This is a genomic window from Streptomyces sp. CNH189 (genome assembly GCF_000527195.1).
Window position 1 is genome coordinate 1 of the sequence record NZ_AZUS01000016.1, and the last position, 115343, is coordinate 115343.

At 72.6% G+C, this 115343-nt stretch carries 92 protein-coding genes, 1 tRNA gene, 1 pseudogene and 1 riboswitch; of the genes and pseudogenes, 34 read left to right on the forward strand and 60 right to left on the reverse strand.

The genetic code is table 11. The features are described from left to right. Positions 1 to 226, forward strand: a 226-nt coding sequence (locus tag B100_RS37675) for a hypothetical protein (protein WP_486585673.1), incomplete at its 5' end; no start/stop codon positions are given. A 200-nt stretch (positions 227 to 426) separates the two neighbouring features. On the opposite strand, the gene B100_RS0121345 is transcribed toward B100_RS37675, so the two are convergent. Then, positions 427 to 1434 carry a stage II sporulation protein M gene (locus B100_RS0121345; RefSeq protein WP_024886444.1) on the reverse strand — a complete coding sequence of 336 codons (1008 nt, stop codon included), beginning with the start codon at positions 1432 to 1434 and terminating at the stop codon, positions 427 to 429. 145 nt (positions 1435 to 1579) lie between these two features. Here B100_RS0121345 and B100_RS0121350 point away from each other — a divergent pair, with 145 nt between their 5' ends. Then, positions 1580 to 2512 carry an RDD family protein gene (locus B100_RS0121350; RefSeq protein WP_024886445.1) on the forward strand — a complete coding sequence of 311 codons (933 nt, stop codon included), beginning with the start codon at positions 1580 to 1582 and terminating at the stop codon, positions 2510 to 2512. Positions 2513 to 2534: 22 nt separating this feature from the next. Here the strand turns inward: B100_RS0121350 and B100_RS0121355 are convergent, their stop codons facing one another. The 9 genes from B100_RS0121355 to B100_RS0121395 all read right to left on the reverse strand — a co-directional run bounded on the left by B100_RS0121355 (position 2535) and on the right by B100_RS0121395 (position 12566). After that, complete coding sequence (locus B100_RS0121355) at positions 2535 to 3149, reverse strand: hypothetical protein (RefSeq protein ID WP_024886446.1); 615 nt, start codon at positions 3147 to 3149, stop codon at positions 2535 to 2537. 109 nt (positions 3150 to 3258) lie between these two features. Next, a complete protein-coding gene (gene ahcY / locus B100_RS0121360; protein ID WP_024886447.1) occupies positions 3259 to 4716 on the reverse strand; it encodes an adenosylhomocysteinase in 1458 nt (485 codons plus the stop codon). Between the two features lie 298 nt (positions 4717 to 5014). Beyond that, complete coding sequence (locus B100_RS0121365) at positions 5015 to 5995, reverse strand: cation diffusion facilitator family transporter (protein WP_024886448.1); 981 nt, start codon at positions 5993 to 5995, stop codon at positions 5015 to 5017. Between the two features lie 143 nt (positions 5996 to 6138). Further along, positions 6139 to 7290, reverse strand: a complete 1152-nt coding sequence (gene manA, locus B100_RS0121370; RefSeq protein WP_024886449.1) for a mannose-6-phosphate isomerase, class I — start codon at positions 7288 to 7290, stop codon at positions 6139 to 6141. Between the two features lie 85 nt (positions 7291 to 7375). Beyond that, the gene (locus B100_RS0121375; protein WP_024886450.1) at positions 7376 to 8506 is read right to left on the reverse strand and encodes an SIS domain-containing protein; all 1131 of its coding nucleotides are present in this window, start codon (positions 8504 to 8506) and stop codon (positions 7376 to 7378) included. 66 nt (positions 8507 to 8572) lie between these two features. Continuing rightward, positions 8573 to 8743, reverse strand: coding sequence for a Trm112 family protein (locus B100_RS35760; RefSeq protein WP_078541071.1), 171 nt, complete (start codon positions 8741 to 8743; stop codon positions 8573 to 8575). A 137-nt stretch (positions 8744 to 8880) separates the two neighbouring features. Next, positions 8881 to 10245, reverse strand: a complete 1365-nt coding sequence (locus B100_RS0121385; RefSeq protein WP_024886451.1) for a phosphomannomutase/phosphoglucomutase — start codon at positions 10243 to 10245, stop codon at positions 8881 to 8883. 131 nt (positions 10246 to 10376) lie between these two features. After that, a complete protein-coding gene (locus B100_RS0121390; RefSeq protein WP_024886452.1) occupies positions 10377 to 11993 on the reverse strand; it encodes an L-lactate permease in 1617 nt (538 codons plus the stop codon). A gap of 153 nt (positions 11994 to 12146) precedes the next feature. Next, on the reverse strand, positions 12147 to 12566 hold the full coding sequence (locus tag B100_RS0121395; protein ID WP_024886453.1) for a DUF3499 domain-containing protein: 420 nt from the start codon (positions 12564 to 12566) through the stop codon (positions 12147 to 12149). A 352-nt stretch (positions 12567 to 12918) separates the two neighbouring features. Here B100_RS0121395 and B100_RS0121400 point away from each other — a divergent pair, with 352 nt between their 5' ends. Then, on the forward strand, positions 12919 to 13302 hold the full coding sequence (locus tag B100_RS0121400; protein WP_024886454.1) for a metallopeptidase family protein: 384 nt from the start codon (positions 12919 to 12921) through the stop codon (positions 13300 to 13302). Between the two features lie 40 nt (positions 13303 to 13342). Here the strand turns inward: B100_RS0121400 and B100_RS0121405 are convergent, their stop codons facing one another. The 3 genes from B100_RS0121405 to B100_RS0121415 form a co-directional block, all read right to left on the reverse strand. Next, positions 13343 to 14956, reverse strand: coding sequence for a DUF5719 family protein (locus B100_RS0121405; RefSeq protein ID WP_024886455.1), 1614 nt, complete (start codon positions 14954 to 14956; stop codon positions 13343 to 13345). Further along, positions 14953 to 18702 (reverse strand): glycosyltransferase family 2 protein, encoded by a 3750-nt coding sequence (locus tag B100_RS0121410; protein ID WP_106967053.1) that lies wholly within the window; start codon positions 18700 to 18702, stop codon positions 14953 to 14955. Before B100_RS0121410 ends, B100_RS0121405 begins: the two co-directional genes overlap by 4 nt. Before the next feature lie 213 nt (positions 18703 to 18915). After that, a complete protein-coding gene (locus B100_RS0121415; RefSeq protein WP_003975777.1) occupies positions 18916 to 19179 on the reverse strand; it encodes a WhiB family transcriptional regulator in 264 nt (87 codons plus the stop codon). Between the two features lie 716 nt (positions 19180 to 19895). Between B100_RS0121415 and B100_RS0121420 the strand changes: the two genes are divergently transcribed. Genes B100_RS0121420 through B100_RS0121435 form a run of 4 tightly spaced genes read left to right on the forward strand, consistent with a single transcriptional unit; the run spans position 19896 to position 23805 of the window. Further along, a complete protein-coding gene (locus tag B100_RS0121420; protein WP_024886457.1) occupies positions 19896 to 20429 on the forward strand; it encodes a cysteine dioxygenase in 534 nt (177 codons plus the stop codon). A gap of 41 nt (positions 20430 to 20470) precedes the next feature. Next, positions 20471 to 21430 (forward strand): 2-phospho-L-lactate transferase, encoded by a 960-nt coding sequence (cofD, locus tag B100_RS0121425; protein ID WP_024886458.1) that lies wholly within the window; start codon positions 20471 to 20473, stop codon positions 21428 to 21430. Further along, the gene (locus B100_RS0121430; RefSeq protein ID WP_024886459.1) at positions 21427 to 22743 is read left to right on the forward strand and encodes a coenzyme F420-0:L-glutamate ligase; all 1317 of its coding nucleotides are present in this window, start codon (positions 21427 to 21429) and stop codon (positions 22741 to 22743) included. Before cofD ends, B100_RS0121430 begins: the two co-directional genes overlap by 4 nt. Before the next feature lie 60 nt (positions 22744 to 22803). Continuing rightward, positions 22804 to 23805, forward strand: coding sequence for a 3-methyladenine DNA glycosylase (locus B100_RS0121435; protein ID WP_024886460.1), 1002 nt, complete (start codon positions 22804 to 22806; stop codon positions 23803 to 23805). A 491-nt stretch (positions 23806 to 24296) separates the two neighbouring features. On the opposite strand, the gene manB is transcribed toward B100_RS0121435, so the two are convergent. Beyond that, positions 24297 to 25379, reverse strand: coding sequence for a mannose-1-phosphate guanylyltransferase (gene manB, locus B100_RS0121440; protein WP_024886461.1), 1083 nt, complete (start codon positions 25377 to 25379; stop codon positions 24297 to 24299). 97 nt (positions 25380 to 25476) lie between these two features. Then, positions 25477 to 27003 carry a peptidoglycan recognition protein family protein gene (locus tag B100_RS0121445; RefSeq protein WP_024886462.1) on the reverse strand — a complete coding sequence of 509 codons (1527 nt, stop codon included), beginning with the start codon at positions 27001 to 27003 and terminating at the stop codon, positions 25477 to 25479. Positions 27004 to 27142: 139 nt separating this feature from the next. Here B100_RS0121445 and B100_RS0121450 point away from each other — a divergent pair, with 139 nt between their 5' ends. From B100_RS0121450 to B100_RS0121470, 5 genes are all read left to right on the forward strand, one after another. Continuing rightward, positions 27143 to 27904: a TIGR03089 family protein gene (locus B100_RS0121450; RefSeq protein ID WP_024886463.1), complete on the forward strand. Its 762-nt coding sequence runs from the start codon at positions 27143 to 27145 to the stop codon at positions 27902 to 27904. A 183-nt stretch (positions 27905 to 28087) separates the two neighbouring features. Further along, positions 28088 to 29308, forward strand: coding sequence for an LCP family protein (locus B100_RS0121455; RefSeq protein WP_024886464.1), 1221 nt, complete (start codon positions 28088 to 28090; stop codon positions 29306 to 29308). Positions 29309 to 29550: 242 nt separating this feature from the next. Beyond that, positions 29551 to 31320, forward strand: a complete 1770-nt coding sequence (locus tag B100_RS0121460) for an LCP family protein (RefSeq protein WP_078541073.1) — start codon at positions 29551 to 29553, stop codon at positions 31318 to 31320. A 77-nt stretch (positions 31321 to 31397) separates the two neighbouring features. Next, positions 31398 to 33056, forward strand: coding sequence for an LCP family protein (locus B100_RS0121465; RefSeq protein ID WP_024886466.1), 1659 nt, complete (start codon positions 31398 to 31400; stop codon positions 33054 to 33056). 158 nt (positions 33057 to 33214) lie between these two features. Next, a complete protein-coding gene (locus B100_RS0121470) occupies positions 33215 to 34789 on the forward strand; it encodes an LCP family protein (RefSeq protein ID WP_024886467.1) in 1575 nt (524 codons plus the stop codon). Between the two features lie 69 nt (positions 34790 to 34858). On the opposite strand, the gene B100_RS0121475 is transcribed toward B100_RS0121470, so the two are convergent. After that, positions 34859 to 35896: a glycosyltransferase family 2 protein gene (locus tag B100_RS0121475; RefSeq protein ID WP_024886468.1), complete on the reverse strand. Its 1038-nt coding sequence runs from the start codon at positions 35894 to 35896 to the stop codon at positions 34859 to 34861. 128 nt (positions 35897 to 36024) lie between these two features. Between B100_RS0121475 and B100_RS0121480 the strand changes: the two genes are divergently transcribed. Further along, on the forward strand, positions 36025 to 37500 hold the full coding sequence (locus B100_RS0121480; RefSeq protein WP_486585674.1) for an LCP family protein: 1476 nt from the start codon (positions 36025 to 36027) through the stop codon (positions 37498 to 37500). Positions 37501 to 38223: 723 nt separating this feature from the next. Here the strand turns inward: B100_RS0121480 and B100_RS0121485 are convergent. Beyond that, a complete protein-coding gene (locus B100_RS0121485; RefSeq protein ID WP_024886470.1) occupies positions 38224 to 38781 on the reverse strand; it encodes an acyl-CoA thioesterase in 558 nt (185 codons plus the stop codon). A gap of 141 nt (positions 38782 to 38922) precedes the next feature. Here B100_RS0121485 and B100_RS0121490 point away from each other — a divergent pair, with 141 nt between their 5' ends. Beyond that, positions 38923 to 40185, forward strand: coding sequence for an LCP family protein (locus B100_RS0121490; RefSeq protein ID WP_037723226.1), 1263 nt, complete (start codon positions 38923 to 38925; stop codon positions 40183 to 40185). A gap of 67 nt (positions 40186 to 40252) precedes the next feature. On the opposite strand, the gene B100_RS0121495 is transcribed toward B100_RS0121490, so the two are convergent. Next, entirely contained in the window at positions 40253 to 40618 is a 366-nt protein-coding gene (locus B100_RS0121495; RefSeq protein WP_024886472.1) for a four-helix bundle copper-binding protein, read from the reverse strand. A gap of 180 nt (positions 40619 to 40798) precedes the next feature. Here B100_RS0121495 and B100_RS0121500 point away from each other — a divergent pair, with 180 nt between their 5' ends. Both B100_RS0121500 and B100_RS0121505 read left to right on the forward strand, forming a co-directional pair. Further along, a complete protein-coding gene (locus B100_RS0121500) occupies positions 40799 to 41962 on the forward strand; it encodes a phospholipase D-like domain-containing protein (protein ID WP_024886473.1) in 1164 nt (387 codons plus the stop codon). A gap of 64 nt (positions 41963 to 42026) precedes the next feature. Next, entirely contained in the window at positions 42027 to 42671 is a 645-nt protein-coding gene (locus B100_RS0121505) for a dihydrofolate reductase family protein (RefSeq protein WP_024886474.1), read from the forward strand. 87 nt (positions 42672 to 42758) lie between these two features. On the opposite strand, the gene B100_RS0121510 is transcribed toward B100_RS0121505, so the two are convergent. After that, the gene (locus B100_RS0121510) at positions 42759 to 43916 is read right to left on the reverse strand and encodes an acyl-CoA dehydrogenase (protein WP_024886475.1); all 1158 of its coding nucleotides are present in this window, start codon (positions 43914 to 43916) and stop codon (positions 42759 to 42761) included. 191 nt (positions 43917 to 44107) lie between these two features. On the opposite strand from B100_RS0121510, the gene B100_RS0121515 reads away from it, so the two are divergent. Continuing rightward, complete coding sequence (locus B100_RS0121515; protein WP_024886476.1) at positions 44108 to 45451, forward strand: UDP-glucose dehydrogenase family protein; 1344 nt, start codon at positions 44108 to 44110, stop codon at positions 45449 to 45451. 115 nt (positions 45452 to 45566) lie between these two features. Here B100_RS0121515 and B100_RS0121520 read toward each other — a convergent pair whose 3' ends face one another. After that, positions 45567 to 46073 carry a CGNR zinc finger domain-containing protein gene (locus B100_RS0121520; RefSeq protein ID WP_024886477.1) on the reverse strand — a complete coding sequence of 169 codons (507 nt, stop codon included), beginning with the start codon at positions 46071 to 46073 and terminating at the stop codon, positions 45567 to 45569. Between the two features lie 108 nt (positions 46074 to 46181). On the opposite strand from B100_RS0121520, the gene B100_RS0121525 reads away from it, so the two are divergent. Together B100_RS0121525 and B100_RS0121530 are read left to right on the forward strand one after the other, a co-directional pair. Continuing rightward, complete coding sequence (locus B100_RS0121525; RefSeq protein ID WP_024886478.1) at positions 46182 to 46541, forward strand: VOC family protein; 360 nt, start codon at positions 46182 to 46184, stop codon at positions 46539 to 46541. 16 nt (positions 46542 to 46557) lie between these two features. Then, the gene (locus B100_RS0121530; protein WP_024886479.1) at positions 46558 to 46950 is read left to right on the forward strand and encodes a VOC family protein; all 393 of its coding nucleotides are present in this window, start codon (positions 46558 to 46560) and stop codon (positions 46948 to 46950) included. A 358-nt stretch (positions 46951 to 47308) separates the two neighbouring features. Here B100_RS0121530 and B100_RS0121535 read toward each other — a convergent pair whose 3' ends face one another. The 4 genes from B100_RS0121535 to B100_RS0121550 all read right to left on the reverse strand — a co-directional run bounded on the left by B100_RS0121535 (position 47309) and on the right by B100_RS0121550 (position 51403). Then, positions 47309 to 48436 carry a dipeptidase gene (locus B100_RS0121535; RefSeq protein ID WP_024886480.1) on the reverse strand — a complete coding sequence of 376 codons (1128 nt, stop codon included), beginning with the start codon at positions 48434 to 48436 and terminating at the stop codon, positions 47309 to 47311. Positions 48437 to 48549: 113 nt separating this feature from the next. Next, positions 48550 to 49728 carry a dipeptidase gene (locus B100_RS0121540; protein ID WP_024886481.1) on the reverse strand — a complete coding sequence of 393 codons (1179 nt, stop codon included), beginning with the start codon at positions 49726 to 49728 and terminating at the stop codon, positions 48550 to 48552. A gap of 14 nt (positions 49729 to 49742) precedes the next feature. Continuing rightward, positions 49743 to 50267: a 5-(carboxyamino)imidazole ribonucleotide mutase gene (purE, locus tag B100_RS0121545; RefSeq protein ID WP_078541075.1), complete on the reverse strand. Its 525-nt coding sequence runs from the start codon at positions 50265 to 50267 to the stop codon at positions 49743 to 49745. Next, positions 50264 to 51403, reverse strand: a complete 1140-nt coding sequence (locus tag B100_RS0121550) for a 5-(carboxyamino)imidazole ribonucleotide synthase (RefSeq protein WP_024886483.1) — start codon at positions 51401 to 51403, stop codon at positions 50264 to 50266. Before B100_RS0121550 ends, purE begins: the two co-directional genes overlap by 4 nt. Positions 51404 to 51569: 166 nt before the next feature. On the opposite strand from B100_RS0121550, the gene B100_RS0121555 reads away from it, so the two are divergent. Then, entirely contained in the window at positions 51570 to 52061 is a 492-nt protein-coding gene (locus B100_RS0121555) for a GtrA family protein (RefSeq protein WP_024886484.1), read from the forward strand. Positions 52062 to 52113: 52 nt separating this feature from the next. Here the strand turns inward: B100_RS0121555 and B100_RS0121560 are convergent, their stop codons facing one another. Then, entirely contained in the window at positions 52114 to 53388 is a 1275-nt protein-coding gene (locus B100_RS0121560; RefSeq protein ID WP_024886485.1) for an ATP-binding protein, read from the reverse strand. Between the two features lie 35 nt (positions 53389 to 53423). Beyond that, positions 53424 to 54101: a response regulator transcription factor gene (locus tag B100_RS0121565; RefSeq protein WP_024886486.1), complete on the reverse strand. Its 678-nt coding sequence runs from the start codon at positions 54099 to 54101 to the stop codon at positions 53424 to 53426. A gap of 518 nt (positions 54102 to 54619) precedes the next feature. On the opposite strand from B100_RS0121565, the gene B100_RS0121575 reads away from it, so the two are divergent. Further along, a complete protein-coding gene (locus B100_RS0121575) occupies positions 54620 to 56116 on the forward strand; it encodes an oligopeptide:H+ symporter (RefSeq protein ID WP_024886487.1) in 1497 nt (498 codons plus the stop codon). Between the two features lie 514 nt (positions 56117 to 56630). On the opposite strand, the gene B100_RS0121580 is transcribed toward B100_RS0121575, so the two are convergent. Together B100_RS0121580 and B100_RS0121585 are read right to left on the reverse strand one after the other, a co-directional pair. Beyond that, positions 56631 to 57194 (reverse strand): ATP-binding protein, encoded by a 564-nt coding sequence (locus B100_RS0121580; protein ID WP_024886488.1) that lies wholly within the window; start codon positions 57192 to 57194, stop codon positions 56631 to 56633. A 242-nt stretch (positions 57195 to 57436) separates the two neighbouring features. Next, on the reverse strand, positions 57437 to 57814 hold the full coding sequence (locus B100_RS0121585) for an STAS domain-containing protein (RefSeq protein ID WP_024886489.1): 378 nt from the start codon (positions 57812 to 57814) through the stop codon (positions 57437 to 57439). A 251-nt stretch (positions 57815 to 58065) separates the two neighbouring features. On the opposite strand from B100_RS0121585, the gene B100_RS0121590 reads away from it, so the two are divergent. Next, complete coding sequence (locus B100_RS0121590; protein WP_024886490.1) at positions 58066 to 58980, forward strand: RNA polymerase sigma factor SigF; 915 nt, start codon at positions 58066 to 58068, stop codon at positions 58978 to 58980. A 109-nt stretch (positions 58981 to 59089) separates the two neighbouring features. Here the strand turns inward: B100_RS0121590 and hutI are convergent, their stop codons facing one another. The 4 genes from hutI to hutU are packed head-to-tail and all read right to left on the reverse strand — an operon-like array spanning position 59090 to position 64609. Further along, positions 59090 to 60247 (reverse strand): imidazolonepropionase, encoded by a 1158-nt coding sequence (gene hutI, locus B100_RS0121595; RefSeq protein WP_486585678.1) that lies wholly within the window; start codon positions 60245 to 60247, stop codon positions 59090 to 59092. 32 nt (positions 60248 to 60279) lie between these two features. Next, positions 60280 to 61623, reverse strand: a complete 1344-nt coding sequence (locus B100_RS0121600; RefSeq protein ID WP_024886492.1) for a formimidoylglutamate deiminase — start codon at positions 61621 to 61623, stop codon at positions 60280 to 60282. Then, entirely contained in the window at positions 61620 to 62894 is a 1275-nt protein-coding gene (locus B100_RS0121605) for an allantoate amidohydrolase (RefSeq protein WP_024886493.1), read from the reverse strand. The genes B100_RS0121600 and B100_RS0121605 overlap by 4 nt, the downstream gene beginning before the upstream one ends. Continuing rightward, positions 62891 to 64609 (reverse strand): urocanate hydratase, encoded by a 1719-nt coding sequence (hutU, locus tag B100_RS0121610; protein ID WP_078541077.1) that lies wholly within the window; start codon positions 64607 to 64609, stop codon positions 62891 to 62893. Before hutU ends, B100_RS0121605 begins: the two co-directional genes overlap by 4 nt. A 121-nt stretch (positions 64610 to 64730) precedes the next feature. Between hutU and B100_RS0121615 the strand changes: the two genes are divergently transcribed. Beyond that, positions 64731 to 66125, forward strand: coding sequence for a diaminopimelate decarboxylase (locus tag B100_RS0121615; RefSeq protein WP_024886495.1), 1395 nt, complete (start codon positions 64731 to 64733; stop codon positions 66123 to 66125). A 365-nt stretch (positions 66126 to 66490) separates the two neighbouring features. On the opposite strand, the gene B100_RS0121620 is transcribed toward B100_RS0121615, so the two are convergent. Beyond that, a complete protein-coding gene (locus B100_RS0121620; protein WP_037723232.1) occupies positions 66491 to 67075 on the reverse strand; it encodes a hypothetical protein in 585 nt (194 codons plus the stop codon). Between the two features lie 153 nt (positions 67076 to 67228). Then, positions 67229 to 68071 carry a MurR/RpiR family transcriptional regulator gene (locus B100_RS0121625; RefSeq protein ID WP_024886497.1) on the reverse strand — a complete coding sequence of 281 codons (843 nt, stop codon included), beginning with the start codon at positions 68069 to 68071 and terminating at the stop codon, positions 67229 to 67231. A gap of 269 nt (positions 68072 to 68340) precedes the next feature. Here B100_RS0121625 and B100_RS0121630 point away from each other — a divergent pair, with 269 nt between their 5' ends. Both B100_RS0121630 and B100_RS0121635 read left to right on the forward strand, forming a co-directional pair. After that, positions 68341 to 70071, forward strand: coding sequence for an LCP family glycopolymer transferase (locus B100_RS0121630; protein WP_024886498.1), 1731 nt, complete (start codon positions 68341 to 68343; stop codon positions 70069 to 70071). Positions 70072 to 70157: 86 nt separating this feature from the next. Beyond that, the gene (locus tag B100_RS0121635) at positions 70158 to 70583 is read left to right on the forward strand and encodes a hypothetical protein (RefSeq protein ID WP_024886499.1); all 426 of its coding nucleotides are present in this window, start codon (positions 70158 to 70160) and stop codon (positions 70581 to 70583) included. Between the two features lie 545 nt (positions 70584 to 71128). Here B100_RS0121635 and B100_RS0121640 read toward each other — a convergent pair. After that, a complete protein-coding gene (locus tag B100_RS0121640) occupies positions 71129 to 72517 on the reverse strand; it encodes a cystathionine beta-synthase (protein WP_024886500.1) in 1389 nt (462 codons plus the stop codon). Positions 72518 to 72680: 163 nt separating this feature from the next. Between B100_RS0121640 and B100_RS0121645 the strand changes: the two genes are divergently transcribed. From B100_RS0121645 to B100_RS0121655, 3 genes are all read left to right on the forward strand, one after another. Next, positions 72681 to 73709, forward strand: coding sequence for an SGNH/GDSL hydrolase family protein (locus tag B100_RS0121645; protein ID WP_024886501.1), 1029 nt, complete (start codon positions 72681 to 72683; stop codon positions 73707 to 73709). 475 nt (positions 73710 to 74184) lie between these two features. Beyond that, positions 74185 to 75405, forward strand: a complete 1221-nt coding sequence (locus B100_RS0121650) for an acetyl-CoA C-acetyltransferase (protein WP_024886502.1) — start codon at positions 74185 to 74187, stop codon at positions 75403 to 75405. A gap of 277 nt (positions 75406 to 75682) precedes the next feature. Next, positions 75683 to 76459 carry a hypothetical protein gene (locus tag B100_RS0121655; RefSeq protein WP_024886503.1) on the forward strand — a complete coding sequence of 259 codons (777 nt, stop codon included), beginning with the start codon at positions 75683 to 75685 and terminating at the stop codon, positions 76457 to 76459. A 16-nt stretch (positions 76460 to 76475) separates the two neighbouring features. Here B100_RS0121655 and B100_RS0121660 read toward each other — a convergent pair whose 3' ends face one another. Then, positions 76476 to 76757, reverse strand: coding sequence for a hypothetical protein (locus tag B100_RS0121660; RefSeq protein WP_024886504.1), 282 nt, complete (start codon positions 76755 to 76757; stop codon positions 76476 to 76478). A gap of 131 nt (positions 76758 to 76888) precedes the next feature. Between B100_RS0121660 and B100_RS0121665 the strand changes: the two genes are divergently transcribed. After that, positions 76889 to 77119: a DUF4287 domain-containing protein gene (locus tag B100_RS0121665; RefSeq protein WP_024886505.1), complete on the forward strand. Its 231-nt coding sequence runs from the start codon at positions 76889 to 76891 to the stop codon at positions 77117 to 77119. An 84-nt stretch (positions 77120 to 77203) separates the two neighbouring features. Here B100_RS0121665 and B100_RS0121670 read toward each other — a convergent pair whose 3' ends face one another. From B100_RS0121670 to B100_RS0121680, 3 genes are all read right to left on the reverse strand, one after another. Further along, entirely contained in the window at positions 77204 to 78088 is an 885-nt protein-coding gene (locus B100_RS0121670) for a Bax inhibitor-1/YccA family protein (protein WP_024886506.1), read from the reverse strand. 195 nt (positions 78089 to 78283) lie between these two features. Then, complete coding sequence (locus tag B100_RS0121675) at positions 78284 to 79459, reverse strand: 4-hydroxybenzoate 3-monooxygenase (protein ID WP_024886507.1); 1176 nt, start codon at positions 79457 to 79459, stop codon at positions 78284 to 78286. 117 nt (positions 79460 to 79576) lie between these two features. Next, positions 79577 to 79663, reverse strand: a tRNA-Leu gene (locus B100_RS0121680). A gap of 379 nt (positions 79664 to 80042) precedes the next feature. Here B100_RS0121680 and B100_RS0121685 point away from each other — a divergent pair. Further along, positions 80043 to 80813, forward strand: a complete 771-nt coding sequence (locus tag B100_RS0121685; RefSeq protein ID WP_024886508.1) for an ABC transporter ATP-binding protein — start codon at positions 80043 to 80045, stop codon at positions 80811 to 80813. Positions 80814 to 80869: 56 nt separating this feature from the next. Continuing rightward, on the forward strand, positions 80870 to 83401 hold the full coding sequence (locus tag B100_RS0121690; RefSeq protein WP_024886509.1) for an ABC transporter permease: 2532 nt from the start codon (positions 80870 to 80872) through the stop codon (positions 83399 to 83401). A 74-nt stretch (positions 83402 to 83475) separates the two neighbouring features. On the opposite strand, the gene B100_RS0121695 is transcribed toward B100_RS0121690, so the two are convergent. The 15 genes and pseudogenes from B100_RS0121695 to B100_RS0121765 all read right to left on the reverse strand — a co-directional run bounded on the left by B100_RS0121695 (position 83476) and on the right by B100_RS0121765 (position 100002). Continuing rightward, entirely contained in the window at positions 83476 to 84789 is a 1314-nt protein-coding gene (locus B100_RS0121695) for an SAM-dependent methyltransferase (RefSeq protein ID WP_024886510.1), read from the reverse strand. Between the two features lie 192 nt (positions 84790 to 84981). Next, positions 84982 to 86373: an NAD(P)/FAD-dependent oxidoreductase gene (locus tag B100_RS0121700; RefSeq protein ID WP_078541081.1), complete on the reverse strand. Its 1392-nt coding sequence runs from the start codon at positions 86371 to 86373 to the stop codon at positions 84982 to 84984. Between the two features lie 468 nt (positions 86374 to 86841). After that, positions 86842 to 87786 carry a Ppx/GppA phosphatase family protein gene (locus B100_RS0121705; RefSeq protein WP_024886512.1) on the reverse strand — a complete coding sequence of 315 codons (945 nt, stop codon included), beginning with the start codon at positions 87784 to 87786 and terminating at the stop codon, positions 86842 to 86844. Continuing rightward, entirely contained in the window at positions 87783 to 88316 is a 534-nt protein-coding gene (locus B100_RS0121710) for a DUF501 domain-containing protein (protein WP_024886513.1), read from the reverse strand. Before B100_RS0121710 ends, B100_RS0121705 begins: the two co-directional genes overlap by 4 nt. Positions 88317 to 88344: 28 nt before the next feature. Continuing rightward, on the reverse strand, positions 88345 to 88821 hold the full coding sequence (locus tag B100_RS0121715) for a septum formation initiator family protein (protein WP_024886514.1): 477 nt from the start codon (positions 88819 to 88821) through the stop codon (positions 88345 to 88347). Positions 88822 to 88938: 117 nt separating this feature from the next. After that, positions 88939 to 90228, reverse strand: a complete 1290-nt coding sequence (eno, locus tag B100_RS0121720; protein ID WP_024886515.1) for a phosphopyruvate hydratase — start codon at positions 90226 to 90228, stop codon at positions 88939 to 88941. A gap of 267 nt (positions 90229 to 90495) precedes the next feature. Next, positions 90496 to 91200: a LysM peptidoglycan-binding domain-containing protein gene (locus B100_RS0121725; RefSeq protein WP_024886516.1), complete on the reverse strand. Its 705-nt coding sequence runs from the start codon at positions 91198 to 91200 to the stop codon at positions 90496 to 90498. A 4-nt stretch (positions 91201 to 91204) separates the two neighbouring features. Continuing rightward, positions 91205 to 91372: riboswitch (cyclic di-AMP (ydaO/yuaA leader) on the reverse strand. Positions 91373 to 91585: 213 nt separating this feature from the next. Further along, positions 91586 to 92545 (reverse strand): transglycosylase family protein, encoded by a 960-nt coding sequence (locus tag B100_RS0121730; RefSeq protein WP_024886517.1) that lies wholly within the window; start codon positions 92543 to 92545, stop codon positions 91586 to 91588. A 194-nt stretch (positions 92546 to 92739) separates the two neighbouring features. Then, positions 92740 to 94026 carry a cytochrome P450 gene (locus B100_RS0121735; protein ID WP_024886518.1) on the reverse strand — a complete coding sequence of 429 codons (1287 nt, stop codon included), beginning with the start codon at positions 94024 to 94026 and terminating at the stop codon, positions 92740 to 92742. Positions 94027 to 94303: 277 nt separating this feature from the next. Further along, positions 94304 to 95296: a nucleoside triphosphate pyrophosphohydrolase gene (locus B100_RS0121740; protein WP_024886519.1), complete on the reverse strand. Its 993-nt coding sequence runs from the start codon at positions 95294 to 95296 to the stop codon at positions 94304 to 94306. A gap of 19 nt (positions 95297 to 95315) precedes the next feature. Continuing rightward, positions 95316 to 95966 (reverse strand): SurA N-terminal domain-containing protein, encoded by a 651-nt coding sequence (locus tag B100_RS0121745; protein WP_024886520.1) that lies wholly within the window; start codon positions 95964 to 95966, stop codon positions 95316 to 95318. A 183-nt stretch (positions 95967 to 96149) separates the two neighbouring features. Then, on the reverse strand, positions 96150 to 97646 hold the full coding sequence (locus B100_RS0121750; protein WP_486585679.1) for a protein kinase domain-containing protein: 1497 nt from the start codon (positions 97644 to 97646) through the stop codon (positions 96150 to 96152). Positions 97647 to 97684: 38 nt separating this feature from the next. Further along, the gene (locus B100_RS0121755; RefSeq protein ID WP_024886522.1) at positions 97685 to 98332 is read right to left on the reverse strand and encodes a hypothetical protein; all 648 of its coding nucleotides are present in this window, start codon (positions 98330 to 98332) and stop codon (positions 97685 to 97687) included. A gap of 221 nt (positions 98333 to 98553) precedes the next feature. Further along, positions 98554 to 99102, reverse strand: a pseudogene (locus tag B100_RS35775) (SAM-dependent methyltransferase); the annotation flags it as partial. 132 nt (positions 99103 to 99234) lie between these two features. Further along, positions 99235 to 100002 (reverse strand): HNH endonuclease family protein, encoded by a 768-nt coding sequence (locus tag B100_RS0121765; protein ID WP_037723237.1) that lies wholly within the window; start codon positions 100000 to 100002, stop codon positions 99235 to 99237. 175 nt (positions 100003 to 100177) lie between these two features. Between B100_RS0121765 and B100_RS0121770 the strand changes: the two genes are divergently transcribed. Further along, positions 100178 to 100363 (forward strand): antitoxin, encoded by a 186-nt coding sequence (locus B100_RS0121770; protein ID WP_024886525.1) that lies wholly within the window; start codon positions 100178 to 100180, stop codon positions 100361 to 100363. A gap of 113 nt (positions 100364 to 100476) precedes the next feature. On the opposite strand, the gene mfd is transcribed toward B100_RS0121770, so the two are convergent. The 3 genes from mfd to B100_RS0121785 all read right to left on the reverse strand — a co-directional run bounded on the left by mfd (position 100477) and on the right by B100_RS0121785 (position 107745). Beyond that, positions 100477 to 104010, reverse strand: a complete 3534-nt coding sequence (gene mfd / locus B100_RS0121775) for a transcription-repair coupling factor (RefSeq protein ID WP_024886526.1) — start codon at positions 104008 to 104010, stop codon at positions 100477 to 100479. A 370-nt stretch (positions 104011 to 104380) separates the two neighbouring features. Then, the gene (locus tag B100_RS0121780) at positions 104381 to 106960 is read right to left on the reverse strand and encodes an FtsX-like permease family protein (RefSeq protein ID WP_024886527.1); all 2580 of its coding nucleotides are present in this window, start codon (positions 106958 to 106960) and stop codon (positions 104381 to 104383) included. After that, positions 106957 to 107745, reverse strand: coding sequence for an ABC transporter ATP-binding protein (locus tag B100_RS0121785; RefSeq protein WP_024886528.1), 789 nt, complete (start codon positions 107743 to 107745; stop codon positions 106957 to 106959). The genes B100_RS0121780 and B100_RS0121785 overlap by 4 nt, the downstream gene beginning before the upstream one ends. A gap of 668 nt (positions 107746 to 108413) precedes the next feature. Between B100_RS0121785 and B100_RS0121790 the strand changes: the two genes are divergently transcribed. Continuing rightward, positions 108414 to 108896: a DUF485 domain-containing protein gene (locus B100_RS0121790; RefSeq protein WP_024886529.1), complete on the forward strand. Its 483-nt coding sequence runs from the start codon at positions 108414 to 108416 to the stop codon at positions 108894 to 108896. Next, complete coding sequence (locus tag B100_RS0121795) at positions 108893 to 110509, forward strand: sodium/solute symporter (RefSeq protein ID WP_024886530.1); 1617 nt, start codon at positions 108893 to 108895, stop codon at positions 110507 to 110509. The genes B100_RS0121790 and B100_RS0121795 overlap by 4 nt, the downstream gene beginning before the upstream one ends. Before the next feature lie 20 nt (positions 110510 to 110529). Here the strand turns inward: B100_RS0121795 and B100_RS0121800 are convergent, their stop codons facing one another. The 3 genes from B100_RS0121800 to B100_RS0121810 all read right to left on the reverse strand — a co-directional run bounded on the left by B100_RS0121800 (position 110530) and on the right by B100_RS0121810 (position 115334). After that, positions 110530 to 111414, reverse strand: a complete 885-nt coding sequence (locus B100_RS0121800) for a hypothetical protein (RefSeq protein WP_024886531.1) — start codon at positions 111412 to 111414, stop codon at positions 110530 to 110532. Positions 111415 to 111662: 248 nt separating this feature from the next. Continuing rightward, positions 111663 to 114335, reverse strand: a complete 2673-nt coding sequence (locus B100_RS0121805; protein WP_024886532.1) for an SUKH-4 family immunity protein — start codon at positions 114333 to 114335, stop codon at positions 111663 to 111665. 9 nt (positions 114336 to 114344) lie between these two features. Next, positions 114345 to 115334, reverse strand: coding sequence for an SMI1/KNR4 family protein (locus B100_RS0121810; protein ID WP_024886533.1), 990 nt, complete (start codon positions 115332 to 115334; stop codon positions 114345 to 114347). Between the last annotated feature and the right edge of the window lie 9 nt (positions 115335 to 115343).

Sequence of the window (115343 nt, forward strand, 5' to 3'; positions counted from 1 at the left end):
AACATATCTGGCGTTGACTTTTGGCACGCTGTTGAGTTCTCAAGGAACGGACGCTTCCTTTGTACTCACCCTCTCGGGCTTTCCTCCGGGCGCTTCCCTTCGGTCTTGCGTTTCCGACTCTATCAGATCTTTTCGATCCGATTTCCTCGGTGCTTTCCAGGCCGGCGCTTTCGCGCTTTCCCTTTCCGGCGGTTCCGACTTTATCAGAAGTTTCGGGGCGGATTGACCGGCCTTCGTTTTCCGACTTATCGGGGGTGCTTCCGCGGAATCTGAGTCCCAGCGAGAAGCCAGTAGATGTTCACCGTAGCCTTCCGGGGCAGAACCCATCTGCAGGCAACTGTTCTAATCTACCTCCCCACCGGCTCCGCGTCAACGGCTCCTGTGGGGCGAAGAGGACACTAGCAGCTCCGCGGGGCCCTTCGCACATCAGGCGGCGGTGGGCACGCCGGCACTGCGCTCGGATGCGTCAAGGTCGCCCGTCTCACCGGATCGGACGGCGCGGGAGCCCAGGACGTAGACGTACGCGAGGAAGGCCAACTCGGCGACGACACCGATGGTGATGCGGGCCCAGGTGGGCAGGCCCGACGGGGTGACGAAGCCTTCGATGGCCCCGGACACGAAGAGCACCAGGGCCAGCCCGATCGCCATGGCGAGGGCGGCGCGCCCCTCTTCCGCGAGCGCGGTGCGCCGCGTGCGGGGGCCGGGGTCGATCACGGTCCAGCCCAGACGCAGGCCCGTGCCGGCGGCGACAAAGACCGCGGTCAGTTCCAGCAGGCCGTGCGGGAGGACCAGGCCGAGGAACGTGTCGAGGCGCCCGGCGGAGGACATCAGGCCGAAGCCCACACCCAGGTTGAGCATGTTCTGGAAGAGGATCCACAGGACCGGCAGCCCCAGGAACACGCCGAGAATCAGGCACAGTGCCGCGGCCCACGCGTTGTTCGTCCACACCTGGGCGGCGAAGGAGGTCGCCGGGTTGCTCGAGTAGTACGTCTCGTACTGGCCGCCGGGGCGGGTCATCTCGCGGAGTTCCGCGGGCGCCGCTATCGAGGCCTGGACCTCCGGGTGGGTGCCTATCCACCAGCCGAGCAGTGCCGCCACGGCCGTGGAGAGGAGTGCCGTCGGCACCCACCAGTGACGCGCGCGGTAGACGGCCGCGGGGAATCCGTGGGTCAGGAAGCGCGTGACGTCGCGCCAGGACGCCTGGCGGGTGCCGGTCACGGCGCTGCGGGCCCGGGCCACCAGTTGGCTGAGCCGGCCGGTCAGCTGGGGGTCGGGCGCGGCCGAGCGGATGAGGGAGAGATGGGTGGCGGCGCGCTGGTAGAGGACGACGAGTTCGTCCGCCTCCGCGCCGGTCAGGCGGCGCCGGCGCCTGAGCAGGGCTTCGAGGCGGTCCCACTCCGCACGGTGGGCGGAGACGAAGACGTCGAGGTCCATCGGTGTGCCTGCTCCTCGGCTGATCGTCGGCGGTCGGGCGGAGGGGGAAGGACAAGCTGACTATTCGCTGCTCGTACTGCGGTGCGAGGTGCCATCAGCTTGGCAGACTGGCGGTGTCCAGGGCAGACCAGGGAAGGCGGCGGGCGTGAGTGAGCTGGTGACGGGCGAGGCGGTGGCGTTGGAGCTGCGCCCCGCGAAGCTGCCCAGCAGGGGGCTGGCCGTGCTGCTCGATCTGGCGGCGGCCGTGGCCGCGTACGTCGGGGTGACCCTTGTTCTGGTGGCGGCGACGGCCTCGCTGGACCGGGCGGCGCAGACGGCGGTGACGATCGCGACGTTCGTCCTGGTGCTGGTGGGCGGGCCGATCCTGGTCGAGACGCTGAGCCACGGGCGGTCGCTCGGGAAGATGGCGTGCGGGCTGCGGGTGGTGCGGGACGACGGGGGGCCGATCCGGTTCCGGCACGCGCTTGTGCGCGGGCTGCTCGGGGTGATCGAGATCCTGATGACGTTCGGGGTGGTGGCCTGCGTCGCCTCGCTGGTGTCGGCACGCGGCCGCCGTCTGGGTGACGTGTTCGCCGGAACCCTGGTGGTGCGGGAGCGGGTGCCGGCCGGGCCGGGCGGCTACGTGCCGCCGCCTCCGCCGTGGCTCGCGGGCCGCTTCGCCGAGCTCGACCTGTCGGCGGTACCGGACGGTCTGTGGCTCGCCGTCCGTCAGTACCTCACGCGGATCCGGCAGCTCGACCCGCAGGTCGGCTGGTCGATGGCGGAGCGGCTGGCGGCCGACGTGGCGGGACGCACCGGGGCGCCGGTGCCGCCCGGGCTGCCACCCGCGATGTATCTGGCGGCGATGCTGCACGAACGGCAGACGCGGGAGGCGCAGCGAGCCTTCGGCGGCGGTGCCGTCGCTCCCGTGTCTGCCCCGGGCGCGGGGCCGCCGGTGCCGTCCTCCCCCGCGGGTCCCGCCGTCGCCGCGGCCCCGGTGGTCCGGCCGGTCGTGCCGCCGGAGGGGCCGGAGGCGGCCTCGTCGGGCGGGCCGGCGCGGGCCGACGGGCCGTCGACGGGGTTCGTGCCGCCGGCGTAGGCATCGCCTCCGGCCGGTGCCGTCAGCCGAGGTCCGACGGGGGTGATTCGAGGTCCTCGAGTTCGATGCCGGGGGCTGCCAGCACCACGTCGCCGGCGAGGTGCACGGTGTGCTGCTCGCCGGTGTCCAGGGCGGTGACCTGGTACGTGTCCACCGTCAGGGGGCCGTTGTCAGTGGCGTGTGTTTCTCTGTCGGCCAACGCCCAGGACTGGTCCACGGTGCGGGGAGCGAGGACCGGATCGGTGAAGGCGACGAGGCGTACGCGGGTGGCCGCGGCGGAGGGGGTGAGGCGCAGGAGACGGGCGGTGGCGACGAGGAAGGCGGGGGACGAGCCGGTGAAGGCGTGGGCGCGCACATTGCCTTCGGTGGCGTGGGTTCCGGTGGGGTCGGTACGGACCCAGGTGACGCCGTCGAGGGCGGCGCCGCGGACCTGCCAGCTCGACGCGTGGAGCTCCAGGCGGAGCGGCCGGCCGAGGGTGTCGAGGGTCAGGTCGACCGAGCCCAGGTGGTCGCCGTCGGGGGCGGTGAGCTGGGAGACGTAGCGCCAGCCGGAGGTGCTGGGGGCGCACTGGAAGTGCTCTTCGGCGAGGGGGGTGTGATCGTGCGGATCGTGGAGCGAATAGCGGCCGCGGGGCATGGGGGTCCTGGGTCGTGAGGGGCTGGGCCGGTCGCCGGTCCGCCAACGGGGCAGGCCCCCGGCACGGGGGTGCGGGGGCCTGCCTCGGGGCTCGGTCGGGAGCGCCGGCTCAGTAGCGGTAGTGGTCGGGCTTGAACGGGCCGTCGACCTTCACACCGATGTAGTCGGCCTGCTCGGGGCGCAGCGTCGTCAGCTTGACGCCGAGGGCGTCCAGGTGGAGACGGGCGACCTTCTCGTCGAGGTGCTTGGGCAGCACGTAGACGCCGGTCGGGTACTCGTCGGGCTTGGTGAACAGCTCGATCTGGGCCAGGGTCTGGTCCGCGAAGGAGTTGGACATCACGAACGACGGGTGGCCGGTGGCGTTGCCCAGGTTCAGCAGACGGCCCTCGGACAGGACGATGATCTTCTTGCCGTCGGGGAAGGTCCAGGTGTGGACCTGCGGCTTGATCTCGTCCTTGACGATGCCGGGGACCTTGGCGAGGCCGGCCATGTCGATCTCGTTGTCGAAGTGACCGATGTTGCCGACGATCGCCTGGTGCTTCATCTTGGCCATGTCCGAGGCCATGATGATGTCCTTGTTGCCGGTCGTGGTGATGAAGATGTCGGCCCTGTCGACGACCTCGTCCAGCGTCGTGACCTGGTAGCCGTCCATCGCCGCCTGCAGCGCGCAGATCGGGTCGATCTCGGTCACGATCACGCGGGCGCCCTGGCCGCGCAGCGACTCCGCGCAGCCCTTGCCGACGTCGCCGTAGCCGCACACGACCGCGGTCTTGCCGCCGATCAGCACGTCCGTGGCCCGGTTGATGCCGTCCACCAGCGAGTGCCGGCAGCCGTACTTGTTGTCGAACTTCGACTTCGTCACGGCGTCGTTGACGTTGATCGCCGGGAACAACAGGGTGCCCTCGCGCTGCATCTCGTACAGGCGGTGCACACCCGTCGTGGTCTCCTCCGTCACGCCGCGGATCTCGGAGGAGAGCTGGGTCCACTTCTGCGGGTTCTCGCTCAGGGTGCGGTTGAGCAGTTCGAGGATGACCCGGTGCTCGTCCGACTCGGCGGTGTCGGGGGACGGGGCCTTGCCGTCCTTCTCGTACTCGACGCCCTTGTGGACGAGGAGGGTGGCGTCACCGCCGTCGTCGAGGATCATGTTCGGGCCGCCGGTGGGGCTGTCCGGCCAGGTCAGCGCCTGCTCGGTGCACCACCAGTACTCCTCCAGGGTCTCGCCCTTCCAGGCGAAGACCGGGATGCCCTGCGGGTTGTCGGGCGTGCCGTCCGGGCCGACGGCGATGGCGGCCGCGGCGTGGTCCTGGGTGGAGAAGATGTTGCAGGACGCCCAGCGGACCTCGGCGCCGAGGGCGACCAGGGTCTCGATGAGGACGGCGGTCTGCACGGTCATGTGCAGGGAGCCGGTGACGCGGGCCCCGGCGAGGGGCTGGGCGTCGGCGTACTCCTTGCGGATCGCCATCAGGCCGGGCATCTCGTGCTCGGCGAGGGTGATCTCCTTGCGGCCGAACTCGGCCAGGGAGAGGTCGGCGACCTTGAAGTCCTGTCGGTTGTCGACAGTCGTCATTGCGAGCTGCTCCTCGGGGTTGGGTCGAGGTGGGTACGGCTGGTCTGCGCGGCGGCGGACACAGGGGTGCCCGAGGAGGGCACAGGCATGCCCGCGTACGCGCAGCGCAGTCCGTCGGAGGCCCTCTCTCCCTCGGCCGGTCCGCGGGGGACCGCCCGACCGCCATCAGCAGCGACGTCTGGCTCCGTCCCAAGCTACACCGACCCACCCGGCGGCCCCCAGTCCGGCCGCGCACACATCAGGCCGTTCTGGGAAGCGCGGGGCTGTCCCGGAACGGCCTGACGGTGGTGTGCGGTCGCTAGTGGTCAGGGTCCACCTGGGTGGGGCCGCCGGGGGTGGCCTCGGGGTCGGGGCCCTTGGCGGCCTCGGCCTCGCTGTAGATGTCCGGCTCGAGGTAGATCACTCGGGCGATCGGCACGGCCTCGCGGATGCGCGACTCGGCGGCGTTGATGGCGGCGGCCACCTCGGTGGCGGTCTCGTCGTGCCGCACCGCGATCTTGGCGGCGACCAGCAGCTCCTCGGGGCCGAGGTGCAGGGTGCGCATGTGGATGATGCGGGTGACGGTGTCGCCGTCGACGACGGCGGCCTCGATCTTCCGGGTCTCCTCGGCGCCCGCGGACTCACCGAGCAGCAGGGACTTGGTCTCGGCGGCGAGCACCAGGGCGATCAGGATGAGCAGGACGCCGATGCAGAGGGTGCCGATGCCGTCCCAGACGCCGTCGCCGGTGGCGAGGGTCAGGCCGACACCGCCGAGGGCGAGGATCAGACCGACGAGCGCACCGAGGTCCTCCAGCAGGACGACCGGCAGCTCGGGCGCCTTGGCGTGGCGGACGAACTCCTTCCAGGAGCGGCCCCCGCGCAGGGAGTTGGACTCCTTGATGGCGGTGCGGAAGGAGAAGCCCTCGGCGATGATCGCGAAGACCAGCACGCCGACCGGCCAGTACCAGTGCTCCAGCTCGTGCGGGTGCTTGATCTTCTCGTAGCCCTCGTAGACGGCGAACATGCCACCGACCGAGAAGAGCACGATGGAGACGAGGAAGGCGTAGATGTAGCGCTCGCGGCCGTAGCCGAAGGGGTGTTCCGGGGTGGCCTTGCGCTGGGCCTTCTTGCCGCCGACGAGCAGCAGGGCCTGGTTCCCGGAGTCGGCGACCGAGTGGACGGACTCGGCGAGCATCGACGAGGAGCCGCTGAAGAGGAACGCCACGAACTTCGCTACCGCGATCGCGAGGTTGGCGGCGAGTGCCGCCACGATCGCCTTGGTACCGCCTGACGCGCTCATGTGTCCGCGTTGTCCCTTCGTGTGCCGTGGGCGTCCTGACGGGCGTGCGCGCACGCCCGTCGGAACGTTGTCCGTGCTGTGACGGTGGGCCATTGTTGCAGCCCCGTCCGGCGACGGCGCGTCAGGTCGTGGTCACCCGCCGGTCAGACGACGACCGTGGCCCGGAAGACCGTTCCGGTACCCGACACCTCGGCCTTCTCACTCGCGGGGACGAAGACGGAGTGGCCCGGCGTCAGGTCGTGCTCTCCGGCCCGTACGGAGCCGGCGGTGCAGAGCAGGATCTGCGGGGTGGCGAGGGTGAGGTCGTGGGTGGTGCCGCTCTCGGGCAGGACGTAGCGGGAGAGCCGGAACTCGTCGGTGGGGGTCTCGTAGACCTCCTCGTCGTCCGGGCCGGCCTCCGGGCGCAGCACCGCGGGGTCGGTGGCCTCGAAGCGGACGATGCGCAGCAGTTCGGGGACGTCGACGTGCTTGGGGGTGAGGCCGCAGCGCAGGACGTTGTCGGAGTTGGCCATGATCTCGACGCCGAGGCCGTCGAGGTAGGCGTGCGGGACGCCGGCGCCCAGGAACATCGCCTCACCGGGCTGCAGCCGGACGTGGTTGAGGAGCATCGCGGCGATGACGCCGGGGTCGCCGGGGTAGTGGTGGGCGATGCCGGCGTAGGGCGCGTAGGCGCCGCCGAGGCGGTCGCAGGCGGCGGCCGCCTCCGTGACGGTGCGGGCCATCTCCTCGCGGTCGGCGGTGAGGACGGCGGTGAGCACCTCGCGCAGCGCCGCCTCCTCGGGGCGGGCGTGCAGCAGGTCGACGTACGGCTTGAGGGAGTCCACGCCGAGCCCGTCGAGAAGTTCGGCGGCGTGCAGCGGGTCGCGGAAGCCGCACAGGCCGTCGAACTCGGTGAGGGCGCAGACCAGTTCGGGCTTGTGGTTGGCATCCTTGTAGTTGCGGTGCGGGGCACTGACGGGGACGCCTCGGCGCTCCTCGTCCTCATAACCGGCGCGCGCCTGGGCCAGGTCGGGGTGGACCTGGAGGGACAGCGGGGAGCCCGCGGCGAGGAGTTTGAGCAGGAACGGCAGGCGGGGTCCGAACTTGGCGACCGCGGCCGGGCCGAGCTCCCGCTCCGGGGCGGCGTCGATGACCTCGACGAGGGTGCCCCGGCCGGTGCGCGAGGGTGCGCCGGGGTGGGCGCCCATCCACATCTCCGCCTGCGGTTCGCCGGTCGGTTCGGTGCCGAGCAGCCGCGGGATGGCGGTGGGGGAACCCCAGGCGTAGGGGCGGACGGTGTTGTCGAGGCGGTCCATGGGGCTCTCTGCGTTCCTTCTGCCGGTTCTCGTGCGGGCGCGCGGGGCCGGGCGCCCGCGCGGGGAGGTCAGCCAGCCTCGGGCATCAGCGGGGTGCCGAGGCGAGCGCGAGGTAGACGGCGGCGAAATCCGTGACGGCGATCAGTTCCGCGAGGGTCTCCAGTTCGCCGCCCTCCTCCGGTTCCAGCTCGCTGATCGGCGTGTCGTGGGTGAGGGCCAGCTCGCGGGCGGCGGGGGCGGCGGTGAGGCCGCCGAGGGGCCGGTCGCGGAGCAGCACGACGCGCGCGTGCAGGGCGGGTGCCTCCTCCACGCGGTCGCGGAAGAAGTCGTCCGGGTCGGCGCCGGCGGCGAGCGGGCCGGCGAGCAGGGCGCTGTGCGCGGCGAGGGCCTCGGGCAGTTCGGCGACCACGGCGGGCGTGCCGGACAGCTCGGCGAGCGCGGCGGCGAAACGCCGGCCGGCCGGGCCTGCGGAGACGCCCTCGGTCCACACGACGGGCAGGGACTCGGCGAGTTCGGCGGCGAGGGTCTTGGCCGCGTTGCTGTACGTGGCGACGGCCGGGCCGCAGCGCTCGGCGACGGCGTCGAGGCGGTCGGCGACCTTCTCCAGGGCCTCCGGCGGCGCGCTGAGCAGTCCGGTGCGGTCCAGCAGGGCGAGCAGCGGCGTGAGGAGCGCCCACAGCACTCCGGGTGCGGAGGCGGCGAGGGGTTCGTCGTGGTCGTAGGGCGCGGTCGCCATGGGGACGAACAGGCCGTGGTTGCCGCCTGCCTCCTCGGCGAGCGGGGTGCCGGAGGGGGCGACGGCGACGACGGTGAGGCCCCGGCGGTACGCCTGCTCGGAGAGCAGGGACAGGCCCGGTTCGGTGCCGTCCGGGGTGGCGATCAGGAGCAGGTCCACCGACCCGGCCCAGCCCGGCAGTTCCCAGCGCAGGGCGCCGGCGGCGGGCGCGACGCCGGTGGGCGCGAGGCGGGTGACCGGGCTGCCGGCGCCGGCCAGGGTGCCGAGCAGGTCGGCGGCCTGGGTGGCGGCGGCGCCGGGACCGGCGATCAGCACGGCGCGGGGGCGGCCGTCGGGCTTCAGGTTGCCCACGCCCGCCTCGGCGGCGTGGCGTGCCGCGGTGCGGACGCGGGCGCCGGCCTCGGCGGCGCCGCGGAGCAGTGCGCGGTGGTCGGCCTCGGCGAGGCCCTCCGGTGAGTCGAGCAGCGATTCGTCGAGCATGGGCGGCAGGCTCCGATCGGCGGGGCGTCGGCGGTACGCGGGATGCTCCGGGGCGTGCGGCTCCGGTTATGCCGGGCGGCGGGCCTCGTCGACGAGGAGGACGGGGATGCCGTCGCGGACGGGGTAGGCCAGACCGCAATCCTGGCCGGTGCAGACCAGCTCGGTGTCCTGCTCCTCGAGGGGGGAGTGGCAGGCCGGGCAGGCCAGGATCTCCAGAAGGCCGGCTTCGAGAGGCATGAGGGTCCCTTCGCTGGTGGATGTGCTGGTCAGGGTACCGCTGGTGGGGGGTCGCGCGGCGGGTCCGGGGCGGACCGCCGCGGAGGTCCTCCGCGCGCCTGCGGTCCCGCTGCCGTGACCGTCGGCGGTGCGGGGGACTACGCCCTGATCAGAGAGAGGGCCTCGTCCCGGACGCGGGTCATCGTGGCCTCGTCCCGGGCCTCGGCGTTCAGCCGCAGCAGCGGTTCGGTGTTGCTGGGGCGGACGTTGAACCACCAGTCGGCGGCGGTGACGGTGAGGCCGTCCAGTTCGTCGAGGGTGATGCCCTCGCGGCCCTCGTAGGCGGCCCTGATCGCGGCGATCCGGGCGGCCTGGTCGTCGACGGTGGAGTTGATCTCGCCGGAGCCGGCGTAGCGGTCGTACCGGTCGACCAGCGCGGACAGCGTGCCCTGCTGCTCGCCGAGCGCGGCGAGGACGTGCAGGGCGGCCAGCATGCCCGTGTCGGCGTTCCAGAAGTCGCGGAAGTAGTAGTGGGCGGAGTGCTCGCCGCCGAAGATCGCGCCGGTCCTGGCCATTTCGGCCTTGATGAAGGAGTGGCCCACCCTGGTGCGCTCGGGGGTGCCGCCGTTCTCCCGGACGACCTCGGGGACGGACCAGGAGGTGATCAGGTTGTGGATGACGGTGCCCTTGCCGCCGTTGCGCGCCAGTTCGCGGGAGGCGACCAGGGCGGTGACGGCGGAGGGGGAGACCGGTTCGCCGCGCTCGTCCACGACGAAGCAGCGGTCGGCGTCGCCGTCGAAGGCCAGGCCGAGGTCGGCGCCCTCCTCGCGGACCCGCTTCCGCAGGTCGACGAGGTTGGCCGGGTCGAGCGGGTTGGCCTCGTGGTTGGGGAAGGTGCCGTCGAGCTCGAAGTACATCGGGACGAGGGTCAGCGGCAGTCCGGCGAAAACGGTGGGGACGGTGTGCCCTCCCATGCCGTTGCCCGCGTCGACGACGACTTTGAGGGGGCGGATGCCGGTGAGGTCGACGAGCGAGCGCAGGTGGGCCGCGTAGTCGTCGAGGGTGTCGCGCCGGGTGACCTTCCCGGTGCCGGGGGCCGGCGTGGGGGCGCCCGCGTCGCTCCACTCCTCGACGAGGGCCCGGATGTCCGCGAGGCCGGTGTCCTGGCCGACCGGTGCGGCTCCCGCGCGGCACAGCTTGATGCCGTTGTACCGCGCCGGGTTGTGCGAGGCGGTGAACATCGCGCCGGGCAGGTCCAGTGCGCCCGAGGCGTAGTACAGCTGGTCGGTGGAGCACAGGCCGATCTCGGTCACGTCCGCACCCTGGGCCGCCGCTCCGCGGGCGAAGGCGGCCGACAGTCCGGGGGACGAGGGGCGCATGTCGTGGCCGGTGACGACGGCGGTCGCGGCGGTCACCCGGACGAAGGCGGCGCCGAAGAGCTCGGCGAGCGACTCGTCCCACTGGTCGGGGACGACCCCGCGCACGTCGTACGCCTTCACGATCTGCGAGAGATCAGCAGCCACGGCCAGCCCTTCCGGAGGTCCTGTCGGTCACCACAAACTACCCGCAGGCCGTGACGCTCCGGCGCGGTGCCCGGCGGACCTGTGGACAAACGGCCCGCCGGTACCTGTGGACAACCCGTCCTCCGGTCCGGTCAGGGCAGCATCCAGCCGAGCACCGCCGTGCTCTGGCCCACCACGATCAGGCACATCACGAGCAGCAGGCCGAGGCTCCAGGGCAGCACCTTGCGCAGCAGGTCGCCCTCGCGGCCCGCCAGTCCGACGGCCGCGCAGGCGATGGTGAGGTTCTGCGGCGAGATCATCTTGCCGAGCACGCCGCCGGAGCTGTTGGCGGCGGCGAGCAGGTCGGGCGACAGGCCGGACTGCTGGGCGGCGGTGACCTGGAGGGCGCCGAAGAGGGCGTTGGAGGAGGTGTCCGAGCCGGACACGGCGACGCCGAACCAGCCCAGCACCGGGGAGAGGAAGGCGAGCCCCGCCCCGGCCGCCGCGACGAAGTGGCCGATGGTCGCGGCCTGGCCGGAGAGGTTCATGACGTAGGCGAGGGCGAGGACGCTGGTCACCGTGAGGAGGGCGAACCGCAGTTCGCGCACGGTCGCCAGCCACTCCCTGACCGCCACGCGCGCGGGCACCTTGAGGACCGCCGCGGTGGCCAGTCCGGCGAACAGCACGAGCGTCCCGCCGGTGGAGACGACGGGCAGGCTGAACATGTTGCCGCCGACGGGCTCGCCGTCCGGTCCTGCGACGTCCAGGAAGGGCCAGTCGTAGGTCTGCGTGGCGCCGGCCAGCCAGTCCTTCACCACGGGGATCTGCGCCACGGCGAAGATCGCGACGATCAGCGCGTAGGGGGCGTAGGCCCGCAGCACCTCCCCGCGCGGGTCCTCCGCGTCCAGTTCCTCGCTGCGGGTGCCGGTCAGCACCGAGGTCCGTACGGACTCGGCGGCGGGGACGCGGGCGCGGGGGACGGCCATCAGGGCGCCGGCCCCGGCCAGCGCGGCGCCGATGTCGGCGAGCTGGGCGGAGACGTAGTTCGACGCGGCGAACTGCGCCACGGCGAACGCCACGCCGCAGACCAGGGCCGGTACCCACGTCTCGCGCAGTCCGCGCCGGCCGTCGACCAGCCAGACCAGCACCAGCGGCACCACGAGGGCCAGCAGCGGGGTCTGACGGCCCACCACGGACGCCACGGAGTCCAGCGGCAGCCCGGTCACCTGGGCGAGCGTGACCACCGGCGTGCCCATCGCGCCGAACGCCACCGGCGCGGTGTTGGCGACCAGCGCGACCACGGCGGCGCGTACGGGGTCGAAACCGAGGGCGACCAACATCACCGCGGAGATGGCGACGGGGGCGCCGAACCCCGCCAGGGCCTCCAGCAGGGCGCCGAAACAGAACGCGATGACGAGGGCCTGGATGCGGGGGTCGTCGGAGAGGCGGCCGAAGGAGCGGCGCAGGATGTCGAAGTGGCGGGTGCGGACGGTCATCCGGTAGATCCACAGGGCGTTGACGACGATCCACATGATGGGGAAGAGCCCGAAGACGGCTCCCTGGACGCCGCTGGAGAGCGTCTGGTCCAGCGGCATGCCGTACGCCAGCCAGGCCACGGCGACGGCCACCGCCAGGCCGGTCAGGCCCGCGAGATGGGCCTTCAGGCGGACGCCACCGAGCAGCACCAGCACGGTCACCAGGGGCAGGGCCGCAACGAGCGCGGAGAGGCCGAGCGATCCTGCGACGGGTTCCAGTTCCTGGACGTACACGTGCGCCTCCCGGATTCCGCCATGCGAAAGCGATTTCTCGCGGGGTCACCGGAATGGTCGTGTCCGCGACAAGGAGGCGTCAATGGGTGTGCGGTGAAGGGATGTGACGACGGAGGCCCGCGGACGGTGACGCGCCGCGCGGGGCGCGTGGTGTCAGTTGTCCGGGGAGCGCAGGACCCGCAGGTGACCGCGGCGCGCGACCTCCATCGGGTCCGCGCCACGCGCGCCGCCGGCCCCGGCCGCCCGCTCCTGAGGGCGGGCCGCCTCGCGCACGGCGTTGGCAAGCGCTTCCAGGTCGTCCCCGCTGGGCTGCGCCGGGGCGGACCCGTCGAGCAGGCGGACGACCTCCCAGCCACGCGGCGCGGTGAGCCGCTCGGAGTGCTCGGCGCACAGGTCGTAGCAGTGGGGTTCGGCGTAGGTGGCGAGCGGGCCGAGGACCGCGGTCGAGTCGGCGTAGACGTACGTCAGCGTCGCGACGGCGGGACGGCCGCAGGCGGTGCGCGAACAGCGACGTACAGGGCTCACGACGTTGGACGGTACCGCACTCTTGAGCGGGCCGCGACGACTCTCCACCAGGTCACTCCCCCGTGTCGGGGTGTGAAACGCCCCACATACCCCTTTGGGCACACGTCTGTGACCTGCCCGGACGGCGGGCCGCAGACGCCCAGACGGTTCTGATTGCGGTCACCAGTTGGCACAAACACCGTCAAATGCCTAGAGGTCATCGGTCCCGGAGAGATATGGAATCGAGCCCAAGCTTGGCTGGAATGGTCATGTTGTGACATGGCGTGCGGGTCGGCCGGAAGGCGTGTGGGCGTCGGGCGGGGCGGCGACACGGCGACTACCCTTCGCTGTGATGGACAGCCCCGTAACCCCTCGCCCAGCAGGCCCCGGGCCCCGACGCCGTGATCGACACGGCCGGGGCATGCGCGGCCCGATCGCGCCTCCCCAGGTTCCGCTGGCCGCCAGCCGGGCGGAGACGTTCGCGGATCTGGTGCAGGACTCGGTGGAGCGGCTGGAGCGGCGCTGGCCGCAGCTCGCCGACATCGATTTCCTGGTGCTGGACGTGCCCCGGGTGGACGGCGCGGCAGGCGCGGGCTGGAGCGACGAGACGGTCCCGCTCGGCGGGACGGTGACCGCGCGCGAGGGACGCCCGGCGCGCGTGGTGATCTACCGGCGGCCGGTCGAGATCCGCTCCAAGGGCCGTGACGAGCGGGCGGCGCTCGTCCACGAGGTCGTGGTCGAGCAGGTCGCCGACCTGTTGGGACTCACCCCCGAGACGGTCGACCCCCGGTACGGGGAGGACTGAGGGCACCCCCACCGCCCCGGGGGGACGCCCGGCCGTACGGCTACCGCTGCAGGACCGACAGGTCCTCGCTCGCGTCCGGCACCGCCACCATCCCCCGGTCGTCGGGGAGCGGCTGCACCGTGAAGAACGGGACACCGCCCTCCGTCGAGGACAGGGTGCGTGAGGCGTAGACGGTGGTGCCGGCCTGCGGCTCGACGGTCAGCGCGTACGTGCCCTTCACACCCGCCGGCACGGGCGCCTGGATGTCCTGCGTGGTACCCGACGTGATGGTGTACGTCTTGGTCGCGGGCGTACCGCCCTTGGTGCCCGCCGACGCCGTCACCTTGATCTCGGCGGTGCCCTCGGGCGAGGTCACCGAGAGCGTCGCCCCCTTGGCGGTGTTGTCCAGCGCCGTCGCGCGCGTCTCGACCGGCCGGGCCGCCGGGATGAACGCCGTCTCCTGCTTGCCCTCCTTGCCGCGCAGCACCCGCACGGCCGCCACCACCGGCACCGAGCGGTCCGACGCCGTCAGCACCAGGGAGCCCGCCTCGCCGCGGGTGAGGTCGCCCAGGTCGAACCCGGCCGTCATGCCGCCCTTGACATGCAGCGTCTCGTTGCCGGCCGGAGTGATCAGTCCGGACGGGGAGGCCAGACGCACCTTCAGGTCCACGTCGGAGTCGCCGGGGGTGAAGGCGATCAGCCGCACGGCGGTGGCGTCCTTGGGGATGCCGGGCATGACCAGGCTGCCCGACGGGTCGGCCGACGCGGGCAGCCAGTCGCCGCCCAGCTCGTCGTCCAGGGCCTGCACGGCGGCGCCGACCCTGCCGCTGCGCACCACCACGTGCACGGTCACGTCGGTCTGCTTCTCGTCGGTGAGCGTGGACAGCAGGACCGGCTCGGCGGAGCGCGGCTTCACCGTGATGCCCTCTCCCACCGTCGTCTTGAGCGCGCCGTTCTTGCCGTACAGCTCGATGTCCACGACGGCGGCGGAGTCGTCCGGGTTGGTCAGGTGGACGTAGTCGGTGCGGCTGTCGTCGGTGCTGGCGCCGGGGAACCAGAACTGCGTGTCGGCGGCCGTGCAGGCGACACCCTGCAGCCCCCGGCCGGTCCCGGCGGCCACCTCGGTGGTCTGCTGCGCGGTCCAGCCGGATGCGAAGCGGCCGTCGGCGGTGCCGATGAGGGCGGGGGCCTCGGCACCGGAGGCGTCCTCGGTCACCGGCTTGCCGGGCTCCCCCAGCTGCAGCACGGGCTTGTCGGCCGTGCCGCCCTTGCCGCCGTTCGCGCTCCCCTTGCCGTCCTCGGCGTCCTTGTCGCCCTTCTCGCCGTCCTTCTCGTCCTGCTCGCCGTCGTCGGCCTGATCGCCGTCCTTCTCGTCCTTCTCGCCGTCGCCGGTCGCCTCGTCCGGGGCCGACTGCTCGGCGGCCGACCGCAGCGCGGCCGTGCCTTCACTCTCCGCGCCCTGCGTGACCGGGGTGAACGAGGTGTACGTCGTCTCGGCCAGGTCGGAGATGCTGGGCCGCGGGCACAGCAGGCCGGTGCGCTCCACGGGGAGGGTGGCCGCCGCCCCGGTCCGCTCCGTGGCGGACCCGGCGTCCGGGGCGGAGACCGCGGCGAAGCCGGTGACGGCGGCGAGCGCCGTCGCGCCCGCGATCAGGGACAGGGTGGTGCGGTTCACTGCTGGCTCCCGTCGGGACGCTCGTTGCCCGTGCCGTGCGGGTCGTACGGAGTGTCGTGGCCCTGCGTGTAGTTCGGGTCGTAGCCCTGCGGATACGTCTGGTCGTAACCCTGCTGCGGGGTGCCGTAGGAGTACGGGTCGTACGTCCCGTCCTGCTGCGGGTAGCCGTCCGCCTGGTACTGGCCGCCGTAGGCGTCGGTGCCGGCCGGGTACTGCTGGTAGGGGGCCGCCGCGTAGGCGTTCTCGTCGTAGTCGGCGTTCTGGTACCGCGCCTGGTCCCAGTCGCCGTAGTCGCCCTGGTGCGGGACGGGCGCCGGGGGCTGCTCCGGCGGGGCCGGGGGGTGCTCGGGCGGGGCGGGCACGCCGCCGTCCGCCTCCGTGCCGCCGGTGTACTCGGCGCCGTCGGGGAACCGCTCGCCGTCGGCGTGCTCGGCGCCGTCGGTGCCTTCCGCCGCCGTGGCCTCCGCCTCGGCCTGGGCGCGCAGCCGGCGGGCCCGGCGGCCCTCTCCGGCCACGGCCTCGGCCGGGACGGGTGCCTCCTCCGGCAGGTCGTCGTCGATGTCACGGCGCCGGCCGGGCAGGGCCATGACGACGAGGACGACGGCGAGCAGGCCCTGCGCCCACAGCCAGGCGGTGTGGGTGAACGGGTCCTCGTAGGTGACGTCGAGCTTGCCGCCGGAGGCGGGGAGTTCGAAGCCCTGGGCCCAGCCGTCGACGGTGGTGCGGGTGAGCGGCTTGCCGTCGAGGGTGGCGGTCCAGCCCTCCGCGGCGGTGTCCGCCAGGCGCAGGACGCGGCCCTCCTCGCCGTCCGGGATCTCGGTGTGGATCTCGACCGGTCCCGCGGCCACCGGCTCGGGTGCGGCGCCACTGCCCTCGGCGGGCACGACGGTCGCGCGGGCGACCTGCCGGTCGACCCGCCACAGCGCGCCGCCCGCCCGCTGGCTGAGCCGGCTCAGACCGGGGGTGGCGTCCAGCACCCGGGTGACCTCGCGCGGGGCCCCCCGGTGCACCAGGACGTAGCGGACGGCGAAGCCGCCGAGTTCGTCGGCCTGGTCCGCGCCGGAGCCCGCGACGAGGTTGGCGACGACGCCGTCGAGCAGCTTGTTCTCGCCGTCCTGGGCGGTGATCTCCGCGTCGCCCATACGGGCGCCGGAGCCGCGCACCAGGACGTAGCCGACGTGGTCGGAGGAGTCGGTGTCGAGGACCAGGGTGCGGGCCTGGTCGCGGGTGGCGCTCTCCTCGGCGACGAACGCCGGCACCTGCACGGGGTCGCGCCGCTCGACGGGCCCGTCGGCGCCGCGGACCATCCAGCCGGCGGCGAGCACCAGCGGGCCGACGGCGCAGGCCAGAGCGATCAGGGCGGCGACCGGCTGGCGCCAGCCGAAGCTCTGCTCCGCGACCCGCGCGCGCGCCCCGTCGGCGCCCAGTGTGCCGGCGGCCAGCAGCGCGATGCCGTAGACGAGAGTGGCGGGGCCGGCCCAGGCGGAGTTGTTGGACAGGACCGCGAAGACGAGGCCCACCAGGGCGGCCGTCCACGCGGTGAGGATGGGCGTACGGCGCTCGGCGCGCAGCAGGGCGGCGAGCGCGGCGAGGACCAGGCCGATCAGCAGCAGCCCGCCGCTCGTGCCCGGCCCGCCGGGGCCGGCGCCGAGCAGGTCGAGCGCGGAGGCGGCCGACGGCCCGTACGGCAGGCCGGCCTCCTTGAAGAAGCCGAACGGGAGCAGGGACAGCGACCAGGGGGCGAGGACCAGCAGGGGGCTGCCGAACTGCGCCAGGAAGCGCGGGCCGTACGTCTTGAGGTCGGTCCTGCGCAGGACCAGCACGCCGATGCCGAGGACCAGCGCGATGGGCCACACGATCGGGGTGAACGCGGTGGTGACGGTGAGCAGCAGCGCGTACGCCCAGGTGGCGCGCCAGCTGCCGCGGCCGTCGGGGGCGGTGAGGCCGCTCGCGGCGATGCCGGCGCGGGCGAGCAGGGGCAGGAGGACGGCGAGCACGGCGGTGCCGATGCGGCCGGAGGCCAGGGCGCCGGTCGCGGCGGGCAGGAAGGCGTAGGCGACGGCCGCCCACGCGCGCAGCAGCCGGGACTCGACGAGCGGGCGGGAGGCGAAGTACGCGGTGAAGCCGGCCAGCGGCACCGAGCCGACCAGCAGGACGGTGACGGCGAGGCCGGTGGAGCCGAGCAGCAGGGACGCCAGCGCCGCGAGGATCGCCAGGTAGGGCGGAGCCGTACCGGTGCCGCCGGCGCCCACGGCGTGCCAGGCGTCGGTGTAGCGGGCCCACAGGCCGCCGGAGTCGGCTGGCGCGGGCAGCAGGGCACCGCCGGCCAGCGCGCCGCCGCCGAGGAGCTGACGGCAGGCCACCAGGGACACCAGCAGCAGGAGCAGGAAGAGCACCGGGCCGGGCCGGCGGGCGACGCGCTTGAGGCGGGCGAACTGCTCCACCTCGAGGAAGTCGGCGTCGTCGCCGCCGGGCCCGGACTCCAGTCCGCTGCCGTGCCGGCCCGCGCCGGAGACGGCCTCGGGGTCGGAGCGGCCGACGAGGTTGCCCGCGACCTGTTCCACGGTGACGCGGACGGTCGCGCCGGGCGGCGGGAACAGCGGCCGCAGTTCGTCCTTGTCGACCTGAGGGCTGCCGCGGTCACGGCGTCCGGCGAGGACGCGCTCGGGGCGCAGCAGGACACCCATGAGGCCGCGGATCTCGTCGACGGCCTGCCCGGGCGCCTTGCCGACCAGGTAGGCGAGGGTCCGCAGCAGGGTGCCGAGGAAGATCCGCAGCAGCACCCAGGGCAGGGCGGCGGTACGGGTGTTGACGAGCAGGGTGTGGACGGCGCCGGCCTTGTCCACCTTGTGCGGGGAGGCGGCGGTGCGGCCCACGCAGTCGACGGTGCGGCGCTCGCGGGACGCGGCCTCGGCGTGCCGGACGACCGCCTCGGGCGCGACCAGCACCCGGTAGCCGGCCGCGTTGACGCGCCAGCACAGGTCGACGTCGTCACGCATGAGCGGCAGGTGCCGGTCGAACCCGCCGAGCTGTTCGAAGACGTCGCGGCGGACGAGCATGCCGGCCGTGGACACGCTCAGCACCGGCCGTACGTGGTCGTGCTGGCCCTGGTCCTGCTCGCGGCGGTCCAGGCCGGTCCAGCGGCGGCCGGAGTTGGCGATGGAGACGCCGACCTCGAGCAGCTGCCTGCGGTCGTACCAGCCGCGGAGCTTGGGGCCGACGACGGCCACGTCCTCGCGGCCGAGCTCGTACTCGTTCTCCACGACGCGCAGCAGTTCGGACAGCGCGCCCGGCTCGGGGGCGCTGTCGTCATGCAGCAGCCAGAGCCACTGGACCGGTTCGCCGTGCGGCAGGTCCGGCAGGTCGTAGGCGTCGTCGCGCCAGCTGCGCGTGACCGGGTCCCAGCCGCTCGGCCGCTTCAGATAGGGCAGGTCGTCCGGGGTGAGGTGGGGGGCGCCACGGTGGCACTCCTCGACGGCCTGGCCGAAGCCGGTGCGCCGGGCCAGGTGCAGCACGCGGTCGTCACCCAGGGCCTCGGTGACCAGCCGGGCGGAGTCGTCCGCGCTGCCGGTGTCGGCGGCCATGGCGAACTGGACGGGGCGCTCCTGGCCGAGCAGCCCGGCGAGCGCGTCCGGCAGCCAGCGGGCGCCGTCGTGGGTGACGAGGACCGCGGTCACCACGTGACGCGGGAACTCTGGTGCGGCAGCGAGGTCTTGACGGGCTGCCGGGTGGCTGTGCACGGACATCGAGGTACGGGCCCCGGTTCGAATGGACTGTGGGGACACCCGTGCCCGGTGGGGGCGGCGGGGCGTCGCGGACGAGCGCCCACACTATCGGCTGGACAACAAGGGGGCCCGTCGCCTGTGGACAACCCACCGGCGACGGGCCTTAAGTGACGTTTGTACGAAGAAGCGTGTGTATGTACGGAGTGACGGGGCGCGGTGGTGACACGTCGCCCGTCAGACGGCGGCCTTCTTGAGGCGCCGGCGCTCACGCTCGGACAGACCGCCCCAGATGCCGAAGCGTTCGTCGTTGGCGAGGGCGTACTCGAGGCACTCGGAACGGACCTCGCAGGCGAGGCAGACCTTCTTGGCCTCCCGGGTGGAGCCGCCCTTCTCGGGGAAGAAGGACTCGGGGTCGGTCTGGGCGCACAGTGCGCGCTCCTGCCAGCCGAGTTCCTCGTCCGCGTCGTCGACCAGCAGTTGCTGCACCAGCTCGGTCATGTGCGCCCCTCGTCAGTCTTTTCGCGTCCCCGTGATGTAGCCGTTACCGATTCCGGCTGAACGACACGAGTGAAATTACAAGTCTGCTGCTCCGGGCGAGTCAAGCCGAGATCTGCTATTGAGCCCCTTATTCACTCTGCGGAACCAAGGCCGAGCGGAAAGTGTTCAAATCACCCTAAACCTTGACGCACGTGTGAGACCCACGAAGACGTCCAGCCCTACACAGAGCCTCATAGGGGAGGACGCCCTGGAAATCGATCTCGTTCCGACACCCGCGTCGAAGCGAACTGGATCACAGTTGGATCACGAGATCGCAACGGCGCACAGGGCGCCCGGCCGTGCGCACCTTGTGTCCCGGGAAGCGGCTGAGCAAACCTTTCGCCTCTGAGATGCACCGGATGAGGTGAACCCGATCCCACATACCGGGCGTCGAGTTGACAGGGGTGGAGTGAACGGCTGTCCTTGTGGGCATGCTCGCGAATTCGGCACTCACCTCGACCCGCTCCGCCGGGTACCTCGGTGCTGCCCGCGCTCGCTGTAGCTGTCGCTGTACCGGCTGTTGAGCCCACCGCTCCCGCCCCGCCGCATCGCCACGACGCGGCCGCTGTCTCCACCCGCTCCCACCGGGGCACCCCTGCCGCCGCCCGCGATCCGGGCCCGACGCGGCGTGACACCCCCCACCCCCTCCTTATCTGCGCCGAGGACCCCCGTATCCCATGAACAGCGACAGCGACCTCCAGATCGCCGGTGACATCCTCGAAGTCCCGCACCTGCTCCAGCCGCCGCGTGAACACCCGGCCACCGTCGCCGAGTTCGCCGGACTGGCCCGCGCCATCGCCGCCGACCGCGCCCGGTGGGAGCCCCTCGTGCGGTACGACGCCACCACCCGCTGGTACCACCGGCTGCGCACCGGCCCCGGCTACGAGGTGTGGCTGCTGTCCTGGGTGCCCGGCCAGGGCAGCGGACCGCACGACCACGGCCACTCCTCCGGCGTGTTCACCGTCCTGGCCGGCACCCTGACCGAACGCACGGACCACGGCACGCGCGTGCTGGCCGCCGGAACCCAGAGGGTGTTCGCGCCCGGCTACGCGCACGACGTCGTCAACGACGCCCTGGAACCCGCGGTCAGCCTGCACGTCTACTACCCGGGCCTGACCGAGATGCCGATGCACCCCGCCTCCCGGCTCCGCCCGGCCGCGGCCTCCCCCGCCGCCCCGCACTGCGAGGCGCGTCCGGCACCGGTCCGGTGACTGGCTGACGCGATGTCGTAGCGGCCTGCGAGGATGGCCCCATGCGCATTGTGGTTCTGGCAGGCGGCATCGGCGGTGCCCGTTTCCTGCGTGGTCTGAAGCGGGCCGTGCCGGACGCGGACATCACGGTCATCGGCAACACCGGGGACGACATCCACCTCTTCGGGCTGAAGGTCTGCCCGGACCTCGACACGGTGATGTACACGCTCGGCGGCAGTATCAACGAGGAGCAGGGCTGGGGGCGGAGCGAGGAGACCTTCCACCTCAAGGAGGAACTCGCGGCGTACGGCGTGGGCCCGGAGTGGTTCGGGCTCGGCGACCGCGACTTCGCCACGCACATCGTGCGCACGCAGATGCTGGGCGCAGGCTTCCCGCTCAGCGCGGTGACCGAGGCGCTGTGCGACCGCTGGCAGCCCGGCGTGCGCCTCATCCCGATGACCGACGACCGCGTCGAGACGCACGTGGCGGTCGAGCTCGACGGCGAGCGCAAGGCGGTCCACTTCCAGGAGTACTGGGTGCGGCTGCGCGCCTCGGTGCCCGCGGAGGCGGTCGTGCCGGTCGGCGCGGAGCAGTCCAAGCCCGCCCCGGGCGTCCTGGAGGCGATCGCCGAGGCCGACGTCGTCCTCTTCCCGCCGTCCAACCCCGTGGTGTCGGTCGGCACCATCCTCGCCGTGCCCGGCATCCGCGAGGCCATCGCCGACGCGGGCGTGCCGGTGGTCGGCCTGTCGCCGATCGTCGGGGACGCGCCCGTGCGCGGCATGGCCGACAAGGTGCTCGCCGCCGTCGGCGTGGAGTCCACCGCCGCCGCCGTCGCCGAGCACTACGGCTCCGGGCTGCTGGACGGCTGGCTGGTCGACACCGTCGACGCGGCCTGGGTGGAGCGGGTCGAGGCGGCGGGCATCCGCTGCCGGGCCGTACCGCTGATGATGACCGACGTGGACGCCGCCGCCGGGATGGCCCGGGAGGCGCTGGCCCTGGCCGAGGAGGTCCGGACGGCATGAGCGAGGCGAATCCGGCCCCCGGCGGCTACCGGGTCTGGGCGGTGCCCGGCCTGCCCGAGGTACGGCCCGGCGACGACCTGGCCAAGCTGATCGCGGCCTCCGCACCCGACCTGGCCGACGGCGACGTCGTGCTGGTCACCTCGAAGATCGTCTCCAAGGCCGAGGGCCGGGTCGTCGAGGCCACCGACCGGGAGGCCGCGATCGACGCGGAGACGGTGCGCGTGGTGGCCCGCCGCGGCCCGCTGCGCATCGTGGAGAACCGGCAGGGCCTGGTCATGGCCGCGGCCGGGGTCGACGCCTCCAACACACCTCCCGGCACGGTCCTCCTGCTGCCCGAGGACCCGGACGCCTCCGCGCGCACGATCCGCGGGGGCCTGCGCGACGCGCTCGGCGTCGAGGTCGGCGTGCTGGTCACCGACACCTCCGGCCGCCCCTGGCGCGCCGGACTGACCGACGTGGCGATCGGCGCCGCGGGCGTCCGCGTCCTGGACGACCTGCGCGGCGGGACCGACGCGCACGGCAACCCGCTCGCCGCCACGGTCGTCGCCACCGCCGACGAGCTCGCCGCGGCGGGCGACCTGGTCAAGGGCAAGACGGCCGGCCTCCCGGTGGCCGTGGTCCGCGGCCTGCCGCACACGGTGGCCCCCGACGACAGCGAGGGCGCCCGGGCGCTGGTCCGCGGCGCGCGCGACGACATGTTCCGCCTCGGCACGTCCGAGGCGGTCCGCCAGGCGGTCGCCCAGCGCCGTACGGTGCGGGCCTTCACGGACGAACCGGTCGACCCCGGCGCGGTGCGCCGCGCGGTGGCCGCAGCCGTCACGGCCCCGGCACCCCACCACACGACACCGTGGCGGTTCGTCCTCCTCGAGTCCCCCGAGTCCCGCACCCGGCTGCTGGACGCCATGCGTGACGCGTGGATCGCCGACCTGCGCCGCGACGGCAAGACGGAGGAGTCCGTCGCCAAGCGGATCCGCCGCGGTGACGTCCTGCGCAACGCGCCGTACCTGGTCGTGCCCTGCCTGGTCATGGACGGCTCGCACCACTACGGCGACGTCCGCCGGGACGGCGCGGAGCGGGAGATGTTCGTCGTCGCCACGGGCGCGGGCGTGCAGAACTTCCTGGTGGCCCTCGCGGGCGAGCGGCTGGGGTCGGCCTGGGTGTCGTCGACGATGTTCTGCCGTGACGTGGTCCGGGAGGTCCTGGACCTGCCCGCCGACTGGGACCCGATGGGCGCGGTGGCGGTGGGCCACCCTGCCGAGGATCCCCGCCCGCGGCCCGATCGTGACGCGGGACGCTTCATCGAGGTGCGGTGAGCCCGGCGCGCGGGCGCCTACCCTCGTAGGTGCTCTTCGCTCTCACCCCAGGGATGACTCGTGGCCGGACGCTTCGCTCCCCGCCCGACGCGGACCACCGTGCGCGGCGGCCATGTGGTCGTGCCCGCGCGGGTTCCGCGCCAGGCACCGGCCGCCGCGCGGGTGCGGACCTGGGTGCCGGACGGCCCCCTCGACCTGGGCCTGGTGCTCGGGCCGCTGCGGCGCGGCACCGGCGATCCGACGTTCCGGACGACCCCGGACGGAGCGGCGTGGCGGACCAGCCTGACGCCCGTCGGCCCGGGGACGCTCCGGGTCACGCAGCGGGGCGACGGGATCCGGGGCGAGGCGTGGGGCCCCGGCGCCGACTGGCTCCTGGAGCAGCTGCCGGAGCTGCTCGGGGCCGCCGACGACCCGTCCGCCTTCGTCCCCCGGCACAAGCTGCTGGCGCACACCCGTCACCGGCGTCCGGGACTGCGGCTGCTGCGCACCGGCCTGGTGCTGGAGTCGCTGATCCCGTCGATCCTGGAACAGAAGGTCACGACCGGGGACGCGTACCGGGCGTGGCGGCTGCTGGTCCGCACGTTCGGCGTGCCGGCGCCGGGGCCCGCCCCTGAGCGGATGGCGGTGATGCCGGCGCCGCGCACCTGGGCGCTGATCCCCTCCTGGGAGTGGCACCGCGCCGGGGTCGACGACAAGCGGGCGTCCACGGTGCTGCGCGCGGTGCGGGTCGCCGCGCGGCTGGAGGAGGCGGTGCGGATGGCTCCGGAGGAGGCGCGGGCGCGGCTGGAGCTGGTGTCGGGGATCGGGCCGTGGACGTCGGCGGAGACGGTGCAGCGCAGTCACGGGGCGGCGGACTCGGTGACGACGGGGGATCTGCATCTGCCGGGGATCGTGGGGTGGGCGCTGGCGGGGGACCGGGACGCGGACGACTCCGTGATGTTGTCGTTGCTGGAGCCTTATGCGGGGCAGCGGCATCGGGCCGCGCGGTTGATTCTGCTGAGCGGGAGGACGCCTCCGCGGCGGGCGCCCCGTATGGCGCACGGCGACATCGCCCGCTTCTGAGCGGGTCCCGTACGGGAGCGGGCGTACGTCCGCCGTACACGCACCGTGGGCTGCGGCACCCGATATGTGCTGTGCACCCGTTACCTCCCCCGTCACCCGGCGTGGGTGGGGGCCGGGGGGGAGTTCGCGCGGCCCGGCGCTTCCGGGGTGCCGCCGCGCCCACCCGTGCCGCCCCAGGCGGCACGACTGCCCGCAGCTGGCGGCCGCCGTCCGGCCGCGCGCCCGCGGCGGCGGAGGGCGATGGCCCGCCACGGCGTTGATGTGGCCGCGTACGGCGGGGAGGGGGCGGGGTGGGGGTGGGCGCCCGCAGCGGCTGGCGCGTCAGCGCCCCGCACTCCGTAAGCACACTTCATCGCGCCAGACCGAGGACGACCACCCCCACCGCGACCCCGCACCACCCACCGAACCGTGGGCGCTACAGCAACCCCCACCGCACAGAACCCTGCGCCGCAGGCGTCACACCGCGACCCCCACCGGCCGCCGCAGCCCCGCTACTGGTCCGAGGAAAACCGGACCGCCCCCGCGGGGATCCGCGCGTCGCACCACACCCGCACGCCCTCCCGCAGCTCGTTCCGCGCCCCCACGACCGCCCCGTCCCCTATGACCGCACCGGTGAGCACCGACCGCTCCCCCACCCGCGCCCGCGTCCCGATCAGCGAGTCCGTGACGACCGCGCCCGGCTCGATCACCGCACCCGGCAGGATCGTGGAGCCGTACACCCGCGCGCCCTCCGCCACGAACGCGCCCTCACCCACCACCGTCCCGCCCGCCAGCTTCGCGTCCGGCGCCACCCGCGCCGTCGGCAGCACCAGCCGGTCCCCGCACCGCCCCGGCACGGCCGGCGACGGCGCCTTCCCGAGCACCAGGTCCGCCGACCCCCGCACGAACGCCGCCGGTGTCCCGAGGTCCAGCCAGTACGTCGAGTCGACCATCCCCTGAAGATGCGCCCCCGCCGCCAGCAGCCCCGGGAACGTCTCCCGCTCCACCGACACCACCCGCCCCGCCGGGATCGTGTCGATGACCGACCGCCGGAACACGTACGCCCCCGCGTTGATCTGGTCGGTGACGATCTCCTCCGGCGTCTGCGGCTTCTCCAGGAACGCCAGCACCCGCCCGGTCCCGTCCGTCGGCACCAGCCCGTACGCGCGCGGGTCGGTCACCTGCGTCAGATGCAGCGAGACGTCGGCCCCCGAGGTCTCGTGCGTCCGCACCAGCGCCCGGATGTCCAGCCCCGTGAGGATGTCCCCGTTGAACACCAGCACCGGCTCGTCCGGCCCCGAGTGCAGCCGCGAGGCGACGTTGCGGATGGCGCCGCCCGTCCCGAGCGGCTCCTCCTCCGTGACGTACTCGATGTGCAGCCCCAGCGCCGACCCGTCGCCGAAGTGCGGCTCGAAGACCTCGGCCAGGTAGGACGTGGCGAGCACGATGTGCTCCACGCCCGCCGCGCGCGCCCGCGCGAGCTGGTGCGTGAGGAACGGCACCCCGGCCGCCGGGACCATGGGCTTGGGCGTGTGCACGGTGAGCGGGCGCAGCCGCGTGCCCTTGCCGCCGACCAGGAGGATCGCTTCTGTCACCTGTCGTCTCTGCTTCCTGCCGGGACCGGCCGAACTGTCTTTCGGCCGGCCAGTGTATGCAGACCGTCCCCGGCAGGAGAGGAGCGGCCGGCCCGCCTCAGCGGCCCTGGTATCCGGCCGCCTTGGAGCGCACGCTGCTCAGCTTCTTGTACAGCTTCCCCCCGGGGCAGGAGGTGTTGAACCCGTCCCGGTGACCGGAGATCACCTTCATCTTCACTTTCTTGCCCTTCGCGTACAGGTTTCCACCGCCGGACGTCAGCGTGGTCTTGGCCTTCGGGTTCATCCCGTACAGCCCCAGCTTCCAGGCGGTGAGCCGGGCGACGGCCTTCACCGCCTTGGACGACGGCTTCTTGGAGCCGTAGGAGCCGATGACGGCGATGCCGGTGGTCTTGGTGTTGAACCCGAGGGTGTGGGCGCCCTTGACGGCCTTCGCCACGCCGCCGGCCCGGCCCTCGTAGATCCGGCCGCACTTGTCGACGAGGAAGTTGTAGCCGATGTCCCGCCAGCCCAGGCTCTTGGTGTGGTAGCGGTAGAAGCCGCGGATCAGGGACGGCGCCTGCGAGCAGGAGTAGCTGTTGCCGGACGCGGTGTGGTGCACGAAGGCCGCCTTGACCTTGCTCGTGTACGAGAAGTTCTTCTCGCGCAGGCTCTCGTCGGCTCCCCAGCCTCGCCGGGTGACGATGGAGGGGCGGGGCCCGATGTGCGCGTCGGCCTGCTGCTGCTCGGTCAGTTCGGAGCCGCGCAGGGTGACGAGTTCCCGCCGGGTCTCCTCGGCGGTCAGCATCGGGATCTCGGTGGCGCCGAGCGGCACGATGTCGGAGTTGGCGGCGGAGGCGGCCTTCGCCTCGGCGGTCATGACGCCGGTACGGGGCGCCTCGGCGCCGCTGCCGGAAGGAACGGCCTCGGCCGGCTCCGCGTCGCCGGGGTCGACGAGGTCGAGCCGCATCCCCGTGGGCAGCGCGGGAGCCTCGCCGCCACCGGCCCCGGCCTCACCCGCCCCGACCGCGCCTGAGCCCGAGTCACCTGAACCCACGTCGACCGGGTCCACGTCGCCCGCCTCCGCGTCCGGCTCCGGCGCATCACCCGCCGGCTCACGGGTCTCCGGCTCACCGCTCTCCGGCTCACCGGTCTCAGGCCGCACCCGCACCTCGACGCCGTCCGACTCGCCCACCCACAGCGGTGCCGTGGCGCCCCGTACCCGTCCGGAGGCGGCCTCCGCGGAGTCTGGGTCCGCCCCGTGCTCGGTGTAGTGGGTCTCGACGTCCTGCCAGTCGGACCACTCCCCGGTGGAGGCTGCACGGGTGCGGACCTGCACCCGGCCGTGCAGGGCGGCGGAGGGGTCGTCCCAGACGACACCGAGGAGGGAGAAGTTCCGTACGGCCCGCGGCGCCAGGCCGAGCACGGCGCCGGAGGCACGGTCGTGGGTGAGGGGCCCCAGGGGCAGCGACTGGGTACTGCCGGGGACCTCGGGGACGTTGGAGGTACTGGAGCTCATCGCCGCCCGCGTGGCCGCGTCCGCTGTCGGCGCCGGTCTCTCGGCCGACGCGACGGCGGGCGGGGCGAGCGGGAGGGCGAGGGCCGCGGCGCAGGTGACGCCGATTGAGGAAGCAAGGATTCCACGCATGCCCCTGAGCTTGGACATAGTCAGACAAATCTGTCCATCGGGCATGTGACGGCCTGTCGGCTGCCGTTCCCCCGAACCGGTGCCCGCGCCTGACCCGCGCGGAGGATGCGCTCGGCCGGGGCCGCGTACCCTTGCGCGGGTGAACGCCACCGACCGCACCCCTGCCGACCTGCTGAGTTCCGCGCTCGCCGCGGACCCGGGACGCCCCCTGGTGACCTTCTACGACGACGCCACGGGCGAGCGCGTCGAATTGTCCGTGGCCACCTTCGCCAATTGGGTGGCCAAGACCGCGAACCTGCTCCAGGACGAACTGTCCGTCGAACCCGGCGACCGGGTGACCCTCCTGCTGCCGGCGCACTGGCAGACCGCGGTGTGGCTGCTGGCGTGCGCGTCGGTGGGCGTCGTCGCGGACGTGGCCGGTGACCCGTCCGCCGCGGACGTGGTGGTGAGCGGCCCCGAGCCGGAGACGCTGGAGGCCGCCCGCGCCTGCTCCGGCCCCCGGATCGCGCTGGCGCTGCGGCCACTCGGCGGGCGCTTCCCGCAGCCGCCGGAGGGCTTCGCCGACTACGCCGTGGAGGTGCCGGGCCAGGGCGACCGGTTCGTGCCGTACGCGCCCGTCGACCCGGAGGAGCCGGCGCTGATCGTGGCGGGCCGGGAGTTCACCGGGGCGGAGGTCGTGGAGCGGGCCCGGGCCGAGGCGCCGGAGCTCGGCCTGACCGGCCCCGCCTCGCGGATCCTGTCGGGGCTGCCGTACGACACGTGGGAGGGGCTCAACGCGGGGCTGTACGCCCCGCTGGCGACCGGCGGCTCCGTCGTGCTGTGCCGGAACCTGGACCGGCTCGGCGCCGACGCCCTGGACAAGAGGGTGGAGAGCGAACGGGTCACGGTCATCTCCCGCTGACCCACCCACCCCGGACGGGCCCCGCCCGATCCGGGCCCGCCGCCCGCCCCACCTCACCCGTTCGGCGCAGCATCACCCCCCGCCGCTCCCCCGTTCGCGTCATCGTCGTAGGGAGCGGCACGCAGCACGCACCCGTGCGCCGTCCCGGCCCGTACGTCGTACGCAGGGAGGGGTGGACCCGGCATGAGCGACACCGCAGGCACCTCCCCCGAGGGGCAGGAACCGCCGGGGCGCACCCCCGGCCAGGGCCCCGGCTCGGGCACCGGCTCCTCGCCGAGCGGGCGCGGCCTGGCCCGCCGGCGCCGGCGGCGCTGGGTATGGGGCACCGGCATCGCCGTCTCCCTCGCGCTGGTGGGCGGCGCGGCCGCCGGGTGGGCGGTGTACATGAAGCTGGAGGGGAACATCACCCCGGACGAGGCGGCGGCGGCCGAGCTCGCCCGGTACGAGAAGGACCGGCCCACCGCGCTGGTGAAGGACGCCCTGAACCTCCTGCTGATCGGCTCGGACTCGCGCGCGGGCGCGGAGAACGGCCGCTACGGGCACGACCCGGGGACCGAGCGCTCGGACACGGTGATCCTGCTGCACCTGTCGGCGGGCCGGAAGAACGCCACCGCGGTGTCGATACCGCGGGACCTGATGGTGGACGTGCCCGGCTGCCGCCGTCCCGACGGTTCCCGTTCGGCGCCGATGTTCGCGCAGTTCAACGCCGCCTTCGAGGTGGGCGGCTCGGCCTGCACCGTCCGCACCGTCGAGAAGCTCACCGACATCCGCCTGGACCATCACGTCGTCGTCGACTTCCAGGGCTTCAAGGACATGGTCGACGCGGTGGACGGTGTCGAGGTGTGCCTGCGCGAGCCCATAGACGACAAGGACGCCCACCTGCACCTCCCGGCGGGGCGGGTGACCCTCGACGGGGAACAGGCGCTCGGCTACGTCCGCGCCCGCAAGACGCTCGGGGACGGCAGCGACACCGGCCGCATCGAGCGCCAGCAGCGGTTCCTCGGCGCGCTGGTGAACAAGGTCCGCAGCAACGGCGTCCTGCTGAATCCGGTGAAGCTGTATCCCCTGCTGGACGCGGCCACCTCGTCACTGACCACGGACCCCGAGCTGGCCAGCTTGCGCGGCTTGTACGAACTCGTACGAGGACTGCGCGACATCCCCACGGAAGGGGTGCAATTCCTCACCGTGCCGCGGGAGTCGTATGCCGGGGACGTCAATCGGGACCAGCTCGCCCAGCCCGCCGCCGGGGAACTGTTCGAGCGCCTGCGCAAGGACGAACCCGTGAGCGTGAATACGCACGGTGAGCAAAAGGCCACGCAAAAGGAAACAAGGGCGCCGTCGCGGAGCAGCTCCCCGGCACCGACGTTCTCCGGGAACACGGCCGCCGAGGACAGCTGCGCGTAAAAGAAACCCAAAGGGAACTCACAGACTCCGAACTCCTGTCCACGGAAATGGGTGGAATGCCCCTTGTGAGGGCGTGGAATATGTCACCGACGTCGCTCAGGGCCGATCGGGCCCGTTAGTGTGAGCCATCCGGTGCGCCCGTTCCTTCAGGTCCGTCCTGAGATCCCGCACTGTGTGACCGAGACCCGAGCGCCTGGGAGGGGAAAGGCGCCGCGTGGCCCCGACGGAGGATTCGAGCGACCGTGGACGCGCAAGGCCGTGGGCGGGGAGAGAACATCGATCCCGCAGACCAGTGGGTACTCAATCCGAGCACCGGCGAATACGAACTGCGACTGAGCCCTTCCGCACCGCAGTCGCCCATTCCCTCTCCGCGTGGGCCCCGGCCCCCGGGTGCGGGAAATGCGCGGCCCCGTTCGGCGTCGCCCGAGCAGACCCCCGAGAGCCCCGGCCGCCCCTCACCCGAGCGTGAGGCGCCCGGGCGGGACGTGCCGCCGCAGCGCCGGCGCCGGGGTGCGCCGGAGGAGCCGCCGCCCGGCCGTCGCGGTCGTCGGCCGGCGAAGAAGAACAAGAAGGCGAAGAAGGTCCTGCTGTGGGGCAGCGGCACCCTGGCCTTCCTGGTGCTCGGCACGGGCGTGGCCGGTTACCTGTACCTGGAGCACCTGAACGACAACATCACGTCCGTGTCGGACGACGGCGCGAGCACCGGTGGCTTCAAGAAGGACCAGGCCATCAACATCCTGCTGATCGGCACCGACAAGCGCACCGGCGCGGGCAACGAGGGCTACGGCGACAAGGGCAGCGAGGGCCACGCCGACACCACGATCCTGCTGCACGTGTCCAAGGACCGCTCCAACGCGACCGCGCTGAGCATCCCGCGCGACCTGATAGTCGACGTCCCGGACTGCCCGACCGAGCAGGAGGACGGCAGCCAGAAGGTCATCCCCGGCTCCACCGGCGTCCGTTTCAACACCAGCCTCGGCCAGGGCGGCCGTACGCCCAGCTGCACCATGCGGACCGTGACCGAGCTGACCGGCGTCAAGCCGGACAACTTCATGGTGGCGGACTTCAACGCGGTGAAGACGCTGACCTCGGCGGTCGGCGGCGTCGAGGTGTGTCTGGGCAAGGACATCGACGACCCCGACTCGCACCTGAAGCTGCCGAAGGGCACGCACCGGATCGAGGGCGAGCAGGCGCTGGCGTTCGTCCGCACCCGGCACTCGGTGGGTCTGGGCGGCGACCTGAGCCGGATCGGGCTGCAGCAGCAGTTCCTCAGCGCGCTGATGCGGGAGCTGAAGTCGAACGACACGCTCACCAGCCCGTCGAAGATGCTCAAGCTGGCCGAGGCGGGCACCAAGGCGCTCACCGTCGACTCCCAGCTGAACAGCATCAACAAGCTCAAGGACCTCGGTCTGGAACTGGGCAAACTGAACGTCAAGAACCTGACGTTCGCCACGATCCCGGTCCTCGACAACCCGGCGGAGAAGGTCAAGGCGACCGTCGTCCTCAACGAGGCGGAGGCACCGCAGGTCTTCGACATGATCCGCAACGACGTGTCGTTCACCGAGGTCAAGCAGCAGCAGAAGAAGGAGAAGGCCGCCGTCGCCGCCCGCCTCAAGGGCGAGAAGGCCCCGGCGTCCGAGGTGCGGGTGCGCATCCTCAACGGCGGCGCGCCCTCCGGAAGCGCCCAGGGGACCCTGCGCTGGCTCCAGGTCGAGCAGGGCGTCGGCAAGTCGGAGAACGCGGGCAACGCGCCTGCGCAACTGGCGAGGACCACCCTGGAGTACGCCCCCGACCAGGCGGACCAGGCGCGTCGGCTGGCCGACATCATGGGCCTGTCCGGGTCGGCGATGAAGCCGGGCGAGAGCGTCACCAACGCCCAGGGCCTGCCCTCGATGACGCTGACCCTCGGCAAGGACTTCAAGGGCGCGGGCGTCAAGATCAGCGCGCCCACGGCCAAGGTGCCCGACGGCGCCAACAAGTCCACGGCCGACAAGGTCGTGTGCGCCGAGTAGGCACCTGACGGGCCCGTCTCGCGTCCTACAGGGCGCGGACGGGCCCGTTCCATGTCCAGGGGTGGGGAGACCTCACGATGACGCGTAGCGATGTGCACGAGGAGGGGGCACGGCCGGACGGCGCCCCGCGCCGGTCCGGCCCGCCGGACGGGGGCCGTTCCGAGGGGCGGCGGCACGCCCCGGAGGACGGCGACGGCCCGGGAGGAGACCACGGCAGGCCGCGCGGCGGACGGGGCCGGCGGGTCCTGCGCTGGTCGGCGACGACCCTGGCGGTGCTGATACTCGGCACGGCCGGCGCCGGGTACCTGTACTACGACCACCTCAACGACAACCTGGTCAAGGGCGAGCGCAGCAGCGGCGACTCCAAGGCCCGGCGGTCCGAGCCCAACGCGGCCGGGCAGAGGCCCGTGAACATCCTGCTGATCGGCTCCGACAGCCGCGCCTCCGAGGCCAACGTCGAGCTCGGCGGCGGCCGGGACACCCGCGGCAACCCGCCACTGGGCGACGTGCAGATGCTGATCCACCTCGCCGCCGACCGCAGGAGCGCGGCCGTGGTGAGCATCCCGCGCGACACCCGGGTCGACATCCCCAAGTGCACCGACCCGGACACCGGGACGACGTACCCGGCGGCCAACGACATCATCAACACCTCGCTCGCCCGCGGCGGTCCGGGCTGCACGCTGGCCACCTGGGAGAACCTCACCGGCGTCTATGTCGACCACTGGATGACCATCGACTTCGCGGGCGTGGTGCGGATGGCCGACGCCGTCGGCGGGGTCGACGTCTGCGTGAACCAGAACGTCTGGGACCGGCCGCTGCCCGGCGTGCCCGGCGGCTCGGGGCTGAAGCTGCGGGCCGGGACGACCAAGGTGGAGGGCGTCGAGGCGCTGCAGTGGCTGCGCACCCGGCACGCGTGGGGCAGCGACATCCTGCGCACCCGGGCGCAGCGCATGTACATGAACTCGATGATCCGCACGCTGCGCGGCCAGAACGTCTTCACCGACACCGGCCGGCTCACCGACCTCGCCGAGGCGGCCACCAAGTCGCTGCGGGTCTCCGAGGAGATCGGCTCGGTGAAGAAGCTGTACGACCTGGCGATGCAGCTCAAGACGGTGCCGCCGGACCGCATCACCATGACCACGCTGCCCACCGTCGCGGACCCGCAGAACGTCAACCACCTGCTCCCGGCCGGGGAGAGCGCCGAGCGGATGTGGGCCATGCTCCGCGACGACGTGTCCTTCGACAAGAAGGGCGGCAAGACCGCGCAGAACGGCGGTGGGAAGACGGCCCGCCAGGTGCGGACCGCGGACCCCTCCGCCCCGGACGACCGGATCGAGGTGCTGGTGCGCAACGCCACCCGCTCATCGACCGAGGGCCCGGTCACCGGCCGGGCGGGCGCGATCGCGCAGGAGCTGGCGGCGAGGGGCTTCACCCGGGCCGTGCGGGACACCTCGCCCGCCCTCGCCGAGGAGCGGACCGTGGTGCGCTATCCGACCGCCGATCTCCAGGGGGACGCCCAGCGGGTCGCCAAGTCGCTGGGCGTTCCGATGACTTCGGTGCGCCGGTCCGCCGACGTCGCGGGCGTCACGGTGGTGGTCGGTGCGGACTGGCGTGAGGGCGCCACGTATCCGCGGCAGGAACCGCCGAAGGCGGGGGACCTGCCGGCCGACGTCGACTCCCTCAACGCGGCCGAGAAGGGCGCCTGCATGAACGTCTACGCGCCCTACCGCTGGTAACGGTCGCGGGGTCCGCGGGAACGCCGACGCCGGCCGCGCCTTGGGGAAATCGAGGGATTCCCCGGGGCAACTGACGGGCCCTTCATGCGTCTAACAGGACGCAGGGCGGGCCTGCTTGTCGGAGCGAGGTGTTTCCAGGGGTGGGAAGGACGGGGGCAGTGACGCAGAACGCCACGCGGGAGACGGCCGGTGACGAGGGACAGGAACCGGCCACCGACGACGCGCCGCCCGCCGACGACGCGGGCCCCCGTCCGCGGCGCGGCCGCCGGATCCTGAAGTGGTCGGCCGCGGTCCTCGCGCTGCTGATACTCGCGGCCGGCGGTGCGGGCTACCTGTACTACCGGCAGCTGAACGACAACATCAAGAAGGACCCGCTCAACCTCGGCGACGCCAAGGTCGCGGAGCCGACACCCAACGCGGCCGGACAGACCCCGCTGAACATCCTGCTCATCGGCAGTGACGCGCGGGACTCCGAGGCCAACCAGGAACTCGGCGGCGCCCGCGAGACGTTCGGCTCGACGCCGCTCGCGGACGTGCAGATGCTGGTGCACCTGTCCGCCGACCGCAGCAACATGTCGGTGATCAGCATGCCGCGCGACACCCTGCTGCACCTCCCCAAGTGCACCGACCCGGACGACGGGACGGTGTACCCGGCGAGCGAGGGCCGCCGGATGGCCAACGAGAGCCTCGGGCACGGCGGTCCCGGCTGCACCGTGGCCACCTGGCAGAAGCTCACCGGCATCCACATCGACCACTTCGTCATGGTGGACTTCGCCGGCGTGGTGGCCATGGCCGACGCGGTCGGCGGCGTCCCGGTGTGCGTCGACGCCAACGTCCACTCGCGTGACGGCCAGGGGCACGGCTCCGGGCTGAAGCTGGCGAAGGGCACCCACCCGGTCAAGGGCGAGCAGGCCCTGCAGTGGCTGCGCACCCGGTACGGCTTCGAGGACGGCAGCGACCTCGCCCGCGCCAAGGCCCAGCACATGTACATGAACTCGCTGGCCCGCCGGCTGCGGGAGAACGCCACCCTGAGCAGCCCCAACAACCTGCGCCGGCTGGCCGAGGAGGCCACCCGGGCGCTCACCGTCGACCCCGGCCTCGACACGGTGAAGAAGCTCTACGACCTGAGCACCGAGCTGCGCAAGGTCGAGCCGGAACGCATCACCATGACCACGATGCCCAACCGGTACGTCGGCGCCCGTGTGGAGCCCACCGAGGACGCCGAGAAGCTGTTCCGGCTGGTGCGCGAGGACATCGCCCTGGACGGCAGGGACGCCAAGCCGAAGCCGGCCGTGGAGAGGCCGCCCGCCGATCCGGCCGCCGCCGACGCCGCCATCGCCGTACAGGTCCGCAACGGCACCCGCACCGACACCCTCGCGCCGGCCTCCGGACGGGCGAGCACCGTCGCCGGGGTGCTGAAGGACAAGGGCTTCGTCCAGGCCACCGCCGACACCACGAGCGCCCTCAGCGCGGAGCGGACGGTGGTGCGCTACCCGAGCGCCGACCTGGAGGGCGACGCCCGCCGGGTCGCCGCGGTCCTCGGCGTCCCCGCGGACGCGGTGGAGCGGTCCACCGACGTGTCCGGTGTGACGCTGCTGGTGGGCGCGGACTGGCGCGAGGGCACGCGGTACGAGGCGCCCGAGGAGGACGACACCACGCCCGAGTCGGCGCAGGCGCTCAACGGGGCCGACGACGAGGCGTGCATGCACGTCGACCCGAACTTCAGCTGGTGACCACGAAGGCCCCTTCCCGGTCGCGGGAAGGGGCCTTCGATGTACCGGTCGAGGTGCCGGGTGCGAGCCTCAGGCCGCCTGGGTGTCCGCGTGGACGGCGGGACGCCGGGAAGCGATGACCTTCTTGGCCAGCGAGCGCGGGCTGGTCAGGAAGCCCCAGCCCCACGACATGTGCATGGTGGCCAGGGCCACCGGGATCTGCAGCCGCGCCTTGAGCGACAGCCCCTTGCCGGCGGGTATGGACCCCGCGACGATCGCCGCGAGGTAGCCGCCGGGAACCAGGAAGCCCCACGGGGTGAGCGCCGCGCCCACCACGATCCCGGCCGCGATCCCGCACACCGCGGTCGGCGGGGCGAGGTAGCGCAGGTTGATGGACCCGGAGTGGTAGCGGGCCACCACGTGCCGCCAACGGCCGTAGTCCTTGTACTGCTTGGCGAGCGCCCGCACGGACGGGCGCGGCCGGTACGACACCTTCAGTTCCGGCGAGAACCAGATCAGGCCGCCCGCCTCACGGATGCGGAAGTTCAGCTCCCAGTCCTGGGCGCGGATGAACTCCACGTTGTAGCCGCCCTGCCGCTCCAGCGCCTCGCGCCGGAACACGCCCAGGTACACGGTCTCGGCGGGGCCCGCCTGGCCGCCGGTGTGGAAGGCGGCGTTGCCCACGCCGATCTTCGAGGTCATCGCGGCGGCGACGGCGTGCTCCCAGTCGTTCTCGCCCTCGGCGTGCATGATGCCGCCCACGTTCTGCGCGCCGGTCTCCTCCAGGAGCCGCACGGCGGTGGCGATGTAGTTCGGGGAGAGCATCCCGTGCCCGTCGACGCGGACCACGACCGGATGGCGCGAGGCCTTGATCGCCGCGTTGAGGGCGGCCGGGGTGCGGCCGGTGGGATTGGGCACGGTGTGCACCCGCGGGTCCTCGGCCACGAGCTCGGCGGCGATCTCGTCCGTGCGGTCCGTGGACGGACCGAGGGCGATCACGACCTCCATCTCGCCGGCGTACTCCTGGGCGAGGATGGCGCGGACGGCGCCGCGCAGATGCCGCTCCTCGTTGAGGACGGGCATGATCACGGAAACGGCGGGGAGCCGCACGTCGGCATTGGCGTTCATAGGTGCCTCACGTTACCGCGAACGGGGGACACGTCTGCGCGTGCCGGGGTGCTGTGCGGAGGGCCGCAGATCGTATCGGCCTACGGTGCTCACGATTCCACGCTCGGCCGTCGTCCGGAGGTGCCCCCTTGCCCACGCCGCCGCGCTCCCCCCGGCCCCGAACGCCCGACCGGCGTCCGGCGAGGCCGCCCCGCCCGGGACCGCGCCCGCCCGCTCCCCCGCGGCGCAGGCCGCGCTGGGTGATGCGGACGGTCACCGCGCTGTCGGTCGTGGTGCTCGCCTCCGCGGGGATCGGGCACGCGCTGCTCAGCGGACTCGACGACGACATCGCCCGGGTCGACCCGTTCCGCGACATGAAGAACCGCCCGCGGGCCGGTCACGGCATGAACATCCTGCTGGTCGGCACGGACGGGCGGGACAGCGTCGGCAAGGAGGAGCGCGAGAGGTACCGGCTCGGCGGGGCGCCCTGCCACTGCACGGACACAATCATGATCGTGCACATCTCGGAGGACCGGGACCGGGCCAGCGTCGTCAGCCTGCCGCGCGACTCCTACGCGGAGACCCCGCCGCACACCGACCGGGTCAGCGGCAAGCAGCACAGGGGGCACGCGCTCAAGCTGAACGCCGCGTACGCGGAGGGCGGGCCGCAGCTGACCGTGCGGACGGTGGAGAAGATGACCCGGGTGAAGATCGACCACTACCTGGAGGTCGACTTCACCAGCTTCATGAAGACCGTCGACGTGGTCGGCGGTGTGGAGATCTGCACCGACCAGCGGCTCAAGGACAGCCAGACCGGCCTCGACCTGCCCGCCGGCCGGCACACCCTCAAGGGCGGCGAGGCCCTGCAGTACGTCCGCGCCCGGCACGTCGACGGCGCCTCCGACCTCAGCAGGATGCGGCGCCAACAGCAGTTCCTCGCGGCGCTCGTGGACCGGGCCACCTCGTCCGGGATCCTGCTGAACCCGATGCGGTTCCGCGACGTCACCCGCTCCGTGCTGGGGTCGGTCCGCGCGGACGAGGGGTTCGGCACCGGCGAGCTGCTCGACCTGGGCCGGGCGATGCGGAACTTCTCGCCGTCGTCGTCCGAGTTCACCACCGTGCCGGTCGCGACGATGGGGTACGCCGTGAAGGGCGTCGGCTCGACCCTGAAGTGGGACGCCGACAAGGCCGAGCACATCTTCGACGCGCTGCGCCGGGACCAGCCGCTGTCCACCCGCCCCGCGCCCGACGCGGCCCGGCGGGTGCCGGTGGACCCCCGGCAGATCCGGGTGCAGGTCGAGAACGGCACCCGCACCCCGGGCCTCGGCCGCCGCGTGGACGCGGCCCTGGCGGCGACCGGCTTCGCCACCACCAAGGCCCCCGTCAACGCGGACCAGCAGGACGTGCGGCGCACGGTCGTCGCCTACGACCCCCGCTGGGACCGCTCCGCGAAGTCTCTCGCGACGGCGCTGCCCGGCAGCGAGCTGCGCGCGGTGAAGGGCCAGGGCGCCACCCTGAAGGTGATCGCGGGCACCGACTTCGAGAAGGTCCAGAAGGTCCGCGCCCAGGACCCGGGCCAGGGCGAACTGGGCGTGGTGAGAGGCGACGAGGTCAGCTGCTCGTGAACCCCGCCATGGGCGGATCCCCTCTTCGACCACGTGGGCGGAGCCCCGCCCGCAGGGCGCCCCGGCGGGCGGGGCTCCGGGTTCCGTCCCGGCAGACGAGCAGCCTTCTGAGTCGAGCCCGCCCACCCCGCCCGGGCGGGCTCCGGGCCCCGCCCCGAGGGCCGGCAGCCCGGCGGCGCGGCCCCGGGCGCCGGACAGCCCCGCAGGCCGGCGACCGGGTTCCGTCCCGGCAGGTATGTCGCCCCGCTCGCGGGCGGAGCTCACCCCGCCCGACGCGGGCGGCGGGCCCGGCGCGACACGCAAGCGCCCCGGTGAGGCAGGGCGCTTGCCCGACGGCTGCCTGAGGCCCTGACGGACTCCCGAGCCTCGCCCTGCGGACGCCTTGCCCTGGGTCGTCGCACCGCGTGGTGGACTGTCAGGTCCCCGGACCAGCGGGCGGCCCGGTAGGGCGTGGGCTCCGGCCGGTCCGCTCCGGCGGGGTCCGGCCGCCGCCCTTGCCCTGACGGCGAACGCCCTGCGATCTGCCGCGTCCCCGGCCGGCGGCCGGGTGGGCCTGGGTCGGGGTGCCGGACAGCACCGGCGGGTTCCGAGCCCTCGGTCCACGGCCGGTCGGGGGCCTGGCGTGCCTGGGTCGGGGTGCCGGACAGCACCGGCCGGTTCTCAAGGCCCCGGGCCGGCGAGTCAGGGCCCGGCCTCCGGGCGGGCTCGGGTGGGTCGAGGGTGTCAGTCCTCGAAGCCTTCCGCGGCTCGCTTCGCGCGGAGGTCCATGATGGCTCGGCGGCGGGCCAGGCGATGGGTGCGGCGGATCTGGGCCTCTTGGTAGCGGCGGCGGTCCTGCTCGGTCTCCGGTGTGACCGGCGGCACCCGGCGCGGCTTGCCGTCGGCGTCCACGGCCGCGAAGACCAGGTAGGCCGAGCCGACCTGCGTGGCCGGCGCCGACTCGTTCCAGCGCTCCGCCAGCACCCGCACGCCGACCTCCATAGAGGTCCGCCCGGTCCAGTTGACCTGGGCCTTCACATGGACCAGGTCACCGACGCGGACCGGCTCCAGGAACGCCATCTCGTCCATGGACGCGGTCACAGCCGGCCCCCCGGAGTGCCGGCCGGCGACGGCGCCCGCCGCGTCGTCGACCAGTTTCATGATCACCCCACCGTGCACGGTGCCCAGAAGGTTGGTGTCGTTGTGCGTCATGATGTGGCTGAGCGTGGTGCGGGACGCCGAGACGGGCTTGCCCGGAATCTCCGGACTGTCCATGGGCACGGCAGGGGCCTGGTCTGTCATGGCCTCCACCTTATGCGCTGGTGACAACCGGCTTGTACGGCGGTGACAGAGGCCCGATTTGTGTCAGCTTCGCAACAGCGGTGCCCTGATTTTCCGACGACCCTTGTATGGCCCACCACCCGGACCTGCACACTGTCTCCCATGAATGACTGGCCCGAGGCATGGTCCGACGACAACCGCGGCGGCCGCTACGGACGCGGGAGCGGGAGCGCACAGCCCGAGGGTGCCCGTGTCATGCGGCAGGTCCGCCGCGGACAGCCGGCCCCTCCCGGGCAGGGCGCCTACGGCGGCGTACCGCAGCAGCCCAACTACGTCGACGGCAGCGGACACGGCGGCGGCTACGACAGCGGCTACAACACCGGCCAGGTCTACGGCGGCGCCGGCGGACACGGCGGCGGTGACAGCCACGGCCCGCAGCGCCCCGCCCCGGACTGGCGCCGTCGTATCAAGTGGACGGCGATCACCCTGGTGACCGTGCTGTTCGTCACGACCGTCGCGACGTACTTCTGGGCCGACTCCAAGCTCAACCGCGAGGTCGACCTGTCGAAGGTGATCGAGCGGCCCGAGAAGGGCCAGGGCACCAACTACCTCATCGTCGGCTCCGACAGCCGCGAGGGGCTGACCGCCGAGGACAAGAAGAAGCTGCACACCGGCTCCGCCGACGGCAAGCGCACGGACTCGGTGATGATCCTGCACACCGGGGACAACGGCCCGACCCTGATATCCCTCCCCCGGGACTCGAACGTGGAGATCCCCACCTTCAAGGGCTCCGAGTCGGGCAAGACCTACCCCGGGACCGGCCGGCAGGTGAAGCTGAACGCCGCCTACGCCGAGGACGGCCCCGAGCTGCTGGTCCGCACGGTCGAGTTCAACACCGGGCTGCACATCGACCACTACGTGGAGATCGGCTTCGGCGGCTTCGCGAACATCGTGGACGCGGTCGGCGGCGTGGAGATCGACATCCCGCAGGACATCAAGGACACCAAGTCCGGCGCCGACCTCAAGAAGGGCAAGCAGACCCTGAACGGCGAGGAGGCGCTCGCCTTCGTCCGCACCCGCTACGCCCTGGCCGGCTCCGACCTGGACCGCACCAAGAACCAGCAGAAGTTCCTGTCCGCCCTGGCGAGCCAGGTGGCGACCCCGAGCACCGTGCTCAACCCCTTCAAGCTGTACCCGACCATGGGCGCCGGCCTGGACTCCCTGATCGTCGACGAGGACATGGGCCTGTTCGACCTGGCCGACATGTTCTGGTCGATGAAGGGCGTCAGCGGCGGCGACGGCACGTCGATGAACATGCCGATCTCCGGCTCCACCGGCAGCAACCTGCTGTGGGACAAGGAGAAGGTGAAGCAGCTGGTCAACCAGCTGAACAACGACGAGAAGGTCACTGTCAAGGGCAACTGACTCCCCGGACGGCACCGAACGAGGGCACCCCCGCGGGGGTGCCCTCGCGCACGTCCGGCGCGGTCGGTCACATCGGGGCGCCCGCCATCGCGCGGCACGTCTCGGAGCAGCGGCGGCAGGACTCCGCGCACCGCGTCATCCGCTCGTCGTCCGGCATCGACATGCACGCCTCGGCGCACAGGTCGCAGGCCTGCGCGCACATCATGCACATCTCGTTCGCGAGCGGCGAGCGGCGCATCATCATGTCCGCGCACATGCGGGTCATCTCCGAACAGTCCAGGAGCGCCCGCATGATCCGCGTCTGGGCCTCACCGCCCGTCTGCAGACACGCGCTCATGGTCTCCTCGCACACGCCGTGGCATTCCATGCACGCCTGGACGCAGTCCTGCATCTCCTTGCTCAGCGGTTCGACGGTCGGCTGCTGCTGGGTCATGGTTCCTCCCAGGGGACGGCGCGGGCCGGCGGTCGGTCCCCGCACCTCCCGTCCTACGCCCCTGTGGCCATGACCACCACGCGGCGCTGCTTGACCGCACCGGGAGCGGCAACAAGGAGGGGCGGCGCCCCTGACCGCGGCGCCGAGGGGGCGGTCGCATCACACACAGGGGAGAGGGACGTGACACCACAGACGGAGCGCAAGAGGCTGCGCAGACGGCTGGAGCGGCTCATCGGCATCGCGGCGACCGAGGGCAACGAGCTCGTGCCGCTGCGCAACGGCGACGAGATCTTCCCCGCGATGCTGGCGGCCATCCGTGCCGCGGAGCACACGGTCGACATGATGACCTTCGTCTACTGGCGGGGCGACATCGCGCGCGAGTTCGCCGAGGCCCTGGCGGACCGGGCCCGCGCGGGGGTGCGGGTACGGCTGCTGCTGGACGGCTTCGGCGCCAAGGAGATCGAGCCGGGGCTGCTGGAGGCCATGGCGGACGCGGGCGTCCACGTGGCCTGGTTCCGCAAGCCCACCCGGCTGTCGCCGATGCGGCAGAACCACCGCTGCCACCGCAAGGTGCTGGTCACCGACGAGCACACCGCCTTCACCGGCGGCGTCGGCATCGCCCGCGAGTGGTGCGGCAACGCCCGCAACCCCGACGAGTGGCGGGACACCCATGTGCAGGTCAGGGGCCCGGCCGTGGACGGCATCGCCGCGGCCTTCGCGCAGAACTGGGCGGAGTGCCACGACGAGCTGTACGACGAGCACGACCGCTTCACCTCCCAGGAGCAGCCGGGCAACGCCACGGTCCAGGTGGTGCGGGGCTCGGCCAGCTTCGGCTGGCAGGACATGCAGACGCTGCTGCGGGTGGTCATCACCTCGGCGCGGGAGCGGTTCCGGCTGTCCACGGCGTACTTCGCGCCCGACGCGTACTTCATCGACCTGCTGGCCGCCGCCGCCCGCCGGGGCGTGCGGGTGGAGATCCTGCTGCCCGGGCCGCACACCGACCAGCGCGCCTGTCTGCTGGCCGGGCGGCAGCACTACCAGACGCTGGTGGACGCGGGCGTGGAGGTGCGGGAGTACCAGCCGACCATGCTCCACACGAAGATCATCACGGTGGACGGGGTCTGCTCCCTGATCGGCTCCACCAACTTCAACCGCCGCTCCCTGGAGCACGACGAGGAGGTCATGCTGGCGGTCCTCGACGAGGACTTCACCGCGGCGCTCGACGCCGATTTCGACGCCGACCGCAAGCAGAGCGAGCCGATCGACGCGGAGCGCTGGCGGCGCCGTCCGCTGCCCGCGCGTCTGGCCGAGGCGGCGGTCACCCCGATCCGGCGTTTCCTGTGAGCCGGCGGCGATGAGTTCTCTCCTCATGGGGAGTCCTCACACTGTCACCTAGTGAGGAGAGACAGTGCCACAGCTGCTGAGAGTGCAGAACTTCAACGTCTCGAGCGACGGGGTCGGCGCGGGCGAGGACCAGACCTTGGAGCGGCCCTTCGGCCACGTGGACCCCGGCACGCTCTTCGCCTGGGCCGGCGCGACCGCGAGCTGGCCGAACCGTACCGACCCCGGCGGGACCCGGGGCGTCGACGACTACTTCACCCGGGACTTCGCGAACAACATCGGCGCGGAGATCATGGGACGCAACAAGTTCGGGCCCCAGCGCGGTCCCTGGCAGGACCACGAGTGGCAGGGCTGGTGGGGGGACGAGCCGCCGTTCCACACGCCGGTGTTCGTGATGACCCACCACCCGCGTCCGTCCGTCACGCTGTCCGACACCACGTTCCACTTCGTCGAGGGCGACCCCAGGACGGTGCTGGAGCTGGCGCGCGAGGCGGCGGACGGCAAGGACGTGCGGCTCGGCGGCGGGGTGAGCACCGTACGGCAGTTCCTGGACGCCGGTCTGGTCGACACCCTGCACGTGGCGGTGTCGCCGGTGAAGCTCGGCTCCGGGCTGCGCCTGTGGGACTCCCCCGACGACCTGCTCGACCGGTTCCACCTGGAGGTCGTGCCGAGCCCGAGCGGGGTGGCGCACCACCTGTTCTGGCGCAGGTGACGGCCACGGCCCGGACGGCGCCGGGGGCCCGCGCAGCGAAGGAGGGTGCCCGTCGCCGGACACCCTCCCGAGGTTCTGCTTCCGCCGTTACGGCAGGTTGCGCGCCATCACGATGCGCTGGACCTGGTTGGTGCCCTCGTAGATCTGGGTGATCTTGGCGTCGCGCATCATGCGCTCGACCGGGTAGTCGCGGGTGTAGCCGTAACCGCCGAGGAGCTGGACGGCGTCGGTGGTGACCTCCATGGCGACGTCCGAGGCGAAGCACTTGGCGGCGGCGCCCTGGAAGGTGAGGTCCTTGTCGCCGCGCTCGGACTTCGCGGCGGCCGCGTAGGTGAGCTGGCGGGCGGCCTCGATCTTCATGGCCATGTCGGCGAGCATGAACTGCACGCCCTGGAAGTCGCCGATCGGCTTGCCGAACTGCTTGCGCTCCTGGACGTAGCCCTTGGCGTAGTCGAGGGCGCCCTGGGCGATGCCGAGGGCCTGGGCCGCGATGGTGATGCGGGTGTGGTCCAGGGTCTTCATCGCGGTGGCGAAGCCGGTGCCCTCCTCGCCGATCATGCGGTCGGCGGGGATGCGGACATTGTCCAGGTAGACCTCGCGGGTGGGCGAGCCCTTGATGCCGAGCTTCTTCTCCGGCGCGCCGAAGGAGACGCCCCCGTCGGACTTCTCCACGACGAAGGCCGAGATGCCCTTGGAGCGCTTGGTGGGATCGGTGACGGCCATCACCGTGTAGAACTCGGACTCGCCGGCGTTGGTGATCCAGCGCTTCACGCCGTTGAGGATCCAGTGGTCGCCGTCGCGCACGGCCCTGGTCTTCATGCCGGCCGCGTCGGAGCCGGCGTCCGGCTCGGAGAGGCAGTAGGAGAACATCGCGTCGCCCTTGGCGAGCGGGCCCATGTACTTCTTCTTCAGCTCCTCGGAGCCGGAGAGGATGACGGGCAGCGAGCCCAGCTTGTTCACCGCGGGGATGAGGGAGGAGGACGCGCAGACGCGGGCCACCTCCTCGATCACGATGACCGTGGCGAGGGCGTCCGCGCCGGCGCCGCCGTACTCCTCGGGCACGTGCACGGCGTGCAGGTCGTTCGCGACGAGCGCGTCGAGGGCCTCGCGGGGGAAGCGGGCCTCCTCGTCCACCGCGGCGGCGTGCGGCGCGATCTTCGCCTCGGCCAGCGAGCGGACGGCGTCACGGAGCATGTCGTGCTCCTCGGACGGGCGGTACAGGTCGAAGTCAGCCGATCCGGCCAAGGTCTCTCACGCTCCAAAACACTGCGATGCTGATCACGCTAACTACCGTTAAGTAACTCAAATGTTAGCCCTCCCCCCTGGCCGTGGATAGGTGAGCTGGGCGACAGCGGCGGGACCGCCGGGAGGGAAGCCGCGGGCACCCCGGATATGCTCGGGCGCGCACGTGCCTGCCGCAGACCCCTGGAGCACCCATGGCCCTCAAGATCACCGTGATCGGCACCGGTTATCTCGGCGCGACCCACGCGGCGGCCATGGCGGAGCTGGGGTTCGAGGTGATGGGCCTCGACGTGGTGCCGGAGAAGATCGACAAGCTGCGCCGCGGCGAGGTCCCGATGTACGAGCCGGGACTCGAGGAGCTGCTGCGCCGGCACGTGGCCGGGATCGAGGGCTCGACCGGCCGGCTGCGCTTCACCATGGACTGGGCCGAGCTGGGCGAGTTCGGCGACATCCACTTCGTCTGCGTGAACACCCCGCAGCGGCACGGCGAGTACGCCTGCGACATGTCGTACGTCGACTCGGCGATCGCCTCACTCGCCCCGCATCTGAAGGGCCCCGCGCTGGTCGTGGGCAAGTCGACGGTGCCCGTCGGCTCGGCCGACCGGCTGGCCGCCTACCTCGCCGAGCACGCGCCGGCCGGGGCGGACGCCGAGCTGGCCTGGAACCCGGAGTTCCTGCGGGAGGGTTTCGCGGTGCAGGACACCCTGCACCCGGACCGGATCGTGGTGGGTGTGCGCAGCGAGCGCTCGGAGAAGCTGCTGCGCGAGGTGTACTCCACGCCGGTCGAGGAGGGCACGCCGTTCGTGGTGACGGACTTCCCGACGGCGGAGCTGGTGAAGACCTCCGCGAACTCCTTCCTGGCCACCAAGATCTCGTTCATCAACGCGATGGCGGAGCTGTGCGAGGCCACCGGCGGTGACGTCGCCAAGCTGGCGGAGGCGATCGGCTACGACGACCGGATCGGCCGGAAGTTCCTGCGGGCCGGGATCGGCTTCGGCGGCGGCTGCCTGCCGAAGGACATCCGCGCGTTCATGGCGCGCGCCGGTGAGCTGGGCGCGGACCAGGCGCTGACGTTCCTGCGGGAGATCGACTCGATCAACATGCGCCAGCGCGGCCGGATGGTGGAGCTGACCCGGCAGGCGCTGGGCGGCGGGGCGTTCCTGGGCAAGCGGGTGGCGGTGCTGGGCGCGACGTTCAAGCCGGACTCGGACGACGTGCGCGACTCGCCGGCGCTGAACGTGGCCGGGCAGATCCATCTGCAGGGCGGCCAGGTCACGGTGTACGACCCGAAGGGCATCGAGAACGCCCGCCGCCTGTTCCCGACGCTGGGGTACGCCGACTCGGCGCTGGAGGCGGTGCGCGGTGCGCACGTCGTGCTGCACCTGACGGAGTGGCGGGAGTTCCGCGAGCTGGACCCGGCGGAGCTGGGCGAGGTCGTGGCCGACCGGCTGGTGCTCGACGGGCGCAACGCCCTGGACCCGGAGGCCTGGCGGCGGGCGGGCTGGCGCTACCGGGCGATGGGACGCCCCGGCGCCTGATCGGGGAACCGGACACAGAAGAACCGGACACAGGTGACGCCGGTTCGGCCGAGGCTCAGTCGGCCGAACCGGCGTCGCGTCGCATTCTGCCCCACGGGGCGCGGACGCGGTGCCGCTACCCCTGCTTCGCCCGGTACCGGCGCATCTTCGCGCGGGCCCCGCACACCTGCATCGAGCACCAGCGGCCGCGTCCGCCGGGGCTGCGGTCGTAGTAGGCCCAGTGGCAGGCGGGGGACTCGCAGGCCTTGAAGCGCTGCCAGGTGCCGGCGGTGAGCGCCTCGGCGACGGCGGCGGCGACCCGGGAGAGCAGCGGCCCCTCGTCGACCGGCGTGAGGGCGGCGGAGCCGTCGGCGGGGTCGACGGTGACCACCAGGGGCGCGCGGGCCAGCAGGTCGCCGAGTGGGGTGACCGGGCCGTGGGCGGGGTGGCCGGCGTGCGCGAGCAGGGTGGCCCGCAGGGACTCGCGCAGTTCCCTGGCGGCGTCCACGGTGTCCTCGGTGAGCCCGAAGGGCGCGCGGCCCTCGGGGGTGTCCAGCGCGTCGCGGCCGGCGGCCAGATCCACCGTGTTGACGAGGGCCTGCACCAGGGTCAGTCCCCCGGGCGGGGCCGCTCTTCCGCTCATGACGCGAGGCCACCTCTCTCCATCCCCTTGCAACGTTACCGGCACTGCGGGAGCATGCGGTAACGGTTACCAGCAGACCGCATTTGGCGGTAACACGAGGAGGCAGTCATGTCCGTAGCGAAGGTGGGCGCCGTCGTCCTGGACTGTCCGGACCCGGGCGCGCTGGCCGGCTTCTACGCCGGTGTCGTGGGCGGCGCGGCCGAGGGTGACGGCGACTGGGTGGACCTGAAGGTGCCCGGCGGCCCGACGCTGGCCTTCCAGCGGGCCGAGGGGTTCGTGCCGCCCCGGTGGCCCGCGGCCGACCGCTCCCAGCAGTTCCACCTCGACCTGACCGTCGAGGACCTGGACGCGGCGGAGAAGGAGGTGCTGGCGCTGGGCGCCAGGCCGCTGGACACGGAGGACCGCTCGCGCACCTTCCGGGTTTACGCGGACCCGGCCGGGCACCCGTTCTGCCTCTGTGCCTGCTGAGACCAGGAGGAATTCGATGGCCCCCGTGGCACGACTGCGCAGTGTCGTCCTGGACTGCCCCGACCCCGATGAGCTGGCCGTCTTCTACGCGGCCGTCGCCGGCGGCACCCCCGAGGCGGAGGACGCGGACTGGGTGGTCCTGCAGGTCCCCTCGGGCCCGCGGCTCGCCTTCCAGCGGGCCCCCGGCTTCACCCCGCCGGCCTGGCCGAGCGCCGACCACGACTCGCAGCAGTTCCACCTCGACTTCGACGCGGGCGGGACCTGGGAGGAGGTCGACGCGGCCGAGGAGAAGGTGCTGGCCCTCGGGGCGAAGGTGCTGGACCGGGAGGACTGGGAGACGAAGGACTTCCGCGTCTACGCCGACCCGGCGGGCCACCCCTTCTGCCTGTGCCGCATCGAGCAGCCGTAGGCGGCGCTCGGGACGCGAGAGCAGCGGCACCCCTTCAACGCCGGGTGCGGGTAGTGCGTGGCTGGTCGCGCAGTTCCCCGCGCCCCTGAAGGGGTGCCTCCACCTGCGCCCCGTCGCGCCGCAGGGCCGGCCCCCGCCGCTGCGGGCAGTCGTGCCGCTGGGGCGATGGGGGTACCTCCCGCTCGAGCGGAGCCGGGAGCGGGGCAGGGTGGGCGCAGCGGCACCCCGCCAACGCGGGGTGCGGGACCTCCGTGGCCGAGCGCGCAGTCCCCCGCGCCCCTGAAGGGGCAAGGACGCCGCGGCCGTGCCGGATCCGCGTGCCGGAAATGGATGAGTCGGGCCCCGCCCGGGCGACGCCTCAGCCGTCGAGGGCGGCGACCGTCGCCGTCGACGGCGGGCGGCGCTGCTGCGCGGTGTGCGCGGTGAACGCCGCGGCGCGCAGCACCCGCTGGACGTTTCCCCAGGTCAGCAGGGCGACGTCGGCCTCGTCCCAGCCCCGTCGCAGCAGCTCGGCGACCAGCCTCGGATAGCAGGACGGGTCGCGCAGTTCCTGCGGGTGGGCGCTTCCGGTGTCGTAGGTGCCGGACAGGCCGACGCAGTCCGGGCCGGCGAGGGTACGGACGTGGTCGAGGTGGTCGGCGACGTCCCGGACGGTCGGGCCCGCCTGCTCGGCGGTCAGCGGCACCAGGCACAGGCCCTTGGCCTCGCCCACCGCGGTGAGCAGGTCGTCGGGCAGGTTGGCCGGGTGCGGGCGCAGGTCACGGGCGGCGGACCGGCTGAACAGCACCGGCGCCTTGGACACGGTGAGGGCCCGGCGGATCGTCGGGGTGGAGGCGTGGGAGAGGTCGGCGACCATGCCGATCCGGTTCATCTCACGCACGACCTCCTCGCCGAACCGGGTGAGCCCGGCCGGGCCCGCCCAGGAGGTGCCGGTCAGGGTGAGCACCCGCAGGCCGAGTGCGTACAGCGCCCGCAGGACGCTCAGGGAGTCGCCGAGCGCGGGCGCGCCGGCCGGTCCGAACAGCACGGCCACCCGGCCGCAGTTGCGGGCGTCCACGAGCTCCCCGGCGGTGCGGGCGGGGCGCAGGCCCTCGTCGTGGCCGGCGACGACCGCCTGCGCCAGGTCCAGCTGTTCCAGGGTGGTGGTCAGGGCCCGGTCGCCGTCGTGTCCCTCGGGCAGGTGCAGCGCCCAGAAGACGGCGCCGACCTGCCCCTTGCGCAGCCGGGGGACGTCCGCGTCGACGGCGCTCTCCCCGAGGTCGAGGTCGTACCAGGGCAGTCCGCGCAGCGCCCAGGGCAGCCCGCTGTAGCCGTCGGCGACGGGGTGGGCGGCGAGGACGGCCCGGGCGCGGTCCAGGGGGTCGTCGTCCGGGTCGGAGACGGGCCGGTAATCCTCCGGCCCGACGACCACCGCCTCCTGCGGGAGCGGCTCGTCGACACGGCCGACCTCGGCGGCGGGGTGCAGGTCGTCCTGGAGATCGGCCATCACGGGGCTCCGTACGTCGTGGCCTCGGCGGTACGGTCACCGTCGCACGGAGCACCCACCGGCTTCCTGGTGAACGCGGCGTTCGGGGTAAGCCCCCGCGCGGCGTCCGCCGGTCAGCCGTCCAGCGCCTCGAGGCGAGCGTTGGACGGCGCGCGCGTCGCCCGCAGGTCGCGGGCCACGTCCTCGGCGGCGCCCAGCACGCGGACCGCGTTCTGCCAGGTCAGCTTGGACAGGTCGGCCCGGGACCAGCCGCGGTCCAGCAGCTCGGCGATCAGCCGGGGGTAGCCGGAGACGTCGTCGAGGCCGTCGGGGGTGAAGGCCGTGCCGTCGTAGTCGCCGCCGATGCCGAGGTGGTCGATGCCGGCGACCTCGCGCATGTGGTCGAGGTGGTCGGCGACGGTGCACACCGTGGCGACGGGACGCGGGTGGCTCTCCTCGAAGGCGCGGTGCAGCTTCATCGCCTCGGGGCTGGTGTCGAGGTGGTGGAAGCCGTGCGCGCGCAGGTTCTCGTCGGCGGCGGCCGTCCAGTCGACGGCGGCCTGGAGCACGAACTTCGGCACGAACGTCACCATCGCGACGCCGCCGTTGGCGGGGAGCCGCTCCAGCACGTCGTCGGGGATGTTGCGCGGGTGGTCGCAGACCGCGCGGGCCGAGGAGTGGGAGAAGATCACCGGCGCGGTGCTGGTGTCGAGCGCGTCCCGCATGGTCGTGGCGGCGACGTGGGAGAGGTCGACCAGCATGCCGAGGCGGTTCATCTCCCGCACCACCTCGTGGCCGAACGCCGACAGGCCGCCCACGGCGGGCTCGTCGGTCGCCGAGTCCGCCCACGCCACGTTGAAGTTGTGGGTGAGGGTCAGGTAGCGCACGCCGAGGTCGTACAGCCCGCGCAGGGTGCCGAGGGAGTTGGCGATGGAATGGCCGCCCTCCGCCCCCATGAGGGAGGCGATACGGCCCTCGCGGCGCGCGGCCTCCATGTCGGCGGCGGTCAGCGCGAGCACCAGGTCCCGCGGGTGACGGGCCGCCAACTGCCGTACGCAGTCGATCTGTTCCAGGGTGGCCGGGACCGGGTCGGGGGCGTCGGCGCGGACGTACACCGACCAGAACTGCGCTCCGACGCCGCCGGCGCGCAGCCGGGGGATGTCGGTGTGCAGGTGGGCGGACTGGTCGGCGGAGATGTCGCGGGCGTCGAGGTCGTAGGTGACCTGTTCGCGCAGCGCCCAGGGCAGGTCGTTGTGCCCGTCGACGACGGGGAACTCGGCGAGCAGCGCGCGGGCTTCGTCCAGGGATGTCATGCCGGCCACCCCGCTCACTTGCCGAAGCCGAAGCCGGCGCCGGAGCCCTCGGCCTTCGCCTTCAGCCGCTTGCCCTTCTCGGTCGCCTGGTCGTTCAGCTCCTGCTGGAAGTCCTTCATACGGCCGAGGAGTTCCTCGTCGTGGGCGGCGAGGATGCGGGCCGCGAGCAGACCGGCGTTGCGCGCGCCGGCCACGGAGACGGTGGCGACCGGCACGCCGGCCGGCATCTGCACGATGGACAGCAACGAGTCCATGCCGTCCAGGTACTTCAGCGGCACGGGCACACCGATGACGGGCAGCGGGGTCACCGAGGCGAGCATGCCGGGCAGGTGCGCGGCGCCGCCCGCGCCCGCGATGACGGCCTTCAGCCCGCGGTCGGCGGCCTGCTCGCCGTACGCGATCATCTCGCGGGGCATGCGGTGCGCGGAGACGACGTCGACCTCGTAGGCGATCTCGAACTCGTCGAGGGCCTTGGCCGCCGCCTCCATGACGGGCCAGTCGGAGTCCGACCCCATGACAATGCCTACAACCGGGCTCATTCGGTGATCGTGCCTCTCAGGTAGCCGGCTGCGTGACGGGCGCGCTCCAGCACGTCGTCCAGGTCGTCGCCGTAGGTGTTCACGTGACCGACCTTGCGGCCGGGCTTCACGTCCTTGCCGTACATGTGGATCTTCAGCTGGGGGTCGCGGGCCATGCAGTGCAGGTACGCGGAGTACATGTCCGGGTAGTCGCCGCCGAGCACGTTGACCATGACGGTCCACTTCGCGCGGGGGCGCGGGTCGCCGAGCGGGAGGTCGAGCACGGCGCGGACGTGGTTGGCGAACTGCGAGGTGATCGCGCCGTCCATGGACCAGTGGCCGGAGTTGTGCGGGCGCATCGCGAGTTCGTTGACCAGGATGCGGCCGTCGCGGGTCTGGAACAGTTCCACCGCGAGGTGGCCGACGACGCCGAGCTCCTTGGCGATGTTCAGCGCCATCTCCTCGGCCCGGAGCGCCAGGTCCTCGTCGAGACCGGGCGCGGGCGCGATCACGGTGTCGCAGACGCCGTTCACCTGCTGCGACTCCACCACCGGGTAGGCGACGGCCTGGCCGTGCGGGGAGCGGACCACGTTGGCGGCCAGCTCGCGCACGAAGTCGACCTTCTCCTCGGCGAGGACGGGGACGCCGGCCTTGAACGGCTCGGCGGCCTCCTCGACGGAGCGGACGACCCACACGCCCTTGCCGTCGTAACCGCCGCGGACCGTCTTCAGGACGACGGGGAAACCCTCCCCCTCGGCCGCGAACGCGGCCACGTCCTCGGGGCCGGAGACGATGCGGTGCCGCGGGCAGGGCACGCCGATCGCGTCGAGCTTCTCGCGCATCACCCCCTTGTCCTGGGCGTGCACGAGCGCGTCGGGGCCGGGGCGGACGGGGATGCCGTCGGCCTCCAGGGCCCTGAGGTGCTCGGTGGGCACGTGCTCGTGGTCGAAGGTGATCACGTCGCAGCCGCGCGCGAAGGCGCGCAGCGTGTCCAGGTCGCGGTAGTCGCCGACGACGACATCGCTCACCACCTGGGCCGCGGAATCCTGCGGGGTGTCACTGAGGAGCTTGAACCTGATGCCGAGCGGGATGCCCGCCTCGTGTGTCATACGAGCGAGCTGGCCACCGCCGACCATGCCGACTACCGGGAACGTCACGTCCCCCAGGGTATCCGCCCACGCCAGGGTGGCCGATTCCCGCCCTCCGCGCGGGACGCACGGGGCACCTGGGGCGGACGGAGCACGGCGTCCGCAGGAAGATCGCGCGTGCGGGTGGTTAGCATGGCGGAGTTGACGCACTTCTACCGACAGGAGCCTGTGGGCGATGGAACGAGGTTCCTCGGGGCTTCGACGGCTCTTCCGTGAAGTGGCCAAGTTCGGCGCGGTGGGGGGAGCCGGGGTTCTGGTCAACCTCGGTGTGTTCAACCTGGTCCGGCAGGCGACCGATCTCCCGGTGGTCCGGGCGAGCGTGATCGCCACCGTCGTGGCGATCGTCTTCAACTACGTGGGGTTCCGGTACTTCACCTACCGCGACCGCGACAAGTCCGGCCGCACCCGCGAGATGTCGCTGTTCCTGCTGTTCAGCATCATCGGCCTGGTGATCGAGAACGGCCTGCTCTACACCGCGACGTACGGCTTCGGCTGGGACAGCTCGCTGCAGAGCAACATCTTCAAGTTCGTCGGCATCGGCATCGCCACGCTGTTCCGCTTCTGGTCCTACCGCACGTGGGTGTTCCGTGCGCTGCCGGTGCGGGACGAGCCCGTGGCCGGCTCCACGCCGGTCACCGGTCACCGGCGCAGGCAGCGCGTGCCGTAGGCCGGGTCCGGCTCAGCGCACCGTCCTGCGGTTCTCCTCGTCCGGGTCCGGCTCAGCGCACCGTCCTGCGGTTCTCCTCGTCCGAGTCCTTCCGCGGGGGCGTGCTGGAGAGGAACAGGCCGAAGACGGCCGGGCTGGCCTGGAGCATCTCCAGCCGGCCGCCGTCCGCCTCCGCCAGGTCCCGGGCGACCGCGAGGCCGATCCCGGTGGAGTTGCGCCCGCTGATCGCCCGTTCGAAGATCCGCGAACCCAGCTCGGCGGGGACGCCGGGCCCCTCGTCGGTGACCTCCACCACGATCTGGTTGCCGGTGACACGGGTGCGCAGGGCGACCGTGCCGCCGCCGTGCATCAGCGAGTTCTCGATCAGCGCGGCCAGCACCTGGGCGACCGCGCCCGGTGTGCCGACCGCCCGCAGCTTCCGCTTGCCGGAGGCGACGATGGCCCGGCCCACGCTGCGGTAGGCGGGGCGCCACTCCGCGAGCTGCTGCTTGATCACCTCGTCGAGGTCGAAGGTGACGGCGGAGCCCGTGCGCGGGTCCCGGGAGTTGGTCAGCAGCCGCTCCACCACGTCCGTCAGCCGCTCCACCTGCGTGAGCGCGATGGTCGCCTCCTCCTTCACCGTGTCCGGGTCGTCGGTGAGGGTGATCTCCTCCAGGCGCATCGACAGCGCGGTGAGCGGGGTGCGCAGCTGGTGGGAGGCGTCGGCCGCCAGGCGCCGCTCGGCGGTCAGCATGCGGGCGATGCGCTCGGCGGAGGCGTCCAGCACGTCGGCGACCCGGTCCAGCTCGGGAACGCCGTAGCGGCGGTGGCGGGGGCGCGGGTCGCCGGAGCCGAGGCGCTCGGCGGTCTCCGCGAGGTCGGTCAGCGGCGAGGCGAGGCGGTTGGCCTGCCGGATCGCCAGCAGCACCGCCGCGATCACCGCGAGGAGCGCCACCAGGCCGATGATCAGCAGGGTGCGGGCGACCTCCTCGGTCACCGAGGAGCGCGGCTCCTGCACGGTGACCGTCTCGCCCTCCTCGCCGGGTGCCGTGGCGCTGATGACGTCGCCGTCCGGCCGGGAGCCGAGCTCGATGGGCGGCTTGCCGGGGATCCGGACGACGGCGTAACGGTCCTCGGTGACCTGGTCGGCGAGGATCCCGGCGGTGACCTTGTCCTCGACGAGCAGCCGGCTGTCGACGATGCTCGCCAGCCGCACCGCCTCGGACTCCACACGCTCCTTGGCGGTCTCGGTGATGGTGCGGGTCTCGACGATCACCAGTGAGACGCCGAAGACGGCGATCACGACGAGCACCACGGCGAGCGTGGACTGGATCAGGCGGCGGCGCATGTTCTCTTACCCGGTGGCGGAACCCCGGCGGGGGTTCAGCTCTTCTCGAAACGGAAGCCCACGCCGCGCACGGTGGCGATGTAGCGGGGGTTGGCCGCGTCGTCGCCGAGCTTCTTGCGCAGCCAGGAGATGTGCATGTCGAGGGTCTTGGTGGAGGACCACCAGGTGGTGTCCCAGACCTCGCGCATGAGCTGGTCGCGGGTGACGACCCGGCCCGCGTCGCGCACCAGGACCCGCAGCAGGTCGAACTCCTTGGCGGTGAGCTGCAACTCCTCGTCGCCCATCCACGCCCGGTGCGACTCGACGTCGATGCGCACCCCGTGGGTGGCCGGCGGCTGCTGCGGCTCGGCCGCGCCGCGCCGGAGCAGGGCCCGCACCCGGGCCAGCAGCTCTGCGAGCCGGAACGGCTTGGTGACGTAGTCGTCGGCGCCCGCGTCCAGGCCGACGACCGTGTCCACCTCGTCGGCGCGCGCGGTGAGGACCAGCAGCGGGACCGTGTGCCCCTCGGCGCGGAGCCGGCGGGCGACCTCCAGGCCGTCCATGCCCGGCAGTCCGAGGTCCAGCACGACCAGGTCGACGCCGCCCTGCATTCCGGCGTCCAGTGCGCCGGGTCCGTCCTCACGCACCTCGACTTCGTAGCCCTCCCGGCGCAGGGCGCGGGCCAGCGGCTCCGAGATGGACGCGTCGTCCTCGGCGAGCAGTACACGGGTCATGCCGATGATGGTAGACCCGCCGGTCGGGCCGCAGGGGTGTGATCGCCTGGCTCGGTTCTTACCGTCGGCTCACCCGTTTCTCACCTCCACGGACCCTGGTACGGACCTGAGGGTGTGGGGTGCGATGCTGGGCAGGGCCTTCGAATGGTTGATCACGGCGCCTTGAAACCTGTGATTCACGTCTCAAGTCCTTCCATATCCGGCACTGTCCTGCCGTATGGTGAATCAACGCCTGTTGCACCGTGGGGACCTTTGGCGGCAGTTGACGCTGAAGGTCTCTTTTGTGTGCGGGCCGGTATGTCGTACCGGCCCCGAAGCAATGACCTGTGGCCGGGCCTTCACCGCGCGTCGACGCACGGCGGAGGTGTGGATCCCGGTGGTCGCCGTCCGTCGCTCCGTGATCCGGAGCGGCACCCCCCGGGCGTGGGGCGGACGGTACGGCCTGCCGGTGCCGGCCAGCCCCCCACCGGGCGCGTACCCGCTCCTCGCGCGACGCGTCCCGACAGCAAGGAACGACCATGGCGTCCAGCCTGACGAAGGACTCGGTCTCCCCGGGCACCCCCGGATCCGAGAAGACCTTCTTCGGCCACCCCCGCGGACTGGCCACTCTCTTCATGACCGAGATGTGGGAGCGTTTCTCCTACTACGGCATGAGGGCCCTGCTCCCGCTGTACCTCGTCGCGCCGGGCGGACTCGGTCTGAGCGCGGGCACCGCCACCGCCATCTACTCGGTGTACCTCTCGCTGGTGTACCTGCTCGCCATGCCGGGCGGCTGGTTCGGTGACCGGGTCTGGGGCCCCCGCAAGACCGTCGCCGTCGCCGGCGGCATCATCATGCTGGGCCACCTCACGCTGGCCCTGCCCAACTCGGGCACCTTCTACGCGGGCCTCGGGCTCGTCGCGATCGGCTCCGGTCTGCTGAAGGCCAACATCTCCACGATGGTCGGCCAGCTCTACAAGGGCCCGGACGACCCGCGCCGGGACGGCGGCTTCACCGTCTTCTACATGGGCATCAACCTCGGTGCCTTCGCCGCGCCGCTGATCATCGGCACCATCGGTGAGAGCGTCAACTGGCACCTGGGCTTCGCGCTCGCCGCGGTCGGCATGGGTCTGGGCGTCACGCAGTTCCTGCTGGGCAGCCGCCACCTGGACGCGCAGTCCAGCCTCGTCCCGAAGCCGCTGTCGGCCGAGGAGAAGGCCTCCACGCTGCGCAAGGCCGCGCTGTGGGCGGGCGTCGCCGTCGTCGCGTACGCGATCCTCGGGTTCTCCGGCCACTACACCCTGAACTGGGTCCTGGTCCCGCTGACCCTGCTCGGCGTGATCATCCCGGTGATGGTGCTGGCGCGGATCAAGCGCGACAAGGACCTGGACCGCACCGAGCAGTCGAAGATGTCCGCGTACATCTGGTTCTTCGTCGCCGCCGCGATCTTCTGGATGATCTACGACCAGGGCGGCTCGACCCTGTCGATCTTCGCCGACTCGTCGGCCGAGAACAGCGTGCTGGGCTGGGACTTCCCGGTCTCCTGGTACCAGTCGGTCAACCCGGTCCTGATCATGGCCCTGGCCCCGGTCTTCGCCTGGATCTGGCTCGCGCTGAACCGGCGCGGCAAGGAGCCCAGCACGATCGTGAAGTTCTCCTCCGGCCTGGCGCTGGTCGGCGTCTCCTTCTTCCTGTTCCTGGCCCCGCTGTCGATCGCCGAGGGCGGTCACAAGGCGGCGGCGCTGTGGCTGGTGGCGATCTACTTCGTCCAGACCGTCGGTGAGCTGCTGCTCTCCCCGGTCGGCCTGTCGGTCACCACGAAGATGGCGCCCGCGAAGTACGCCTCGCAGATGATGGGCGTCTGGTTCCTCGCCGTCACCGCCGGTGACGCGACGACCGGCCTGCTGTCCATCGCCGGCGTCGACCTGAACAAGACGGGCATCGTCGCCCTGGAGGCGACGCTCGCCGTCGTGGCGGGTGTGGCGATCTGGATGTACCGCAACAAGGTGAAGTCCCTGATGGGCGACGTCCGCTGACCCACCCGTAACCCGCACCCCCACTCGACGGAGGGCCCCGCAGCCATTGGGCTGCGAGGCCCTCCGAGTGTGTGTGTGGGGGGCGGGCGTCTGGGGCGCGGATGGGGTGCCCCTGGGGCGCGGCAGGTGGTCGGTGGGTGCCCCTGAGGCGCGGCAGGTGGTCGGTGGGTGCCCCTGAGGCGCGGCAGGTGGTCGGTGGGTGCCGCCGGAGCGGGGCGGAGGCGGGGCGGGTGTCCAGGGCGACCGGTTGAAGGCCCCGCAGCACCGATCGCGTGGGTGGGTTCAGGAGGCGCTCAGGCGGGGCTGAGGAGCCTGCGAGGGGTGGCTCGGGGTCAGTGGCGTGGGGTGCGGTGTGCGGCGGGCTCAGGGGCGGGCAGGGGATGCTGCTGTACGCGGCCACCCGCCGCTGCCGTAGGGCGCGGCGGGTGGGATGTGCGCGCCGCGCGGGGCCCGCTGCCCGCCGCTGCCGTGGTGCGTGCGGCCCGGACGCGGCCGGGGCCGGGGATGGCCCGGGTTACGACGGGGTGCCGAGTTCGGCCCAGACCGTCTTGCCCGCCACATCCGCGGAGCGGACGACGCCCCAGTCCAGGCAGAGGCGCTGGACGATGAACATGCCGTGTCCCCCCGGCCGCCCCGCCCGGTGCGGCGTACGCGGGGACGGCTGGCCCGTGCCCCGGTCGGTGACCTCGATCCGGATCACTTTGCGGTCGCAGGTGATGGTCATCAGGTCCGGCCCCTCCGCGTGCAGGCACGCGTTGGTGACCAGCTCGGAGACGACGAGCAGGACGTCCTCGGCGGCGGCCCGCCGGTCCGCGGCGGCCGCGGGCAGCCAGCCCCAGTCGTACAGCGCCTGCCGGGTGAAGTCCCGCGCGAGCGGCACGACACCGCTCTGGTCCTCGAAGCTCAGCCGACGGACCTGGGCGTCACCGGTCGGCTCCGGAGCCGGCTCCGGAGCCGTCGGCACGGCCACGCCGCCGTCCTGGGCGCCCCCGATCGGTGCAGCGCCCCCGGGCGTCCCGGAAGCACCGCCGGGCTCCGGACCGCGGTCGCCCGGCGAGTAGGGCCGGGTGGTGCTCATCAGCGCTTCACCTCACCGTGTCACCAGTTCACAATGCGAAATCTTCCGTACTCGGTCAGTCACGCGCGGACGGCCCGAATGGTTCTCGGCACCCGCCCGGCCACCGCGTCCGGGACGTTCAGGGTGTCTCCTGCCCGAGCCGACCGCCGGAACACCCCCGTGTTCGCACGAAAAGACGCGCCGGGGAAACCCGTCGGCCGACGGGAGCCGTACGAGCGCCCCGCCGGGCCCGCCCGCCCGTGTCACGCCGAATCGTCGGCCAGGGCCGCCTCAAGCGTGTCGTGGACGGCGAACACCGCGTCCGCCCCCGTGATTTCAAACACACGTGCGACAACGGGCTGCATCCCGGCGAGATGCACACCACCTCCGGCCGCTTCGGCCTTGAGCCGGGCACCGAGCAGCACGTTCAGCCCCGTGGAGTCACAGAACTCCAGCCGGGAGCAGTCGATGACGAGCCGCTTGAAACCCTTGGCGAGGCAGTCCTCCAGTGGCTCCCGCAACAGATCGGCGGTGTGGTGGTCCAACTCACCCGCCGGGGTCACGACGGCACTGGGGCCCTCTTCTCGCACCTCGACCAGAAGCCGGCCCGACTGTGCGCTGCCGACCGTCCCGCGGTCCATGCCGTCTCTCTCTCCCGAGGTCGTGGCTGTTCCTGACGCCCTCGAACATTACGCCTTCCGGTCACGCATCGACACTCTAACAATCACGCACAAACGGACATAAGCGAACAGAACGCACTTGCGGCATGCTTCGAGTAGCCGATAGGGCTAGTAAAGACCCGTACCCGACCACGGCCGGCTTTGGAGGCGCCGCACACCGCAGTGCACGTATCGGCTTCGGCAGCCATATGCCGAGAACGATGGAGGACATCATGTCACCCCGGCTCGACGCATCGCCTACCCATCAAGCGACGTCGACACCCCCTCCGGAACATCTGGATCCCATCGAGCAGGACGACCTGGAGGTCGTCGCGGACGGCCTACTCGCCGGACTGCCGGAGATCCCCCCGTACGACGAGGTGGGCCCGGTGGACGCGCGGGCTCTGTCCAAGACCCTCTTCGAGCGCCTGGAGTCGCTCGCCGAAGGCACGCACGAGTACTCGTACGTACGCAACACACTTGTCGAACTGAACCTCGCCCTGGTCAAGTTCGCCGCCTCCCGGTTCCGCTCGCGCAGCGAGCCCATGGAGGACATCATCCAGGTCGGCACCGTCGGCCTGATCAAGGCGATCGACCGCTTCGAGCACATGCGCGGTGTGGAGTTCCCCACCTTCGCGATGCCGACCATCATCGGCGAGATCAAGCGTTTCTTCCGCGACACCTCGTGGTCCGTGCGCGTGCCGCGCCGGCTGCAGGAGCTGCGGCTCGACCTGGCCAAGGCCGGTGACGAACTCGCCCAGCAGCTCGACCGCGCGCCGACAGTGGCCGAGCTGGCGGACCGTCTGGGCATCACCAGCGACGAGGTCGTCGAGGGCATGGCGGCGTCGAACGCCTACACCGCCTCCTCGCTGGACGCCCAGCCGGAGGAGGACGACGCCGAGGGCGCGCTGGCGGACCGGATCGGCTACGAGGACCACGGACTCGAAGGCATCGAGTACATCGAGTCCTTGAAGCCGCTGATCGCCGAACTCCCCTCGCGCGACCGCAAGATCCTCTCGCTGCGCTTCGTTGCGGGCATGACCCAGTCGGAGATCGGCGAGGAGCTCGGCATCTCCCAGATGCACGTCTCCCGTCTGTTGTCCCGGACGCTGGTGAAGCTGCGCAAGGGGCTCACGGTCGAGGAGTGACCCTCCCCGCCTGACGCTCGTCCTCCAGGGGGCGGCCCGTTTCCGGGCCGCCCCCTGTTCGGTGGCGTGACGCTTGACACATCCGTACGCCGCGACCGTCCGGACCGCCTCAGAGCACCCGTACGCCCCGCCTCCAGACGCCCGTGACCAGCGGGACGCCCGGCCGGTAGGCGAGGTGGACGTGGCTGGGCGCGTCGAGCAGTACCAGGTCCGCGTACGCGCCGGGGACGAGACGCCCGATGTCGGTGCGCCGCAGGGCCGCCGCACCGCCCGCCGTGGCCGACCAGACGGCCTCGTCGGGCGTCATCCCCATGTCCCGCACGGCGAGCGCGACACAGAACGGCACCGACGAGGTGAAGGACGAACCGGGGTTGCAGTCGGTGGACAGCGCCACGGTCGCCCCCGCGTCCAGCAGCCGCCGGGCGTCCGGCCAGGCGGCGCGGGTGGAGAACTCGGCGCCGGGCAGCAGCGTGGCGACGGTCGCGCCGCTCGCCAGCGCGTCCACGTCCGCGTCGGTGAGGTGCGTGCAGTGGTCGGCGCTGGCCGCGTCCAGCTCGACGGCCAGCCGCACGCCGGGGCCGTACGAGAGCTGGTTGGCGTGGATCCGCGGATGCAGGCCCTTGGCCTTGCCGGCGGTGAGGATCGCGCGGGCCTGGTCGCCGTCGAAGGCCCCCTTCTCGCAGAAGACGTCGATCCAGCGGGCGTGCGGCGCGCAGGCGTCCAGCATCTCCCCGGTGACCAGGGCCACGTAACCCGACGGGTCGTCCGCGTACTCGGGGGCCACGATGTGCGCGCCGAGGTAGGTGACCTCGTCGGTGTGGCGGGCGGCCAGCCGCAGGGCGCGGGCCTCGTCCTCGACGGTCAGGCCGTAGCCGGACTTGGTCTCGAAGGTCGTGGTGCCCTGGCGCAGCGCCTCCGCGAGGTGGCGGGTGAGGGTGGCCTCCAACTCCGCGTCGTCCGCCGCCCGGGTCGCGGCGACGGTGGTGCGGATGCCCCCGGCGCTGTACGGGCGGCCCGACATGCGGGCGTTGAACTCCTCGGTGCGGTCCCCGGCGAACACCAGGTGGGAGTGCGAGTCGACGAACCCCGGCAGGACCGCGCGGCCACCGGCGTCGACCCGGTTGTCAGTGGCGGGTGCTTGGCTGGAAGCACCGGTCCACACGACGCGGTCGTCCTCGACGACGACGGCCGCGTCGCGGAGCAGGCCGAGCGGGTCCGAGTCGTGGAGGGAGGGGTCGTTGGTGACCAGCGTGGCGATGTTGGTGATGACCGTGGCGCTCATGGTGTCCTCATGGGTCGTCAGGCGCGCAGTGCCTGGACTGCCTGCGCGAGGGCTCCGGGCACGTCGGGGACCAGCGTGTGCGCCCCGTCGCGCACCACGTGCCGGCCGGCCACGACCGTGTGCCGCACATCGGCGGCCGTCGCGGCGAATACGGCCGTCTCGGCGCCCAGCCTGGGCAGCGGCCCCGCTGTCCTGACCGAGTCCAGCGCGACGGTGGTGAGGTCGGCGCGCGCCCCGGCCTCGAGGGTGCCGGTGTCGTCCCAGCCGAGGGCCGCGTGGCCGTCGGCGGTGGCGGCGCGCAGCAGGGCCGCGGCCGTCCAGTGGCCCCGGGTGCGGGTGCGCAGCCGCTCGTTCAGCTCCATCGCGCGCGCCTCCTCGAAGAGGTCGACGACGGCGTGGCTGTCGGAGCCGAGGCTGAGCGGGGAGCCCTCGTTCTGCAGGGCCACGGCGGGTCCGATGCCGTCGGCGAGGTCGCGTTCGGTCGTCGGGCACATGCAGGTGCCGGTGCCGCTGCCGCCGATCAGCGCGACGTCCTCGGCGGTGAGGTGGGTGTTGTGCACGCCGGTGGTGCGCGGACCCAGTACGCCGTGCAGGGCGAGCAGTTGGGCGGGGGTGCAGCCGTGCGCCTCGCGGCAGGCGTCGTTCTCGGCGGTCTGCTCGGACAGGTGCACGTGCAGCGGGGCCCGCCGTTCCTCGGCCCAGCGCGCCACGGTCGCCAACTGCTCGGCCGGCACGGCCCGTACGGAGTGCACGGCCGCGCCGATCCGTGCGTGGTCCTGGTCCTTGAGAAGTGAAGAGCGTGCGGCCCAGGCGTCCGCGTCGCCGTCGGAGAAGCGGAGCTGGTGGGCGGTGGGCGGGCGGCCGAAGCCGGAGGAGAGGTAGGCGGCGTCGAGGAGGGTGATGCGGATGCCGGCCTCGGCGGCGGCCGCGAGGAGCGCCTCCCCCATGGCGTTGGGGTCGGCGTAGGGCGTGCCGCCAGGTGCGTGGTGCACGTAGTGGAACTCGCCGACGGTGGTGATGCCGGCCAGCGCCATCTCCGCGTACACGGCCCGGGCGAGGGCGTGGTAGCGGTCCGGGGTGAGCCGCTCGGAAGTGGCGTACATGATCTCGCGCCAGGTCCAGAAGGTGCCGGAGCCGACCTGGACGGTGGAGCGCAGGGCGCGGTGGAAGGCGTGGCTGTGGGCGTTCGCCAGCCCGGGGAGGGTCAGTCCGCGCAGGATCTCGGCGCCGGGCGGCGGTGCGGGGGTGTCGGTGCGGACGGCGGCGATGCGCCCGTCCGTCACGTCCACGGCGACGCCCGGCTCGACATGGGTGCCGAGCCAGGCGTGCTCCAGCCAGTACGTCCGCGGGGTGGCGGTCACGGGGCGGCCAGTCCTTCCAGTACGTCGGCGAGGGCGAGGACCCCGGCCGCGCAGTCGTCCTCGGTGGCGGACTCGGCCGGGGAGTGCGAGACGCCGGTGGGGTTGCGTACGAACAGCATGGCGGTCGGGACGCGCCCCGAGAGGATTCCGGCGTCGTGTCCGGCGCCGGTGCCGAGGACGGGCACCCTCAGGCCGGCGGAGGTGCCCAGGATGCGGGCGAGTGCGTCGCGCAGGGCGTGGTCGAACTCGACGACGGGCGTGAAGGACTCGCGTTCGACGTCGAGGTGGACGCCGTGAGCGGCGGCGTGGGCGCGGGCGGCCCGTTCCACCCCGCCGACCACGAGGTCCAGCCGCTCCTGGTCGGCGGCGCGGGAGTCGAGCCAGCCGCGCACCAGGGAGGGCACGGCGTTGACGCCGTTGGGTTCGACGGTGAGCTTGCCGAAGGTGGCGACGGCGCCCGCGCGTTCGGCCTCGCGGCGGGCGGCGAGGACGGTCTCCGCGTACGGCAGCATCGGGTCGTGCCGGTCGGTGAGGCGGGTGGTGCCGGCGTGGTTGGCCTCGCCGCGGAAGTCGAACCGCCAGCGGCCGTGCGGCCAGATGGCGGACGCGACGCCGACCGGGTCGCCGGTCAGGTCCAGCGCCCGGCCCTGCTCGACGTGGAGTTCGACGAAGGCCCCGATGCGGGACAGCCGTACGGGGTCCGGGCCGATGGCGTCGGGGTCGTGTCCCGCGGCCTCCAGGGCCTGCGGGAGGGTGATGCCGTCGGCGTCGGTGAGCCGGTGGGCCTGCTCCACGGTGAGCGCGCCGGCGGTGAGCCGGGAGCCGACGCAGGCGAGCCCGAAGCGGGCGCCCTCCTCGTCCCCGAAGTTGACGACGCCGAGCGGCCTGACCGGGCGCACGCCCCGGCGGCGCAGTTCGTCGAGGGCGGCGAAGGCGGAGACCACGCCGAGGGGGCCGTCGAAGGCCCCGCCGTCGGGCACGGAGTCCAGGTGCGACCCGGTGACCACGGCGTCCCCGGCGGCCGGGTCGCCGAGCCAGGCCCACTGGTTGCCGTTGCGGTCCACCTCGTAGACCAGGCCGCGCCGGCGGGCCTGCTCGCGGAACCAGTCCCGGCAGTCGGCGTCGGCGCCGGTCCAGGCGAACCTGCGGTAGCCGCCGGAGGCCGCGTTCCGCCCGACGGGCAGCAGTTGCCGCCACATCTCGTGGAAGGAGTCCCCCTCGGAGGCGGGCCGTGCGGGCGCCTGCGGGGTGGCGTGCGCGCGGTCCGTCATGCCGGGTCGCCCTCGCGCATGGGGACCCGCACGCCGCGCTCGTCCGCCACCGACTCCGCGATGTCGTAGCCCGCGTCGACGTGACGGATGACGCCCATGCCGGGGTCGTTGGTGAGCACCCGCCGGATCTTCTCGCCGGCCAGCGCGGTGCCGTCGGCCACGGTCACCTGTCCGGCGTGGATCGACCGCCCCATGCCGACGCCGCCGCCGTGGTGCAGGGACACCCAGGAGGCGCCCGAGGCCACGTTCACCATGGCGTTGAGCAGCGGCCAGTCGGCGATGGCGTCGGACCCGTCCAGCATGGCCTCGGTCTCCCGGTAGGGGGAGGCCACGGACCCGCAGTCGAGGTGGTCCCGGCCGATGACGACCGGCGCGGACAGCTCCCCGCTCGCCACCATGTCGTTGAAGCGCTCGCCGGCCTTGTCGCGCTCGCCGTAGCCGAGCCAGCAGATGCGGGCGGGCAGGCCCTGGAAGTGGACCCGCTCCCCGGCCAGCTTGATCCAGCGGGCGAGGGACTCGTTCTCCGGGAAGAGGTCGAGGATCGCCTTGTCGGTCCTGGCGATGTCGGCGGGGTCACCGGACAGCGCGGCCCAGCGGAAGGGGCCCTTGCCCTCGCAGAACAGCGGGCGGATGTACGCGGGGACGAAGCCGGGGAAGGCGAACGCCCGGTCGTAGCCGGCGAGCTGGGCCTCGCCGCGGATGGAGTTGCCGTAGTCGAACACCTCGGCGCCGGCGTCCTGGAAGCCGACCATCGCCTCGACGTGCCGGGCCATCGACTCGCGGGCGCGGGTGGTGAAGCCGGCCGGGTCCTTGGCGGCGGCGTCGGCCATGTCCTCGAAGGCGGTCCCGACGGGCAGGTAGGCCAGCGGGTCGTGGGCGGAGGTCTGGTCGGTGACGATGTCGACGGGGGCGCCCATGGCGAGCAGCCGCGGGACGACCTCGGCGGCGTTGCCGAGGACGCCGATGGACAGCGGCTCGCGCTTGTCGCGGGCCTCGACGGCCAGCCGCAGCGCATGGTCCAGGGAGTCGGCCCGCACGTCCAGGTACCGGTGCTCGATACGGCGGTCGATGGCGCGCGGGTCGCAGTCGACGCAGATCGCGACGCCGTCGTTCATGGTGACCGCGAGGGGCTGGGCGCCGCCCATGCCGCCGAGTCCGGCGGTGAGGGTGATGGTGCCGGCCAGGGTGCCGCCGAACCGCTTCGCGGCGACGGCGGCGAAGGTCTCGTAGGTGCCCTGGAGGATGCCCTGGGTGCCGATGTAGATCCAGGAGCCGGCGGTCATCTGCCCGTACATGGTCAGGCCGAGGGCCTCCAGGCGGCGGAACTCCTCCCAGTTCGCCCAGTCGCCGACGAGGTTGGAGTTGGCGAGGAGGACGCGCGGTGCCCACTCGTGGGTCTGCATGACGCCGACCGGTCGGCCGGACTGGACGAGCATCGTCTCGTCCTGCTTGAGGGTCCTCAGTGTGCGGACCATGGCGTCGAAGGAGCGCCAGTCGCGGGCCGCCTTGCCGGTGCCGCCGTAGACGACGAGCTTGTCGGGGTGCTCGGCGACCTCCGGGTCGAGGTTGTTCTGCAGCATCCGCAGGGCGGCCTCCTGCTGCCAGCCGAGGGCGCTCAGCTCGGTGCCGCGTGGCGCTCGTACGGGACCGGGGGGCGGCCCGTCGGGCCTCGGTTGAGGGTGGCGGCGGGAGACGGGCGGGCGGGGTCCGGACATGGGGGGTGCCTCCAGGGTGCCGACGACGTCTGCGGGTATTCATATCCTCGGCAGCTGAATAGACCTAGTCAATACCGGGGGTGTGTCGTCGGTCCGGGGCGGAGGATGTTTGGCTGGATGCATGCGTGCGAACACCGAACAGACCGAGGACGGCACCGACGACGTGACGGGCGGGGCGGCCCGGCGGCGGCACGCGGCGGTGCGGGCGGCCGTGGAGCAGGGGCTGCTCAACGACGACGTACCGCTCGTGGCGCTGCTGGACGTCACCGGCATCCGGGAGTCGGCGGCCGCGCTGCGGGCCGCCTTCGAGAAGGTGACCGCGCCCGGCACGCCGGTGCTGCACGCCTTCGCGGTGAAGGCGAGCCCGCTGGTGCCGGTGCTGCGGCTGCTGCGCGCGGAGGGCATCGGCGCGGAGGTGGCGAGCCCGGGTGAGCTGGCGCTCGCGCGCGCGGCGGGCGTGGAGCCGGAGCGCACGGTCCTGGACTCCCCGGCCAAGACGCTCTCCGAACTGCGGGAGGCGCTGGCGCTGGGCATCGCCGTCAACGCGGACAACCCGCAGGAGCTGGCGCGCCTCGACGCCCTGGTGGCCGGAGCGGACCCCCGCTCCCCCATAGGCATCCGGGTGAACCCGCAGGTGGGCGGCGGCTCCATCGAGGCGCTGTCGACGGCCACGGCGACGTCGAAGTTCGGTGTGGCGCTGCGCGACGAGGGGGCGCGGGAGTGGGTGGTCCGGGCGTATCTGGACCGGCCGTGGCTGACCCGGCTGCACGCGCACACCGGCTCGCAGGGCATCGCCCTGTCGATGATGGCGCGCGGGGTCGCGGAGACGTACGAGCTGGCGGAGGAGATCAACCGGCGGGCCGGGCGGCGCCAGGTCGACACCCTCGACATCGGCGGCGGACTGCCGGTGAACTTCGCCTCCGAGGAGACCCGCCCGACCTACGCGGAGTACGCGCGGCTGCTGAAGGAGACGGTGCCGGGGCTGTTCGACGGGCGGTACGGGCTGGTCACCGAGTTCGGCCGGTCGCTGCTGGCCAAGCACGGCACGGTGGTCGCGCGCGTGGAGTACGCCAAGAGCGCGGGCGGCCGGCCGGTCGCGGTGACCCACGCGGGCGTGCAGGTGGCGACGCGGACCGTGTACGCGCCGGGGTCGTGGCCGCTGCGGATCGCCGCGTACGACCAGAAGGGGCGCCCCAAGGAGGGACTGCCGGTGGTGCAGGACGTGGCGGGGCCCGCCTGCTTCGCGGGCGACCTGCTGGCGCAGGGGCAGGAGCTGCCGCTGCTGGAGCAGGGGGACTACGCGGCGGCGCTGGACACCGGTGCGTACTACTTCGCGCACCACTACGCGTACAACTCGCTGCCCCGGCCCGCCGTCCTCGGGTTCTCCCCGGACGGGGCGGGCGGCGTCACGTTCGCGACGGTACGCCCGGCCCAGCCGATCGAGGAGATCGTCACCGAATCAGGCGCGGCCCACACGAACGCCCTGACAACCCTGGCGACCACACCTCCGGCGTGACGGTGAGGGGGCGGACTCCCGCCCCCCGGTCGGCACCCGGGCAAACAAGGCACGCCCCGCCGCCCGGAAGACGCCCGCCAAGCCGCCCCCGCGCTCCGGATCCGCCGCCCCGCGCCGGCCTCTGGGGACTGTGCGTGGGCGGGGTGGGGCCGGGCGGCGGACACCCACCCCACCGGCACCCCGCGCGCGGCGGCCTACGCCCGCACGACCCGGGCCGGGCCACGCCCGCACCCCTGGCCTCGCTACGCGGCCACCGTGAGGCGGTGACGGGCGTGCCACAGCTCATGGCCGGGCAAACACCCGCCCCGCCGCACCGTGCGCGCCCGCGAGCACCGGGGTGCGGGCGCCCCGCGCCCCGGTTTCGCCTACGCCGCTGTCGTGAGGCGGCGGCGGGCGCCGCCCGGGGCCGCGTCGCCTGCCGCGATGCCCGTGCTGCGGTAGGCCTTGACCGCCGGGCCGGCGGGTCGTCCCGCCCCCGCGCGCAACCAGTCGACACGCACCCACAGCAGCACGTCGTCGTCCCGTTCCAGCCGGCCGATCCACGCCGCCTTCAGCCACAGCCCCGCACCGCACCCGGCGAGCAGCAGACCGGCGGCCGCCGGTGCCGCGAACGCCGAGCCGAGCGCGGCGAGGAACGCGAGCAGCAGCCACCAGCGGTGCGCCCGGCGCCAGTTGCGCGCGGTCACCGCACGGTCCTGCAGCACGTCGTGCCGGCCCGCGCGGGCCGCCGAGCGGGCCAGCGCGCGGTAGCGGCCCCGCCGGGTCCACGCCACCAGCGCCGCGGCCACGATGAACAGCGCGGCTCCCCCGAGCACACCGATCCGACGCCCCGTCAGTCCCGGCACGAACACCCCGATGCCTGCGGCGACGATGCCCAGCCACCACAGCGGCGCCGCTCCGGCCCGCACGACGACGGCCACCCGGGCCAGCCCCTGTCCTCCGCGCGTCACGTCCAGCCTCCCGTCATCCGAAACGTGGAAGTCCTCAACCCCGTGGACATCCCTACCCGCCGAGGCGCGTCGAGGGAAGTCCCGTGCGACGGACGCTAGCGGGACAAGCTGAGACGAGTCTGAGAAGACGCGGCGACCGGCGCCGCGCCCCCGTCACTCGGTGAACAGCCCGCGCGCAGCCGCCCGGGTGTCGAACTCCTCCAGCCGCGCCTGCGCGTCGGGGAGGTCGTCGCACATCGCCTCCAGCAGCACCCGGCCCAGCAGCATCGGCGCGCAGGCGGTGTCGAAGACCAGCCCGGTGCCGACGGCGGCCGGCAGCAGCAGGTCGGACACCTTGGCGACCGGCGCGAACGGCGAGTCGGCGACGGCGACGACGGTCAGCCCCGCCTCCTTGGCGTGGGCGAGGGCGTCGAGGACCTCGCGCGGGTGCCGGGGCAGCGCGAAGCACAGCAGGGCCCGCGCCCCGGCCCGGGCCGCCGCGTCGATCCGGTCGTACAGCATCGTGCCGCCCTCGTTGAGCAGCCGTACGTCGGGATGGACCTTGGCGGCGAAGTAGGCGAAACCGTGCGCCTGGGCGGCGGCCGCCCGCAGGCCGAGCACGGGCAGCGGCCGGCTCCCGGCCAGCACGCGCCCCGCCCGCCGCACGGGCTCCGGATCGGCCAGTACCTCCGCGAGATGGCGCAGGTTCTCGATCTCGGCCTCGACGGCCTGCTGGTACTCGTTGTACGAGCCGGTCTCCGGGGCGGGTTCGGCGGGCGCGACCTCGCGCAGGTGCCGGCGCAGCGCCGGATAGCCGTCGAAGCCGAGGGCGACGGCGAAGCGGGTCACGGACGGCTGGCTGACCCCGGCCAGCTCGGCCAGTTCCACGCTCGACAGGAACGGCACGTCGGCGGCGCGCCGCACCATGCTGTGGGCGATGCGCCGCTGGGTCGGCGTCAGCCGGTGCCCCTCGAAGAGCGCCTGGAGACGCGCCGCGGGGCTCTCGGTGCCGCTCATGACCTGACTCCCCCTCGGCCCTGCGGCCCATTCATCCGTCGTGACTTCTGCATGCCGTTATACAGCCGCACGGCACACCACGCCGGGCGGGTGCCGCGTTGGGCGGAGATCGCACCCCGTGCCCGGTTCGCGGACAGATCCGGATCTCGACGATTTTGCTACGACGTCGGCGATCGACCGGTCGGCCGGTTAGCGTAACTCCTCGAACAATTAAGCGCTTTGGTGCGCAGGTGCCCCACGGGGCGCATGACGGAGGACGGGGTGGGGGCGTGGACGCGCACAGTGGTGGGCAGACGGACGGGACCGATCCCGCCGACCAGTGGGTGCTCAATCCGCGGACCGGCGACTACGAGCTGAGGCTGGACGGATCCGCGCCGCCGACGCCCGCGTTCCCCCGGCAGCGCAGCGCCCCGCGCACGGACAAGGGCATGGGCACGGACACCGCCCCGCGCATCCCCACCCCCGGCCGGCGCGACCGCCGCCCCGCCCCGGACCGGGAGGACGGCCCCGGCCCGGAGGACGGCCGCGACGCCGGCCGTCGCAAGCGCAAGCAGCCCCGCCGGAGCGGCAGGCGCAAGGCGCTGCTGTGGACCGGGGGTGTCATGGGCCTGGTCCTCGTCGGCGGCTCGGCGTTCGCGTACTACTGGTACGACCGCCTCTACGGCAACATCGACACCGTCGACATCGGTGACGTGGGCAGCGACACGGCCCTCGCGGACGGCCCGGCCAACATCCTCGTCATCGGCAACGACGTCCGCACCGGCAAGGGCAACGAGGCCTACGGCGACCGGGACAACGTGACCGGGCACGCCGACACCACACTGCTGTTCCACGTCGCCGAGGACCGCTCCAACGCGACGGTGGTGAGCATCCCCCGGGACCTGATGACGGAGATACCGGACTGCGACACCCGGCAGTCCGACGGCTCGACGAAGACGATCCCCGGCTCCGAGGGCACCCGGTTCAACGAGTCCTACGGCGTGGCGGGCCGTGACCCGGGGTGCACCATGCGCACGGTGGAGCAGCTGACCGGCCTGGACGTGGACCACTTCATGATGTTCGACTTCAACGCCGTCAAGACGCTGTCCACGGCGGTCGGCGGTGTCGAGGTGTGTCTGGAGAAGCCCCTCAAGGACCTCGACGGCGGGACCAAGCTCGACCTCCCGGCCGGCCCGAGCACCATCCAGGGCGAGCAGGCGCTGTCGTTCCTGCGCAACCGGCACGGCCTGAAGAACGAGAGCGACCTGGACCGGATCGGGATGCAGCAGAAGTTCGTCGCGTCGATGCTGCGCCGGCTCAAGGAGGACACCCTCGGCAACCCGGCGAAGATGCTGGACGTCGCCGACGCGGCCACCAAGTCCCTCACCGTGGACAAGGGCATCGGCAGCCCCACCAAGCTGCTGACCCTCGCCAAGGAGCTGGGGAAGATCGACCTGAAGAACATCACGCTGATGATGCTCCCGGTGATCGACAACCCGGACGAGCCGACGCCCGTGACTGTCGTCCCGGACCCGGTCAAGGCCCCGCAGGTGTTCTCCATGCTGCGGGACGACGTGTCGTTCACCGAGGTGAAGAAGCAGCAGAAGAAGGCCAAGGACAAGCAGCAGGCGCTGCTGAACGGTCCGCGGGCCGAGGCGTCCGCCGTGCGCGTGGACGTCCTCAACGGCGGCGGGCCTCAGGGCGCGGCCCAGGACACGGTCGCCTGGCTGCAGAACAGCGAGGGGGTGTCCCGGTCGTCGAACCAGGGCAACGCCCCCGCGAAGGTCGCCCGCACTCAGCTCGTGTACGCGCCGGATCAGGCCGATCAGGCCCGCAAGCTCGCCGATCTGATGGGGCTGCCCGCCGCCGCGCTGAAGCCCGGCACCGGGGAAGCCGGCGAGACGGAGCCGATGACGCTCACCCTCGGCCCGGACTTCAAGGGGGCCGGGGTGCCCGTCGCGACGCCGAAGAAGGTCGACGTCCCGCAGTCCCGGGCCGACGAGAAGATGTGCAAGGGCTGAGACAGCGGCCAACCCGAGGGCGGGAACGGGGGTTACCCCCAGTGCGGGCGTGCTCCCGCGTGCCTACCTTGTGAGGCATGACGGGAATGGACGCGCGGGACACCGAGCTGAAGAAGGAACTCGACGCCTCCCTGCAGGCCCGCAGGGAACTGGGCGAGGACTACGAGTCCGCCCTGGTGGACTCGTTCCTGGAGAAGGTCGACCAGCGCATCGACGGCGCGGTGGAGCGCCGGGTGCGCCGGCAGCTGGCCGAGCAGCAGATGACGACCGCCCGGGACGCGCGCTCGCCGCAGGTGACGGACTCCTGGGGCGAGCGGTTCGGCTTCGGCATCGTGTCGCTGGTGCTGGCGGTGCCGCTGTCCGCGATCGGCGGGGGCGTGGCCGATCTGCCCGGTCTGCTGGTGGCCTGGGCGGGGATCGTCGGCGTGAACGTCGTCCAGGCCGCCCGCACCAACCCCTCCCTGTTCGGCCGCCGCCGCTCGGCGCGCGGCGACGACGCCTGGGAGGACTGAGCCGTACGAGGCCCGGCGGCCGCGTGAGGCGGCCGTCGGGCTTCACACGGGAAGCCGGGCTCCACACTGGCAACCGATTCACATGGGAAGCCGGGCTTCACACCGGAAAACGCTTGGCGCGGGGACCGCCGCACCCCCGTTGCCGGGGGGCGGGACGACGGCGGTCCCCGCGAAGACGCTCCGCGCGCTGGGCGCGGTGCGCGTCACAGGCGTCCATGGAGGTCCGGGAGCCGCTCCGGAGGTCCTTCGACGCCTTGTGGCCGTCGGCCGGAACGGGGAGCCGCTCCCGTCCCGCCGACATCCACCAATGTGCCCGAGCTGTGTTAAGCGAGTGCTGCGCGGGCGTGACGTGCTCGTACCACTTCCGCGAAGGGCCCGCCGGCCACACCCGCGCGGGGACCGACCGCGCCCCTGGGGCCCGGGTGCGGGCCGTCGGGGGTTGCGCACGCGGTTCCCCGCGTCCCTTCGGGGCGCGATCACCGCAGCACCCTCAGGGGCGCGGGGAACTGCGCGACCAGCCACCCACGCCGCCGCGGACGGCTCCCTCAGGCGCCGTTCCTGGCGAGGAAGGACAGCAGGTCCTGACGGCTGACCACCCCGGTCGGCTTGCCCTCGACCAGCACGATCGCCGCGTCCGCCTTGCCCAGCACGGCCATCAGGTCCGCGACCGGCTCACCGGAGCCGACCTGCGGCAGCGGCGCGCTCATGTGCTTCTCCAGCGGGTCGTCGAGCGAGGCGCTCTTGCTGAACAGGTGGTCCAGCAGTTCCCGCTCGACGACGGAGCCGACGACCTCGGCGGCCATCACGTCCGGGTGGCCGGCGCCCGGCTTGACCACGGGCATCTGCGAGACGCCGTACTCGCGCAGCACCTCGATGGCCTGGCCGACGGTCTCGTCCGGGTGCATGTGGACCAGGGAGGGGATGTGGCCGCCCTCCTTGTCCTCCAGGACGTCGGCGACGCGGGCGCTGGGGCCGGAGTCCTCCAGGAAGCCGTAGTCGGCCATCCACTCGTCGTTGAAGATCTTGCTGAGGTAGCCGCGGCCGCTGTCCGGCAGCAGGACGACGACGACGTCGTCCTCGCCGAGCCGCGAGGCCACCTCCAGCGCCGCCACGACCGCCATGCCGCAGGAGCCGCCGACCAGCAGGCCCTCCTCCTTGGCGAGCCGGCGGGTCATCTGGAAGGAGTCCTTGTCGGACACGGGGACGATCTCGTCCGCCACGTGTCGGTCGTAGGCGGTCGGCCAGAAGTCCTCGCCGACGCCCTCCACCAGGTACGGACGGCCGGAGCCGCCGGAGTAGACCGAGCCCTCGGGGTCGGCGCCGATCACCTTGACGCGGCCCTCGCTGGCCTCCTTGAGGTAGCGGCCGGTGCCGGAGATGGTGCCGCCGGTGCCGACGCCCGCCACGAAGTGCGTGATCTTCCCCTCGGTCTGCTCCCACAGCTCGGGGCCCGTGGAGTGGTAGTGCGAGAGAGGGTTGTTGGGGTTGGAGTACTGGTCCGGCTTCCAGGCACCCGGCGTCTCACGGACCAGCCGGTCGGAGACGTTGTAGTAGGAGTCGGGGTGCTCGGGGTCCACGGCGGTCGGGCAGACGACGACCTCGGCGCCGTACGCCCGCAGCACGTTGATCTTGTCGGTGGACACCTTGTCCGGGCACACGAAGATGCACTTGTAGCCCTTCTGCTGCGCCACGATGGCGAGCCCGACGCCGGTGTTGCCGCTGGTCGGCTCGACGATGGTGCCGCCCGGCTTCAGCTCCCCGCTCTGCTCCGCGGCCTCGATCATGCGCAGGGCGATGCGGTCCTTCACGGAACCGCCCGGGTTGAAGTACTCCACCTTGGCCAGGACGGTGGCCCTGATGCCCTTGGTCACGCTGTTGAGCCGCACCAGCGGGGTGTTGCCGACGAGGCTGATCATCGAGTCGTGGAATTGCACCGTTGTCTCCGGATGCTGCAAAAGGGGTGGTCGTGGTGGTGATGCCAGCCTAGGCCCTCCCCGGGACCGGACCCGGCCGGGTCGTTCACTGACTGTCGGGATTGGAGCACCGTCCGTACGGGGCAAGACCTGGGTGTACGGCTACGAGGAGGTGGCGGCGGGCATGACGGGCATGTCGAGGGCGCGGGTGGCCCGGCGGATCGCGGCCGGTGCGGCGTACGGCGGTGGGGGGATCGGTCTGGCCGGTGCGGCCGCCGTGGGGCTGCTGCTGGCTGAGGCACAGCTGGCCCGGCGCCGGGTGGGCAACGGCACGAGCCCCCACGTGCCCCACGCGGACGGACTGTACGGCGCCTCCTACACCGTGCCGGGCGAACCGGCGCTGCGGCTGACGATGCTGGGCGACTCCACGGCCGCCGGGCAGGGCGTGCACCGGGCCGGGCAGACGCCGGGCGCGCTGATCGCCTCGGGGGTCGCGGCGATCGCGGAGCGTCCGGTGGGGCTGAGCACGGTGGCGGTGCCCGGGGCCCGCTCGGACGACCTGGACCGGCAGGTGAGCCGGGCACTGGCGGACCCGTCCCGGGTGCCCGACATCTGCGTGATCATGGTCGGCGCCAACGACGTCACCCACCGCATGCCACCCACCCGTTCCGTGCGTCACCTCGCCTCGGCGGTGCGCCGGCTGCGGACGGCCGGCGCGGAGGTGGTGGTCGGCACGTGCCCGGATCTCGGCACCATCGAACCGGTGTGGCAGCCGCTGCGCTGGATGGCCCGCCGGGCCTCGCGGCAGCTCGCGGCAGCGCAGACGATCGGGGCGGTCGAGCAGGGCGGGCGCACGGTGTCACTGGGCGACCTGCTGGGCCCGGAGTTCGCGGAGAATCCGCGCGAGCTGTTCGGTCCCGACAGCTACCACCCGTCCGCGGAGGGGTACGCCACGGCGGCGATGGCGGTGCTGCCGACGGTGTGCGCGGCGCTCGGCCTGTGGCCGGCCGGCGAGGAGCGACCGGACGCCGCGCGCCGCGAGGGTTTCCTGCCGGTGGCGCGGGCCGCGGCGGAGGCGGCCTCGGAAGCGGGGACGGAGGTCGCCGCGGCGATGCCCACGGGTCCGCGGGGAGCCTGGGCCCTCCTCAAGCGGCGCCGCCGCCGGCGGGTCCCGGAGACCGAGCCGCAGCCGTCGGCCCAGCCGTCCCCGTAGCCCGCGGACGCCGGCCCGCGACAGGTCAGGACAGGCCCGCCCTCGCCGTGCGCGGGCACGATCCTGCCGCCGCGCGGGAGAGAACGAACGCCTGTGCCCCGGCCGCCTCGCGGGAACAGGCCGGAGCGAGCCGGCACCCCCTGCGGGCATGCGTGCCGCCTGGGGCGGCACGGGTGGGCGCGGGCGGCCCGGACAAAGACGCGCGCACACGAAACCCCGACGCCGGGCAAGGCGAACACGCCCCGCCGTCAGTCCGCTCCGGGAGGGCGACGTCGGCAAGGGCGGGACGACCCGCACCCGGGCCGAAACAAAGCAAGCGCTTAGAAAGTTGCGGTCCATGTCACACCGCGACACGCGTGACCCCACCCATACGGCCGGGTAACTTCCCAACAGGCGCCGCACCAACCCACCGGTATGCCCGACCGCGCCCGAGCACCGAGCGCTACGCCGCCGCATCTTTCACTCTGGAGCCGTGATGCCCGAAGCCGTGATCGTTTCCGCCGCCCGCTCCCCCATCGGCCGCGCCTTCAAGGGCTCGCTCAAGGACGTGCGCCCCGACGACCTGACCGCCACGATCATCCAGGCCGCCCTCGCCAAGGTCCCCGAGCTGGACCCGAAGGACATCGACGACCTGATGCTCGGCTGCGGCCTCCCCGGCGGCGAGCAGGGCAACAACCTCGGCCGGGTCGTCGCCGTGCAGATGGGCATGGACCACCTCCCCGGCTGCACGATCACCCGCTACTGCTCCTCCTCGCTGCAGACCTCCCGGATGGCGCTGCACGCGATCAAGGCGGGCGAGGGTGACGTTTTCATCTCGGCCGGTGTCGAGACGGTCTCCCGCTTCGCCAAGGGCAACTCCGACAGCCTGCCGGACACCCGCAACCCGCTCTTCGCCGAGGCCGAGGCCCGCACCGCCGCCGTCGCCGGGACCGAGGGCTCCACCTGGCACGACCCGCGCGAGGACGGCCTGGTCCCCGACCCGTACATCGCGATGGGCCAGACCGCGGAGAACCTCGCCCGCTGGAAGGGCGTCACCCGCCAGGAGATGGACGAGTTCGGCGTCCGCTCGCAGAACCTCGCCGAGGAAGCCATCAAGAACGGCTTCTGGGAGCGTGAGATCACCCCGGTGACGCTGCCCGACGGCACGGTGGTCTCCAAGGACGACGGCCCGCGCGCCGGCGTGACCCTGGAGGGCGTGTCCGGCCTCAAGCCCGTCTTCCGCCCCGACGGCCTGGTCACCGCCGGCAACTGCTGCCCGCTCAACGACGGCGCCGCCGCGCTCGTCATCATGAGCGACACCAAGGCCCGCGAGCTGGGTCTGACCCCGCTGGCCCGGATCGTGTCCACCGGCGTCTCCGGCCTCTCCCCCGAGATCATGGGCCTCGGCCCGGTCGAGGCGAGCAAGCAGGCCCTGGGGCGGGCCGGTCTGACCGTCGACGACATCGACCTGTTCGAGATCAACGAGGCGTTCGCCGCCCAGGTGATCCCGTCCTACCAGGACCTGGGCATCCCGCTGGAGAAGCTGAACGTGAACGGCGGCGCCATCGCCGTCGGCCACCCCTTCGGCATGACCGGCGCCCGCATCACCGGCACGCTCATCAACTCCCTGCAGTTCCACGACAAGCAGTTCGGTCTGGAGACCATGTGCGTCGGCGGCGGGCAGGGCATGGCGATGGTCATCGAGCGTCTGAGCTGACCGCCGCGGCCGCTCGGTAGCCGTAGCGGCACGGTGCGTGAGACTTCGGCCCGGCACCCCGATTTCCCGGGGGCCGGGCCGTTTTGTGATCCAAATTCCCCCAGGATGTGACCTACGCCTCTTGTCCGGGTCATCCGCGCAGGTCATGGTCGTTCACCTACCGGTTACGAACTCGACTCGCTGTCCGTTTCGTGACGTTACGCACTGACAGATGGTTAGTCCACCCTTCAAGCTGATGTAGGAAGTCGGGGGTCGACTGTGAACCGGGAGTACGTCAGTGAGCGCCATGCCGATCGCCCTGCTGATCACCACGGCCGCCACCGGCGCCGTGGGCGTCGCCGTCCTGCGCAGCGTTCTGGTGCTGCGCCGACAGGTCGCGGCACTGCACACCGAGCTGGCCAGGAGCCAGGCGGGGAGCCGTGCGCAGGTTCCGCCCGCCCGCTCGGCCGGCACCGACGAGATACGCGCCGCGGTCGCGGAGGCGCTCGCCGAGGAGCGGGAGCGCGAGCTGGCCGAGGCGCGGGCCTTCTGGGCCGCGCAGGAGACCCTTGACGCCTCCGACGCGCCGTCCCTGCTGGGCCTGGCGGACAGTGAGCTGTTCCTGCCCCGGCAGGCCGACTTCGCCGGTCTGGAGCCGGTCGCCGAGCCCGGTGCCGACCCCGAGGAGCACGGCGGCGACTCCCCCGAGCTGGCCGCGGCCCGCCGCCGCCACCCCTCGCACCCGGACTTCGTGCCCCACCCCTCGCCGGTGGTGGGCGACTACGAGCGCACCGTGGCCGTGCTGGAGGAGCTGGCCGACGCGCGCACCGAGCTGTCCGACGTCCGCCCGGGCCCGCTGGGCACCCTGGACGTGTACGTCTTCGCCGACGGCACCACGCTCTGCATGACGCCGGGTCACCGCGAGACCGCGGAGCGCCTGGCCGAGGCCCTGCGGGCGGGCGAGACCCCGTTCCTGCTGGGCGGCTCCGGCATCTCCGGCGCGTACACCCTCACGTTCGCCTGCGGCGAGGACAACGTCTACATCCTCGCGGACCGCGTCATCGCGTCCCTGTAGTCCGCGGGCCCGCCCGCTACACCCCGGCGCGCTCGCGGGCCTCCTCCACGAGCTCGGCCGCCTCCGCCACCTCGTCCTCGTCCTTCAGCACGAGGGCGTAATCGTGTCCGGCGACGGTGATCTGGTCGGCGGCGGCGAACATCCCGGCGTCGGGCATCTCGCGCGGTGCGGTGCCGGGCTCCTCCACGAGCTGGGTGCGCCGCGCCAACTCCCTGGCCAGCGCGAGCGCCTCGGCTGCCGCGCCCCGCTGGAGCCGGCTCTGCGGCGCGGCCCGCAGACGGTCGGCGAACTGATCCACGGCCCGGGTGAAGCGTGTCGTATCAACCACGCGGCGAGCGTACGCGGCGCGGCGGGACTGTTGCCAACAGGCGGGCGCTCGGGCACGGTGACCTGAAGGACCGGCTTGTATCCCAGCGTCCGGAGGCGCCGATGTCCCAAGTCTTCTCCGCAGAGACCCACCGCAACATGCTCGCCCGCATCCCGCACTGCACCGGTCGTGAGATCTCCGACTGGCTGCGCACCGTCGAAGAAGGTCCGGCGCTCGTCCGGTTCGATGAGAAGGTCAGCTGGCTGAGGCACGAGTACGACCTGGCGTACGGCCACGCCAAGGCGATCGTGCACGAGTACGACCTCAGGAGGGCCGCCCGCCGGCTGCTCTGACCGGTGTCCGGGCCGTGACGGCATGACGAAGGGCCCCGGTGCGCACCGGGGCCCTTCGTCATGCGTGCGGTCGACGCCTGGGCGTCAGTCGCTGTTGAGGATCGAGATGAGCCGCAGGAACTCGAGGTAGATCCACACCAGGGTCAGGGTGAGACCGAAGGCCGCGAGCCAGGCCTCCTCACGCGGGGCGCCGTAGGCGATGCCGTCCTCGACCTGCTTGAAGTCCAGGGCGAGGAAGCAGGCACCCAGCAGGATGCCGATGACACCGAACACGATGCCGAGCGGGCCGCTGCGGAAGCCTAGGCCGTCACCGCCGCCGAACACCGCGAACAGCAGGTTCACGGCCATCAGCAGGATGAAGCCGAGCGCGGCCGCCATCACGAAGCCGTAGAAGCGGCGGTTGACGCGGATCCAGCCGGCCTTGTAGGCCACCAGCACACCGGCGAACACCGCCATGGTGCCGATCACGGCCTGCATGGCCGCGCCGTCGGCGATGCGGTTGTCGACGATGTTGGAGATGACGCCGAGGAACACACCCTCGAACGCGGCGTACGTCAGGATCAGCGCGGGCGAGGCCTTGCGCTTGAAGGACTGCACGAGCGCCAGGACCATGCCGATCAGCGCGGCGCCGATGCCGATGCCGTAGGACCGGCTGATGTTGGCGTCGTCGACCGGCAGCAGGGCCCAGGCGAGCGCGGCCGTGACGACGAGCACGCCGAGCGTGCTCGCCGTGCGCAGCACGACGTCGTCGATGGTCATGCGGCCGGCGGTGGCCGGAGCCTGCGGCGGCGCGCCGTACTGCTGCTGGGCGTACGGGTTCTGCGCGTACGGGTTGCCCGTCGGCTGGGCGTACGGGTTGGCCTGCGTGGCGACGGCGGGGCCCCCGGCCTGCGGCGCGGTGTTGAAGCCCGCGTAGCCGTTGTCGCGGCCGAACCCCCGTCGCGAGAAGACCGGGTTACTGCTCCTCATTTCACTCCTCCATGGCCACTCGATGCGGCCTTGGCTCAAGAGTAATAGGTAGGCAAAGGAATGACCCTAATGCTTGGGGAGGATCTTTCCCTCGTTGTGCTGCGCAACACGCTACGCGGCTTCGTGATTCCCCTCACCGCGAGCGGTGGACCGGTACCGAGCCGGTACCTGCCCGGAACCTGGCGGAGACAGTGATCACCCCAGGGGGAATCCCGTGTAGCCCTCGGCGAGGTCGGCGGCGGCGGTCCGGTTGGTGGCGACGCGGTCCAGACGGGCGAGCTGGAGCCGGTCGTCGAAGGCGGTGGCGCCGGGGTCGCGGTGCAGCAGCGCGGTCATGTCGTGGGAGAACCGCTCGGCCTGCCAGACGCGGCGCAGGCAGGTCGCGGAGTAGGCGTCCAGCAGCTCGGGGGAGCCGGTGCGCCGTTCGTGTTCCAGGGCGCGGGCGAGGACCAGCACGTCCCCGACGGCGAGGTTGAGGCCCTTGGCGCCGGTGGGCGGCACGATGTGGGCGGCGTCCCCGGCGAGGAGGAGCCGGCCGTACCGCATGGGCTCGTGGACGTAGGAGCGCATGGGGGTCACCGACTTCTGGGTGACGGGGCCACGCCGCAGGGTCCAGCCGTCGTCGGTCTCCAGGCGGCGGGACAGCTCGGCCCAGATCTCCTCGTCCGTCCACTCCTGCGGTCTCGTGCCCTCCGGCACCTGGAGGTAGAGGCGGGAGACGGAAGGGGAGCGCATGGACAGCAGGGCGAAGCCGCGGTCGTGGCGGGCGTAGACCAGCTCGTCGTGGGAGGGCGGGACGTCGGCGAGGACGCCCAGCCAGGCGTACGGGTAGGCGCGCTCGAAGACGCGGGAGACGGCGGCGGGGACGGTGGCCCGGCACATCCCGTGGAAGCCGTCGCAGCCGGCCACCCAGTCGCACTCCAGCACCTCCTCGCGGCCGTCGCGGCGGAAGCGGATCCGCGGGGCGTCGGTGTCCACGTCCTCCACGGCCAGCACCTCACTGCCGAAGAGCGGCGGACTGCCGTCGGCCAGGGCGAGGGCGATGAGGTCCTTGCAGACCTCGGTCTGCGCGTACACCATGACGGACCGGCCGCCGGTGAGGCCCGGGAAGTCGACGCGGTGGCGGCGCCGGCCGAAGCGCAGCTCGATGCCGTCGTGCCGCAGGCCCTCGCGGTCCAGCCGCTCCCCGGCGCCGGCCGCGCGCAGCACGTCCGCCGTGCCCTGCTCCAGCACCCCGGCCCGCTGCCGCCGTTCCACGTAGGCGCGGTCGCGGCACTCCAGGACGACGCAGTCGATCCCCGCGAGGCGCAGCAGCCGGGCGAGCAGCAGACCGGCAGGACCGGCCCCGACGATCCCCACGGTGGTACGCATCGGTCGTCCCCCTTCGCCCGCGGCCGGACGCGAGTTTCCGGGCGCACACACCCGGGTGTCAACGGTCGCACGCGGGGTCGCGGCGGGCGAGCTTCGATCAGAGGGAGGGAGGCGTAGTGGTGCCCGGAGCCGGACTTGAACCGGCACGCCCGCTCAGGGGCAGCGAGGTTTAAGCTCGCCGTGTCTGCATTCCACCATCCGGGCAGGCCCTGGGCCCCGCTTCGCGGTTCCGAGCCTATCGGTGACCCTCCCCCCGGCACCGGCGGGAGGGACCGATCTTGTCTTATTTTATTGGCGCCTGAGGGTGCATCAGACCGGCGAACGCACCGTCAGCACATGCCTCACAGCCTTGCGTGTCACGCTCCGCCCCGCACGCGAAATGACGGAATTTCACCGTCCGAACAAGGGCGCCCCACCCGTTCCCCTGTCGGGGCCGTCCGTCATCCCCAGGTATGACCCCGCGCCCGGCGGTCCTTCCCGAGTCGCCCCCCGGAACCGGAGCAGCGGGTGACTACACGGCGGCAAAGCCACGGAACGATGGATCACGTCCCCGAGAACACGTCGTCCCGACAGGAGCCCATCCGTGACCACCGCCCCCCTCGCCGACCGGACCACCGCTGTGGCCGCGCGCGCCACGGAGCTGTCGAAGATCTACGGTCAGGGTGAGACCCGGGTGGTCGCCCTGGACCGGGTCTCCGTCGACTTCCGGCAGGCCGAGTTCACCGCGATCATGGGCCCCTCGGGCTCCGGCAAGTCCACGCTGATGCACTGCGTCGCCGGGCTCGACACCTTCTCCTCCGGCTCCGTGCGCATCGGCGACACCGAGCTGGGCGCGCTGAAGGACAAGCAGCTCACCCGGCTGCGCCGGGACAAGATCGGCTTCATCTTCCAGGCGTTCAACCTGCTGCCGACGCTCAACGCCCTGGAGAACATCACGCTTCCCATGGACATCGCGGGCCGCAAGCCCGACAAGGAGTGGCTGGACACCGTGATCCGCATGGTCGGCCTGTCCGACCGGCTGAGCCACCGGCCCGCCCAGCTCTCCGGCGGCCAGCAGCAGCGGGTCGCGGTGGCCCGCGCGCTGGCGTCCCGGCCCGACATCGTCTTCGGCGACGAGCCGACCGGCAACCTCGACTCGCGCTCCGGCGCCGAGGTGCTCGGCTTCCTGCGCAACTCCGTGCGCGAACTGGGCCAGACGGTGGTCATGGTGACCCACGACCCGGTCGCCGCCGCCTACGCGGACCGGGTGGTCTTCCTCGCCGACGGCCGCATCGTCGACGAGCTGTACGGCCCGACGGCCGACTCGGTGCTCGACCGGATGAAGCGTTTCGACGCCAAGGGCCGCACCAGCTGACCCCGGGCCCGCCGCCCGCCCGCCCCTCCCTCGTACCGTCTGGACAGAGAAGACCCATGTTCCGTACCGCCTTGCGCAACGTCTTCGCGCACAAGGCCAGGCTGTTGATGACCGTGCTCGCCGTGATGCTGGGCGTGGCGTTCGTGTCGGGCACCCTGGTCTTCGCGGACACCCTTTCCAACGCCTTCCGCAACCAGTCGGCGAAGAGCTACGACGACGTCGCCGTCGCCGTCACCTCGTACGCCGACCCGGACAACCCCGAGGAGGCCCCCGGCCTGTCCGGCAAGGACCTCGACCGGATCTCCGCAGTGGACGGCGTCGCCGGGGTGTACGGCCGCGTCGAGGGCTTCGCCGGGGTCGCCGGCCCCGACGGGAAGCTGATCGGCGTCGGATGGTCCAACAAGGGCTCGAACTTCGCGCCCGGCGAGGACGGCAAGGACCCCGCGTACACGTTCACCGACGGCTCCGGCCCGGTGAAGGACGGCCAGATCGCGTTGGACGAGGAGTCCGCGGCCAAGGGCGAGTACGAGGTCGGCGACCGGGTGCGCGTCGCCACCAACGGCCCGGTGAAGGAGTACACCCTCAGCGGTGTGTTCACCACCGAGGACGGCGCCGTCAACGCCGGCGGCAGCCTCGTCCTCTTCGACACCGCCGTCGCCCAGAAGCAGTACCTGAAGCCGGGCTACTTCGAGGACGTCACCGTCGTCGCGGCTCCCGGCACGGACGACGCCGAGATCCTCGCCGCGGTCCAGCCGCTGCTGCCGGACACGGCGGAGGCGCAGACCGGCACGGCGCTCGCGGACGAGCAGGCCGACCAGATCGAACAGGGCATGGGCAACCTCAAGCAGGTCCTGCTCGGCTTCGCGGGCATCGCGCTCTTCGTGGGCGTCTTCCTGATCTCCAACACGTTCACGATGCTGGTCGCCCAGCGCACCAAGGAGGTCGCCCTGATGCGCGCGGTCGGCGCGTCCCGCAGGCAGATCACCCGTTCGGTGCTCGCCGAGGCCGCGGTGGTGGGCCTGGTGGCCTCGGCCGTCGGCTTCGTCCTCGGCGTCGGTCTGGCCGTCGGACTGCGCTCCGGCATGGCGGCGTTCGACATGAAGATGCCTGACGGCCCGCTGGTCCTGTCCGCCACTCCGGTGATCTCAGCGTTCGCGGTCGGCGTGCTGATCACGGTGTTCGCCGCCTGGCTGCCCGGCCGCAGGGCCGCGAAGATCCCGCCGGTGGCGGCGATGAACAGCGTCCACGCGGTGGCCACCACCAAGTCGCTGGTGCTGCGCAACTCCATCGGTGGGGCCGTCACCGCCCTCGGCGCGGCGGGGATCGTGGCAGGCGCCTCGACCGGCGGCGACGACGGCCGGATGTACATCGGCGCGGGGGCGTTCCTCGCTCTGATCGGCGTGATCATCCTCATCCCGCTGCTGTCCCGGCCCGTGATCGCACTCGTCCGTCCGCTGCTCGTCGGACCCTTCGGCGTGGCCGGCAAGCTGGCCGGCCAGAACGCGGTCCGCAACCCGCGCCGCACCGGCGCCACCGCCTCGGCGCTGGCGATCGGGCTGACGCTGGTGACCGGCCTGTCGGTGCTCGGCGTCACGGTCGGCACCGCCATCGACAAGATGACCACGGACAACATCAAGGCCGACTACATGGTCTCGATGGCCAACGGAGGCGACCTCGACCGGTCCGCGCTGACCGCGCTGGAGAAGGCCGAGGGCGTCTCGGCGGTCTCCCCGCAGCAGGACGCCTACCTCCAGGCCGACGGCGACTACGTCTCCGCCTCCGCGGTCACCCCGGGCGACATCCAGGAGGTCCTGAACGTCGACGTCGTCAGCGGCGACGCCGGCACGCTCGCCGAGGGGCAGATCGCGGTCGCCGAGACCACGGCGAGGAGCAAGGGCTGGAAGCCCGGCGACCGCATCCCCTTCACCTTCGCCGACGAGAAGAAGGCGACGCTGACGGTCGGCGCCGTCTACAAGGACAGCGAGTTCCTCTCCCCCGTCCTCATCGACACCGCCGTGGTGAGCGGGCACGAGGCGAAGCCGTACATCCCGCAGATCTTCGTGAAGGTCGACGGCGGCCAGTCCGCGGCGAACGAGAAGGTCCTCATCGACGCGCTCGGTGACAACCCCGCGATCACCGTGATGGACCGGCAGGACATCCGCGACGAGTTCGGCGGCGCCATCAACACCTTGCTGAACGTGATGTACGGCCTGCTGGCGATGGCTCTGATCATCGCGGTGCTGGGCGTCGTCAACACCCTCGCGATGTCCGTCTTCGAACGGCAGCAGGAGATCGGCATGCTGCGCGCGATCGGTCTGGACCGGCGCCGGGTGAAGCGGATGGTCCGGCTGGAGGCCGTCGTCATCTCGGTGTTCGGCGCGGTGGTCGGCATCGGCCTCGGCACGTTCCTCGGCTGGGCGATCGGCGAGACCGTCGCCGACGAGATCCCGGGGTACGCGCTGGTCCTGCCCTGGGACCGGATCGGGATCTTCGTGGTGCTGGCCGGCCTGGTGGGCGTCCTCGCCGCCCTGTGGCCGGCCCGCAACGCCGCCCGGCTGAACATGCTGAGCGCGATCAAGACGGAGTGACCTCGTCACGACGCGGCACACCGAGGGCCGGGCCTCCCGTACGGGGAGCCCGGCCCTTCGCGTCGTGGTGCGGATCAGGCCGGGCCGGGAGCGCCCCACACCCGGGCCCGCAGCGGCAGCCCGGACGCCCCCGACTCGGGCGTGCGCACGGCGACGACCTGGTTGACGCCGATGCGGTTGCGCTCGAAGGCGAGCGCGGAGGCGGCCATGTAGAGCTGCCAGACGCGGGCGCGCGCCGGCCCGGCGAGGCCGGCCGCGCGGGACCACTCGGCCTCCAGGTTCGCCACCCAGCGGCGCAGGGTGAGGGCGTAGTGCTCGCGGATCGACTCCACGTCACGCACCTCGAACCCGGCGCGCTCCAGCAGGGAGACGGTGCTGCCGAGCGGGGCGAGCTCGCCGTCCGGGAAGACGTAGGCGTCGATGAACTCGTCCACCTGGTACGCCGATTCGTCGCGATGCGGGCGGCGCGCGATCTGGTGGTTGAGCAGCCGCCCGCCCGGCTTCAGCAGCCGGTGCAGCAGGGTCGCGTACTCCAGGTAGCGCTCGGAGCCGACGTGCTCGGCCATGCCGATGGAGGAGACGGCGTCGAAGGGGCCGTCCGTGACGTCCCGGTAGTCCTGGACGCGGATCTCGATGCGGTCGGTCAGCCCCTCCTCGGCGATGCGCTTGCGGGCGTACGCCGCCTGCTCCTGGGAGAGGGTGATGCCGACGACGCTCACCCCGTGCTCGCGGGCCGCGTGGATCGCCATGGAGCCCCAGCCGCAGCCGACGTCCAGCAGCCGCTGCCCGGGCCGCAGGGCGAGCTTGCGGGCGACCAGTTCGAGCTTGTCGTGCTGGGCCTGTTCGAGGGTGCCCGCCGGCGGCGGGGCGGGCCAGTACGCGCAGGAGTACACCATGGACGGGCCGAGGACGATCTCGTAGAAGTCGTTGCCGACGTCGTAGTGGTGGCTGATGGCGCGCTTGTCGCTGCGCTTGGTGTGCAGTCCGCGGCGGGGCCTGCGGACCTCCTCGCGGGGCGGGGCGGGCGGCAGCGGCGGGCCGGCCATCGCGAACAGCCGGCGTACGGCGGAGCGGAAGTCCGGGTCGCGCAGCGACTGGGCGAGGGTGCGGGCGTCCTCGCCGCGCTCCCAGATGAGACCGGCCAGCGCGTCGAGGACGGTGTAGAGGTCGCCCTCGACGGTGAGGTCACCGGCCACCCAGGCGCGGGCCAGGCCCAGTTCGCCGGGCTTGAACAGCAGGTGGCGCAGGGCCCGGCGGTTGCGCACGACCAGGACGGGGCTGTCCGGCGGGCCGGCCTGCGAGCCGTCCCAGGTGCGGATGCGCACGGGGAGGGGTGCGCCGAGCAACTGCTCGAGGATGCCTTTCAGCCGCGGGGCGGCGTCTGCCATGGGGTACACCTCCGTGACCGGATCCCGGAATGTCGTCACCACGTAAACACCTGGGCGCGGCCGTGACAGTCCCCGGCGCGCGTCATCTTCGGGCAAAACACGGAAACGCAACCCGCTGGGAGGCACCCCCGGGAACGGCGAAGGGGCCGCCCGCACCACGGATGGCGGGCGGCCCCTACGGGGTGACCGGGGTCAGGAGGCCTTGGCCTCGGTCTTCCTCTTCGGCTCCTGCGCGGCGGCCGGCGCCGGCGCGGGCTTGGCGGCCTCGTAGAACTCCTCGCGCGGGGACTCGATCGCGCCCAGGGACACGACCTCACGCTTGAGGAACATGCCGAGGGTCCAGTCGGCGAAGATGCGGATCTTGCGGTTCCAGGTGGGCATCGCCATGCCGTGGTAGCCACGGTGCATGTACCAGGCGAGCCGGCCCTTGAGCTTGATCTTCATCTTGCCCATGACGATCATCGCGACGCCCTTGTGGACGCCGAGACCCGCCACCGCGCCCTTGTTGGCGTGGCTGTACTCCTTCTGCGGGAAACCCCGCATGCCGGAGATCACGTTGTCGCCGAGCACCTTGGCCTGGCGCAGCGCGTGCTGGGCGTTCGGCGGGCACCAGGCGTTCTCGTTGCCGGCCTTGCGGCCGACGAGGTCCGGCACCTGGGCGTTGTCGCCCGCGGCCCAGATGTAGTCGGTGCCCTTGACCTGGAGGGTCGGCGCGGTGTCGACGTGGCCGCGCGGACCGAGCGGCAGGCCGAAGCGGGACAGCGCCGGGTTCGGCTTGACGCCCGCGGTCCACACGATGGTGTTGGAGTCGACCTCGAGGCCGTTCTTCAGCACCACGTGGCCGTCGACGCAGGAGTCCATGGAGGTGGACAGGTAGACCTCGACGCCGCGGCTCTCGAGGTGCTCCTTGCCGTACGCGCCGAGCTTGGGGCCGACCTCGGGGAGGATCTTGTCGGCGGCGTCGACCAGGATGAAGCGCATGTCCTCGCGGGACACCGTCTTGTAGTACTTGGCCGCGTCCCGGGCCATGTCCTCGACCTCACCGATGGTCTCCGCGCCGGCGAAGCCGCCGCCCACGAAGACGAAGGTGAGCGCCTTGCGCCGGATCTCCTCGTCCGTGGTGGAGTCGGCCTTGTCGAGCTGCTCGAGGACGTGGTTGCGCAGGCCGATGGCCTCCTCGACGCCCTTCATGCCGATGCCCTGCTCGGCGAGGCCGGGGATCGGGAAGGTGCGGGAGACCGCGCCGAGCGCGATCACCAGGTAGTCGAAAGGCAGCTCGTACGCCTCGCCCACCAGGGGGGCGATCGTGGCGACCTTGCGGTCCTGGTCGATGGTCGTGACCCGGCCGGTGAGGACCTCCGCCTTGGGAAGCACGCGTCGCAACGGGACGACGACGTGCCGCGGGGAGATGCTGCCGGCGGCGGCTTCGGGGAGGAAGGGCTGGTAGGTCATGTACGACCGCGGGTCGACGACGGTGACGGTCGCCTCGCCGTAACGCATCTTCTTCTGGATGCGCCGAGCTGCGTACAGGCCTACGTACCCACCGCCTACTACGAGGATCCTGGGACGCTCCGTGGTGCTCATGCCATCGAGTATCCACCCGTCTGAGGGGGGTACCTCGTGCGCCCCTTCACAAGCTCGGACAGGGCCTGTGCTACCATCCCGCGCCTCTTGATCGAGATCACAACGGCGATCGGGAACCGGCCCCCTTGACGGGACGTTGTCAATGCCGCGTGAGCTGCCTCTCTGCCGTTCGGGGCGGGCTGTGAGGCCTACCGGCCGGTCGGTGCGGCCGGTGCTCCCGGACCCCCCTCCGACCCCTTCTGAACGTGTTCAAAGGGGTGTTGAGTGCCCGAACGGGTCAATCGGACCCGCTTCTTCGCCCTACCGGGGCCAATTCCTTGTGAAGAACTTCACGAACTTCCCCGGAGAGGTCCGCCCCGAGGGGCCCGCAAGCCCCCCGGAGCGCCGCTCAAACGCTATCCCGACTGCTCAGCGGAGTGCTACTGATCAGTAGCAAAAGAGACCCGGACCACGACGGGACCACGCCACCTACGCCACGGACCAGGCGATCCCGTCGAGGATGTCGTGCTCGGAGACCACGACCTCCTCGGCGCCCGTCCGCTCCATGATCGCCAGCAGCACCAGGGCCCCCGCGCCGATCACGTCGACCCGGCCCGGGTGCATGGACGGCACCGCCGCGCGCTCGGCGTGCGTGGAGCGCAGCAGCCACTCGGTGATCTCCCGGACCCGGTCCCGGGAGACGCGGGAGTGGTGGATGGCCGCCGAGTCGTACTCCGGCAGGTCCTGGGCGATCGCCGAGACGGTGGTGACCGAGCCCGCCAGGCCCACCAGCGTGCGGGCCTCGCACAGCGGCACCGCCTCCTCCGCCCGGTCCAGGGCGGCCTCGATGTCGGCCCGCATCGCCGCGATCTGCTCCTCGGTGGGCGGGTCCGTCACGGCCCCGTCCCGCACCAGGTGCCGTTCCGTCATCCGGACGCAGCCGACGTCCACGGAGCGGGCGGCGCGCACGTGGTCGTCGCCGACCACGAACTCGGTGGAGCCGCCGCCGATGTCCACCACCAGGAACGGCCGGCGCAGGTCGTCCCGGCCGGTCAGCTCCTTGGTGGCGCCGGTGAAGGAGAACTCAGCCTCCTGGTCGCCGGTGATGACCTCGGGCTCCACGCCCAGGATGTCCACCACCCCGCGCACGAAGTCGTCGCGGTTCTCGGCGTCGCGGGAGGCCGACGTGGCGACGAAGCGCAGGTGCTCCGAGGCCCCGTGCTTCTCGATGATCTCCGCGTATTCGCGGCAGGCGGCGAACGTGCGCTCCAGCGCCTCCGGCGCCAGCCGGCCGGTGCGGTCGACGCCCTGGCCGAGCCGCACGATCGTCATCCGCCGGTCCAGGTCGGTGAGTTCGCCCGTCGCGGGGTCGGCGTCGGCGACCAGCAGACGGATGGAGTTCGTACCGCAGTCGATCGCGGCGACCCGGGTCACTGGGCGTCCTCCCCGGCCGCGCGCGTCACGCAGGGGCCCTTGGCCCACCACTCCGGCAGCATCGCCAGCGCCTCGTCGCCGAGCGGGTTGACGCCCGGTCCGGCGGCCAGCGAGTGCGCGACGAGGACGTGCAGGCACTTCACCCGGTCCGGCATGCCGCCGGCACTGGGGAAGTTCTTCAGCTCCTCGATCTGGTCGCGGCGGCGGATGTAGTCCTCGTGCGCCGCCCGGTAGGCGGCCGCGAGCTCCGGGTCGGTGCCCAGCCGCTCGGTCATCTCCTTCATCACGCCGTTCGCCTCCAGCGTGCCGATCGCGGAGTTCGCCCGCGGGCACGTCAGGTAGTACAGCGTCGGGAACGGCGTGCCGTCGGGCAGCCGCGGCGCGGTCTCGACGACGTCCGGCTGCCCGCAGGGACAGCGGTGCGCAATGGCGCGCAGCCCGCGCGGGGGCCGGCCGAGCTGCTGCTTGAAGGCCTCGACGTCCGCGTCGGTGGGTTCGCTGCGCGGGGTCGTGGGCGGAGGGGTGTCCATACGTGTCTTTCTGCGGTGTTCCGTCGGGTCACTGGTCGGCGGCGTCGGCCTTGTCGACGCCGTCCCAGACGTTGGCGTACCAGGGGCGGTCGGCGGCCTCCAGGTCGCCGCGCGAGATCTCGGCCGGGCCCGGGTCGATGACGATGTAGCCGGTCTCCCCCGGCATGACGTAGTGCAGGCGCCTGCGGATCTCCTGCTCGGCGTAGGCGTCGTCCTGCCAGCGGGCCTTCAGGTCGCGCAGCCGTTCGACCCGCTGACGGGTCTCGTCCTGCTCCTTCTGCTGGTCGGCGATCTCCGCGCGCTGGGAGACGTACTGCCGCATCGGGTAGGCGAGGGCCACGACCAGGGAGCAGATCACCAGGACGAGCAGGGCCGCGCGGCCGGTCAGCCGGGAGCGGCGGGCCTGCCGCTTGGTCTGCGAGCGGTAGACCCGGGCCGCGGTCTGCTCACCGATCAGCCGGATCCTGGTCGCGGTGGAGAAACGGTCCCGGTCCTTCACCGCCATGTGCCCGCCTCTCGTTCGGTCTCATACGCGCGTACGTCCCCGCACACGGTACGGGACCGGGTACGGGGACGTACGTACGACGCCTCCTGCGGAGGGTGAGGTCAGCCCTTACAGCGCCTACTGGTTCGCAGAGCGGAACCGGGGGAAGGCGCTGCGGCCGGCGTACACCGCGGCGTCGTCGAGGATCTCCTCGATGCGCAGCAGCTGGTTGTACTTGGCGACGCGCTCGGAGCGGGCCGGGGCACCGGTCTTGATCTGGCCGCAGTTGGTGGCGACGGCCAGGTCGGCGATGGTGACGTCCTCGGTCTCGCCGGAGCGGTGGGACATCATGCACTTGAAACCGTTGCGCTGGGCCAGCTCGACGGCGTCCAGGGTCTCGGTGAGCGAACCGATCTGGTTCACCTTCACCAGCAGGGCGTTGGCGGCGCCCTCCTCGATGCCGCGGGCCAGGCGCTCGGGGTTGGTGACGAACAGGTCGTCACCGACGAGCTGGACCTTGTCACCGAGCTTGTCGGTGATGATCTTCCAGCCCTCCCAGTCGTCCTCGAACAGCGGGTCCTCGATGGACACGAGCGGGTACGCGTCGACGAGCTCCGCGTAGTACTCGGTCATCTCGGCGGCCGTGCGCTCCTTGCCCTCGAAGGTGTAGACGCCGTCCTTGTAGAACTCGGAGGCGGCCACGTCGAGGGCCAGGGCGATCTGCTCGCCGGGGGTGTAGCCCGCTTCCTTGATCGCCTCGAGGATGAGGTCGAGGGCCTCGCGGTTGGAGCCGAGGTTCGGGGCGAAGCCGCCCTCGTCGCCGAGGCCGGTGGCCAGGCCCTTGCCCTTCAGGACCTTCTTCAGGGTGTGGTAGACCTCGGCGCCCCAGCGCAGCGCCTCGGAGAAGGACTCCGCGCCGATCGGCGCGATCATGAACTCCTGGATGTCCACGTTGGAGTCGGCGTGCGAGCCGCCGTTCAGGATGTTCATCATCGGCACCGGCAGCAGGTGCGCGTTCGGGCCGCCCAGGTAGCGGAACAGCGGCAGGTCGCTGGCCTCGGAGGCGGCGTGGGCGACGGCGAGCGAGACGCCGAGGATGGCGTTGGCGCCGAGCGAGCCCTTGTTGTCGGTGGCGTCCAGGTCGAACATCGCCTGGTCGATCAGACGCTGCTCGGTGGCGTCGTAGCCGACGAGCTCCGGGCCGATCTGCTCGATGACGGCCAGTACGGCCTTCTCGACGCCCTTGCCCAGGTAACGGCCGGCATCGCCGTCACGGAGTTCGATGGCCTCGAAGGCGCCGGTGGAAGCGCCGGACGGAACGGCGGCACGACCCGTGCTGCCGTCGTCGAGGCCGACCTCGACCTCGACCGTGGGGTTGCCTCGGGAGTCCAGGATTTCCCGGGCTACGACGACGTCGATGGACGGCACGAGCATCTCCTTCTTGGGATGTGACGCGGGTGAGCAGGGCCACGGGGGCCTTGCGAGTCCGAGCCTAACCGGCTCCGGGCGATCGGCCATCTCGCCGCCCGCCTCATGGACAGAACCGAGAGTAAATTGTTTCCGAACGGAACAAAGCCGGTTCGGGAAACCGTGACCGTAATGCGTCCGGACATGACCCCGCCCCGGTGCGTACGGGGGAAGAAACGCACCGGGGCGGGGAGCCCGTGGGGACGGGGAGGGACCTGCCGCTACGCCTTACTTCAGGTGCAGCTGCTGGCCCGGGTAGATGAGGTCGGCGTCGTCGACGATGTCGGCGTTCAGCTTGAACAGCTTCGCCCAGCCGCCCTTGACGTCGTGCTCCGCGGCGATGGAGCTGAGGGTGTCACCCTTGACGACCTTGTACTCGCCGTCACCCTTCTCGACCTTCTTGCCGGTCGGGGTGGTGACGGTCTTCTTCTCGGCCTTCTTCTCCGCCTGCTTCGGCGCGGCGGGGCGCTCGGCGGAGCGGGAGGCCTTCTGCTCGCCCTCACGGGACTCGGTGGAGCCCGAGTCCTGCGAGGAGCCCTCGGCGGAGGAGCCGTTGTAGGAGGCGTTGGACAGGCCGGTGCCGCAGACCGGCCAGGCACCCTTGCCCTGACCCGCGAGGACCTTCTCGGCGATCTCGATCTGCTGGGCCTTGCTGGCCTGGTCGGCGCTGCCGGCGTACTGCGTGCCGCCGTACGCGGCCCAGGTGGAGGCGGAGAACTGCAGACCGCCGTAGTAACCGTTGCCGGTGTTGATGGACCAGTTGCCCCCGGACTCGCACTGGGCGACGGCGTCCCACTCGGACGCGGTGGCGGCGGAGGCGTTGCCGGCCGCCATCAGCGGGGCGGCGACGGCGGCACCGGTCACGCCGGCTATGGCGATGGCACGGGTGGCCTTGGACGGACGACGGTGCTTGCCCTTGCTGGAGAACAGCATGGATGGATCCCCTCACCGACGCCTGCGAGGTGAGCTGTCGGGTTCGGGCCGGTTGAGTTGCCCGGCCGCGTTCCTCACGGAACGCGGCTTCACCCCAAGCCGTCTCCGGCATCACTGCCCGGACACGGCACTTACCTGGGTCCCCCGCTCCTGCCTACGGCGCATGACGCGACGACTGTTCCCGTGCTGCCACTGACAGGATTCGGCGTGGCGGCAGCCGGGGCCCGCGGTGGCGAGCGGTCACGACCGTAGGCACGCGCTTCGCGGAATTTCAAAGACGATCAGGGCTTCTGAGACCTATCTCTCACAGTCTTTATTACGGACATTCAGCCCGAATCATGACGTCAACTGGCGCTCTGCCGAGGGCTTTTCAGATGTCCGCTTTCTAGCGGTTCGCGTCCGTCCCGTCGCTCACCAGAAGCCGCTGACCGGGCAGGATGAGGTTCGGGTCCTCCCCGATCACCTGCTGGTTCTCGGCGTAGAGGGCGGTCCATCCACCGGTGAGCGCAAGGGAGTCGGCGATGGACGTCAGGCTGTCCCCGTTCTCGACGGTGTAGCGGTCGCCGCCCGCGTCGGGAGTGGCCTCGACGGAGGGCGCGGCATGCCGGCCGGTGGACGCGGTCGCACCGTCCGTGCGCTCGCCCTCCTCGGCGGTGGAGCCGCGGTGACGGCCCGAACCGTCACTCTCGGCGTCCGTGACGGCCGAAGAACCGCTGGTCTGCCCCGACTTGTCCGACTCGTCAGCGCCGGGGTTGGTGGACACGGGCGGAGTCGTCCTGCCGTCCGCGTCGTCCCGCTCCTCGGCCGAGGCACCGGACGTGGCCGACGGAGAGGGAGAAGCGGACGAATCGCGGGTTTCCGGCGAACCAGACCTGTCGGTGGAACCGGACGTGTCGGTGGATCCGGTGTCGCGGGAGGTGTCCGAGGTCGCGTCGCCCGCCACGCCCGTGTCGACGTTCGGGGACGTCGTGTCCTGGTTCAGACCCGTGAGCAGGCCGCAGGCACGCCACTTGCCGACCCCCTGCTCGGTGAGGATTCTCTCCGCCACGGCTATCTGCTGGCCGCGGCTGGCCTGGTCGGCGCTGGGCGCGTACTCCAGTCCGCCGTGGTTCTCCCAGTCGTCCTGGGTCAACTGCAGGCCGCCGTAGTACCCGTTGCCGGTGTTCTGGCTCCAGGAGCCGCCGCTCTCGCACTCGGCCACCCGGTCCCAGGTGTCACCGTCGGCCGCGCCGGCGGCCCCTGCCCCGAGGAGCGGGATCGCGATGGCGGAGCCGGTCACTCCGGCCGCGACGAGCAGAGCCGGAGCCTGGCGAGGGCGACGGTGTCGGCCGTTCCCGGAGAGCATGCGGAGACCTTTCACTCGGCAACAAGAACCGGCGCGCGGTGAGTCGAATCCGTACGGCGCGCCGTACTTGATGGGTGAACGTATAGGCAGACGATCACTTGTCACAAGTTCATGCCGTGCAGATCACATGAAGATCACAGAGTTGAGGGTGTGTCATGTTTCCGCGCCTCGGCCTCCGGGCACGGGCAGGGAGGTCATCCCTGTCCCGTGGGCGGAGGGGAGAATTCCACCGGAAGCGTGCGCAGTCCCCGCATGATGAGGCCGCCGCGCCAGCGCAGTTCGGCCGGGTCCGCCGCGAGCCTCAGGTCCGGCAGTCGGGTCAGCAGGGTGGCGAGCGCCGTCTGGCCCTCCAGTCGCGCGAGCGGGGCGCCCAGGCAGTAGTGGATGCCGTGCCCGTACCCCAGGTGCTGGTTGTCGCGCCGGGCCAGGTCCAGCGTGTCCGGACTGTCGAACCGCTCCGGGTCCCGGTCGGCCGCGGCCAGGACGACGAGGACCGGGTCGCCGGTCCCGACGCGCTGCCCGCCGATGACGACCGGCTCGGTGGCGAACCGCCAGGTGGCCAGCTCCACCGGCCCGTCGTAGCGCAGCAGTTCCTCCACGCCGGTCTCCAGCAGCCCGCGGTCCCCCGCGGCCAGCGCCCGTTGCAGGCGCTCCCGCTCCTCGGGGTGGGTGAGCAGGGCGTAGGTGCCGTTGCCGATGAGGTTCACGGTCGTCTCGAAACCGGCGAACAGCAGGATGAACGCCATCGCCGCGGCCTCGTTCTCGGTGAGGTGCTCACCGTGGTCGGAGGCGCGGATCAGACCGGAGATGAGGTCCTCGCCGGGGGCGGGCTCGGCGGGCAGCGCCTCACGCTTGCGGTGGATCAGCTCGGCGAGGTAGCCACGCATCTTCTTCACCGACCGGGCGACCCCGCCGCGCGGACCGCCGCCGTGACGGATCATCATGCCCGCCCAGTCCCGGAAGTCGTCCTGGTCCTCGCGTGGGACGCCGAGCAGGTCGCAGATGGCGTAGATGGGGAGCGGGAAAGCGAAGTCGTGGATGAGGTCGGCGGTGCCGCCGCCGCTCGCGGTGAAGCGGTCGATGAGGTCGTCGGTCAGCTCCTGCACGCGGGGGGCGAACTCCGCGACCCGGCGGGGGGTGAACGCCTTGCTGACCAGGCGGCGCAGGCGGGTGTGGTCCGGCGGGTCGATGTTCAGCAGGTGCGTCATCAGGTCGGCCTGCCGCTCGCCGGGGATGCCGGTCTTGCCCTTGGCGTGGGCGGGTTCGTCATGGTGCGCGGGGTTCTTCGACAGGCGGTTGTCGGCGAGGGTCTGGCGGGCGTCGGCGTACCGCGTGACCAGCCAGGCCTCCACGCCGCTGGGGAGCTTGGTTCTGTGTACGGGGGCGTGTTCGCGGAGCCAGGCGTAGGCGGGGTAGGGGTTGGCGGCGAACTCCCAGCTGAACAGCTCGGGGGCGGGTGAGGGGGGTGACTGGTCAGGCATGGGGCGACCCTAACGGGCCGGTGGTGTCGCCCTCCGGGTCACGTGCGGGTGGGTGGGGGCTGGTCGCGCAGTTCCCCGCGCCCCTGCAAGGCCCTCACGGGCCCGACTTCACGCCCGTCGGTCACGTGCGGGTGCGTGAGGGCTGGTCGCGCAGTTCCCCGCGCCCCTTGGGGGCGCGTTGCTGCGGGGCCTCTTGAGGGGGCGGCGGTCGTGTGGCCTTCAGGGGCGCGGGGAACTGCGCGAAGGGGGTTCGGGGGCGGAGCCCCCGTGGCGGGAGTCAGGCACCCTCACCCTTCTCCGCGGAGCGGATCGCGTCCCGGTACACCCGGGCGGCAGCCCGCAACGCCGCCTCCGCGTCCACCCCCTCCGCCTCGGCCCGCGCCGCCAGCGCCAGCAACTCGTACCCGATCCCCTCCCCCGAGGGAAGGGGAACGGAGAGGTCCGCACCGCGGACCCGCCCCGCCAGCTTCGTGGCGAGGGCGAGCGCCGGCTGCCCCAGCGGAACACCGTCCGTGACGGACTCCCGCTGCTTCTCCTCCGCCTTGGTCCGCAGCCAGTGCGCCTTGACGTCCTCCGGCGTCAGCGCCGTCTCCTCACCGAACACGTGCGGATGCCGGTGGATGAGCTTGGCGACGATGCCGCCCGCCACGTCGTCCACGGAGAACGGCTCGTCCGGGTGCTCCTCGGCGATCCGCGCGTGGAAGACGACTTGGAGCAGCACGTCCCCCAGTTCCTCCCGCAGCTCCTCGCGGTCGCCCTGCTCGATCGCCTCGACGAGTTCGTACGCCTCCTCCATGCCGTACTTCGCCAGGCCCTCGTGGGTCTGCCGCGACGACCAGGGGCACTCCGCGCGGATGCGGTCCATGACCTGCACCAGGTCGAGCAGGCGGGCGCCCGGCAGGTCGTAGGAGGCGGGCAGCAGCTCCAGGTCCGGCATCCGGACCCGGCCGCCGCCGGCCAGCCGCGCCAGACCGTCGGTCAGCGCGGGCTCGCCCTCGCCGGTCGCCACGACCACCACGGTCCGGCCGCCGGCGCACGCGTCGACGACCTCCTCGGCGGTGGGTGCGGCCTCCTCGACGGCTATCCCGGCCTCCCGCAGATAGGGCAGCTGCGGATGGGCGCCGTCCGCGCACAGCACCCGGTCGGCCGCGCGCAGGGCCTGCCAGGCGGGCCAGGACAGCAGGCCGGGCGCGACCCGGTGGCTGGTGGTGAGCAGGACGACGCGGCCGGCGGCGGCCTCGGGGATCGGTGTGGGGCTGGTTGTGTTCACCCTTCGAAACTAGCCCACGTCACAGTGCCAGCGGCGGCCCGTCGGTCGCGGTGACGTCCTTGATCCACGGCGTCTTCGCGTCCACCCGGCTGCTCTTCTCCGCGTCCCAGTCGCCGTAGCGCGGGTTGAGGTCGACGTCGAGCTCCTCGCTCGCGTCGGACAGCGCCTTCCAGAACTCGGGTCGGCTGGTGTCGGTGCCGAGCCGCTGGGCGAGCTTCTGCGCCGTGACCTGAAGGCGCAGGTTCTCGTCGAGGCGCTGCGGCGGCACGCCGTACTGCTGGAGCCAGGCCGTCTCCAGCGCCTTCGCGCCGCCGGCCTGCTCCTCGAAGTCGGACCGCAGCTGCTGCACCTCACGGTCCGAGACCGTCACCCCGGCGTCCCGCGCGGCGCGCTCCAGCACCCGGTCCAGCACCATGCTGTGCAGGGTGTCGCGGGTCAGGCCGCCGGTGCGCGCGATGGCCTGCTGGTACTGCGCCTCGTCCGGTACGGCGGCCCGCTGGGCGGCGCGTACCTCGTCGACGCGGTTCTCCAGCTGCGAGACGGTGATCCGCTCCCCGCCGACCACGGCGGCCGCGCCGGGGTGCGCGTCGTTGCCGCAGGCGGTGAGCAGGGGTGCCGCTGCGGCGATCGCGGCGGTGAGGAGGAGCGCGGTGCGACGGCGGCGGTGCAAGGAAACCTCCTGAGGAGAGCTTGTGCGGCGGTGCACAAAGTCCTGCGGTGATCGATGGTAGGCATCGGCCAAGCTCTGGCCAACCCATTCGACCAACGATTCACGGCGACTTACGGCACCGCCGCGCCCGCCGTCTCCTCCCCGCCTCTTCCCAGGCCCTGTCAGTCGGTCACGCCGGAAAGGCTAGCCGCGCACCTGTCCCAGCCACTGCAGCGTCCGGCGGATCTCCGCGGCGAGCGGATGCCCCGGCCCCTGCGCGCGCTCCACGTCGTGCAGCAGCCGCACCAGCGTGTCGTGGGCGGCGGCCCGGTCGCCGAGAGCCAGCAGCAGATGGCCGATGCGGCGCCGCACGTCGTGGGCCAGCTGCGGGTCGCCGGCGGCCACGTACTGGTTCTCGTAGTACGCCAGCAGCGCCCGGTACTCGGCGAGGGCCGCGGCCGGTTCGCCGAGCTGTTCCAGGCACTGGGCGGCCTCGTAGCGGTAGCGCAGCGACTGCGGGTCGGCCTGGCCGGCCTCGGCCGCGCGTTCGTCGGCGAGGCGCCGCAGTTCGGGCAGGGCACGCCGGTACTGGCCGTCGTCGAGGAGCGTGGCCGCGTACTGCTTGCGCAGGGTGCGCACCACCGGGGAGTGCTCGCCGTGCTGGTCGGCGGCGACCGGCAGGATCGAGCCGAGGATGTCGACGGCCTGGGTGATGCGGCCCTCGCCGAGCAGCCGCTTCACCTCGTCCACGGCGGCGGCCACGTCGGCCTTCTCCGCGACCGGCGCGGGCGGCGCGGCGGGCGCGGGCTGCGGTGCCGGGGTCCGTGCCCGGTCCGGCCAGGGGGCGTGCGGCCGGAGGAACGGGCGGGTGGGGTCGAGCGGGGCGCCGGTGGGCGTGCCCCGGGCGGGCAGCAGCAGCGCCAGGTGCTCGTAGACCTCCTGCGCGGAGTCCGGGCGGTGCTGCGGGTCCTTGGCGAGCAGCCGTAGCACCAGGGCCTCCAGCGCCTCGGGCACCTCCGGGCGGAGCCGGCGCACCGGCACCGGCGGCTCGTACAGGTGCCGGTGCAGCACGCCGAGCGCGGTGGAACCGGCGAACGGCACGTCCCCGCTGAGCAGTTCGTGCATCAGCACGCCGAGCGCGTACAGGTCGGTGTACGGGCCGACGGCGCCGCCCATCGCCTGCTCGGGCGCCATGTAGGCGGGCGAGCCGATGGGGGTGCCGGTGTGGGTCAGGCGCGTGGTGTCGGCGTCCATCACGGAGGCCACACCGAGGTCGAGCACGGTGACCGTGCCGTCCTGCTTCACCATCACGTTGCGGGGCTTGAGGTCGCGGTGGACGATCGGCACCGCGTGCACGGCGCTGAGCACCGCGCACAGCTGCGCGGCGACCGCGACCGCCCACTGCCACGGGTAGGGGTCGTGCTCGGCGAGGTGGTCGCCGAGGTCGGCGCCGTCGACGAACTGCATGACGAGGAACAGCTCCTCGCCCTCGCTGCCCGCGTCGTGCACGGTGACCAGTCCGGGGTGGTCGACCTGGGCGGTCACCCGGCACTCACGCACGAAGCGGCGGCGCAGTTCGTCGGCCTCCTGGCCGGCCACCTTGTCCGGGCGCAGCAGCTTCACCGCCACGCGCCGGTCGAGCCGTTTGTCGTAGGCCGTCCAGACCTGTCCCATGCCGCCCTGCCCGATGAGCGTGGACAGTTCGTAGCGGCCGGCGACGACGCGTCCCGTCGTCACGCTCACCTGCCACCCTCGGGGCCCTGCTGACCGTCCTGGCGGCGCAGGTAGTCGCTCAGTTCGTCGAGCTCGGCGCGCACCTGGTCGATCCGGGCGGGCGCGGGCCGCTGCGGCGGCTGCGCCTGCGGCGGGGGCACGGGGGCGGGGACGGGCGGCACCGGACCGTGCGGCGGATGCGGTGTGTGCGGCGGCTGGGGCTGCGGCTGCGGCACGGGGGTGGGGGCGTACGGCGTGGCCTGCTGCGGGAAGCCGTAGGCGCCGTGGACGCCGGGGGCGTGCACCGTGGTGGCGTGCGGCGACGGGGGTACGGCGCCGGCGTAGAGGTTCCGCTGCCGGGGCAGCCGGATGTCCACCGTCAGGTAGTAGGCGCCGGCGCAGGCGCCCAGGATCATCACGGCGGCCAGGGCGGCGTCGGTCCGCCAGTCCTCCTCCGGGAGGGAGCCGACCACGGCCAGGCAGGCGATGGACAGCGGGATGCTCACCCAGGCGGCTATCCAGTCGAAGACCCGCCCGCGCAGCACCGCGACCCGGAACAGCGGGACGCAGGCCAGCAGGCCGCAGCACAGGACGCCGGCCGCCGTGTACAGCACACGCTGGGTGATGACCGATCCCGTGCTGGGTGTGGGCGGCGCCGCGCCGTGGCCGTACATGCTGCTCCTGGACGGGTGTAGCCGATGGGAACTCCGGTGGAGTCCGAGCGTATAGGCCGATGGCGACAACCGGTCCCGGGATGTACCGAACCGTTGTCGTACCGGAGCATGCCGCCGACCGGCGCGAACTCCGCGCGCGCCGGGGCGCGGAGGCGTCCGCGGGCGGACCGGCGGGTTCCGGTGATCCGTGCGACGGGCGAGGAACCGCGGCGGGAGCCCTGGTCGGGGGCGATCGTCCCGTCCGTCAGGCCGTCGTACATCCCGCGCACGAGCTGCTCGCCGAGCCGCCCGGCCTCCCTGAGCGCCCGCTCGAACGCGTCGAGGTCGCGGAACCGGGCACCGTAGCGCCGCTGTTCGTCCGGCGCGAGGCGGGGCAGCTGGAGGCGCCGGACGTCGAGCCGGGTGGCGGTGGACGCGTAGCTGCTGGCCCGGCGGTGGTTGGCGGTGCCGCGCGGGAACCCGGCGAGGAACCACGCGTCGAGCGCGGCCGGATCGGGGCGCAGCAGCACGAGGTTGCGGCCGAGGACGGTGCCGGCGGTCGCCTCGTCGACCACCCGGGCCACGGCCCCTCCGCCGAGCACGGGCAGGACGACGTCGCCCGCCTCGGTCAGCGCCGGTTCCTCCTCGCTCTCGGGGAGTGTCCCGGAGGGGGCGGTCCCGGCCAGCACGTCGTGGTCGGTGAGCACGGGCACGCGCGCGGGGCCGCCGTGGCCGCCGGTGCGCATCACCAGCGCGCCCGCGCGCGCCAGTTCGCCGACGGTGGTCAGCGGCACGGCCCGCACTTCGGCAAGCCGGTCCCGGCCCGCAAGCCCGCCGGCGAGATCATCGACCTCGACGCTCTGGGCCGGCCGGCCCGCCCGTCGGGCCGGCCGCTCGCCGCGCCGGGTGTCGTCAGGCGTCGGTCAGGCGCCGCACTGTTCCCTCATGGCCGCCTTGTCCGCCGTGGTGACCGGCAGTTCGTACTTGACGGCGACCTGGGCGAAGCGGACCGCGTAGGCGCAGCGGATGCCCTTGGCCGGGGGCAGCCAGGACGCCGGCCCCGAGTCCCGCTTGGCCGAGTTGGCGCCGCCGTCGACCGGGAGGAGGTTGAGCGGGTCGTTGGCCAGCTGCTCGCGCTTGGACTCGGACCAGCGGGAGGCGCCCATCTGCCAGCTGTAGGACAGCGGGATCACGTGGTCGATCTGTACCTCGGTGGCCTTGGCCTTCTTCCAGGCGATGTCCTTGCCGGTGTAAGGGTCGTACAGGTCCATCGACACGACCACACAGTCGGAACCCGTACGGAACTGGACGTCCCGTCCATGGAGTTTCAGCAAGTCGTTCCGCGTGTCGCAGCCGTTCCGCGCCAGCGGCACACCGTCGGCCGTGTCCATCCACGCATAGCCGTACTCGTCGCGGTCGTACCCCGTCTTCGGTCCGCGGCCCTTGGTGGCGACCTTGTCGATGACGGCGACGGCCGCGGTGCGGTCCTTCGCGTCGGTCAAGGGGGCGAGGCCGGGCCGGGTCCCCTCGGGGTTGTCCAGCGGGCTGACGGCGTGTCCGTCGGGGGCCGCCCCTCCGCTGCCGCCGGCGGCCGGGACGTCGGCCTCCGGTATCGACTCGCATCCCGCGAGGAGGACCACGGCGACGGCCGCCACCCCTCCCGTACGCCGGACCCTGCTGCCCCACCCCATGCGTCGCGTCACCGCGCCCCTCCCTTGTTCTGCTGTAACCCTGCCCCGCCAGGAGCGTTCGATCCGGAACCTCACCGTAACGAGCGACTGGTCCAGACCACAGGGGGCCCCACTTGGACGTTAAGACCTCTTCGCGCGTATTGTCGGATTTGAGTCACCTCGGAAGGAGCTCTGGATGGGCATCCTCGACAAGTTCAAGGGCAACAAGGCGGCGCGCGAGAAGGCGCACAAGGCCTCGGACGCCGCGGAGAAGAAGATGAACGAGAGGACCGGCGGCAAGCACGAGCAGCACATCGACACCGCGCAACAGCAGGCAGAGCGCCGGCTCGGCATGGACCGCGACCGTCCCGACCAGCCGTAGGGCTCACACATCCGTCAGGGCCGTCCACCACCGCGAGATGCGGCGTGGACGGCCCTGCGTGCTCCGGTGGCGCGCGACGGCCTCCGGTCAGGGCGCCCTGACCGGAGGCGTCGTCAGGAACCCAGCACCGAGGTCAGGAACTCCCCGACCCAGCCCAGCAGGTCCCGCCCGACCAGCGGCTTCCCGCCCACCTTCGCGGTCTTCGGACGCGGCACCAGGACCTGGTGGGCGTTGGCCTTGATGACCGTGCCCGGGTACAGACGCTTCAGCCGCAGTTCCTGCGACTCGCGCAGCTCCACCGGCGCGAACCGGATGTTGTTGCCCTGCAGCACGACCTCGCCGACCGCGCAGGCCCGGGCGAGCATCCTCAGGCCCGCCACCAGCAGCAGGTTCTCCACCGGCTCCGGCAGCTTGCCGTAGCGGTCGACGAGCTCCTCGCGGACGGCCTTGATGTCCTCCTCGGAGTTCGCGGAGGCGATCGCCCGGTACGCCTGGAGGCGGAGCCGCTCGCCGGGCGCGTAGTCGTGCGGGACGTGCGCGTCGACGGGCAGCTCGATCTTCACCTCGAGCGGCGGCTCCTCCTCGATCTCGCCGGTCTCCAGCTGGCGCCGGTAGTCGGCGACCGCCTCGCCGACCATCCGCACGTACAGGTCGAAGCCGACGCCCGCGATGTGACCGGACTGCTCGCCGCCGAGCAGGTTGCCCGCGCCGCGGATCTCCAGGTCCTTCATCGCCACGTACATGCCGGCGCCCATCTCGGTGTGCTGGGCGATGGTCGCCAGCCGCTCGTGCGCCGTCTCCGTCAGCGGCTTCTCCGGCGGGTACAGGAAGTACGCGTACCCCCGCTCCCGGCCGCGGCCCACCCGGCCGCGCAGCTGGTGCAGCTGGCTGAGGCCGAAGTTGTCGCCGCGCTCCACGATCAGGGTGTTGGCGTTGGAGATGTCGATGCCGGACTCGACGATCGTCGTCGACACCAGCACGTCGAACTTCTTCTCCCAGAAGTCGACGACGACCTGCTCGAGCGCCTGCTCCGACATCTGGCCGTGGGCGGTCGCGATACGCGCCTCGGGCACGATCTCGCGCAGCCTCGCCGCCGCCCGGTCGATGGACTCGACCCGGTTGTGGATGTAGAAGACCTGGCCCTCGCGCAGCAGCTCACGGCGGATGGCGGCGCCGATCTGCTTCTGCTCGTAGGGACCGACGAAGGTGAGCACCGGGTGGCGCTCCTCCGGCGGGGTGGTGATCGTCGACATCTCGCGGATGCCGGTGACCGCCATCTCCAGGGTGCGCGGGATGGGGGTGGCGGACATGGTCAGCACGTCGACGTTGGCGCGCAGCTTCTTCAGCTGCTCCTTGTGCTCGACGCCGAACCGCTGCTCCTCGTCGACGATGACCAGGCCCAGGTCCTTGAACTTGGTCTCGGAGGAGAACAGCCGGTGGGTGCCGATGACGATGTCCACCGAGCCCTCCCGCAGGCCCTCCAGTACCGCCTTGGCCTCGGTGTCGGTCTGGAAGCGGGACAGCGCCTTCACGGTCACCGGGAACTGCGCGTACCGCTCGCTGAACGTCCCGAAGTGCTGCTGGACCAGCAGCGTGGTGGGGACGAGCACGGCGACCTGCTTGCCGTCCTGGACGGCCTTGAACGCGGCCCGCACCGCGATCTCCGTCTTGCCGTACCCGACGTCGCCGCAGATCAGCCGGTCCATCGGGACCGACTTCTCCATGTCCTCCTTGACCTCGGCGATCGTGGTGAGCTGGTCGGGCGTCTCCGCGTAGGGGAAGGCGTCCTCCAGTTCGCGCTGCCAGGGCGTGTCGCCGCCGAAGGCGTGTCCGGGGGCGGCCATGCGGGCGCTGTACAGCTTGATCAGGTCGGCGGCGATCTCCTTGACGGCCTTCTTGGCGCGCGCCTTGGTCTTGGTCCAGTCGGCGCCGCCGAGCCGGTGCAGCGTGGGCGCCTCGCCGCCGACGTACTTGGTGATCTGCTCCAGCTGGTCGGTGGGGATGTACAGCCGGTCGCCGGGCTGGCCGCGCTTGGCGGGGGCGTACTCCACGACCAGGTATTCGCGGGTGGCGCCCTGCACGGTGCGCTGCACCATCTCGATGTAGCGGCCCACGCCGTGCTGTTCGTGGACGATGTAGTCGCCCGCCTCCAGGGTGAGCGGGTCGATGGTCTTGCGGCGCCGGGCGGGCATCCGGGCGCCCTCGCGGCCGGACGCCTTCTGGCCGGTGAGGTCGGTCTCGGTGAGCACGGCGAGCTTGAGCACCGGGTCGATGAAGCCGTGGTCGATGCAGCCGCAGGAGACGTGCACGACGGACGGGGTGAGCGCGCCCAGGTCGCCGTCCAGGCGGGCGGCGATGCCCTCGCCGCCGAGCACCTCGACGGTGCGGGACGCGGGCCCCTGTCCCTCGGTGACGTAGACCGCGCGCCAGCCGTCGGCGAGCCAGCCCTTGGTGTCGGCGAGCGCCCGCGCGGTGTCGCCGCGGTAGGTCTCGGGGGCGTGCATGCCGAGCTTGAGGGTGTCGCCGTCGAGCTCCTCGTCGGCGGCGAACGGGGACACCGTCCACCACATCATGTCCAGCTCGCGGGCCCGGTCCCGGACGTCGGCGAGGGCCCACAGGGAGGCCGCGCCGACGTCGATGGGCGCCTCGCCTCCGCCGGCGGTGGCCGCCCAGGAGGCCTGGAGGAACTCCTGCGAGGTGGCGACCAGGTCGGACGCGCGCGTGCGCACGCGCTCCGGGTCGCACACCACGGCCATGGCGCCCTTGGGCAGCACGTCCAGCAGCAGTTCCATGTCGTCGACGAGGACCGGGGCGAGGGACTCCATGCCCTCCACCGCGATGCCCTCGGCGATCTTGCCGAGCAGTTCGCCCAGTTCGGGGTGTTCCTCGGCGAGGGCGGCCGCCCGCTCCCGGACCTGGGGCGTCAGCAGCAGTTCGCGGCAGGGCGGGGCCCACAGGCCGTGGTCGGCGACCTCCAGGGAGCGCTGGTCGGCGACCTTGAAGTAGCGGATCTCCTCGACGTCGTCGCCCCAGAACTCCACCCGGAGGGGGTGCTCCTCGGTGGGCGGGAACACGTCGAGGATGCCGCCGCGCACGGCGAACTCGCCGCGCTTCTCGACCAGCTCCACGCGCGCGTACGCGGCGGCGGCGAGGGCTTCGACGATCTCGTTGAGATCGGCGCTCTGCTCGGAGCGCAGCGAGACGGGCTCCAGGTCGCCCAGGCCCTTGACCTGCGGCTGGAGCACTGAGCGCACGGGTGCGACGACGACGGAGACCGGGCCGGTCTCGGGGTCGTCGGGGCGCGGGTGGGCCAGGCGCCGCAGGACGGCGAGGCGGCGGCCGACGGTGTCGCTGCGGGGGCTGAGCCGCTCGTGCGGGAGGGTCTCCCACGACGGGTACTCCACGATGCCCTCGGGCGGCAGCAGCGAGCGCAGGGCGGCCGCCAGGTCCTCCGCCTCGCGCCCGGTCGCCGTCACGGCCAGCACGGGGCGGCCGGTGTCCCGGGCCAGGGCGGCGACCGCGAAGGGACGGGCCGCGGGCGGGCCGACCAGGTCGACGTGCATGCGGTTGCCGTCGGTGGCGGCCGTGACCGCTTCCGCGAGGGCGGTGTCCTTGACGACGGCGTCGAGCAGACCGTGCAGGCTCATGCGGGGCGGGAATCCCTTCCGGGGTGTGCAACACGACGGGCCCGACGCGCGCCGCGGGCCGGGGGTGTCAAGGGTACGTCGCCCCGCCCACGGCCGCCGGGGGCTGTGGACAACCACGAGTACCCGGGTCGGGGCGCACGCACCGGCGCCGGAAAGTCCTGGTGCGGACTTTCCGGCGCCGGTCTCCCCGCAACCCCCGTGTGCGGTGGCCGGGCGAACCCCCGTGTCGGGGGGCCGGACGGGCCCCCATGTCCGGGGGCCGGGAGGACCCCCGTACCCGAGGGCCGGGAGGACCCCCGTACGCGGAGGCCAGGCGGGGCCCCGTACCCGAGGGCCACGCGGGGACCCCCGCGTACGGGAGCCCGGGCTCTTAGTCGGTGGCGATGGCGTTCAGGACGTTCATCCGGCCGGCCCGGAAGGCCGGGACCAGCGCGGCGAACAGGCCGACGAAGGCCGACCCGACGAACACGCCGGCGATCGTGGGCCACGGGATGTCGAGGACCTTCAGGCCCTCCAGGGCGAGCAGCTGCTGCGCGGTGGCGCCCCAGCCGAGGCCCAGTCCGAGGCCCAGCAGGGCACCGAAGAGGGCGATCACGACCGACTCCATGCGGATCATGCGGCGCAGCTGGCGGCGCGAGAGGCCGATGGCCCGCATCAGGCCGATCTCCCTGGTGCGTTCCACCACCGACAGGGCCAGGGTGTTCACCACGCCGAGGACCGCGACGACGATCGCCAGGGCGAGCAGGCCGTAGACCATGTTCAGCAGCTGGCCGATCTGGTCCTGCAGGGCCTCCTTGTAGTCGGTCTGGTCGCGCACCTGGTACTGCGGGAAGCCGTCCAGCGACTTCTTGAGCGCCGCGTACGCGGCGTCCTTCTGGCCGTCCTCGGCCGAGACGAAGACCAGCTGGTCCAGCGGCATCTTCTCGGCCGGGACGTACCGCGCGAGGGTGTCGATGGACGTGTACATCGCGCCCGCGTCGACCACGCCCTCGCTGCTGGTGATGGCGCGGACCGTCAGGGAGCCGGCCGAGCCGTCCTTGAAGGCGACCTCGATCTTCGAGCCGAGGGTGACGTCGTGGTCCTTGGCGAAGTTCTCGTGGACGGACATCGAGCCGGGCAGGTAGGCGTCCTCGAGCTTGCCGGCGACGGTCTCGACCCGCAGGTCGGTGGCGTACGTCGGGTCGGCGGCGGTGATGGCGGTGTCGTCGCTGGTCTTCCCGTCGGGCGTGGTGAAGTCGGCCTGGGTCCACTTGTACTCGGTGATCCGGTCCACGCCCGGTGTCGACCTCACGGCCTCGACGGCCTCCGGGGTGACCAGCTGCCCCTGGTCGTTCTGGATGATGAAGTCCGTGCCGACCGCCTTGTCGAGTTCCTCGCCGGCCGAGGCGACCATGGAGGAGCCGACCACGGACAGGCACGCCACCAGCGCGAGCCCGATCATCAGCGCGGCGCCGGTGGCACCGGTGCGGCGCGGGTTGCGCAGGGCGTTGCGTTCGGCCATGCGGCCCACGGGGCCGAAGGCGCGCAGCAGGACCGCGCCGAGGACCCGGACCACGCCGCTCGCGAGCACCGGGCCGACGACGACGAAGCCGATGAGGGACAGCACCACGCCGAGGCCCAGCCAGAGCGAGCCCTCGGTGGCCTTGTCCGCGCTGCCCGCCAGGTAGAGGGCGTAGCCGCCGGCGCCGGTGAGGAGCAGGCCGATCAGACCCCGGATGCGGCCGGCCTTGGCGTCGGCCGGGGTGCCGGCGTCTCGCAGCGCGGCCATCGGGGAGATCTTCCCGGCCCGCCGGGCGGGCAGGTAGGCGGCGAGGACGGTGACGACCACGCCGAGGAGCAGGCCGAGCGCGGGGGTCGTCCAGGCGATCGTGAGGTCACCGGTGGACAGCTCCATGCCCATGAGACCCATGAGCTTCATCAGGCCGACCGCGAGGCCGATGCCCGCGCCGACGCCGAGGACCGATCCGACGACGCCGAGCAGCAGCGCCTCGATCAGCACGGACCGGTTGACCTGCTTGCGGGAGGAGCCGATGGCCCGCATCAGGCCGATCTCCCGGGTGCGCTGGGCGACCAGCATGGAGAAGGTGTTGATGATCAGGAAGATGCCGACGAGGAAGGCGATCCCGGCGAAGCCGAGCATCGCGTACTTCAGGACGCCCATGAAGTCGCCGACGCCCTCCTTGTTGGCGTCCGCGCTCTCCTTGGCGGTCTGCACCTTGTAGTCGGTGCCGAGCGCGGTCAGGACGTCGCGCTTCAGCTGGTCGTCGCTGACGCCGGCCGCGGCGGTGACGTTGACGTTGGTGTAGACGCCGCTCTCGCCGACCAGGGTCCGCTGGGCGGTCGCCGTGTCCAGGAAGAAGATCGCGGCGCCGGGGTTGGTGACGGTGAAGTCGGCGATGCCGGAGATCTTCGCGGTGTGGGTGCCGAGGGCGCTGATCACGCCGATCTCGTCGCCGAGCGCCAGGTCGTGCTTGTCGGCGGTGTCGGCGTCGACCATGATCTGGTCCGCGCCCTCGGGGGCCGCACCGTCGGTGATCTCCATGGTGCGGGCGTCGTTGGTGTTCCAGCTGCCGACGATGGTCGGGCCGCCGCTGGTGGGCGAGAGGTTGTCCTTGTCGCCATCGACGACGGTCACGGAGGTGGAGAACACCGTGCCCTCGGCCGACTTCACGCCCTGCGCGCCGCGCACCTGGTCGACCACGGCCGCCGGGATCACCGGCGGCCTGCCGTTGCCGGCGGTCGTCTCGCCGCCGTCGTCGGCGTCCTTGGAGCTGACGGTGACGTCCGAGGAGGTCGCCGCGAACAGCTTGTCGAAGGTGGTGCTCATGGTGTCCGTGAACACCAGCGTCCCGCAGACGAACGCCACCGACAGCAGCACCGCCACCGCGGACAGCGCCATGCGTCCCTTGTGCGCGAGGAAGTTGCGCATCGAGGTCTTGAGGACGGTCATGACGTACGCCCCCGGGCGTCGAAGTCCTTCATGCGGTCCAGGACCTGCTCGGCGGTGGGCTGGAGCATCTCGTCGACGATGCGGCCGTCGGCGAGGTACAGCACCCGGTCCGCGTAGGAGGCGGCGACGGGGTCGTGGGTGACCATCACGATGGTCTGGCCCAGCTCGTCGACCGAGCGGCGCAGGAAGCCCAGCACCTCGGCGCCGGCGCGGGAGTCGAGGTTGCCGGTCGGCTCGTCGCCGAAGATGATCTCCGGCCGGGCGGCCAGGGCCCGCGCCACGGCGACCCGCTGCTGCTGCCCGCCGGAGAGCTGCGTCGGCCGGTGCTTCAGCCGTCCCGCGAGTCCTACGGTCTCCACCACCCGGTCCAGCCACTCCTGGTCGGGCTTGCGGCCGGCGATGTCCATGGGCAGCGTGATGTTCTCGAGCGCGTTGAGCGTCGGCAGCAGGTTGAACGCCTGGAAGATGAAGCCGATCCGGTCGCGGCGCAGCCGGGTGAGCTTCTTGTCCTTCAGGCCGGTGATCTCCGTGTCGTCCAGGTAGATCTGGCCGGACGTCACGGTGTCGAGCCCGGCGAGGCAGTGCATCAGCGTGGACTTGCCGGACCCCGAGGGGCCCATGATCGCGGTGAACTGTCCGCGGGCGATGTCCACGTCGACGTGGTCCAGGGCGACGACGCGGGTCTCCCCCGACCCGTACGCCTTCACGACCTGCCGCGCCCGCGCGGCAACGGCCGTAGTCCCTCCAGTGCCCCCGTGCCTGGGAATGGTCACAGCCGTTGTCACGGTATGTCTCCTATGTCAGTCGTCAAGGCAGAGCGGTGCCCCGGCGGACCGCCCTTGTCCTCGGCGGCCGCCTGTGCGTGGTGCTCGGTGCGTGGTGCTCGGTGCGTGCTTCAGTCTCGCGGCGGGAGGGGGCCCGGCGCGCTGGTGTTCAGCGCAGTCTTTCCCTGAGGAAAACCCCACCCCCGGTGCTGTGCTCCGCCACCCCCCGGCGGCGTAAAGCCAGGTTAAGGACGGAGCCGGCCCCCTTGCGTCCTCCGGCGGTACGACCCCTCCCCGAGCCGTAGTACGGAGGTGCCCCTAGGGGCTCTCACCCGTGGGGCGGAGTACGTCTCGGGGTCACCTCCTCCCTCCGGTGCGCCCGGACTCCTCCTCGCCGTTCCGCCCGGCACCTTCCCGCCGACGCACCCAGGCTTCCCCCTGCCGCCGCGTCAGGGTCAAGCGCGCCCTGGCCCCGGGGCGGGCCGGGAACCCCGGGAACGGCGCAAAAGTCGGAGTTAATCCGGGTAACACCCCAGCTCAGGGCCTGCGCCGCCGACGTAAGCGCATACCGGCCGACCAGTTCGGCCAAACCGTCGCGCAGGCCACTACGCACGAGTAGCGTGCGGGCTCCGCTCCCCACCCCCTCCCTGCGGTCCCCACCCGGACCCGAACCGCGCAAGGAGCACGGGATGCCAGCCGACCCCTCCCCGAACCCCCACCACCCCCGACGCCCGTACGACCCGCACCCCCACCCCGGCTTCCCGTACGCCGGCCCTCCCCATGGCTCCCCCACGCACCGCACCTACCCCTGGCAGCCGCCCGCCCCACCCCCGCCCAGGCCGCACCGGGCGCCCCGGCACGCCCCGCTGGGACACCACAGCGACCTGCGCCGGCTGCGCGGCGCCTACCGGTGGCAGCGCCGCACCGCCACCCTCACCGCGCTCGGCTACTTCGTCCTCTTCCTCGTGCTGTCGGCGTTCGCGCCGTCCTTCATGACCGGCACCGTCACCGACGGCGTCCCCACCGGTCTGCTGCTCGCCCTGCTCCAGGTCCCCGTCACCTGGCTGGCCGTCGCCCTGTACGAGGGGACCGCGCGGCGCCGCGTCGACCCGCTCGCCGACCTGATCCGCCGCCAGGCGGCCGTCGACGCACGGCGGGAGGCGACGCGATGAGCCCGCGGTTCGGCGAGTCCGCGCAGACCATGTCCCTGGTGGGCTTCTCCGCCGTCGCCACGGTCACCCTGCTGCTCTGCGTCATGACCGGCCCCGACCGGGACGACCTCGACGAGTTCTACACCGGCTACGGCTCCCTCTCCCCCATGCGCAACGGCCTGGCGATCGCCGGGGACTACATCTCCGCGGCGACCGTCCTGGGCACCGGCGGTGTCATCGCGCTGTTCGGCCACGACGGGATCGTGCTCGCCCTGAGCACCGCCCTGTCCCTGATGCTGCTGATGTTCCTGCTGGCCGAACCCCTGCGCAACGCGGGCCGGTTCACCATGGGCGACGCTCTCGCCCGACGCATGCCGGGCGGCCGCGCGGTCCGCGTCACCGCCAGCGTCGTCACCCTCGCCGCGCTGCTGCCGCTGATGCTGGTGCAACTCGCCGGCACCGGGCAGCTCATGGGGTTCATCCTGGGCTTCTCCGGCGAGTCCCTGCAGACCGGCTGCATCGTCGGCGTGGGCGCGCTGATGATCAGCTACGCGGCGATCGGCGGCATGAAGGGCACCGCCCTCATCCAGATCCTGAAGATCGTGCTGCTGCTCGGCTCCGGTCTGGTGGTCGCCGCCCTGATCCTGCGCCGCTACGGCTGGGACCCGGGCGCCCTCTTCGACGCGGCCGCCGCGAACAGCGGCACCGGAGACGCCTTCCTCACCTCCGGACTGCAGTTCGCCGGCGGCGCGAGCCCCGGCATCGACATGATCAGCTCCCACCTCACGGTGGTCCTCGGCGGTGCCTGCCTGCCCCACATCACCATGCGCATGTACACCGCCTCCAGCGCCCGCCAGGTGCGCCGCTCGATGTCCTGGGCGGTGTCGGGGGTGGCGCTGTTCGTGCTGGTCATCACCGTCGTCGGCTTCGGCGCGACCGCCCTGCTCGGGCGGGCCGCGGTCGCTGAGGCGGACCCGCGCGGGAACACCGCCTACCTGCTCGGCTCACGCGCCGTGTTCGGCGCGGAGGTGTCCACCGCGGAGACCGTCCTGTTCACCACGGTCACCACGGCGATCTTCCTGACCGTCCTCGCCTCCGTCGCCGGGATGATCCTGGCCTGCGCCAACTCCCTGGCGCACGACGTCTTCGCGGCCCGCGTCCGCGCGATGACACCGCGTCGCGAGATGCTGCTGGCGCGACTGTCCGCCGTGGCCGTCGGCGTCCCCGCGATCCTGCTGGCCACCCTGGTGCAGCACCACAGCCTGCACCCGCTGATCACGCTGTCCTTCTGCCTGGGCGCCTCCGCCATCGCGCCCGCCCTCGTCTACAGCCTCTTCTGGCGCCGCTACACCCGTACGGGCCTGCTCGCGACCCTCATCGGCGGAACCCTCTGCGTCCTGGTGCTGATGCCGGGCACCAACCTGGTCTCCGGATCGCCCGTCGCCGCCTTCCCCGACGCCGACTTCAACTGGTTCCCCTTCACCACCACCGGCCTGCTCTCCATCCCCGTGGGCTTCCTCTGCGGCTGGCTCGGCACCGTGACCTCCGGCCGCGCCCGCGCGGAGGAACAGCGCCGTCAGTACGAGGCGGTGGAGGGCTGGATCCTCGCCGGGGCCGTCCGCAGAAGGCCCTGACACCCCGCCGGCCCCGGGCGTCACTCCACCGCACGGCCCGTCAGCGCGCTCAGGCTGGCGCACACGTGGTCCATCTGCGTCTGCACGTCCTCCCGCCGGCCGGCATGCTCGCGCAGCACCCGCTCGGTCTCCCGCTCCACGCACTCCACGCTGGTGCGCGCCTCGGCCAGCACCTCCGCCGCCCGCTCCCGCGCCTCCTCCGCGCACCGCACGGCCGCCTCCTCCGCGTCGGCGAACACCTGCCGCGCCTCGGCCAGCACCCGCTCGGCGCGCTCCTCCGCCTCCGCGTGCCTGGCCTCCATCTCGGCCGCCCGCGCGGCCTCCTCGCGCGCGACCTCGTCCAGCCGTTCCGCCTGCGCGCCCGCCTCCTCGGCGAGCATCTCCGAGGTGCGCTCACGCATCCGGCGCACCTCCGCCAGCGCCCGGGAGCGCCGCTCCTTGACCTCCAGCCGGGCCTCGATGCGGATCTCGTCGGCCTCCTCGCGGGCCGCGGCCAGCCGCTCCCGGGCGAACTCGTCGGCGACGGCACGCAGCGCGGCGGCGTAGGCCCGCGCCGCTCCCTCCACCCCGGCGGCGTCGTCGCGCGCCAGGTCCGTCAGGTCCCGCGCGTGCTGCCGCGCGGACTCCCGTACGGCCGTCGCCTCCTCCAGCGCCAGCAGGAACAGCCGCCTGGCGCCGTCCCCGAGCGACTCGTACGTCTGCTCCGGCAGGCTCGCCACCAGCACCCGCAGCCGCTCCAGCTCCTCCTCCATCTCGCGGGCCAGCACGGTGAGGCGCGCCGCCCGTTCCCAGGCGGCGTCCCGGTCGTCCGACAGCGCCTCGACGTACGCGATCACCTGCAACGGGCGGTAACCGCGCCCCCGTACGATCTCGAATCCCCGTGACGACACCGATGCGCTGCTCACCCTGGAACCCCTTCCACCGACGGACATGAAGCCCAGCACGACGACCGAGCCCGAAATGGGATGAATCGCGCACATCTTGATGGATGACACGGAAGTGTTCATAACGCGACACTCCGCTTGACGGCCCCGAGACGCGGGAGCGGAGACGGCCGCGGGGGCTCACCCGCGGGCGGGCAGACGAAAGCCGGGCCCGGTCGTCGGACGACGACCGGGCCCGGCCACGGGTGTGCTCCCTCAGAGGCGGCGGCTCACAGCAGCCCGTCCCACATCTGCTCCAGCAGCACCGACCACCAGCTCTCCGGCGACCCCAGCGCCGCCGGGTCCAGCGCGGCCAGCTGTGCCTGGAAGTCCACCGTCCAGCGGCCCGCCTGCTCCTGGTTCAGTCCGAACCGCAGCCGCCACATCCGGCCCAGCAGCGCCAGGCACCGCGCGAACTCCGGCAGACCGGTGTTCACGAACTGCGGCGGTACGGCCGTACCGCCCGGACCGGCCTCCACGGGCACCGCGACGATGTTCGCCGTGCCGTACTGCACACAGAGCGCCCGGCCGAAGTCGCTGCCCATCACCAGGTACGAGCCCGCGTCCGGCGCCGGCTGCACCGCCCGCTCCGCGGCCAGCTCCGCCAGCGTCGGCACCGGACGGCCCGGCTGGGCCTGCGCCCAGAAGAACGGCCCCATGTCCATCGGCAGACCCGCCGTCACCAGCGTCTGCGCCACGACCGGCGGCACACCCTGGCGGGACACCGCCGCCTGCTCGAACCGGAACACCCCCGGCCCGAACGCGGCGGCCAGCTCCTGCGCGATCGCCTCCGGCGGGATCGGCGGGGCCGGCTGCACCGGCGGGATCGGCGCCCGCACCGGCGCCGGACGCGCGGGCCCGTCCGCCACCTGGTGCAGCTCGCCCTGGTGGGCGAGGAGCTGCCCCATGCCCTGCTGCCGGCTCGCGTGGTCGGTGCCGTACGGCGCGATGGACGTGATCCGCGCCTGCGGCCACTGCTCGCGGATCATCCGCGCGCAGTACGCGCCCGGCAGCTCGCACGACTCCAGTTCCGTGTGCAGCTCCAGCACCTGGCCGGGCGGCACGTTCATGGCGCGCAGCTCGTGGAAGATCTGCCACTCCGGGTGCGGCGTGCCCGGCGCGGACCGCCGGATCAGCTGCTGTTCCGAGCCGTCCTGCGCGCGGTAGCGCAGCACGGCCTGGTAGCCGGGGCCCACGGTCGGCTGACCGGGGGGCTGCTGCGGATAGCCGTACGCCTGAGGCTGCCCCGGTGCCGGAACGCCGGGCGGGGGCGTCCCCGGGGGCATGGCGCCGGGAACCATCGGCGGCGCGCCGCCGGGGACACCGGGCGCACCGGGGGGCGCCGGGGGCGGGTGCGCGCCGGGACCGCCGACCGGGGGCGCGGCCAGCATCGTCTCCGCGTGGTGCACCGGCGGGTTGCCGGGGGCACCGGGCGGACCGGGGGGCTGGGGAGCGCCGGGCTGACCGGGCGGGCCGGGAGGCTGAGGGGCACCCGGGGCGCCGGGCACACCCGGGGCGGCCGGGGGCGGTCCCGGAGGCGTGGGCGCACCGGCACCCGAGGCGTTGGGGTCGGCGAACATCGTCGCGGCGTGGTGCATCCCGCCCGGCGGCGTACCGCCGGGCGCGTTCGGCGCACCGGGCGGAGGCGGCGTCGGGGCACCCGGAGCGGGCGCGCCCGGCGGAGGCGGCGTGGGCGTCCCGGGCCCCTCCGGACCCAGCGACGACACCATCTGCGTCGGCACGTAACCGCCCGCCGGACCCGGCGCGGGGGTGCCGCCCGGGCGGGCGCCCGGCGTCCCCGGAGCGCCCGGGGGCGGCGGGGTCGTCGCGCCCTGACCGCGCCTCGGCGGGGTCGCCTTGCTGGTCGCGGCGTCCGCGATGTCACCGGCGTCCGGCGCGGGCGGCCGCTGCGGCGCACCCGGAGCCGCCGGCGGCGGCACGGGAGCACCCGGCGCGGGAGTACCGGGAGCCGGGGTGCCGGGAGCCGGGGTACCGGGCGCGGGAGTACCCGCCTGGGTGGGGGGCGGCGGCGTGACCCGCCCCGCACCGCCGTCCGGGAGCGCCGGGGCGACCGCCGTCGCCGGGAGCCCGCTGCCGCCCGACATCAGCGTCGTCCGAGCCTCGGGCGTCGCCGGGCCGTCCTCGGCCGGCTCGCTCAGCTGCGGCGCGAACACCGTCTCCGGCAGCGGCACGGAACGGTCCTCGCCGGCGTCCGCCGTGGTGTCCGTACCGGCCCACGGCGTGCCCGCGTCCGGGCCGCTCCCGCCGGCCGCCGGCCACGCGGCCCCGCTGCCGTCACCGGACGCGGAACCACCCGGCGCGGAACCCGCGGCCTGCGCGGAACCCGCGGCGTGCCCGGAGTCGGCGGGCCCCGCGGCCCGCCCCGCACCCGCCGACGACGACGCCCAACCGGCGTCCGGAGCCGCCGAAGGCGCCGGCACCGCCGCCCCCGCGGACCCGGCCCCCGCCGACCCGCCGTCGGACCCGCCGGCCGTCCCGCCGCCCGACGTCTGCGAGCGCCGGTCCGGAATGCCCAGCCGGTCCGCCGCCTCCTGCAGCCACTCCGGCGGACTCAGCAGGAACGACGTCTGGTTCAGGTCCACCCGCGCCGCGGGCGCCGACGGCTCCTCGGCCGCCGACTCGTCACGCCCGTACTCCTCCTCGTACCGGCGGATCACCTCACCCACCGGCAGCGACGGCCACAGCGTCGCCTCACCGCTGTCCCGGGCGATCACCAGCCGCTGCGCACCACCGTCCGAACGGGGCCCGTCCGCACGGTCCTCCGCCCACACCACGAACCCGAGGCCGAACTCCCGTACCCGCACCTCACGGTGCTGGTACGCCGGCACGTCCCCGTTGACCCACTCCTCCGCGCGCTCCTGCGCCTGCGCGAACGTCACCATCGCTACGACTCACTCCCCCGCGGAAGAAACCGGGACGGCGCGCGCGAACCCGCCGTCCACCATCAGATTCGCCACCGTCTCCAGCTCCGGAGGAGACCCCGCGAGCCGCGACAGGAACACGTCGAAATCCTCACCGCAGGGCAGCAGCAGCCGCTCCACCCGCTCCGCCGGCGGCCACGACGGATCCACGTCCCGCACGTCGTCGTACGCGCAGAACCACACCGAACCCTGCCGCTCGCCCCGCACCTTCACGGCCAGCAGACCGCCCTGCACGAACGCCACGCACAGGTAGTCCTTCGTCAGATGGTCCCGCAGACACTTGTTCACGTACACGAGATCGTTGACCGCGGCCTCGTCCCGCACCGTGAAGAACGGCTGGTCCACCAGCAGACCCAGCTCCGCGTCCAGCGCCGTACCCACCGGCGCGCAGCCGCCCGCCGCCTTCAGGAACGACCGGTACGCGCCCGGCAGCCGGTACCCGAGGTCCTCCTCGACCCCCAGCACCTGCGACTCCGTCACCGCCACACCCGACTTCGGCAGACCGAAGTGCGCCGGACGCGTCTCCTGCAACGGCCGCGTGCCCCGCTTGCCGTGGTCCACCGCCGCCGTCGCCACACCGCCGTGATGCCGCAGCAGCGCCTTCACCTCGACCGGCACCAGCTCAAGACGACGCGTCCCCGCCACGTGATGCCACGTCCAGCCGTGCGGCGTCGCCACCGCCGGCACCGTGTCCCACAACTCGTGACCGGTCGCCGCCAACGCCGCGTTCGCCGACACGTAGTCCGTCAACCGCAGCTCGTCGACACCGAAACCCTCCGGCGGATCCGCGATCTCCGCGGCCGCGCGCGCGTAGGGCGAGAAAACGGGGTAGCCGCGCTCGTCCACCCGCACCCCTCTCGGGTGACGGGCCGCCCGCACCGGATCCGGGAAGTGCACGACCTGCCCGGCGTAGGCCGCGTTCGGCGGCGCGGCGGTCTGCCCGAGCCGACCTGTCGTCATGGCGGTTGC

Bases quoted from the DNA above. Each gene is read 5' to 3' on its own strand.
- B100_RS0121710 (WP_024886513.1), bottom strand. From the start codon at position 88,316: ATGGACACCCCTCCGCCCACGACCCCGCGCAGCGAACCCACCGACGCG.
- B100_RS0121650 (WP_024886502.1), top strand. From the start codon at position 74,185: ATGCCCGAAGCCGTGATCGTTTCCGCCGCCCGCTCCCCCATCGGCCGC.
- B100_RS0121415 (WP_003975777.1), bottom strand. From the start codon at position 19,179: ATGACCGAGCTGGTGCAGCAACTGCTGGTCGACGACGCGGACGAGGAA.
- B100_RS0121675 (WP_024886507.1), bottom strand. From the start codon at position 79,459: ATGCGTACCACCGTGGGGATCGTCGGGGCCGGTCCTGCCGGTCTGCTG.
- B100_RS0121555 (WP_024886484.1), top strand. From the start codon at position 51,570: ATGGAACGAGGTTCCTCGGGGCTTCGACGGCTCTTCCGTGAAGTGGCC.
- B100_RS0121615 (WP_024886495.1), top strand. From the start codon at position 64,731: ATGCGTGCGAACACCGAACAGACCGAGGACGGCACCGACGACGTGACG.
- B100_RS0121525 (WP_024886478.1), top strand. From the start codon at position 46,182: ATGTCCGTAGCGAAGGTGGGCGCCGTCGTCCTGGACTGTCCGGACCCG.
- B100_RS0121455 (WP_024886464.1), top strand. From the start codon at position 28,088: ATGAGCGACACCGCAGGCACCTCCCCCGAGGGGCAGGAACCGCCGGGG.
- B100_RS0121755 (WP_024886522.1), bottom strand. From the start codon at position 98,332: ATGTACGGCCACGGCGCGGCGCCGCCCACACCCAGCACGGGATCGGTC.
- B100_RS0121730 (WP_024886517.1), bottom strand. From the start codon at position 92,545: ATGCTCTCCGGGAACGGCCGACACCGTCGCCCTCGCCAGGCTCCGGCT.
- B100_RS0121540 (WP_024886481.1), bottom strand. From the start codon at position 49,728: ATGACATCCCTGGACGAAGCCCGCGCGCTGCTCGCCGAGTTCCCCGTC.
- B100_RS0121535 (WP_024886480.1), bottom strand. From the start codon at position 48,436: ATGGCCGATCTCCAGGACGACCTGCACCCCGCCGCCGAGGTCGGCCGT.
- B100_RS0121670 (WP_024886506.1), bottom strand. From the start codon at position 78,088: ATGAGGAGCAGTAACCCGGTCTTCTCGCGACGGGGGTTCGGCCGCGAC.
- B100_RS0121515 (WP_024886476.1), top strand. From the start codon at position 44,108: ATGGCCCTCAAGATCACCGTGATCGGCACCGGTTATCTCGGCGCGACC.
- B100_RS0121495 (WP_024886472.1), bottom strand. From the start codon at position 40,618: ATGACCCAGCAGCAGCCGACCGTCGAACCGCTGAGCAAGGAGATGCAG.
- B100_RS35760 (WP_078541071.1), bottom strand. From the start codon at position 8,743: ATGCCTCTCGAAGCCGGCCTTCTGGAGATCCTGGCCTGCCCGGCCTGC.
- manA (WP_024886449.1), bottom strand. From the start codon at position 7,290: ATGGACCGCCTCGACAACACCGTCCGCCCCTACGCCTGGGGTTCCCCC.
- B100_RS0121780 (WP_024886527.1), bottom strand. From the start codon at position 106,960: ATGACCGTCCTCAAGACCTCGATGCGCAACTTCCTCGCGCACAAGGGA.
- B100_RS0121430 (WP_024886459.1), top strand. From the start codon at position 21,427: ATGAGCGAGGCGAATCCGGCCCCCGGCGGCTACCGGGTCTGGGCGGTG.
- B100_RS0121625 (WP_024886497.1), bottom strand. From the start codon at position 68,071: ATGAGCGGCACCGAGAGCCCCGCGGCGCGTCTCCAGGCGCTCTTCGAG.
- B100_RS0121665 (WP_024886505.1), top strand. From the start codon at position 76,889: ATGTCCCAAGTCTTCTCCGCAGAGACCCACCGCAACATGCTCGCCCGC.
- B100_RS0121375 (WP_024886450.1), bottom strand. From the start codon at position 8,506: ATGCTCGACGAATCGCTGCTCGACTCACCGGAGGGCCTCGCCGAGGCC.
- B100_RS0121485 (WP_024886470.1), bottom strand. From the start codon at position 38,781: ATGACAGACCAGGCCCCTGCCGTGCCCATGGACAGTCCGGAGATTCCG.
- B100_RS0121410 (WP_106967053.1), bottom strand. From the start codon at position 18,702: ATGTCCGTGCACAGCCACCCGGCAGCCCGTCAAGACCTCGCTGCCGCA.
- B100_RS0121790 (WP_024886529.1), top strand. From the start codon at position 108,414: ATGCCAGCCGACCCCTCCCCGAACCCCCACCACCCCCGACGCCCGTAC.
- B100_RS0121810 (WP_024886533.1), bottom strand. From the start codon at position 115,334: ATGACGACAGGTCGGCTCGGGCAGACCGCCGCGCCGCCGAACGCGGCC.
- B100_RS0121530 (WP_024886479.1), top strand. From the start codon at position 46,558: ATGGCCCCCGTGGCACGACTGCGCAGTGTCGTCCTGGACTGCCCCGAC.
- B100_RS0121795 (WP_024886530.1), top strand. From the start codon at position 108,893: ATGAGCCCGCGGTTCGGCGAGTCCGCGCAGACCATGTCCCTGGTGGGC.
- purE (WP_078541075.1), bottom strand. From the start codon at position 50,267: ATGAGCCCGGTTGTAGGCATTGTCATGGGGTCGGACTCCGACTGGCCC.
- B100_RS0121565 (WP_024886486.1), bottom strand. From the start codon at position 54,101: ATGACCCGTGTACTGCTCGCCGAGGACGACGCGTCCATCTCGGAGCCG.
- B100_RS0121365 (WP_024886448.1), bottom strand. From the start codon at position 5,995: ATGAGCGCGTCAGGCGGTACCAAGGCGATCGTGGCGGCACTCGCCGCC.
- B100_RS0121575 (WP_024886487.1), top strand. From the start codon at position 54,620: ATGGCGTCCAGCCTGACGAAGGACTCGGTCTCCCCGGGCACCCCCGGA.
- B100_RS0121695 (WP_024886510.1), bottom strand. From the start codon at position 84,789: ATGGCAGACGCCGCCCCGCGGCTGAAAGGCATCCTCGAGCAGTTGCTC.
- B100_RS0121560 (WP_024886485.1), bottom strand. From the start codon at position 53,388: ATGCGCCGCCGCCTGATCCAGTCCACGCTCGCCGTGGTGCTCGTCGTG.
- B100_RS0121690 (WP_024886509.1), top strand. From the start codon at position 80,870: ATGTTCCGTACCGCCTTGCGCAACGTCTTCGCGCACAAGGCCAGGCTG.
- B100_RS0121585 (WP_024886489.1), bottom strand. From the start codon at position 57,814: ATGGACCGCGGGACGGTCGGCAGCGCACAGTCGGGCCGGCTTCTGGTC.
- B100_RS0121345 (WP_024886444.1), bottom strand. From the start codon at position 1,434: ATGGACCTCGACGTCTTCGTCTCCGCCCACCGTGCGGAGTGGGACCGC.
- B100_RS0121765 (WP_037723237.1), bottom strand. From the start codon at position 100,002: ATGGGGTGGGGCAGCAGGGTCCGGCGTACGGGAGGGGTGGCGGCCGTC.
- B100_RS0121645 (WP_024886501.1), top strand. From the start codon at position 72,681: ATGACGGGCATGTCGAGGGCGCGGGTGGCCCGGCGGATCGCGGCCGGT.
- B100_RS0121590 (WP_024886490.1), top strand. From the start codon at position 58,066: ATGTCACCCCGGCTCGACGCATCGCCTACCCATCAAGCGACGTCGACA.
- B100_RS0121355 (WP_024886446.1), bottom strand. From the start codon at position 3,149: ATGCCCCGCGGCCGCTATTCGCTCCACGATCCGCACGATCACACCCCC.
- B100_RS0121605 (WP_024886493.1), bottom strand. From the start codon at position 62,894: ATGACGGACCGCGCGCACGCCACCCCGCAGGCGCCCGCACGGCCCGCC.
- B100_RS0121700 (WP_078541081.1), bottom strand. From the start codon at position 86,373: ATGAGCACCACGGAGCGTCCCAGGATCCTCGTAGTAGGCGGTGGGTAC.
- B100_RS0121715 (WP_024886514.1), bottom strand. From the start codon at position 88,821: ATGGCGGTGAAGGACCGGGACCGTTTCTCCACCGCGACCAGGATCCGG.
- B100_RS0121475 (WP_024886468.1), bottom strand. From the start codon at position 35,896: ATGAACGCCAATGCCGACGTGCGGCTCCCCGCCGTTTCCGTGATCATG.
- B100_RS0121520 (WP_024886477.1), bottom strand. From the start codon at position 46,073: ATGAGCGGAAGAGCGGCCCCGCCCGGGGGACTGACCCTGGTGCAGGCC.
- B100_RS0121465 (WP_024886466.1), top strand. From the start codon at position 31,398: ATGACGCGTAGCGATGTGCACGAGGAGGGGGCACGGCCGGACGGCGCC.
- B100_RS0121580 (WP_024886488.1), bottom strand. From the start codon at position 57,194: ATGAGCACCACCCGGCCCTACTCGCCGGGCGACCGCGGTCCGGAGCCC.
- B100_RS0121770 (WP_024886525.1), top strand. From the start codon at position 100,178: ATGGGCATCCTCGACAAGTTCAAGGGCAACAAGGCGGCGCGCGAGAAG.
- mfd (WP_024886526.1), bottom strand. From the start codon at position 104,010: ATGAGCCTGCACGGTCTGCTCGACGCCGTCGTCAAGGACACCGCCCTC.
- ahcY (WP_024886447.1), bottom strand. From the start codon at position 4,716: ATGACGACTGTCGACAACCGACAGGACTTCAAGGTCGCCGACCTCTCC.
- B100_RS0121400 (WP_024886454.1), top strand. From the start codon at position 12,919: ATGCGCGGCCCGATCGCGCCTCCCCAGGTTCCGCTGGCCGCCAGCCGG.
- B100_RS0121805 (WP_024886532.1), bottom strand. From the start codon at position 114,335: ATGGTGACGTTCGCGCAGGCGCAGGAGCGCGCGGAGGAGTGGGTCAAC.
- B100_RS0121635 (WP_024886499.1), top strand. From the start codon at position 70,158: ATGGACGCGCGGGACACCGAGCTGAAGAAGGAACTCGACGCCTCCCTG.
- B100_RS0121490 (WP_037723226.1), top strand. From the start codon at position 38,923: ATGAATGACTGGCCCGAGGCATGGTCCGACGACAACCGCGGCGGCCGC.
- B100_RS0121420 (WP_024886457.1), top strand. From the start codon at position 19,896: ATGAACAGCGACAGCGACCTCCAGATCGCCGGTGACATCCTCGAAGTC.
- B100_RS0121735 (WP_024886518.1), bottom strand. From the start codon at position 94,026: ATGCCTGACCAGTCACCCCCCTCACCCGCCCCCGAGCTGTTCAGCTGG.
- B100_RS0121725 (WP_024886516.1), bottom strand. From the start codon at position 91,200: ATGCTGTTCTCCAGCAAGGGCAAGCACCGTCGTCCGTCCAAGGCCACC.
- cofD (WP_024886458.1), top strand. From the start codon at position 20,471: ATGCGCATTGTGGTTCTGGCAGGCGGCATCGGCGGTGCCCGTTTCCTG.
- hutU (WP_078541077.1), bottom strand. From the start codon at position 64,609: ATGTCCGGACCCCGCCCGCCCGTCTCCCGCCGCCACCCTCAACCGAGG.
- B100_RS0121445 (WP_024886462.1), bottom strand. From the start codon at position 27,003: ATGCGTGGAATCCTTGCTTCCTCAATCGGCGTCACCTGCGCCGCGGCC.